The sequence below is a fragment of the Ectothiorhodospira marina genome (genome assembly GCF_900109495.1).
GTDB classification, from domain to species: domain Bacteria; phylum Pseudomonadota; class Gammaproteobacteria; order Ectothiorhodospirales; family Ectothiorhodospiraceae; genus Ectothiorhodospira; species Ectothiorhodospira marina.
Genome location: NZ_FOAA01000004.1, coordinates 1 through 115343, shown reverse-complemented (window position 1 = coordinate 115343; position 115343 = coordinate 1). Strand labels below are relative to the sequence as shown.

The following is a 115343-nucleotide window of genomic DNA, read 5'->3' as shown; positions in this document are numbered from 1 at the left end:
CACCCTGCTTGGCCCTGACCGTTACCTGCAGCATGTGACCCGGCCCGCCAGCGCGGCACCCGCCGTGGGACACCTGGATGTGCACGTGAAGCAGCAGGAAGCCCTGATCGAACGCGCCCTGCGTCAGTCGTAGGCAGCGATCATCCCATCGCGCCAGTGGACGCATTCATTGATACCCTCGGCAGAGCCACCGCCCATGCCCCTCTCGCCGAAACCAATAAGGACAAGATGATATGAGTACAGAGGTCAAGATCCCGCAACTTCCCGAATCCGTGTCCGATGCCACCATCGTCTCCTGGCACAAGCGTCCCGGTGACGCCGTTCAGCGGGACGAGATCCTGGTGGATATCGAGACCGACAAGGTGGTTCTCGAGGTCCCCGCGCCCCAGGACGGTGTCATGGAAGACATTATCGAAGACGAGGGATCGGTGGTCACCGCCGGGCAGGTGATTGGCCATGTGAAGGCTGGCGAAGAGACGGATTCGGGCGGCAAGGGGTCGGGCAAGAAGAAGTCCGGCAAGAAAGACAGCGGCAAGGACAAGCGGGCGGACAAGGACAACAAGCCAGACAGCGACGCCGGGGAGGCAGCGAGCTCGTCACGAAGCCAGACCGGGGATGATCCGGCCCTGAGCCCCGCGGTACGCAAGCTGATCAACGAACATGACCTGGATGCGGGGCAAATCCAGGGCAGCGGCAAGGGTGGACGCATCCTCAAGGAGGACGTGGTCAAGCACCTGGAAGAGATGGATACCGACTCCGCCCCGACACCCGAGCCCAAAGCCGAGTCCAAGAGCGATCAGGACGCACCCGCCGCACAGGCAGGGAAGAAGCCAGCGGCGGCCCCTCCGGCCAGCAGTGCCAGCACCGCCGGCGGACGCACGGAGAAGCGCGTTCCCATGACCCGGCTCCGGGCACGGGTGGCGGAGCGGCTGGTGGAAGCCCAACAGACGGCGGCCATGCTCACCACCTTCAATGAGGTGAACATGAAGCCGGTCATGGAGCTGCGAGCCCAGTACAAGGATCGCTTCGAGAAGCGTCACGGCGTGCGCCTGGGTTTCATGTCCTTCTTCGTCAAGGCGGCCACCGAGGCGCTCAAGCGCTTCCCGGAAGTGAATGCCTCCATCGACGGCAAGGACATCGTTTACCACGGCTATTTCGACATCGGCATCGCCGTCTCGGCCCCTCGAGGCCTGGTGGTGCCCATCCTCAGGGATACGGACAGCCTCACCATGTCGGATGTGGAGCGCAACATCAATGAGTTTGGCAAACGGGCCGAATCAGGCAACCTGAGTATGGAGGATCTTACCGGGGGCACGTTCACCATCTCCAACGGTGGCATATTCGGCTCGCTGCTCTCCACCCCCATCATCAATCCGCCGCAAAGCGCCATCCTGGGCATGCACCGTATTCAGGAGCGACCCATGGCCGAGAACGGCCAGGTGGTGATCCGTCCCATGATGTACCTGGCCCTGTCCTATGACCATCGCCTGGTGGATGGACGGGAGGCCGTGCAGTTCCTGGTCACCATCAAGGACATGCTGGAGGATCCGGCCCGCCTGCTGCTGGAGGTGTGACCCCCCCCCCCCCGCAGCCTGAAATCATATGCCGGCTCTCGGGCCGGCAACACCAGACATCGACAAGAAAGATCGGGAGCCAGACATCATGGCAGAACAGGAATATGACGTAGTGGTCATCGGTGGTGGCCCGGCCGGCTATGTGGCCGCCATCCGCTGTGCCCAGTTGGGCCTGAAGACGGCCTGTATCGACCGCTGGCAGGACCCGGAGGGCAAGGAGCGTCTGGGCGGTACCTGCCTGAACGTGGGGTGCATTCCCTCCAAGGCCTTGCTGGAATCTTCCGAGTTGTACGAGCACAGCCAGAAGCACTTGCAAACCCATGGGGTGCGTTGCGGCCAGGTGGAACTGGATCTGGCCGGGATGATGGCACGCAAGGATCGTCTGGTGAACAACCTCACCCAGGGTATCCAGGGGTTGTTCAAGGCCAACCAGGTGGAGTGGTTCAAGGGCCACGGCCAGCTTCAGGCCGAGCGCCGGGTACACTTCACCAGCCACGATGGCAAGGAGCAGATGCTGCAGGCCAGGCATGTGATCCTGGCCCCGGGCTCTTTTCCCGTGGAGCTGGGCTGCGCGCCCTTTGACCGGGAATACATTGTCAGCTCCACCGGTGCCCTGCGCTTTGCGGAGGTGCCCAAGCGCCTGGGGGTGATCGGTGCCGGTGTGATCGGCCTGGAGTTGGGTAGTGTCTGGCGGCGCCTGGGTTCCGAGGTGGTGATGCTGGAGGCGCAGGACCGCTTCCTGTCCTTCTGTGATGATCAGGTGGCCAATGAGTCGCTGAAGATCATGAGCAAGCAGGGCCTGGACATCCGTCTTTCGGCCCGGGTGACTGCCACAAAGGTGGACAAGGACAAGGGCCAGGTCTCGGTGGTGTATGAGGATGAGAACGGCCAGCATGAGGAACGCTTTGATCGTCTGGTCGTCTGTGTGGGACGAAGGCCAGCCACCGATGGCCTGATCAGCGGCCCGGTGGAATTGGCCATGGATGAGCGTGGCACCATCCATGTGAACGAGCACTGTGAGACGACCCTGCCCGGGGTATATGCCATCGGTGATGCGGTACGCGGGCCGATGCTGGCCCATAAGGGTTCCGAGGAAGGCGTCATGGTGGCGGAGCGCATTGCGGAGATGGGCAGCACGGTGAATTACGACACCATTCCCAATGTGATTTACACCTTGCCGGAGATCGCCTGGGTGGGTCGGACGGAGCAGGATCTGAAAAAGCAGGGTATTCCTTATGCCGCCGGGGTGTTTCCCTTTGTGGCGTCGGGCCGGGCCCGGGCCATGGAGGATACGACGGGGTTTGTGAAGCTGCTGGCCCACGCGGAGACAGATCGTATCCTGGGGGCGCATATCATCAGTTCACGGGCTTCGGAGTTGATCGCCGAGTGTGTGATCGCGATGGAGTTCGGGGCCTGCAGCGAGGATCTGGCACGCACGGTGTTTGCCCATCCCACCCTGTCGGAGGCGATCCACGAGGCGGCCCTGGCGACCCTGGGGCATCCGCTGCATATTCCGCCCAAGGGGAAGCGGGGGTAGTCTCCACGGGTCGTTCGCGAACGACCCGTGAGGGGCCTGGGGCAGCGAGTGCCTCAGGTTCAGGCTTCGGGGCATCAGATACCCCGGCCGCGGGCGCTTCCCGAAGCGCCCCTACTGGGATCGAGCCTTCCCCAACATCGTGTGCCCGGTAGGGGTCGTTCGCGAACGACCCGTGAGGGACCTGGGGCAGCGAGTGCCTCAGGTTCAGGCTTCGGGGCATCAGATACCCCGGCCGCGGGCGCTTCCCGAAGCGCCCCTACTGGGATCGAGCCTTCCCCAACATCGTGCCCGGTAGGGGTCGTTCGCGAACGACCCGTGAGGGACCTGGGGCAGCGAGTGCCTCAGGTTCAGGCTTCGGGGCATCAGACACCCCGGCCGCGGGCGCTTCCCGAAGCGCCCCTACTGGGATCGAGCCTTCCCCAACCAGCTTGCCCGGTAGGGGTCGTTCGCGAACGACCCGGGCGGCGGCTCCCGACGTTACGACTCCTGCAGAGCCGACCGTTTCCATACGGCGCCCAGCAGGAAGGCCAGGCCCAGGGTGCCCAAGACCCAGGCGGGCCAGGGGACAGTGAGCAGTTCCGGCATCTCCGGGGACTGGGAGGTGAGCAGCACGGCGCCCAGGGCCAGGGCGCTGCCCATCACGGCATAGACCGTGCGCCGATTGGATTCGCGGATCTCTCTCTGCAATTGGTATAACTGGGCCTGCTGCAGGGCCTGGCGCTCATCTGCGGTGGCCTGCTGGCGCAGGGTCTCGTGGATCAGCCCGGGCAGGTCCGGGGCCTTTTCCAGGATGAAGGGAAGATTGCGTCTCAGGCCCTTGACCAGGGCCCGTACACCCACCTGCTCGTCCATCCAGCGCTGAATGAAGGGGCGGGCCGTCTGCCACAGGTCCAGTTCAGGGTAGAGGTCGCGACCCATGCCCTCGATGTTGAGCAGGGTCTTCTCCAGCAGGACCAGCTGGGGCTGCACTTCCATATTGAAGCGTCGGGCCGTCTGGAAAAGGCGCACCAGGACGTGGCCGAAGGAGATGTCCTTGAGGGGTTTTTCGAAGATGGGTTCGCAGACAGTGCGGATGGCACCTTCCAGGTCGGCCACCCGCACATCGGACGGAACCCAACCGGACTCTACGTGCAGTTCCGCCACCCGAGCATAGTCGCGGTTGAAGAAGGCATAGAAGTTTTCTGCCAGGTAGCGCTGGTCAGCCGGTGACAGGGTGCCGACGATGCCAAAATCCACTGCCAGGTAGCTGGGGTCGGCGGGGTCGGTGGCGTCGATGAAGACGTTGCCCGGGTGCATGTCGGCGTGGAAGAAGTTATGGCGGAACACTTGGGTGAAGAAGACCTCGACACCACGCTCGGCCAGCAGTTTGAGATCCACGCCCCGGGCCTTGAGGGTGGCCACGTCGGACACGGGTACCCCGTGGATGCGTTCCATCACCATGACATTGCGACGGCAGTAGTCCCAGTGCACCTCGGGGGTGTAGAGCACATCGGAGCCTTCGAAATTGCGACGCAGCTGTGAGGCGTTAGCGGCCTCCCGGAGCAGGTCCAGTTCGTCGATGATGGTCTGTTCGTACTCGCGCACCACTTCCACGGGCCGCAGGCGCCGCCCCTCGGGCCAGTAGCGTTCCGCCAGTTCGGCGATCACGTACATCAGTTCCACATCGCGACGGATGGCCTTCTCGATATTGGGGCGCAGCACCTTGACCACCACCCGTCGTCCGTCATGAAGGACCGCACCATGCACCTGGGCGATGGAAGCCGAGGCCATGGGCGTGGCCTCGAAGGAGGCAAACAACGTCTCGATGGGATAGCCCAGGGCCTTTTCGATGATCGTCCGCGCCTCCTCATTGGGAAACGGGGGCACCCGATCCTGCAACCGCGAGAGTTCATGAGCGATGTCGTCTGGCAGCAGATCGCGCCGGGTGGAGACCATCTGCCCGAACTTGATGAAGATGGGGCCAAGATCCTCCAGGGCACGGCGAATACGCTCGCCTCGCTCATAGGGCACCGTGCGAAACCAGTTCCACGGGGCCAGATAGAGCAAGAAACGCACCGGCCGGAACAGACGGATCGCCAAAACCACCTCATCCAGGCCATGACGGATGAGCACGCGGTTGATGGTCACCAGCCGGAGCAGCTGGGCGGGATGCAGGTGCTGCAGCATTTAGGTTCTCATGATCTGGCCCGGTCCCGGGCTTGTTCGAGGCGCTGGATGCGCGCCTCCAGGCGGTCGGCGTCGCTACGCAAACCATCCACTCCATCCATGAAGGCCTCCACCTGCGCACGGGCTGGCAGGGTCTGGGTCTCTTCCTGAAGGTATTCGGCCACGTCTCCGCGAAAGGATTCGCGAGCACGCTGAAGCCAGGACTCGAACTCCCGAAAGGCTTCACCGGCCCGGTGGGCAAACAGGTCGCCGGTGAATCGTGACAGCAGTTCCTCCCAGTCCAGGTCCACCCGGCGCAGCAGGTCATTGAAATGCCGCGCCAGTTCCACGTCCCCCACCAGGGTGACGGATTCGGGCATGCGGGCGGTGGGTTCGCTGGCCAGCAGGCCGGCCAGGGCCAGGGGGGTGCCGGCAATGTGCGCGTCCGGGTCCCCATCGAACTGTCCGGAGACCTGCAGGGTTTCCTCACCGGGGACGAAATACAGGGTCACGCCGACGCCGCTCACGTGCAGCGCCACCACGCCCCCCTTCAGGGCCGCCAACCGCTGACGACTGCCCGGATCCATGGAGAGATACTGGTTGATGGCCCCTTCCAGCAGGGCGGTGACCGGTGTCGGTGCGATGGTCATGTCAGCTCTCCTGTACACGTGGCTGTTTGGGTAGGTGCATGGTGGGCGCGCGCCCGTCATGCCTACAGCTTGTAACCCTTGTGCAGCGCCACCACGCCCCCCGTGAGGTTGTGGTAGTCACATCGCTCGAAGCCGGCGGTTTCCATCATCTGCTTGAGGGTTTCCTGATCCGGATGCATGCGGATGCTCTCCGCCAGGTAGCGATAGCTTTCGGCATCGTTGGCCACCAGCTTGCCCATCATCGGTAAGGCCTTGAAGCTGTAAAGATCGTAGATCTGGCTGAAACCCTTGGAGGTGGGCTGGGAGAACTCCAGCACCAGCAGCTTGCCACCGGGCTTGAGCACCCGCAGCATGGAAACCAGGGCCTTGTTCTTGTCGGTGACATTGCGCAGGCCGAAGGCGATGGTGATCAGGTCGAAATAGTCATCTGGGTAGGGCAGGCACTCGGCATTGCCCTGCACGTAGTTGAGGTTTTCCACCAGCCCCTCGTCCACGAGACGGGCGCGACCGCATTCCAGCATGGAGGCATTGATATCACACAGCACCACATGGCCTTTGGGGCCGACGATGCGTGAGAATTTCGCCGCCAGGTCACCGGTCCCACCGGCCAGGTCCAGAATCTTCCAACCCGGGCGCGCGGCGGCCACTTCGATGGTGAAACGTTTCCAGGCCCGATGGATCCCCATGGACATGAGATCGTTCATCACGTCATAGCGCTGCGCCACCGAGTGGAACACCTGCCCCACCCGCTTGGCCTTTTCCGTTACCGGCACACGTTCGTAGCCGAAATCAGTGGTCTTGTCGTCGGACATGCCTGCTCCCATTGTCAGCCCTTGCGCTGGTGACCCGCGGCCGCCAGTCGCTCCAGGTACTTTTCCCACAACTGGTCCTGATGGGCGCCCAGGTGGTAGAGGTAATTCCAGTCATAGATGCCGGTGTCGTGCCCATCGGAAAACACCAGCTTGATGCCGTAATGGCCTACCGGCTCGATACCGGTGATGTTCACGTCTTCCTTGTCCACCTGCAGCACCTCCTGTCCCGGCCCGTGGCCGGTGACCTCTGCCGAGGGCGAGTGCACCCGCAGGAACTCGCAACCGAGCCGGTGCGTTTCGCCATCCGTATAGACCAGTTCCAGAACGCGCGACTGCTGGTGCAGCCGGATATCGGTGGGGCGGTGCTTGGCGGTCATCGTATTGATACTCCCTCGCCGAGGGAACGACCCCCCGACCGGTGAGGAACCCTAGAGGATATAACGGCTCAAGTCCTCGTCCTGAACCAGATCATCCAGGCGCTGGTTCACGTAGTCGGCATCGATGCGGATGGGGCTGGAGCAGTCGGGGGCCTCGTAGGAAATCACCTCCACGACCCGTTCCATCACGGTATGCAGTCGCCGAGCACCAATGTTTTCGGTGCGCTCGTTCACCTGGAAGGCGATCTCCGCCAGACGCCGCACCCCATCGTCGGTGAACTCCACGGTCACGCCCTCGGTGGCCATCAAGGCGGCATACTGCTCGGTCAGTGAGGCCTTGGGTTCGGTGAGGATGCGCACGAAGTCTTCGGCGGTCAGGGCTTCCAGTTCCACCCGGATGGGCAGTCGGCCCTGCAGTTCGGGGATCAGGTCGGAAGGTTTGGAAAGATGGAAGGCGCCGGAGGCAATGAACAGGATGTGGTCGGTGTGCACCGAGCCCACCTTGGTGGTCACGGTACAACCTTCCACCAGGGGCAGCAGATCGCGCTGCACACCCTCGCGGGAGACATCGCCGCCACTGTATTCCCCCTTGCGCACCACCTTGTCGATCTCGTCCAGGAAGACGATGCCGTTCTGCTCCACATGGGAGACGGCACGCAGCTTGATGTCCTCATCGTTGAGCAGGCGCGCGGCCTCCTCATCGGTGATGAGCTTGAAGGCTTCCTTGATCTTGAGCTTGCGATTACGGGTGCGCTGCCCACCCAGGTTCTGGAACAGCCCCTGCAGTTGGCTGGCCATGTCTTCCATACCCGGGGGTGACATGATCTCCACGCCGGAGGGAATGGCCTGCACCTGGATCTCGATCTCCTTGTCGTCCAGCTTGCCTTCGCGCAGGCGCTTGCGGAATTTCTGCCGGGTCTCGTTATCCTGGCGGGTAGGTTGGGGTTCTTCCGCCATGAAGCCGGTGCCGCTGCTGCGCGGTGGCGGCAGCAGGGCATCCAGAATGCGCTCCTCGGCGGCCTCCTCGGCGCGGGGGCGCATCTTTTCCATTTCCTGCTCGCGCACCATCTTCACCGCGGCCTCCACCAGATCGCGGATGATGGATTCCACGTCCCGGCCCACATAGCCCACTTCAGTGAACTTGGTCGCCTCCACCTTGATGAACGGGGCATTGGCCAGACGCGCCAGGCGCCGGGCAATCTCCGTCTTGCCCACCCCGGTGGGGCCGATCATGAGGATGTTCTTGGGAGTGACTTCCCGGGCCAGCTCCGGCGGCAGCTGCTGGCGGCGCCAGCGATTGCGCAAGGCGATGGCCACCGAGCGTTTGGCAGGATCCTGACCGATGATGAAGCGGTCCAGCTCCTGAACGATTTCTCTGGGTGTCATCTCAGACATGGGAACATCCCTTCATAAGACATGGGGACTGGGGTTTGACCGCAATACGACCGAGCATCACAGCTCTTCCATGCTCAGGTTGCGGTTGGTATAGATGCATATGTCGGCGGCGATGTTCAAGGCCTTTTCGGTAATCTCTCGAGCCTCCAGTTCCGTGTTTTCCATCAACGCACGGGCCGCGGCCTGGGCGAAGGGGCCGCCGGAGCCGATGGCAATCAGGCCTTCCTCGGGCTCGATCACGTCCCCGTTGCCGGAGATGATCAGCGAGGCCTCCTGGTCGGCCACGGCCAGCAGGGCCTCCAGGCGACGCAGGCTGCGCTCGGTGCGCCAGTCCTTCGCCAGTTCCACGGCGGCGCGCACCAGGTTGCCGCTGTATTTCTCCAGCTTGCCCTCGAAGCGCTCGAACAGGGTGAAGGCGTCGGCGGTGCCGCCAGCGAAACCCGCCAGGACCTTGTCATGATGCAGACGCCGCACCTTGCGGGCGTTGCCCTTCATGACCGTGTTACCCAGGGAGACCTGACCGTCGCCGCCCAGGGCGACCCGGCCATTGCGACGGACGCTGACGATGGTGGTGCCGCGAAACTGTTCCAAGAAAAGACTCCGATGTGCCGCGATTCAAAAGGGGCATTGTAACGGAAAGATCTGCCATGAGGGATGGGCAACGGCCCCGCTGGAAGAGGCCCCCTGCCGCGAATGGCAAAACGCCTCAAGTTTGCCACCCAAACCGGAGATCGGAGTGGCCCTCGGGGAGCTGGCCTGCCAGCGATGCGCTGCGCCAGCAGCGCCCGGACCAGGCCCTGTGCCCGCCGCCTTCGCGGGCAAGGCCCGCTCCCACAGGGAAAGCTCTCCCCACAGAGTCCCCCAAAGGGCCCTCCTACAAAGGACTGCTCCCGTAAACAGCGGCCACCTGACCTCAGGCCAGCCCCCGTGGGAGCTGGCCTGCCAGCGATGCGCTGCGCCAGCAGCGCCCGGACCAAGCCCTGTGCCCGCCGCCTTCGCGGGCAAGGCCCGCTCCCACCAGGAACAGGATCAGCCCTTGGCCTTGCGCCGCGCCCGAGGATGGGCCGCGTCATACACCCGCGCCAGGTGCTGATAGTCCAGATGGGTGTAGATCTGGGTGGTGCCGATGTCGGCATGCCCCAGCAACTCCTGCACGGCACGCAGATCCTGGGAGGATTCCAGCAGATGGCTGGCGAAGGAGTGGCGCAGCAGGTGCGGATGCACCCGTCGCTCCAGGCCCTGGGCAAGCGCATGGCCGGCCATGCGCTTTTGCACTGATCGAGGCGTGAGACGCCCTCCGCGACGACTCACGAACAGGGCCGGCTCGTCCGGGGCCACCCATTCGCTGCGCCGCTGCAACCAGGCGTCCAGGGCCGCCAGGGCCTTGCGACCCACCGGCAAGGTGCGTGTCTTGCGGCCTTTGCCAGTGACCCGCACCATGGCATCCGCCCGATCCAGGTCGGTGCAATTCAGGTCGGTGAGTTCCGCCAGGCGCAGACCGGACGAGTAGAACAGCTCCAGCAGGGCACGGTCCCTTACCAGCAGCAGATCGTCCCCGGGCACCTCCACCAATCGCGCCACCTGCTCGGCATCCAGTACCTCGGGCAGCTTGCGGGGCGTGCGCGGCGCGCGCACGCCCTGGGCGGGATTGGCGCCGACCACGCCTTCGCGGATCAGATAATTGAAGAATCCCCGCACCGAGGAGAGCAGCCGCTGCAGACTGCGTCCGGCCTTGCCCCCCCGATGAAGGCCCGATACCAGCGCACGGATGTCGTGAACAGTGACCTCGGACCAGTCACGACGATCCGAAAACGCCGGCTGCGGCACATGTCCCTGCAGGACCAGAAGATCCCGGCGGTAATTGCTGATGGTATGCGGCGAACAGCCCCGCTCCCGGGCAAGATGCCCCAAGTAGGCATCGATCCAGGGATCCAGAGAGGCACTCATGCCTGCCCCAGGCGCCCCCCGACGGCATGGGAGATGATCTCGCCCAGGTACCCCAGAAACAGGGTGCCCATCCCCGGATGGAACCGCGATGCATCCTGACTGCCCAGGGCCACAAAACCCAGGGGTCGGGTGCCATCCATGAGCGGCACGGCCACGGCCGAGGCCACAGTCGGGGCATCTTCCGCAGTGAACAGGGCATGCAGCTGAGTGTCCGAGAGGCGCCCGCACATCGGCCGGCGATGCTCGAACAAATGGGCCAGGCTCTGCATGGCCGGGCCATCCTCGGCCATGAAATGCATGCCCTGGGCCGGGTCGCCGCAGAGGCGCACCACTACCACATCGGCGCGGAATTCGTTGCGCAACTGTTCCTGGGTGATGGCCAGCACGGCATCCAGACTTTCCGCCTCCATCACCCCCAGGGCCAACTGATACATGCGCTGGCTGAGGCGCTCGTTCTCGCGGGCCGTGTGCACCAGGTCCATGAGCTTGCGCTCCAGGGCGCGATTTTTGTCCCGCATCACGGCCATCTGACGTTCAATGAGGGACACGGCCACGCCGCTGGGATGAGGCAGACGCAACACCTCCAGCAGGGATAGATGACGTTCGAAGAAATCGGGATGCGCGCGCAGATAGGACTCCACCGCCTCCTCGGACAAGGCCTCTTCGGCCAGCGCGCCCTTGCCTTGTGTGCTCATAGCTTGATGGTACCCGTAAAGACCGATGTCGCGGGGCCGGTCATGAAGACCGGAGCGTCTTCGCAGCCCTCCCACTGTATCACAAGCCGCCCGCCAGGCAGATCCACCGCCACCCGCTCGTCCAGCCAGCCGCGCGTACGCCCGGACACCACGGCGGCGCAGGCCCCGGTGCCGCAGGCCTGGGTCTCCCCGGCGCCGCGTTCAAACACCCGCAACCGGATATGGTCCCGCGCCACCACCTCCATGAAGCCTGCGTTCACCCGTCGGGGAAAGCGCGGATGGGATTCCATGGCGGGGCCGAGGGATTCCACCGGTGCCTTCAAGACATCCTCCACCCGCAGCACGGCATGGGGGTTGCCCATGGACACCGCACCGACCTCCAACGTGTGTCCACCCACTTCCAATGCATAGGCCGGCGCCGGTGCCTCTGCCGCAAACGGGATTTCCACCGGCTCCAACCGGGGCCGGCCCATGTTCACCGTGACCTCCCCATTGTCCTCCACCTGAAGGTGGATCAACCCGCCGGCGGTCTCCACCGGGATCAGCGTCTGGTCCGTCAGCCCCTGATCGCGCACGAACACGGCAAAACACCGGGCCCCGTTCCCGCACTGCTCCACCTCGCCGCCATCGGCGTTGAAGATCCGGTAACGAAAGGCCGCCGTGGCGGGATCCGCAGGCGACTCCACCAGCAGCACCTGATCACAGCCCACGCCCAGCCGTCGATCAGCCAGAAACCGCACCCGCTCCGGCGTGAGTTCAACCGCCTGGCGCACCCCGTCGATCACCACGAAGTCGTTGCCCAGGCCGTGCATCTTTGTAAATGAGAGTGTCATCGGCAAAAGCGTAAAGGGTGGGGGTCCGTCTGGGAAGCGTGGGGATGAAACAGAGGATCTGCGCCCGTAGGCAGACCTTAATTTTTGTGCATACAATCATCGTATGAAGATCCACTTCGATTCCGCCAAGGACGCAGGCAACCAAGCCAAGCCGGCTGTCCCCCGATGTGGTGGAGGAATTCAGGGCATCGGGGCCTGGCTGGCAGTCGCGAATGGATGCAGCGCTGAGGGACAGGCTGCGGGATCATTCTCCAGATAACTTCTAACCATCTGATTCCAGGGTAAGCCTCCCCGCCTCAGCGCCCTTTGCGTTGGGCCCCCTTGACCTGATACATGGCCTCATCCGCGCGATTGAGCAAGTCCTGGGGCTTGTCTCCGGGCACGGCTGTGGCGACGCCGACGCTGCAGCCCACCTTCACCAGGCGGCCCTTAACCTGGATGGGCAGGGAGAGTTGCTCCTCGGCACGCCTGGCCAGACGGCGAGGATCGGGATGCCATTGGCCCTTGTCATCCGCGAGCAGCAGGGCGAACTCGTCACCGCCCAGGCGCGCGGCCACCACCTGCAGGACGATATCACCTGAATCATGTCCCAGATGGTCGTTGACCCAGTGCGCGACAAGCCCCGCCGTTCAGGGCGGGGAAGAATAGCGCGGACGGCGTCGCCATCAGAGACCATTGCAAATCACCATGCGCAAACCGGCTTGCGCAAGTCTCGGCGCAGGGGCTCCGGCTTGTTACCATCCAGCCTTGTCGCCGACGAACCCCACCGAGGTGCGCATGTTCTTCCCGAAACTTCGCAGCATCGCCACCGCGAACGTGATCACCCTGCCGGCGACCGCCAGCCTGGCAGAGGCGGTGCACAGCATGCGGCGACACAATATCCGTGATGTGGTGGTCACCCGCGACGCCCACTATCGCCTGATGCTCTCCAGCCAGCTGTTGAGCCTGCGGGTCCAGGGTGTGTCGCTGTCCACCCCACTGGGCGACCTGCAACTGCCCGAGCCAGCCATCCTGGATCCGGACGAGACCGTCCTGGAGGGGCTCAAGGCCATTCGCAACGAGTCCGAGCACATCTGCCTGATCAATAAAGAGGGCATCCTGGAGGGCATTGTCAGCTACAGCGACCTGGCCGGCAGCCTGGACCCGGAGGTGCTGGCCGAGAGCCATAGCCTGGGACAATTGATCCACGGCCTGCAGGCCCTCACCGTGGAGGAGACCCAGCCCGTGCACGAGGTGATGCAGCGCATGGATGGGGGGCACTTTACCGCCACCATCGTGATCCGCCAGGGCATCCCTGTGGGCATTCTCACCCAGCGGGATGTGATCGACCTGATCGATGCCAATGCCGACCTGGATCAGCCCATCGGCGAGTGCATGACCACCCCGTTGCAGACACTCAGCCAAGACACCACCATTGCCGATGCGCTGCGCTTCTGCCGTCAACGCCGCATCAAGCGGGTGGTGGTGGTGGATGCCCACCATCGCTTTACCGGTCTGGTGGGGCAAAAAGAACTGGTCAGCCTGTATTACAACCGCTGGTTCAACCTGCTCAAGGACCATCAGCAGCAGGTGGACCAGCTCAACCAGGAACTGAGCGAGACCAATCAGGCGCTGGCGAGCCTGACCGAAGAGGTGCCGGCCGGCCTGATGGTCATCGATGACGACGGCCTCATCACCCGCATCAACCAGGCCACGATAGAACTCCTGGGTTACTCATCCGACGCGGTGGTGGGCCAGAAAGCCCTCGACTTCTTTCGCTGCACACACCAGGGGAATAGGGGATCCAACTGGCTGTGCTGCGACCATCGCCAGGGCTGGATCCCCGCGGAACGCTGCCAGGTGTTCCAGGCCCTGCGGCAGGGTCGATCGTTCGCGGGCAGCGAGGTGATGATCAACCAGGACGGCACCCCGGTCGTGATTGAACTCAAGGCCAAGCCCATGACCCAGGGGGGTGGGTTTCTCCTGTTGCTGCAGGATCCAAGCAATGCGGTCCTGCAGGCCCGCCAGCTGGAGCAGGAACTGGATCTCTTCTCCCGAGGCCCGGTGATGGTCTGTGTCTGGTTGCCCAAGCCCGGCTGGCCGCTCCATTACATCTCACCCAATGTCGCCGATATCCTGGGCTACCCCCGAGAGGAGTTGACCGACAATCAGTTCGGGTTTTCGCAGCTGGCGCATCCTGAGGACGTGGCCCGCGTCAATCGCGAAATCGATGACTATCTGGCCCGACGAGCCACTGTCATGGAGCATCAGTATCGCCTGAAAAGGAAGGACGGCAAGTACCGGCGTTTCTATGACTATTCCTTTCCCGAGTATGACGCCGATGGCCACCTGACGGCCCTGCGTGGCTACCTCATAGACCAGACGGAAAAGCTGGAGAACCTCCGCGCCCTGGAGGAACAGGAACAACGGTTCCGCACGCTGTTCGAGCTCTACCCCGACGCCACGGTGCTGATCGATGCCACCGACGGGACGACGCTGGAGTTCAATACTGCGGCCCACCGTCAACTGGGCTACAGTGCCGAAGAGTTTGCCCGCCTGCGCATCGCCGACTACGAGGCCCTGGAAACCCCCGAAGAGGTGGCGCAGCATGTGCGCAGGATTCTGGACCAGGGCCATGATGATTTCGAAACCCAGCACCGGCGCAAGGACGGCACCCTCATTGATGTGAATATCACCGTCACGCTCATGGAGATGGGCACGCAATGCTGCCTGCTGGCGGTTTTCCGGGACATTACCGAACGCAAACGGGCAGAAAACCGTCTGCGTGACAGCCAGGAACGTCTGAAGCTGGCCACCGAGGCGGCCCAACTCGGTATCTGGGACTATGACATCCAGAACGACCGTCTGGTATGGGACGAGCAGATGTTCAGGCTCTATGGTATGGAGCCCAATGACTTTGGAGGGCGATTCGCCGATTGGGTCGACATGCTCATGCCTGACTCCTTACCGCCCGCGCAGGCAGCGTTCCAGGCCCTGACCCTTGAAGACAGGCCTTTTGATGTGCAGATCCAGATCCGCCGCGCCTTCGACGGTCAGATTCGCACCCTGCGTGGCCTGGCCCGGGCCATCCGTGATGACCAGGGCAAGGCCATCCGGGTGGTGGGGGTCAACGAGGATATCACCGAGCGCATCCTGGCTGACCGCAAACTGGCCGCGGAGGAGGCCAAGTTCCGCACCCTGTTCGAACTCTCGCCGGTGGGCATCGCCATGAACGACTTCCACACGGGGGAATTCCTGGAATTCAATAATGCCATCAACGAACCCGCCGGCTACACTCACGAGGAATTCCGGCAACTGAGTTACTGGGAGGTCACCCCGTCGGAATACCTGCAGGGTGAACAGCGGGTGCTGGAGTCCATGAACAAGACGGGGGTCTACGGTCCCTTCGAGAAGGAATACATCCGCAAGGATGGCAGTCGTTACCCGGTGCTGCTGCATGGCTTCAAGACCACCACTGCCGAGGGCCGTGAAGTCATCTGGTCCCTGATTCAGGACATCTCGGCCCTCAAGCAGGCGCAACAGGAACTCAAGGACCGGGAAGAGCGGTTACAGCAACTGGCGGCCCAGAGCCGAAACGTCACCTGGGAGGTGGATGCTCAGGGATGCTTCACCTATGTGAGCCCGGTGGCCGAGGCCGTCTGGGGGTATTCGGCCAGCGACCTGGTGGGACGGAAATGCTTTTATGAACTCCATCCCGAGGACGGCCGGGAGGCCTTCAAGGCCAAAGCCCTGCAGGGCTTTGCGCGCCGCAAGACCTTCCAGGGGCTGATCAATCCCGTTGCTGACAAACAGGGACGGGTCCTCTGGATGTCCACCCATGCCTTGCCGTTGATCGATCACCGCGGAGCCTTTCAGGGATACCGGGGCAGCGATCTGGATGTGACCGAAGCCATCACCGCGAAGAAGGCCCTGGAGGCCGAAAAAGAGCGCTTCAGAGGGATCTTCGAGAAGACGGGCAGCGGGGTGGCCGTCTTCCGTCCGGTGGATGATGCCCGGGATTTCGTATTCACCGATTACAATCCCGCCGCCGAGCGGATGGACCATGCCTGTCGCGAGGAGGTTATTGGCCGTCGGCTGTTGGAGTGCTTCCCCGCCGTCGAGAAGATGGGACTCATGGGGGCCTTGCGCCGGGTGGCTTGTACTGGCCAGAGCGAGTATCTCCCCATCTCCCTGTATGACGATGGCAGCCTCCAGGGATGGCGCGAGAACACGCTGTTCAAGCTCTCATCCGGGGAAGTGGTGGCCGTTTACAACGACCTCACCGAGATCAAGCAGGCCCAGGAGACCGCCGAGCGGGCCAACCGGGCCAAGAGTCAATTCCTGGCCAACATGAGCCATGAAATCCGCACCCCGATGAACGCCGTGATCGGCCTGAGTGATCTGCTGCTGAGCACACCGCTCAACACCAAACAGCGGGATTACCTGGGCAAGATCCGCGATTCCTCGCGCATGCTCCTGGGCATCATCAACGACATCCTGGATTATTCCAAGATCGAGGCCGGCAGGCTGGAGCTGGAAACGCATGGCTTTCGCATCGATGATCTCCTGGACCAGATGCGCACCCTGTTTGCCTCAGCAGCCGATGCCAAGGGTATCGAATTGGTGTTTGACCTGGATATCCAGGACACGGCCACCGTGGAGGGCGATGCCCTGCGTCTGGGACAGGTGCTCACCAACCTGCTCAGCAACGCCATCAAGTTTACCGAGCAGGGACAGGTGGTTCTCTCCATTCGTCAGCAGGATCACCCTGTGGATGGCCTGCGCCTGCGGTTTGAGGTGCGTGACACGGGTATCGGTATCGATCCCGATCAGCAGGCCCGGCTGTTTCAGGCCTTCTCGCAGGCCGACACCTCCACCACCCGAAAATATGGTGGCACGGGACTGGGTCTGGTCATCAGTCGCAAGTTGCTGGAAAGGATGGGGGGTGTATTGCAACTGGATTCCACTCCGGGCGCAGGCAGCAACTTCCACTTCGAACTCACGCTGCCCATCTCGCCGGATCAGGCTGTGGAATCGTCACATGAATGCCTGCGAATCGGCGCGCGCGTTCTGGTCGTGGACGACCATGCCATCGCCCGGACGGTGCTCGGCAACCTGCTTGAGAGCCTGGGTTTCCAGACGAAGGAGGCCGACAGCGGCGAGGCGGCGATCAAGGCCGTCCAGGAAGCGGAGCAGGCCGGCGAACCCTTCGAGTTCATCCTCATGGACTGGAAGATGCCCGGCGGGTTGGACGGGGTGCAGGCCCTGGATCGGTTGCACCAGCTGCGCAAGCAGGGGGATTTGCAGCAGACCACCGTTCCCGCACTGATTGTGAGTGCCTACAGCCAGGAGGATCTGGCGCCCCATTCGGATCGCTTCAGTGCCTTTTTGAGCAAGCCCGTCACCCAACGTGCGCTGTTGGACGCCATGAACCGAGCAATGGCCGAGCAGACAACCGGAGAATCCTGGGCACCCATTCAGCACACCCCCTGCTTCCGGGGGCAGACTGTCCTGCTGGTGGAGGATAATGCCCTGAACCAGGAAGTGGCCCGTGAAATCCTCAAAAAAACCCAGGTCCGGGTGGTGCTGGCCAGTGATGGCCGCGAGGCGGTGGATGAGGTGGCACGACAACCCATCGACCTGGTGCTGATGGACCTGCAAATGCCCGTCATGGACGGCTTCGAAGCCACCCGGCATATCCGTGACCGGTTCCCCGATCTGCCCATCATCGCCCTGTCGGCAGCGGTGATGGAGGATGACCGTGAGCGGGCCCGGGACGCCGGCATGAACGGCCATCTGGCCAAGCCCATCGACACTCAGGCACTGCTGCATACGCTGAAGCAGTGGCTCCAGCGTGACGGCACCTGCACCGAACCCCAGGAAGACGAGCCCCCAAGCCCTGGACTGCCTGTTACACTGAAGGCCTTCGACATGGCCGCGGGGCTCAAACGGTTCGACGGTGACACGCGCCTGTATCTGCGCACCCTGCACCGCTTTGCGGATCAACTTGACGGGGAGTGGGTCACCCTGCCCGAGTACCTGGATCAGCCCGAGGATCCCCGCACACGGCGGATGCTCCACACCCTCAGGGGGCTGGCGGCCACCGTCGGGGCCCATGAACTGGCCCACCGGGCCGAGCGCCTGGAGGCCAGCCTGAAAAAGGATCCATCCTTCCCAAAGGACGATGTACAAGCCTTCATGGAGGCCTTGAAGACCGTTCGGGATCAACTGGCCACCCTGCCCGAAAAACAAGCCCCCAACAGCGTTCAGGGCACGGATCCCCAGACCCTGGCCTACGCCATGGAGCACCTTCTGCGATGCCTTTCCACGGGCGAGCTGGTGGACGAAGGGGAGCTGAACCACGTCACGACCTACCTGGAACAGCGGGCCGACCCGCGCGCTGCCCAGGAACTGCGGGAACGGGTGGATCAGTTCGATCATGATGCAGCAGCCACGCTGCTCAGACAGCTGGCCGAGCAGGCCGGTATCACACTTTCTTGAGGTCTGGTGTGTCGGAAACAAGAGCGACGGTGCTGATCGTTGACGATCAGCCGACCAATATTCATGCATTGGCTTCCCTGCTGAAGGCGGATTACCGGATCCTGACGGCCACGCGCGGCGAAAAGGCGCTGGAACTGTCCCAGGGAGAACAGGCACCGGATCTGATCCTGCTGGATATCGTCATGCCGGACATGGACGGCTACGAGACCTGTCGGCGGCTCAAGGACAACGAGACCACCCGGTCCATTCCGGTGATCTTCGTGACCGCGCTGGACCACGACAAGGATGAAGAGCAGGGCCTGAACCTGGGCGCGTCCGACTACATTTCCAAGCCCTTCAATCCGGCCATCGTGCGCGCCCGGGTGCGCAACCAGGTGAACCTCAAGCTCAAGACCAACATGCTGGAAAAGATCTCCCTGCAGGACGGCCTCACCGAGATCCCCAACCGACGTTACTTCGATCAAAAACTTGCAGAAGAATGGGCACGATCCAGTCGCAATGATCAATCACTGGCGTTACTCATGGTGGACATTGACCAGTTCAAGCCCTTTAACGATCATTATGGACATGGGGCTGGTGATGAGTGCCTCAGGCGTGTGGCCCAGGCCCTGAGACGCGTACCAACACGCGCCACGGACCTGGTGGCACGTTACGGGGGCGAGGAGTTCGTGGTGTTACTGCCGGAGACCGATACGCGGGGCGCGCAGCACGTGGCCCAGGCAATGCTTGAGGCAGTCAGATCCCTTGAAGTCACCCACGACTACTCAGATGTGGCACCCCATGTCACCATCAGCATTGGTGGCGCCATCCAATCAAGGCAACACCCCAAACCATCGGCCGAAGACCTGAAAAAGGCTGCTGATACCGCCCTCTATCAGGCCAAGACCAACGGGCGTAACCGATACCAGGGTGAGATATGACGGAATTCAGCAACCTGCCCCACAGTCACAATCCGGATGGCGATCGGCGCCGCGTGGGTATCGAGATGGAGATGGCGGAGGTCTCCCTGGATGTCATCGCCGATGCCATCATGGTGCTTTTCGGAGGCGTGCATCAGCAGACCTCCCCCTTTGAACACCGTGTCACCGGGACACGATTCGGTGATTTCGGCCTGGAACTGGACAGCGACCTGCTCAAGCGCCGGGAGTATCTGGATTACCTGGAGAACATGGGCGTGGAGGTGGATCGTGAGGCCGGGCCTCATGCCCTGGAGACCGCCCTGTCCCAGGTGGCCGGTCTGGTGGTGCCCCATGAGGTGGTGGCACCACCCATCCCCCACGATGCGCTGCCGCAGTTGGACGCCTTGCGCCAACGCCTGCAACAGGCCGGTGCGAAGGGCACCCATGGGTCCCTATTCTATGCCTTCGGCCTGCAGATCAATCTGGAGTTGGCACGCCTGGATGCCGATGAGATCCTGCATCATCTCCAGGCCTTCATGCTGCTATATCACTGGCTGCTCAGCCATTCTCAGACAGATCTATCCCGACGCCTCACACCCTTTGTGGACCCGTTCCCCGAGGACTATGCCCGCCTGATCCTGGAACCCGGCTACCACCCGGACCTCACGGACCTGATCGACGATTATCTCGCCCATAACCCCACCCGTAACCGCCCGCTGGACATGTTGCCGCTGTTTGCTCAACTGTCGCCGGAACAGATCGATGCCGCCCCGGTAGAGCATCATCTGATCCGCCCCCGGCCCACCTTTCATTATCGCCTGCCGGATTGCCGAATCGATGAACCGGACTGGGACCTGAGCGTACCCTGGAACGCCTGGGTGGAGGTGGAACGGCTGGCAGCGGACCCGCAACGCCTGGGCGCCATGGCCCGAGAGTATCTGGCTGCGGAACCTGAAACGCTGACCGACAAGGGGCAGCGCTGGGTGGAAAAGGTCAGCCACTGGCTGCGGAGCTGAATCATGGCACGACCCCGCATTGGCGTGACAGGGCCAGATCGGGGCGGCGTGGCCGCCTGGATCATGACATGGTGGGCCATCTGGCGGGCTGGCGGCAAGGCCATTCATATCACCCCCGGGCGGCCCCGCAGCTGTCGGGAACTGGACGGCCTGGTGATCGGCGGCGGTGCGGATGTGGATCCCAGCCTCTATGGCCAGGACCCGTTGAGCCTGATCCGCGAGATCGATGCCACCGAGATTGGCTGGAGACAACGCATCCTGGGGTTTGTGCTCTATCCACTGCTGTGGCTGCTGCGCCGGGTGCTGTACACCAAACGGCATGGTGGCGACGCTGACCGGGATCGTCTGGAACGGACGCTGATCCTGGAGGCTTTGGATCAGGGCCTGCCCATGCTGGGCATCTGCCGGGGCATGCAGTTGCTGAATGTGGTCTGCGGCGGCACGTTGCACCAGAATCTGGAAGGCTTTTACCAGGAGCACCCCCAGGTGCGCAGTGTGCTGCCGCGCAAGGTGGTCACCCTGACCGAGGGCTCACGCATTGCCGAACTGACCGGCGCGGAACCCCTGTCCGTCAATGCCCTGCACAACCAGGCGGTGGCCGACCTGGGCCAGGATCTGGTGGTGGCGGCACGGGAAGCCAGCGGCGTGATCCAGGCCATCGAGAGTCGAAGCGCTTCGCTCATCCTGGGGGTACAGTGGCACCCGGAGTACCTGCCCCAGAAGTCACGCCAGCGACGCCTGTTCCAGGGGCTGGTGGAATCCAGCAGGGACTTGTCGGTCAGGGTCTGATCCCAGTAGGATGCTGGTACCGGGCGAGGGGAATCGCCCAAAGGACCATCCTGGGGCCGCGGCCCCGCTCACAGGGAGAGTGCCACCATGCAGGCCAAAGACATCTTGCCGCTGAACCCCAACCCGCAGTCATCGCCTGCGAATACCCGCCAGGTGACACTGGCCCGCGTTGTCCAGGCCCAGGCCGGCGAGGCCCTCTGGGTGGACTGCGAGGGCACCACCGTGTGCCCCATGGCCCACGCCCAGTCCACACCGGCCCTGCGCCCGGGAGACCGGGTACTGGTACTGCTGCAACCGGCCACGGGTCCGGTGATCCTGGACCGCCTCCGTCGCCATGGGGAGGCCCCGCCCTCCCAGGCGGTCACCGAACGTGACGGCCACGTGCAGTTGCGGGCCGAACGCGGTCTGTATCTGCGCTGCGGGGAGTCCTCCATGACTCTGGATCCGGCGGGCCGCATGGAAATGCGTGGCCGGGAACTGCACGGCATCATGGCGCGGCTGATGCACTTTCTGGCGGCCCGTATCCACTTTAACTGACCCGGGAGCATCGCCATGGAACGGCCTCTCTGGAAACAACATGAAGACCTGGCCCGGGCCCTGTGGGATCAGCATCGCCGCCGTCAGGCCCTGCCACTGGACGACGCCGCCAGCCTCGAGCGGCTGGAGCAACGTTTGCTTACCCAGTGGCTGCTGCTGGGGCGTGACGCCAACGCCGTGCTGCCTGAGGACGCCTCAGACTCTGCCCGCTTCCTGCGCTGTGCCGCCACCTGGGTGAGCCATCAGCCGCCCCCTCCAGAGGACGTGGTCAGCGCCCTGATCGAGGATGAACGACACCCCTGGCGCTGGCTGCTGATTCACCTGTCCCCCGAGCCACTGGGACCCTGGCTGACCACCCTGGACTCCGTTCCAGCCCTGCGACCGCTCTGCTGGGAAATCGCCCGCTGTCAGGAAGGTGTACCCGCCCAGCTGCCGCACCTCACATCCAGCGACGATCCCAACGCCATGCTGGCCCAACTGCGCTGGATGGCCGATCATCCCGGCGCCCCGAACGTCGACCGGGACATCCTGGCAAGCGATGCCTCTTCGGCGATGCAGTATTGGTGGGTGCGCGGCGCCTGTGCTCGGGGGCGGATATCGGCCCGTGAGGGGCTGGCGCAGTTGCAACAGATCGAGACCAGCGACGCCGTGCTGCGACTCATGGGCGCCCTGGGCCTGCCCGAGGCCCTGGAAACGCTGGTCGATGCGCTCCCCCGACAGCCGGGCGCGGCATGGGGCCTGGCCCTGAATGGAACGCCGGCGGCAGTGGATGCGCTCATCGCGGGCCTGACCCAGGCACGCCACCTGCCTGAAATCCATGCGGCGCTGGAGGCCGTTTCGGGTCTGCGACTGCCAAGGGTTTCGCGCGGCCCGCGGCCATGGCACGCCGATGCCGGCCCTGGCCCTCAGGCGATGGCCCACTCCTGGTGGCGACAGATGCGTCCCCGGCTCCATCCCCGCCAGCGCCTCTGGCAGGGCGCACCGCAAAATCCCATCAGCCTGGCCTGCCAGGTGATGGCCACGGCGGGACGTGAGGCGGATGGGCTGCAGTTGCGTCTTGCCCTGACCCTGGGTAGGCTCCCGGCGCCACCGCGGGAACACTGGCAATACCGGCGACGACAGCAGTTGGCCGAGCGTATTCAGGCATTGCGGAGGGCGTCCCGTCAGGAGGTGGTGCATGCATGAACTGACGAACCGAACCACATGGACCGCCGGTCTCTTCCCCGGTTTTGATCCCCAGGGACACAGGGGGATCACGCTGGTAGTGAAGTGCAGCCACGCGCTGGACGGTACGGGCTGCCTGCGAGCCCTGCTGCCCAGTGAACCCCTGGTATTGACCGACACGCTGGATATCCCCCACCCGGGCATTGGGCTGTGTCGTCCGTCGGAGATCGTGCCTTTCAAGGCACAGGCGGAGTTTCTGCTGCACGGATCTCCCGGTAGGGGGAGAGGCCTGGACATCACCCTGTGGCGGGATGGACACCGGCTCTGGGGAAAACACTTTCGGGAACGCGCCCAGGTGATCACCCTGAGGCCCGGCAAGGATGCAGCAGGCCTTCCCTCGCACCGGGCCCGCCTCCTGAGGGGCTTGAACACGGCCCCCGATCGTATTCATTCCCCTCCCATCCAGGGCGCACTGCCCCTGCACTGCCACCAGGCAGCTCCACCGGATCAGCGCCTGCCGGGTCCCTTCACGGGGGGCGAACGGCTTCAGTTGAAGGCGCGCGGAGCACGGCGGGGTGAGCGGCATCTGAATCTGATACTGCCATCAACCGACCCGGTTCAGGCCTGGGTGATTGGCAATGGCCAACGAAAGCGACTGCATCTGACTTGCGATACTCTGACCCTGGATCTGGTCACCCGACGGGTTCATCGGCTATTCCGGGCATGCCTGCCCAAGGAGAGGACCGACAATGCCGGCTGGATCATCGTCCGCCACCGGGATGAGCAGGACAACACCGTCTCCGGAGACAATGGCCCATGACACTGGTGTTGGACCCGGCCCATATGGGTCTGTGCACCGCAGCCGGCAACGATCCCCTGGCGCTCTGGGCCGCGGCTTCCACACCGTTGGGCATGGAGCAACGCCTCACCCACACGGCGGCATTGGCTTCTCCCGAGGGATGTCACCAGGTGCTGCGCGGGGTGCCCTCGATGAACACCTCGCAGGACAGCGTCACGCGAATGCGAGCCCTCCTCAGGGGCGCCCTGAGGCATCCCCTGCCCGCCCAAGCTCTGGTCTTATGGCCGTATCACCCCACCTCGGGTGAACGGGCTCGGCCGCACCCGGAAGCATTCTGGGGCTGGATGGCCGAGGCAGGCCTGCGCCACCCCGAAGCACGATGGCAACCTGTCTGCGTGGATGGATCCGACATCACGCTGCTGGATCAAGCGCGGGATGCGCTGTCCTGCCACCCGGACCGCACTCTGTTCCTGGGTGGCGTGGACAGTCTTCTGCACCCTGAAAGCCTGCTGAGCCTGGTGGACTGCCAGGTGCCCCTGGCCTGGGACAATGAAGACGGCCTCGTCCCGGGCGAGGCCGCAGTCTTCCTCCCGATGCGAGATAACGGCAGGGGAATCCATGTACTGGGTTGGGACAGCTGCCCCGAACCCACACCGGGATGCGGCGCGCCCGATGAGCATCCCGCCCTGCCCCAGGCCCTGGACAGCGCCCTGGGACAGGCAGGCCTCAAGCCATCGGACCTGGATGGCATCGTATTGCCACCGGGAAGCGGCCCCCAGGGGGATCGGGCGTGGTGGAGTTGTCAGGCACGCCTGTGGCCTCTGCGCGCCGACATTCAGGAGGGTTCGCCACTCCCCCCAGCGCCCGACAATGATCCCTTGCCCCCGGAATCCATGACGCCCCCCACCCTCAATAGCGGCGTCGCCACCGGTCACGCTGGTGCCGTGCAATGGTTGCTACAACTGGCCCTGGCCAGCATCTGGATGCGGCACACCCGGTTCATGGTCCGATCCGGCGCCGGGCCCCGCATTGCCACCACCGCCGTGCTGGATTGTCCCCTTGGCGACGAGCGCGGCGCCGTCATTCTGGGCGATGAAACCGGTCAGGATGCCTGTGGCCAGGGGATGCCCGTACCGCCCAGTCCACAATAGCCACCCGGCACCTTGGCCAGATACTGTTGATGGTCATCCTCGGCAAAATAGAAGGTCGGCGCCGGCACAATCTCGGTGGTGATGGCGCCCCGCCCCCTGGCGTTCAGGGCCTGCTGATACACCTCTCGGGACTCGGCCGCCTCTCGGGCCTGGTCGTCGTCGTGGGTGTAGATGCCGGAGCGGTACTGGGTACCGACATCGTTACCCTGACGCATGCCCTGGGTTGGGTCGTGGGATTGCCAGAAGACCTTCAGCAGATCCTGATAACTGATGATCTGCGGATCAAACACCACCTGCACCACCTCGTTGTGGCCGGTCATCCCACTACACACCTCCTTGTAGGTGGGATTGGGCGTATGGCCGCCAGCATAGCCGACGGCGGTCACATGCACCCCGGATAGCTCCCAGAAGGCCCGCTCGGCGCCCCAGAAGCACCCCATCCCGAACATCGCCATCTTCATGCCTTCAGGATACGGGGGTTTCATGGGGGTGTTGAGCACCCCATGGCGCTCACTCACGGGCATTGGCTCATCTCGACCGGGCAGGGCCTGGTCAGGACGGGGCATGGCGGTCTTGCGCATGAAAGAGAACACGGTGGGTTACCTCCCGGGAGTGCATGGCTGGCTTGCCTGTATTGGAAAGCACCGGGAAGGGAAAGTTTGGTGCTTGTTGTTTTCACTTCACAGGCGAGGCCCGCTTCGCAGTGCATCCGGGTTACTGACGGGGGTTGTCCGATCCCTCTGATGATGGCCCATCCTCGTTGGGTACTGATGCGAGGGTGAGATCGCTGGTATCCACCTTCAAGGGAGGGTGGTCCCGGGGGGTGCCCAGGGTGACACCGGGCTCAGCCAGTGTCAGTTCAGACAGGTCCACCTCCAGGGGAGGAGGTTCCTCACGATCACTCAGATCGGTGCCCACAGGCGCCAGGGTCCAACCCGCCTCCGGGATCTGCGCCTCTGCACCGGATGGGATGGGCGGCTCGCCCGGGTCCTCGGTCGAGGTGGACGACGGATCAGGCTCCGGCGCGCAGGCCATCAGCCGGGCCAGTACACCCGCTTCCCTGAGGGAGGCCTGATATCGCCTGGCCGTGACCTCATCCACCCCTTTCTTGATGACCACGGGCTTACCCGACAGCATGGCCGCGGCCCGCGCCTCGGTGATACGAAACAGGCTGGCCAGGTTGGACCGCGCCGTGGCCAGGTCCACCCCTTCGACCCGTTCCCCGGTGAGTGCCACCAGATAGGCTTGGTCTCCCATGACGCCCCCTTATCACCATTCATCGCAAGAACAGATTCCCGACGAAAGCCGGCGCACACACCATTGCCGCTCACCAGCAGGCAGGCCCTGCATCAGGGCCTGCCTGCGATGGTCACGATGCCTCGGCCACCGTGGATTTTCCACCACCACGGGCCATCTTCAACTGCCACACAAGCAACGTGACTCCCAGGCCCAGGCCGACGATATCGCTGACCAGTTCACCGGAGATGGCCATCAGGGCACCAACGAACAGCAGTGTCCGCACCACGCGGTTGGCCATCCCGAAGAACCACCCCTGAGCGCCTGCTGCCAGCATGAACACACCCAGCAAGGCCGACAGGAAGCTTTGCGTGATCTGCCACCATTCACCCACCATGAGCACGGCCGGGTGATAGAAGAAGATGAACGGCACGATGAAGGCCGCCAGCCCGATCTTGAAGGCAGTCACCGAGGTGCGCATGGGCTCGGAACCGGCAATGGCCGCCCCCGCATAAGCGGCCAGGGCCACTGGCGGCGTGATTGCCGAGATCACCGCGAAGTAGAACACGAAGAAGTGGGCTACCAAGGGCTCGACGCCCATCTGGACCAGGCCCGGGGCCACCACGGAGGCGGCCACGGCGTAGGCGGCCGTGGTGGGCATCCCCATGCCCAGGATCACCGAGATCCCCATGGCAAAGAACAGGGCCAGCAGCTGACTGTTTTCCGCCACCGCCAGGAGCATGGTGGAGAAGCGTAGCCCCACACCCGTCAGACCAATGACACCAACGATGATGCCGGCACAGGCACAAACGGCAATCAACTGGATGGACATGCGTGCCGCCAGCTCCAGGGCCTTGGCAGACCCCACCAGGCCCAGGCGGAAGGGCGTGAGCCAACTGACGACCACGGCACTCATCAAGGCCACGGTACCGGCGCGGATGACCGAATACCCCATGAACAACGTCCCTATCAGGATAAGAATGGGCGCGAACAGGTAGACCTGCTTCAACAGCTTACCCACCTTGGGCAGATCCTTGGAGGGCAACCCCTTCATCCCTGTCCTGGCGGCCTCCAGATCCACCATGAAGTAAACGGAAGCAAAGTACAGCACCGCCGGGATCAGCGCGGCGATGATGAGTTCGGTATAGGGGATACCCGTGATTTCCGCCATGATGAAGGCACCCGCCCCCATGACCGGCGGCATGATCTGCCCACCGGTGGAGGCCGCCGCCTCGATGGCACCCGAACTGCGTGGGCTATAGCCCACACGCTTCATCAAAGGGATGGTCAGGGAGCCGGTGGCCACCACGTTACCGGCCGAGGTTCCGTTGATCATGCCCATCAGGCCACTGGCGAATATCGCCACCTTGGCCGGACCACCTCGGGCCCGCCCGGCGGCGGCAAAGGCAAAGTTCACGAAATAGTCACCCACCTTGGAGGCCTGCAGGAAGGCGGCAAAGGCGATGAACAGGATGATGTAGGTGGAAGACACCGCCGTGGTGGGCCCAAGGATGCCGTTATCGGTGTACAGATAGGTAAAGAAACGATCGGCATTGTACCCGCCATGCTCCAGCACCCCCGGCAACCAGGGACCAGCGAAGCCATAGAGGATGAAGATGGCCGCGATCACCACCAGCGCCATGCCGGCGACACGGCGAGTGAGTTCGAGGATCAACAGGATACCGGCCACCGAAACCCAAAAATCGGGCTGGGTGGGCATCACGCCCGCGCGAAATTGCAGGTCCGCCAGATGGAAGACCAGATAGGCACCCACCGACACACTGCTGGCCATCAATGACCAGTCGTACCAGCCGATGCGATCCGAACGGGGCTTGAAGACCCAGGCGAACAGGATGCCCAGCACGGTGGCGGCCAGCAGAGTCCAGCTGAAACTCTGGAATAGCCACTCGGGCATGGACCATGCGTCGTAGTCCCAGGCATGGCGCATGATGTAGGCGGCAATGATGGCACCCACGGAGTAGAGTGCTGCCCCCACGGTAATCACCATGGGCAGTAACTCAAGCAACCATCGTCGCCCGGGTGATTGATCGGCGGGCGGTACGCAGGCGGCGACAATGGCGAAACCGATCACCAAGGCCCCCGCCACGTGCAGAATACGGAAGGTCCATGTCTCCACAGGGAAGACATTGAGGACCAGCAGGTGGAAGCTGGTGTAGGTCAAACCCAGCGCAAACAGCAGCCAGTATTGCCAACGGGTGAGATTGCGCTGAGAGGAGGTGCCTTCCTCGGCGGCGGCCGCGGCGGCAGCGATATCTTTATCTTCAGCGGGGCCCGATTTTTCGGAGCTCGTCATGGGAGAGATCTTCTGAGCGTTCAGTGTCAATCAAGGCAACGCACCGTCCAGGGATGACGTGAGGCCGGAGCGTCAGTGTGGTTGAGGTCAAAAGCGTCGGGCCGCAATAGCGCGGCCCGACTCCTTGACAACCATCCTGGCAGCTTCTCAGCCCTCGTATTCGGGCGGAATCAGATCCTCGGGCACCTCAATACCCTTTTCCTGATAGTAACGCACGGCTCCCGGATGGAACCACATGAAATTGTTGTGCTCCATGTTTTCGGGCAGGGTTTCCCTGGCGGAACGATGCACGTTCATCATGCGGTCATTGTTGTCCAGCACCGTCTTCATGATCTCGTAAACCAGGCTCTCCGGCATGTCTTTATTGGCAATGGCGAAATTCCACAGTGCCACCGTGGCCTGATCCTCTTCCACCGTGCGATAGGTGCCACCCGGGATGACAATGCGGCTCACGGGGTGATTTTCCACCATCTGGGCGATCTCTTCCTCGTTGAGGGAGAAGATGTTCACCGGCTGCTGAGCCTCGATCTGACTGAAGGCAGAGATGGGCACGCCCGCGGCGAAGGCAAAGGCATCCAGGATACCATCCTGCACCTGACCCACCTGGTCAGCGGCACCACCGAAGCGCACACGCACATCCAGACCCAGGTCTTCAAAGAAGCGCGGCCAGAACATGCTGGCGGTGCCCCCACGGGGACCCACGCCCACACGCTTGCCGTCCAGATCGGACACGCTATCGATACCCGATCGCTGCAGCGCAACAACCTGCATGGGGGTCTGATACATGGGGAACATGGCACGCACGTTGCGCGTTTCCAGGCCTCTGGCCACCTGCAGCTTGCCATTCCAGCCTTCGAAGGCGGGCCCCATGGTGGTCATGCCGAATTCAAGCTGTCCCTGATGGACCAGCACCATGTTCTGGGCGGGGCCACCGGTGACCTCAGCGGACATATTGACACCCGTGGCTTCGTCCACAAGGCCCGCCCAGCCGGCGCCATAGATGAAGTAGGTTCCACCCTGAGAGGCGGTACCCACCTTGGCGGAGCTTGGCCAGTTGGCATGTTCATCCGCGGATACGGCGCCGCCCAGCGCCACCGCGCAACTCAGAGCGGCCACACCCGCCCAACGAATACAACTTTTCAGCATGGCAAAACTCCTCCTGGGAGTCTGGGGGCCGTTTTGGCCTCCCGTTCTTCTGGATGGTTTGAATCATGGGCCACCCGGACAGACTGCCATGTCTCCGCCGGCCGAGCCCGTTCCGGAAGATAGCATAGACCGGGTGCGGATTATTGCGGATTGATGGATTCGATTGAAATCGGCGGGCAAATTTTTCAGGTGAACTGCGTGGTGCACTACGGAACCGTGCCAAGGAGGCGGGTCAGTCCTCTGGATAGGCCAGTGCGTGAAGCTGCTCCACTGCCTGCTCCAGATGCGCCAGAAAACGCTCCGCCTCACCATCTTCAAGCTTGGCACTCAGCCGCGACATCAAGTGCTCCTGGCGGTCGTGAAGTTGTCGGGCCAGGCTCATCAGGCCAGCCCGTTCGTCGGTGCGCCGTGCTGCTTGCAGGTCCGGGTCGTCCTCGCCACGCTCCAGGGAAAGTTGCACCATTCGCCGCATGCGCTCGGCGCCGGCCTCCTCAGAGGCCTGAGCCAGTTCTTCGGCAAATACCTGGATGTCATGGATCTCCCCCATGAGGTCCTGCATCTCCTTGAGTTCCTTGATGAGATCCTTGCCACCCTCAAGCTCCCTGGCCACGGGTTCCAGCAGATAGCGCAGGCGTTTGCCGGCGATCCGCGCCTGGTGGACTTCCTCCTGGGTAGCATCGCTGCTCACCTTGTCCAGGTGAACCTGGAACTCCTCGGCAGCCTCGGTCAGGCGCAGGGCCGTGACCCGACCGAACGGTGGAGCGTCATCGTCCTTGTCCAGATCCAACCGTTCGTTCATGCGCTTGTGAAAACGCTTGAAGGCAGACGGTATTGCCGACCGGATGTCCGCATATTCATCATCGAGCCGAGACTGCAGACGCGCCTTCATCCACAGAAAACCCGAGCGCTGATGGGACTTGATGCGAGCCTGCTGGCTCATGAGCCAGGCCAGTTGCACCTCGGTATCCCGCGCCAGTCCGGTGCTGGATGCCAGATCCTTGGCGCGCTGACGCAGTTTCTTCGACAGCCACTGCTTTGCGTAGCCCTTATGGGCCTTGAGTAGACTGCGCAGGCGCCGCAGGGCCACCCGAAAGTCATGCAGGGCTTCGGTATCCGCGGGATCATCCAGTCGGTCGCAGGCCGCTTGGGCCTGGTCCAGATAGGTCCTGGCCAGGTGACGGACGGCGCGAGAGGCGGGTTGGGCTGCCAGGGCTTGTTTCATGGGGCTCCGGATCAATGGATATCAGGGGCGACATTAAGACCGAGCGAGATGACAGTATGATGAAAGTATGACAGCTGCGGAACATGCCAGGAAAAGGGCGGCCCTGAACAACAATGGCATTTGGGGCCGCTCACATCTGAATCCCCGCTGATCAATCGTCCTGACGACGGAACATGGAGTCCACCCCGTAGCGGCCGGAGCCTGCGATCAGGAAGGGCACCATCACAGCGGCATACAGCAGGGCCAACTCCTTGCTGGGACCACCGGTGGCAAACAGAGGGTCACCCCCATGGGCCATGAAGGCCGCCACCAGCATGGAACCCAGGATGGCCACTGCCGACGCCCGCGTCAGCAGCCCGGCGGCCAGCAGCAGGCCACCCATCCCCTCGGCCAGGCCGGCCATCCAGGCAAACAATTCGGGCGAGTGGAACCCGAGCCCTTCCACCATACCCACGAACCCCGGCGAAGGGGGCAGCTTACCCAATCCATGCCCAAAGGCCATCATCAGCCCGGCCGACACCCGCAGCACGGTCATGCCCGCATCGGTGGCCATGGAGGTGGGTGTCTGACCGCCGAAGAGCAGCTCGTTGAGATTCAATTGCATTCAGCTTCTCCTTTCAGCTTTTATTGATCGAGGGTGATGCGTACCCCGCCGAAACCGAGCGCATCCAGGCCGATAAGCGCATTCATATGACCGACGAGCGGGGCTACTTTGTGTTATCCAGATCTTACACTGAGAATCAGTAGCCAGTGTCCAATCCCCGTATTAGTGCACTGACAGAAGGGTTTTGTTCAATTCAATCGCCAGCGTGATGAGACCGATCGGTCTCGCGGCCCTTCAACCCACACGACCATATTCCTGGGAGCCGCTCAGCCAGCGGTCGATCAGCGGGTCCACGTGGTCAGGGTGTTCGGCGGTCAGCCGGCCGGCCGCGGTCTTCACGTCCTCCAGCAGGTCCTGATCGCGCACCATATCGGCGATGCGAAATTGCATCATCCCGGTCTGGCGGGTGCCCAGCACCTCGCCGGGGCCGCGCAGGTCCAGGTCGATGCGGGCGATCTCGAAACCGTCGGTGCTGTTGCGCAAGGCCTCCAGACGACGGTGGGCGGTCTGGGACAGTGGCGGGTGATACATGAGCACACAGGCACTGGCCGCCTCGCCCCGCCCCACACGCCCCCGCAACTGATGTAACTGGGCCAGTCCCAGGCGCTCGGCATTCTCGATGATCATCAGTGACGCATTGGGCACATCCACCCCCACCTCGATCACCGTGGTGGCCACCAGCAACTGCACCTCGCCAGCCTGGAACCGGGCCATCACCGCCTCCTTGTCCCGGGGCTTCATGCGCCCGTGCACCAGCCCCACACGGATACCCTCCAGGGCCTCTTCCAGCTGGGCATGGGTATCCTCCGCTGCCTGGGCCTGCAGCACATCGGATTCCTCCACCAGTGTGCACACCCAGTAGGCCTGGCGCCCCTCACCAATGGCGTGATGAATCCGCTGCACCACCTCTTCGCGCCGGTCATCACTGAGCGCCACGGTCTTGATGGGTTTGCGCCCCGGTGGCAGCTCATCAATGACTGAATAGTCCAGGTCCGCGTAGGCGGTCATGGCCAGGGTGCGGGGGATGGGGGTGGCGGTCATGATCAGCTGATGGGGCAGACGCCCGTCCCGGGCGCCCTTCTCCCGCAGTGCCATGCGCTGGTGCACACCAAAACGATGCTGCTCATCCACCACCACCAGGGCCAGATCCTGGAAGGTCACATCTCCCTGGAACAGGGCATGGGTGCCCACGGCCACCCGGGCCTGGCCGGTGGCCAGCGCCTCACTGGCCTCGCGGCGGGCCTTGGCCCCCTGCTTGCCCGAGAACCAGGCGACGTCAACACCCAGGGGTTCGAGCAGGGCCTTGAAGTTGCGATGGTGCTGCTCGGCCAGGATCTCCGTGGGCGCCATCACCGCCGCCTGATAGCCCGCCTCCACTGCATGCAGACAAGCGGCCACGGCCACCAAGGTCTTGCCCGCCCCCACGTCCCCCTGCACCAGACGCAGCATGGGATGGGGCCGGGCCATATCGTTCACCAGCTCATGGATCACACGCTGCTGGGCCCCGGTCAGCGGAAACGGCAGGCTTTCCAGCAATCGCTGCGGGAGTTGACCGGCTACCCGCACCGGGGGGGCGGGCTGATCCGTGGTCCGTGCCCTGACGCGACCCAGGCTCAGGTGATGGGCCACCAGTTCCTCGAACGCCAGTCGACGCTGGGCCGGGTGGCGGCCCTCCAGCAGGCTGGACACGGGGGCATCAGGCGGCGGGCGGTGCACGGTGCGCAGGGCCGTGACCAGATCCGGCAGCCCTGCCGAATCCAGGATATGCGCGGGCAACCACTCGGGGATCCGGTCCAGTCGGGCCAGGGCCTCGTCGGTGAGCCGACGCAGGCTCATCTGGTGCAGCCCCTCGGTGGTGGGATAGATGGGCGTGAGGGATTCTTCCACCACGGCCTCGCCCTCACGCAGGATGCGGTACTCAGGATGCACCAGTTCCATGCCCGCCTTGCCCATGCGGGCCTCACCGAAACAGCGCAGGCGGGTGCCCCGGGCCATGGCCTGCTGCTGGGCACCGGAGAAATGGAAGAACCTCAGGGTGATGCCGCCGGTGCCATCGCTCAGATGCACCAGCAGCATGCGTTTGGACCGTGCCACCACCTCGGTATGATCCACCTCCCCTTCCACCACGCCCTCGTCTCCGGGTCGCAGGCCACCCATGGGTACGAGGCGGGTGCGGTCCTGGTAGCGGGCCGGCAGATGAAACAGCAGGTCGGTGACGGTGGCGATGCCCAGGCGATCCAGCCGGGCAGCCATCTTCGGGCCCACCCCCTTGAGGGCGGTGATGGGTTCAGTCATGGGTGCGTCCGTTGCGTGGGGAGTCAGGCTTACTCCAGCACCATGATGGCATCCATCTCCACCTGTGCGCCCTTGGGCAGGCTGGCCACGCCGATGGCGGCGCGGGCCGGATAGGGCTCGGCAAAGTACTGGCTCATGATCTCGTTGACGGTGGCGAAATGCCCCAGGTCGGTGAGAAAGATGTTGAGCTTGGCAATATCGTTGAGATCCCCTCCGGCGGCCTCGGCCACGGCGGACAGGTTATCGAAGACGCGGCGCACCTGATCCTCCATGGGCCCATCCACCAGCTCCATGGTCTCCGGGATGAGCGGGATCTGGCCGGACAGGTAGACGGTGTGACCCACCTTCACCGCCTGGGAATAGGGGCCGATGGCCTGGGGGGCCTTGGGGGTGGCAATGATCTCGCGTGCCATGGGGACTCCTCTTGGGGAAGGGTGAAGTCTCTATTGTGTCATGTCCCACCACGGGAAGGGTGTTGCAACCTTCCACCAGGCAGCCAGCCTTTCTCCCTTCTCCCCTCCGGGGAGAAGGGCCGGGGATGAGGGGGCGGCGGGCACAACCTATGCAGGCAATACCGTCTCCCGCGCCAGCAGATCCTCCAGGGTCTCGCGCCGGGTGATCACATGGGCACGATCACCCTCCACCATCACCTCGGCGGCCCGGGTTCGGGTATTGTAGTTGGAACTCATCACGTAACCGTAGGCACCAGCGGAACGCACCGCCAGCAGATCCCCCTCCTCCAGCACCAGCGAGCGCCCCTTGCCCAGGAAGTCGCCGGTCTCGCAGACCGGGCCCACCACATCATATTCACGGCTTTCACCGCCGCGCGGCCGCACCGGCAGGATATCCATCCAGGCATCGTACAAGGCCGGGCGAATGAGATCGTTCATGGCCGCATCGACGATGGCAAAATCCTTGTGGCGAGTGGGCTTGAGATACTCCACACGGGTGACCAGCACCCCGGCATTGCCGGCAATCGCCCGGCCGGGCTCCAGCAGGATCTCGTAGCCGGTGCCCTTGAGTTCGGCCAGCATCGCCTGGGCATAGTCGCGTGGCGAGGGCGGGGTCTCATCCTGATAACGGATGCCCAGGCCGCCGCCCAGGTCCAGGTGTTCCAGGTGGATACCCTCCCCTTCCAGGGCTCGGGTCAGCAGGATCACCCGGCGCAGGGCATCCACGAATGGATCCAGTGAGGTGAGCTGCGAGCCGATATGGCAATCCAGTCCCGTCACCCTGAGGTGGGGCAGAGCGGCCGCCTGGCGGTAAAGATCCAGGGCATCTTCCACGTCCACCCCGAACTTGTTCTCCTTCAGGCCGGTGGAGATATACGGATGGGTGCCGGCATCCACGTCAGGATTCACGCGGATGGAGACCGGGGCGATCATGCCCAGCCCGCCGGCCTCCCGGTTCAGGCGCTCCAGTTCCGCCACCGATTCCACGTTGAAACAGCGGATGCCCACCTCCAGGGCCCGGCGCATCTCTCCCACCTGCTTGCCCACGCCCGAGAACACCACACGCTTCGGGTCGCCCCCGGCCCGCAGCACCCGCTCCAGCTCACCGCCGGAGACGATATCGAAACCCGCCCCAAGACGGGCCAGCACGTTCAGCACCGCCAGGCTGGAATTGGCCTTCACCGCGTAGCACACCAGGTGGGGGTGATCCCCCAGGGCATCGTCAAAGGCCTTCCAGTGGCGCTCCAGGGTGGCCCGGGAATACACGTACAGGGGCGTACCATGGGCCTCGGCCAGGGCTTGCAGACTCACGTCCTCGGCACAGAGAACGCCGTCCTGGTAATTGAAATGATCCATCCGTCGATATCCGGTTCGGGGTCGGGCCGATGGCCCGGGGTGGGTTGTGTGGCAGTGAACTGAAGGGCCTAGGGGTCGGCCCGTCGATCCTCGTCATCGGGCAGGTACAGGTCGCCGCGCTGACCGCAGCTGGAGAGCATGCTGGCCGTCCCCAGTATCACGACCACGGCGATGAGCAGCAGATTGGACCAGCAGAAACGCATGGTAAGAACCTCAAGAGTCAGAGGACGCCTCGGCGCCCCGGTATGCCACATCCACCACCTCGTAGCGGACCACCCCACCCGGTGTTTCCACCTCCACCTCATCGTCCAGGTGCTTGCCCAGGAGGGCCCGGGCCACGGGGGAATCCAGGCTGATCCAGCCACGCTCCGGGTCAAACTCATCGGCACCGACAATGCGGTAGACCACTTCGCGACCCGAGGCATCGGCCAGGGTCACCCAGGCACCGAAGAAGACACGGGCCTGGTCCGTCGGGGGATCACGCACCACCTGCAGGGAAGGCAGTCGCTTCTGCAGGTAACGGATGCGCCGATCGATCTCCCGCAATTCCTTCTTGCGGTAGATGTATTCCGCATTCTCCGAACGATCGCCTTCTGCTGCCGCGGCAGACAGGTGGCGGGTCACGTCGGCTCGTCGCGTCCATAAACCCTGTAGCTCCGCCTCCAGGGTCGCATGACCCTCGGGGGTGATGTAAGGAGATGAACGGGGTTGCGGCGGGCGCCAGCGTGCCATGGGCGAAAGACCTTATCAATCAATGACTGAAGCATACCAATCTATGGCGCCGATGAGATGCTCAGCTATCTGACATTTCCTTGACCGTGTGGGTCACCACCCGGTCAAGGGTGGTCCGGCATTGGACAATATCCCCCAGCACAATGATCGCTGGCGCCTCCAGGCGCTCCCGGGTGATGGTCTCGAGCAAGGTGGCCCGCGTGGCGATCACCACCCGCTCCTGGGGCGTGGTGGCCGAGGTCACCACGGCTGCCGGGGTGTCCGCAGCCATGCCGCCATCGGTCAGACCCTGGAGGATATGGGGCAGGTTCTTGATGGCCATGTACAGCACCACGGGCTGCCCCAGACGGGCCACCAGGGTCCAGTCGATCCCCTCCGGCGTGGGCTTGCGCCCGGCGCCATGGCCGGTGGCCAGGAACACCGCCTGATTCACGCCCCGGCAGGTGGCCGGAATGCCCACGGCACTCAGTCCCGCCAGACCCGAGGTGAGGCCCGGGATCACGCGATTGGGGATCCCCTCCTCCAGCAGCGCGGCCACTTCCTCCCCGCCGCGACCGAACATGAAGGGATCGCCCCCCTTGAGACGCACCACGCGAAAGCCGCGCCGGGCCTGATCCACCAGGGTGGCCGTGATGTCGTCCTGATGAGTGGAGGGTTTGCCGCCGCGCTTGCCAGCGAAGATGCGTACCGCGTCGGGGCGCACCATGGCCAGGGTTCTGGGGTCGATCAAGGCATCGTGCACCAGCACATCCGCTTGCAGCAACGCCGAGAGCGCATGCAGGGTCAGCAGCCCCGGATCACCTGGCCCGGCGCCCACGATCCAGACCTCGCCCGGGCGCATGCGCGGCAGCCCCGGGATCAGGGCATCCAGTGTATCCAGCGCCGTGCCCATGGTGGGTTGGCTTGTCCGGGACAGTGAATTCATCGATCAGTATACTCCGTGCTATGTCTGAGCAGACCCCTACGCCCCCCAAACAGGGTACGGCCCTTCAACGCGGTTGGACCACGGGGGCCTGCGCCACCGCGGCCACCAAGGCAGCCTTCACGGCCCTGGTCAGTGGTCAGTTCCCGGACCCTGTCCAGGTGACCCTGCCCAAGAACCGCACCCCGATGTTTTCCCTGGCGGTGCAGGAACGGGGGGATGGCACCGCCATGGCGGGCATCGTCAAGGACGCCGGGGATGATCCGGATGTCACCCACGGCGCCCTGATCCGGGCCACGGTGCGCCAGGGCGCACCGGGAAGCGGCATCACATTCACCGCTGGCGAAGGGGTGGGCATGGTGACCCGCGCGGGCCTGCCCATCCCGGCGGGCGAACCCGCCATCAATCCCTCGCCCCGGGCCATGATGCAACAGGCCGTGAGCGAGGTAGCCGCACAGTTTAACGTGCCCGGCGACCTTGAAGTGGAAATATCCATCCCCCAGGGGGCGGAAATCGCCAAGGATACCCTGAATCCCCGCCTCGGCATCATCGGCGGACTGTCCATCCTGGGCACCACGGGCGTGGTGATCCCCTTCTCCTGCTCGGCCTGGATCCACTCCATCCAGCGGGGCATCGACGTGGCCCGGGCCGCGGGCCTGCCTCATGTGGCCGGTTCCACCGGCCGCACCTCCGAGAAGGCCGTGCAGGCCCATCATGGCCTGCCCGAAGAGGCGCTCATCGACATGGGGGATTTCATCGGCGGCATGCTCAAATACCTGCGCACCCACCCTGTGCCGCGCATCACGGTGGCCGGCGGCATGGCCAAGATCACGAAGCTGTCCCAGGGTTTCATGGATGTACACTCCCGACGCGGCCAGGCGGACCTGGGGCAATTGGCGGATCTGGCGGCCACGGTGGGGGCCGATGAACCCTGTCAGGACAGGATTCGCCAGTCCAACACCGTGGCTGAAGCGTTCGACCATGCCCGGGCGGCGGGCGTTCCCATCGGCGACGCCGTGGCCCGGGCGGCACTGCACTTTGCCCTGCACCTGATCGACCCCCAACAGAGCCAGTTGGAGATCCTGGTGTTTGACCGCTCCGGTCATCTGGTGGGCGAGGCCACCTCGGCCCCGTAGGCCCTCACCCCAACCCCTCTCCCGCCAGCGGGAGAGGGGCTCAATCATATTACCCTCTCCCCAAGGGAGAACACGCCGGAATGTCAGGGTCGGCTCCCTTCTCCCCTCTGGGGAGAAGGGCTGGGGATGAGGGGACGGCGGGCATCCAACCTATTCAGCCCTCCCGGACCGATAGCGGCGCCGATACCCCGGGTCATAAAGGGCACTCTCCCGAAAGTCCCGACTCCCCAGGGCCCGCCCCACCAGGATCAACCCGGTGCGCTCCACCGGCGAGGCCCGCATCATCTCCACCAGATCCCCCAGGGTGCCGCGCACCACCACCTGATCCGGCCAGGTGGCGCGGGCCACCACCGCTGCCGGGCAGTCCGCCCCGTAAAAGGGCTCAAGGCGCTCCACCACCTCCTCCAGACGATGAATCGCCAGATGGATCGCCAGCGTGGCCTGGGTGCGGGCAAAATTCTCCAGGGTCTCATCCGGCGGCATCTTCGAGGCCCGCCCCGACACCCGGGTGATCACCAGGCTCTGGCTGACCTCCGGCACGGTCAACTCCCGACCCAGCACGGCAGCCGCCGCACCAAAGGCCGGCACGCCGGGGGTCAGCGTATACGGGATACCCAAGCGCTCAAGACGCCGCATCTGCTCGGCCACGGCGCTATACACCGACAGATCACCGGAATGCAGCCGCGCCACATCCTCCCCCGCCTCGAAGGCGCGCACATACTCCGCCTCGATGGCATCCAGATCCAGCGGCGCGGTATCCACCAGCCGTGCCCCCGGCGGACAATGATCCAGCACCTCACGAGGGACAATGGAGCCCGCATACAGGCACACCGGACACTCGCCCAGCAGACGCGCCGCGCGCAAGGTGATCAGGTCGGCGGCACCGGGCCCGGCGCCGATGAAATGAACGGTCATGGGTTAATCCTGTGAAGATCCGAATGACAGTGAAAATGATCGGTGAGGCACCACACCATACAAGATCAGTGGCCTACCGAAACCGCTACGGCCGAATCCGGGCACCCCGAACGAAGCCACAAGGCCAAATCCACTCAGCGGGGCCGGGTTCCTGGAGGCGGGTGTTCACCGCAGGGATGCGGTGGTCAAGCCTACAGGGACGTATTCACGGCGTCCCGCCGCAAGGAATACGGCCCCGGTGAGGGGAACCACCACCAAAGCATACCCAGGGCACCCCAAACGAAGCCACACAGCCCAATCCCCTCAGCGGGGGCGGGTTCCTGGAGGCGGGTGTTCACCGCAGGGATGCGGTGGTCAAGCCTACAGGGACGTATTCACGGCGTCCCGCCGTAAGGAATACGGCCCCGGTGAGGGGAACCACCACCAAGGCAGATCCCAGGCACACCATTCGCGGGCGAGGCCCGCTCCCACAAAGATACCCAAATCAAGGTGACGAGGCATACTCTTCGCGGCCGGGGGCGGCCCCCACAACCGGCTTGTCCACCACCCATTGCACCACCGACATGGCCGGCCGGAAGGCATGTAGCCCACCCACCGTATCCAGACGCTCCACGGAGAGCCGGGTGAGACTGCCCCCCAGTCGCTGCCAGGCAGCCTGGATCACCTGCTCGGTCTCCAGCACCACCACATTGGCCACCAGCCGCCCGCCAGGGCGCAGTGCCTCCCAGCAGTAGTCAATGACCTCGGGATCCCGAGCACCGCCGCCCAGAAAGACCGCATCCGGTGTCGGCAAACCCTCCAGCACCCCAGGCGCCCGTCCTACCTTCACCTCCAGACGAGGCACCCCCAGCGATGCCGCATTGCGCGCAGCCCGAGCCGCACGATCCTCATGGCTCTCCAGCGCGATGGCCTGGGTGGAAGGGTGGGCCAGCAGCCATTCAATGGACACCGACCCCGAGCCGCAGCCCACATCCCAGAGCCGCTCACCCACCCGGGGTCGCAGGCTCGATAACGTCACGGCCCGCACCTCGCGCTTGGTGATCTGACCATCGTGCTCAAACCAGTCATCGGGCAAACCCGGTGACCGCGGCAACACCCGGGCCTCCGGCCCCGCCACCACCTGAATGGCCAAAAGGTTCAGCGGGTTGACGTCATCCAGATCGAAACCACAGGCCGCCGACGATCGCTGGCGTTCACGAGGACCGCCCAGGGCCTCCAGGACGGTCACGATGCTCTCCCCGAAACCCCAATCCACCAGTGCCCGGGCCACCTCAAAGGGCGTCGTCGCATCGGCACTGAACACGAACACCTGGCCACCCGGCTGCAATGCCGGACGCAGACTCTCCAGAGGCCGCCCCGTCAGGGAGATCACCGCACAGTCCTGCTGCGACCAACCCAGCCGGGACGCCGCCAGCGCCACACTGGAAGGATGCGGCAGACACAGCCATTCGCCGGGCTCCAGATGCGGACGCAAGGTACTGCCCACGCCAAAGAAAAAGGGATCTCCCGAGGCCAGTACCGCCACCGGACGCCCCCGATGGACCATGAGTTCAGGCAGCGTATCCGACAGGGGCGATACCCAGGGCAGCGCCCTGCCCTGAATCAACGAAGAAGCCAACTCCAGATGGCGCCGGCCACCCACCACAAGTTCGGCGGAACGCACCAGGGCCTGGGCAGCAGGGGTCAAACCGTCAATGCCCTCCTCTCCCAGGCCGATCAAATGCAGCCAGGGGCGGGACGGGGCGGGTTGTGAGAGAGGGGAATCCGTCATGGGCGATGCAGTGGGGGAAGGGATCCTTGCAAGTGTGCCACAAATTGGGATTCCCGCCGGCCCCTCCCACCCTCACCCCAACCCCTCTCCCGCCAGCGGGAGAGGGGCTCAAAACGTCCTTTATCCATAGGTTGAGGAGACATGCCTGACACTCCCTTCTCCCCCCCCCCCGCGGGGAGAAGGGGCGCGGACCCCGCTGATCATGGAACACCAAGGCCGTGTCCAGTAAGGTGATGACCACCATCGGCCGTCCCCTGAAACCTCCTCCGCCCATGCCCAAAGACACCCAACACCCCCTCAAACTCCTGATCCTCGGTGGTACCGGCGAGGCCATGGAACTGGCCAAAGGCCTGGAAGATGACGCCCGGTTCGACCCCGTGTACTCAGTAGCAGGCCGAACCCGCAAGCCGCGCCTGCCCAACCTGCGCTGCCGCACCGGCGGCTTTGGAGGCATTCAAGGCCTGGTGGACTGGATCCGCGCCGAAGGCACCCACATCATCATCGATGCCACCCACCCCTTCGCCGCGCAAATCTCCGCCAACGCAGCTGCCGCAGCGGATCAAGCCGGCTGCAAACTCCTGGCCCTGCGCCGCCCGGCATGGACTCCCGAGCCCGAGGATCACTGGCGCAGCGTGCCCCACATGGCCGCAGCCGCCCAGGCCCTGGGCGATACCCCAAGACGTGTGCTGCTCACCATCGGCCAACTGGAACTGGCCGCCTTCTGCCAGGCCCCCCAGCACCACTACATCACCCGCAGCGTCGAACTCCCCGAAACCCGCCCGCCCCAATGCCTGTGCCTGACCCAGCGTGGGCCATTCCAACTTGAAGATGAACTGGCCCTGCTAAGAGAACACCGCATCGACACCCTGGTCACCAAGAACTCTGGTGGCGACGCCACAAGGGCCAAACTGGAGGCGGCCCGTCAATGTGGCGTCCAGGTGGTCATGGTGGAACGCCCGCCCGTGGCCCAGGTTGCCCACAAAGTGCCCCACGCCCAAGCCGCCCTGGCATGGCTGCATCAGTTCACGAGCAACGGAGCGTTTGCTTAGGGGTAAACCGACGGACCGTCTGCGTCAAACACTCCGCGCGGGCCGTTCGCGAACGGCCCGTACAGGGTCATGTGGCCACGGCCACAGTATTGAAATACGTCCCCCGAACGAAGCCCCAACAGCCCAATCCCCTCAGCGGGGGCGGGTTCCTGGAGGCGGGTGTTCACCGCAGGGATGCGGTGGTCAAGCCTACAGGGAGGTATTCACGGCGTCCCGCCGCAAGGAACACGGCCCCGATGAGGGGAACCAGCACCGAAGTAAAGCCCAGGCACCCCGAACGAAGCCCCAACAGCCCAATCCCCTCAGCGGGGGCGGGTTCCCGGAGGCGGGTGTTCGCCGCAGGGATGCGGCGGTCAAGCCTACAGGGAGGTATTCACGGCGTCCCGCCGCAGGGAACACGGCCCCGATGAGGGGAACCACCACCAATGCAAAACCCAGGCAGAGGACCCAAGTCACCCCCCACCCACACGCCGCGGCGTATACACCCAGGGATCACGCCCGGCCCGCTCGATCACACGCGTCTCCGCATTGCCGACGATCACCAGCGTGCGCATATCTGCCTGCTCCGGGCGGGCATCGCCCAAGGTCGTGAACTCCACATGCTCCTCCGGTCGACTCACCGCACGGGCAAACATCACCGGTACCGACCCGGGCAAATGCACCCGCAACCGATCCAGGGCCTCACCCAACTGCCAGGGCCGGGCCTTCGAAATCGGATTGTAAAAGGCCATGGCAAACCCCACCTGGGCCGCCGCCTCCAGGCGATTCAGGATCACCCCCCACGGCTTCAAATTATCCGATAGCGAGATCACACAGAAATCATTCCCGAAGGGCGCCCCCAGACGCGCCGCCGCCGCCAGCACCGCCGAAACCCCTGGATACACCTGGACCTCCAGATCCCGCCACCGGGGCTCCCCATGATCCATCGCCTCGAACACCGCCGCCGCCATGCCGAACACCCCACCATCGCCGGAAGACACCACCGCCACCCGACGACCCTGCTCCGCCAGCTCCAGGGCCAGGCGGGCACGCATGATCTCCTCACGATTGTCCGAGCCATGGATACGCTGCCCCGTGTTCGCCGCCACCCGCTCCACATAAGGCACATAACCCACCAGATCCGTCGCCTGTTCCAGCGCCCGGGCGGCCCGAGGGCAGCGCAGATCCTCCGCGCCCGGCCCCAGACCGATGATATCCACACGACCGCTCATCGCACCCCCTGCCTGCCGGGAACCAGCACAATGGTGAAATAGGGCGCCGGCTCATCCTCGGCGCGCTCCGCCAGTCGCTGCACCTGCTCCCCCTCCATGGAACCCCGCTCCACCAGCAAGGCCCGCTCCAGCATCCCCGCCCGAACCAGAGCCGATCGAACCCGCGGCAGATTACGGCCCACCTTCATGAACACGGCGGCATCCGTATGGGCCAGACGCTCCACCAGAGTGTCTTCCGGGAGGGTGCCGGGTAACACCGTCAACACATCATCCCCATGAGTGATCGGCGTGTTGGCCTGCGTCCAGCAGGCACTCATACCCGTAATGCCCGGGACCACCTGCACCGGGAAACGCCCCACCAAACGGTCGTGCAGGTACATGTAAGAACCATAGAAAAACGGGTCCCCCTCGCAGATCACCGCCACATCCCGACCGGCCTCCAGATGCGCCGCCAATTGCGCCGCACAGGCCTCGTAAAACACCCCCATCTCCTGATGATAACGGGGGTCGGTCACCGATACTTCCAGGGTGAAAGGGTATTCCAGACGCAAACGGGTCTGCTCGTCCCTCAGATGCGGGGCGGCAATGGTCCAGGCATTGCCGGTGCGCCCGGCCTTGGAGAAGGCAGCCACCACAGGGGTGCCCTGAAGCAGGCGCACGGCCTTGAGGGTGATGAGTTCCGGGTCGCCGGGGCCCAGGCCGATGCCGTAAAGCGTGCCGCCAGACATCATTCCTGCTCACTGGCCAGGGCGTTGATGGCAGCCACGGCCATGGCGCTGCCCCCCAGACGACCGCGCACGATCACCGATTCGAGTCCCGGATAGGCCGCCAGGGCGTCCTTGGACTCCGCAGCGCCCACAAAACCCACTGCCATCCCGATCACCAGAGCCGGACGCGGCGCGCCTGCGTCCATCAGCTCCAGCAGATGAAACAGCGCGGTCGGCGCATTGCCAATGGCCACCACAGCCCCATCCAGGCGCTCCCCCCACAGATCCAGGGCAGCGGCGGAGCGCGTATTGCCGATCTGCCGCGCTCGCTCAGGCACCGTGGGATCATTCAGGGTACACACGATCGAATTGTCCGCCGGCAAACGCGCGCGGGTGATGCCGTGCGCCACCATCTGGCTATCGCACAAGATGGGCTTGCCCGCCAGCAACGCCTGGCGTCCGGCACGAGCGGCGTGGGTGGAGAACACCACCTCGTCTGCCACATCCACCATCCCACAGGCGTGGATCACGCGCACCACCACCCGCGCCTCCTCCGTGCTGAAACGCTCAAGGCGTGCCTCGGAACGGATGGTGGCAAAGGACTGAACGTAGATGGCCTGGCCATCCTTGATGTAGTCGTAGGTATGGGGCATGGATTCGAACGCGGATGGCGCCACAGTGGGCGGAAGCGGGTTGCCAAGCTTAGCGAGTCCAACCTTCAGGGGCAATCATCCCGCTCGAATCCCGCCGGTTATCCTGCCACTTGCACCCCGGGTCGCCTTGATGGAACGCAACTGCTACGGTGAGGCTAGACTCAAAAGCAATCCCCGCGGTGACTCCCCGGCCGAGACACAGACAGGTGCACGGATCATTGAAACCCCATCGGGCACTCATTCCAGCCTTGTTCGAGCACAGCGCCAACGGCATGCTGCTGATCGCCGATGACCTGATCGTGGATTGCAATCAGGCGGCTGTGCAGATGCTGGGCTATCACGAACGCACGGATCTATTGAATCTGAGTCCGGCCCTGTTTTCCCCACCCACCCAGCCGGACGGACGGGACTCCCTGGAAAAGGCCCGCGAAATGAACGCCACCGCCGTGGCCCGGGGATCCCACCGCTTCGAATGGGTACATCGGGCCCGTGGAGGTGAGAACACCTGGGTGGAAGTGCTGCTGACACGCATCCGGCACGAAGGAAAGGATCTGCTCCACGCGGTATGGAACCGCATCGATGATCGCAAGCGGGCCGAGGCGCATCTGCGCCGCCAGTTGCGGTTCGAGGAGATGGTGTCAGACATCTCCGCCCGATTCGTCAGTGCCGCGCAAGACGGAGTGGACGCTGCCATAGATGATGCCCTGGCCCGCATGGGCCGATTTTTCCGGGCCAGCCGTTCGTACGTGTTTCAGTTCAAGGAAGAAGGCACGCTCCTGAGTAACACGCACGAATGGTGCGCCGAAGGCGTGCCACCCCAGATTCAGCACCTGACCCACTTCCCGGCCTCGGAATCGCCCTGGTTCATTGCCCAACTGCGCCATGCCCGCTGTCTGCATCTGCCAGACGTCTCCGCTATCCCTGACGAGGCCGCCGGCGAACGTGAAATGCTTCAATCCCAGGACATCCGCTCCCTGCTCGCCCTGCCCCTGTTTAACGAGGAGACCCTGACCGGGTTCTGCGGGCTGGATATTGTGGATCGATCCTACACCTGGACCGACAACGAGATTGGCCTGCTCAAGACCATCGTGCAGATCTTCGCCGGGGCTTTTGCCCGCCGGGAGGCAGAACGCACCCTGCGTGAAGCCAAGGAGACCGCCGAGGCGGCCACACTGGCCAAGAGCCGTTTCCTGGCCAATATGAGCCACGAGATTCGTACCCCCATGAATGCCATCACCGGCATGGGACATCTGCTGGCCCAGACCGATCTTACCAATCAGCAAAGGGATTATCTGAGCAAGCTGCAGGCATCAGCCGATAGCCTGCTGAGACTGCTCAACGACATCCTTGACCTGTCCAAGGTGGAGGCAAACCATGTGGAGTTGGAACGCACCCGGTTCGATCTCTCCACGGTGCTGGAAAATGTGATCACGGGCTTTACGTCCCGAGCCGAAAGCCAGGGTCTGGATCTGGCCGTTGTGTTCCCACCGGACGTCCCCCGTCTGCTGATCGGCGACCCCCTGCGCCTGGGTCAGATCCTCTCCAATCTGGTGGCCAATGCCATCAAGTTCACACCTCGGGGATATGTGCGCCTCTGCGTGGATCTGCTGGATGAAGACAACGATATGGCCCATTTGCGCTTTGCAGTCCGTGACTCCGGGATCGGGATCCCGGCGGATCAGCAAGCGCGACTGTTCAAGCCTTTCTCCCAGGCCGATGCCTCGACCACCCGTCGCTTTGGCGGCACCGGCCTGGGGTTGTCCATCTCACAGCACCTGACCCGGCTCATGGGGGGACAGATTCAATTGCGCAGCGAGATGAACAAGGGCAGCGAATTCTGGTTTGAATTACAACTGCCCAAGGCCGCTTCCCGTGGGGTTCAACCCGTTCAGGCAACCTGCCCCCTGGGGTGCCTGGCGGGACGGGTGTTGCTGGTGGAGGACAACCCCCTTAATCAGGAGGTGGCACAGGGGCTTTTGACCCGCATGGGCCTGACCGTGAGCCTGGCGGACAATGGTGAACAGGCACTGCATCAATTATCGGAATCCATTTTCGATCTGGTGCTGATGGACGTGCAAATGCCGGTACTGGATGGATACGAGACCACCCGGTGGGTGCGTGGTCAAAAGGCCCTGGATAGCCTGCCCATCATCGCCATGACGGCTCACGCCATGGGCGAGGACCGGCAACGATGCCTGTCCAGCGGCATGAACGATTTCATTGCCAAACCCATCAATCCGGCAACGCTGCACCGGGTGCTGGCGCGCTGGCTACCCAAGGCCGCAGGTACACTCGCCGCCGAGGGCAGCCCCGAAACCGGGGATACCCTGGAGAAATCAGCCGCTGATCTGCTGCGAATGCTGGCCATGGAACTCCAGGCCTGCAGCCCCGACGCATCGGACCGGGTGGCGCAACTGCGGGAGATGACATCACTCAAGGGGTCACCCGTACTGGATCGGGTCGCCGACCTTGTGGAGGACTTTGAATTCGAGCAGGCCTCACAGGCCCTTGAGCCCCTGCTTACCGAGATACAAGGGGGCATGAATGGATGAAAGACCCAGGGTGCTGGTGGTGGATGACAACCGCATGAACCTGCAACTGCTGCACAACATCCTCAGCCAGCGTTATCAGGTCAGCGTGGCCATCAATGGCGAGCAGGCCCTGAAGCGCGCGGAAACCCTCCGACCCGGACTGATCCTGCTGGATATCAAGATGGAGGGCATGGATGGCTATGAAGTCTGCCGTCGCCTGGGCGAGCAGGAAACCACCCAGCATATCCCGGTGATCTTCGTCACCGCCAAGGATCAGCAGGAAGACGAACGCAAGGGCCTGGAACTGGGCGCGGTGGACTACATCACCAAGCCGTTTCATCCGGCCATTGTCGAGGTGCGTGTCCGCAACCATCTGGAACTCAAGCGTCAGCGGGACACGCTGGCGCGCCTGTCTCGCATTGACGGCCTCACCGGCATCGCCAACCGACGACAATTCGATGATGTGCTGATGGAAGAATGGAATCACGCCAGCCGCACCGGCGGCTGCATCGGACTGATCCTGCTGGATATCGATCATTTCAAGCCTTTCAATGACCACTATGGCCACGTGGCGGGCGATGATGCCCTCAAGGTGGTGGCTCGGGTATTGAGCGATACCCTGCCACGCACCACGGACCTGGTGGCCCGCTACGGCGGAGAGGAATTCGTCTGTGTTCTGCCCGGCACTGATCTTGCGGGTGTGCTGACCGTGGCCCGAAAGATTCAGGAGGCCGTTGTCGAGCGTGGTATCCCACATGCGGCCTCAAGCACGCATGCCAATCTTACGGTGAGCCTGGGCGTGGCCTCGGCGCAGCCGAAACCGGAAGAGAGGGATCCGGAAAAACTCATCAGCCTTGCCGATGAGGCCCTTTACAAGGCCAAGGCCTCGGGGCGCAATCAGGTGAGCGTCTAGGGGAATACGCAAAACGCCCGATCGCCATGCAGGCATCGGTTCGAGCACATCGCGGGAAAATGTCGGGTTCAGCCGACGTACCGGACGGGCGTCCGGAGAATCTGAAACAGGAGGGGGTTGCAATACCCGAGCATTTTAGTCAAACTCGGTATCAAGTCCTCAAAGAACAGTAGAGGAGCCTGATTCGCCGCCGATCCACTGGCCTCTGCAAAAGTCACAGTTGATCGTTGATGGGCGAATCAGTCACTCCTCTACCCGCACCGCCACTTCACTGAGGCAGCGGTTCAGACCTTAGTAGAAAGGTCTCCACAGGAACACCAGGAAGTGAGCAGCGGCAGCCAGCACCATGAACACGGTGAAGGTGGTCTTGAACTGCTCGTGGAATTCCTTGGCCTGTTCTTCGGTCAGACCGGAGATGCTGTTGTCATACATGATGGTAATCCTCTAAATAAGTCGATGGGTGAGTGAGCGTTCCAGGCGCTTACTCAACAGCCTCTTCGATAATGCTTTCCGAAGACGCATCAAAGGTCAGCGGATTGTAGTTATCGTTGCTGTAGATGAAAGCGTGAACGGCCAGGGCCACGACCAGGACAGCCATCAGGATGGGCATCAGCCAAGTGCCGGGGTTCACCACCAGCCACAGCTTCCAGTCGTCTCTGGGGTTGCTCGGCTTGCTCGGTCTGTATTCGCTCATTTCACTAGTCCTCTTGGTTTGATCCGGACCTCGTGTAAGGCCCGGGTAATTGCACTCGCCACAACTACAGAAAACTTTTTCTCGTCAACCCTGGCCCTGCTGTGTGACCGGGGGCTGCCGTTGGGGTGTAAGTCTACGAGGACAGGGGGGGATGTCAAGGCGGCGCTACACGAGCAAGCTCAACTCTCCTGCAAGATTTCCAAAAGCTTGAGCCAGGTCAACAGTACGGACCACCGATGCCCGTTTTCAGTCGGTGAATAATGCCCGCAAACGCCGAATGTCGGACTCACTCCATCCCTCCGGTTCGGTCAGCGTCCTCCAGGCGTCGATGTATTCGCTCGCCGAGAAGGCATGCCCGTATCCGGCAGGCGTTGAGCCGCCCGCCACCGCCATATCCGCCGCCAACTGCAACGCCGTGACGATGGGGTACCAGCGCAGATCCGGCGACACATCCGGTCCGCGGGGCTCACGCATCCATTCCGGTTCCTGGTAGAAGATCTCCGGGCTGAAGAAGGTGATGGGATCGCTGGCATGCTGCATATAGGCGATACGGAACGCGCCCCACGCCCCGTCATGCCGGTCCAGCCCCTGGCGCTGATTCATGAACCGCACCACTTCGCCGTCGCGGAAGGTGGGCAGCCAGGCTGGTGTACCGGGATCTCGCTCACGGGTGGTCTTGCCCCAGGTCTCACTGCGAAACGGCGGGCCACTCCACAGGGCACCATGGAAAGGATCCTGAATCACATCGTAGATATCGAAGGCGCGGTCCGAGTTGAGCGCTCCCAGGCTCAGGCCGTGGAGATACAACCGGGGTCGCTCGTCGGCCGGCAGGCCCGACCAGTGTCCATACACCTTCTCGAACAGGGCTCGAGCCATCTCGACCCCATACTCGCCCTCCACCATCAGTGACAGTGCGCTGGGCAAATAGGAGTACTGCGCCGTGACCGTGGCGATATCCCCCCGGTGCAGATACTCGACTGGACTCAGCGCGGCAGGGTCCACCCATCCTGTGCCCGTGGGCGTCAGCAGCAGCAGGACGGAGCGCTCGAAGGCGTTGACCCGCTTGAGTTCCTTCAAGGCCAGGCTGGCCCGCTCCTCGGCTGTCTCGGCGGCATTCAGCCCCACGTAGAGGCGAATGGGTTCCCGTGTGGGCTCACCCAGGAAGTCACTCAATTCTTCCTCGGTGGGTCCGGACGAAACGAAATTGCGACCCTGACGCCCCAGATCGCGCCAGTCCACGTGGGATTCCCTGCTTCCGGCCTTGAGGGGATCCGTTGGCCGGGTCTGTTCCTCCTCGACAAGGGCGTCCACCTGCTGATACGAATTGTCGGCAGTGCGCAGGGCCAGGGAGAAGATCACGCCGTCGATCACCGACCAGAACAGGGCGGCGGCGACCAGGACACCCAGGACATTGGAGACATGCTGAGGGATATAGCGCCCCAGCCAATGCGATAGAAAGCGAAAGGTGTGCTTGAACAACCTGGCCAGCGTCAACAGGATCACGAACACCACCAGGGTCATCAGGCCCACGCTCACCGGCTGCACACCTCCGGCCTCTTCCATGTCCATGAGGGCCCGCAGGGCGTTTTGCCACTCCCCTGCCTGCCAGAGAAAAGTCACCGCCACCACTGCACAGATCACGGTAGCCAGGATCTTGATCACCCTGTCCACTCGCGGCCCGGCCACCGGCAGTCCCACGTAGGACCACAGCCAGCGACCGATGAAACCCACGGCGTAACCGGCGGTGAAGGACAATCCTGAGATCAGCCCCTGAACCAGAAAAGGACGGGGTACCAGACTGGGGGTGAGCGAGAAGGCAAAGAACAGCGTCCCCACCAACAGACCGACAACAGAAAACTGGCGCCACCACAGGGCCAGTCGATTGGTATACGCAGCCATATAAAGCCAAACCCAAAAAAAATCGTGCGTCGAGGAGTCTACAGGATCGTGGGAAGCTGCCGGGTCAGTGCCTGATGATCGCGAGTGGCCTCCTGACCGGTGAGGGCAAAACCCAACAACCTGCCCTGATCGCCATGGAACAGGGCCTTGACCCCTTCCCCGACCTCGTCCACCGACCACTGTCCCCTGGCGTTTGGAGAGACCGGCGAGACCATCACCGGGTGGCTCGGGGTCTTCACCCGCACCGGCATCGCCGGATAGGACACCGCAGTGGGCTCACCCGCCAGGGTACGACCCAGGGCGGGCGCCGCCCGCAGGATGGGCATCACGTAGGGCAGTACCTGCCCCTCCACCTCGGCACAATCGCCCAGGGCATGGATCCCGTCCACTGACGTCGTCAGGTAACGATCCACCACGATACCCCGGTTCACTTCCAGGCCCGCCGCTGCGGCCAGAGCCGTGCGCGGGCGCAACCCGATGGCGGAGAGAACAACACCAGCCCGCACCTGGTCGCCATTCTTCAGGTGTAGACAATAGCCATCACCCTCGCGATCGATCCGGGTGACCACCGTTTCCAGGTGAAAATGAATGCCAGAAGATTCCAGTCCCCGTTGTAACGCACGACCCGCGGCTTCCGGTACCAATCGGCCCAGGGGATAGGCATCCGGACCGATCACCTCCACAGAACGCCCGCTGCCGGCCATATCATCGGCAAACTCACAGCCGATCAACCCCGGACCGATCAACGCAACCCGGTCAACGCCTTCGAGCGCCTCCCGGAAACGGGCGTAATCTGCCAGGGAATTCACGGTCATGACGTCGCTGGCCCCATCGCCTTCATAGGTGAACTCGATCGGAGTGGCCCCAATGGCCAATACCAGACGATCAAAAGCCAGGGATTCCCCCGATGCAAGGCACACCTGGCGGGCCCCGGTGTCCAGGGACGCGACCGTGGCCCGGGTGCGGATCCGCGCATCCAGTTCCCGCCCCATGGCCTCCGCCGACTGCTGCACCAAGGCGTCGGCGGTCTTGTCCTGGCTCAGGGCATTGGAGAGCATCGGCTTGGTGTAGTAAGCACCATCATCCAGCGTGACAAGGGTCAGCGGCGTGGATGCATCATGCTTGCGAAGTTCCCGTGCCACGGTGTAACCGGCCAGACCGGTACCCAGGATGAGAATGCCTGCCATGGTGATCCCTTGCGTGGGTGGGTGGAGACCCATGATAGCCCCTTCCCCCTGTCTCGAGCACGTGGGTCGAGGACTTGCCGCTCGTTCCGGGCGGAGTGCATGCCACACCGACGAATCCTGCTAGACTTCCGACCTGGATTTCATCCCCGAGTGATCAACCCCATCCTGGCAGGAAGGCATCATGCCCAAGAAAGACATCGATCTGTTTTCCCGACTGTATGCTGGCGCCCTGGATCTGAAAAATCGCATCGTCATGGCCCCCATGACCCGCTCACGGGCGGAAGATGACGGTATGCCAACGGAATTGATGGCGGAGTACTACGCCCAGCGCGCCGGAGCGGGCCTGATCATCAGTGAGGGCACCTGGCCTTGCCCCATGGGCAAGGGCTATATCCGCACGCCCGGTATCTACACCGAAGAACAGGTGGACGCCTGGGGCAAGGTCACCGAGGCAGTCCACGCAGCCGGCGGCTCCATCGTGATGCAGTTGATGCATGCCGGACGCATCTCCGATCCCTCGTTCCTGCCCGATAGCGCCACACCGGTATCCGCCTCGGCGGTGCGCCCCGAGGGCCAGTCCTACACCGCAGAAGGTCTCAAGCCGCACGTCACGCCCCGGGCGCTGGAAGTGGACGAGATCGAGGAAATCGTCGAGGACTATCGCATTGCCACCGCCATGGCCTTTCAGGCGGGATTTGATGGGGTGGAGTTGCATGCAGCCTCCGGTTATTTACCGGAACAATTCCTGTGTTCGAGCACCAATCAGCGCACCGACGATTATGGTGGCAGCGTCGAGAACCGGGCTCGCTTCATCCTGGAGTTGCTGGACGCCATGACCTCCGTGCGCAGCGGCGATTACATCGGCATCAAGATCGCACCGGAGATGGGTTTCAATGATCTTCATGATGACAACCCCCAGGAGACCTATGGCTATCTGGTGGATCAACTGGGAGATTTCCGGCTGGCCTACCTGCATGTGGCCCTGTTCGGCACCGAGGTGGACTACCACAGCCTGCTCAAACCGCGGTTCCGCGGCGATGCCTACCTGGTCGGCGGCGGCCTCACCCGGGAGAGTGGCGAGGCCTTGATCCAGTCGGGGTGTGCGGATGCCGCCGTCTATGGCACACCCTTCATTGCCAACCCCGATCTGCCCGAGCGGTTCCGGCGCAACGCACCGCTGGCTGAAGCGGACAAGGACACATTCTATGCGCCCGGCCCCAAGGGTTACGTGGACTATCCGAAGAGGGATGAGTAAACCAGGACAATGGGCGTGACGCCCCCGCCCGGGGGCGTTAACATCCGCTGATGTCCTCCGCTCACCGCGACCTTCCCTCACCGCCCGACTATCAGGGCGGCAGTCTCGCCAACCTGATGAGTTCCCTCATCATCGGGCTGGGTGGAACGCCCTCATCCTTACCCCCGCTCCGCCTCCTCCCCCCCCATGAGGTGTCAGCCCACCGGCACGTGGTCCTGGTGGTGGTGGATGGCCTGGGCGATGAGTTCCTCAAGAGCCAGCCGGCGCCCTTTCTGAATGCGCATCGCCGGGGGGCCATTCATTCCGTGTTTCCCACCACCACCGCCACCGGCGTGACCACGGTGCTGACCGGCGACGCGCCAGCCCAGCACGGTTTGAGCGGCTGGTATGTGCATTTCCGGGAACTGGGTGCCGTACTGGCAGTGCTGCCGGGCATTCCCCGTCATGGGGGCGTCGGCTATGACCGGGTGACCCTCGACCTCAAGGGAATCCTCAACCACCAGGCCATCTTCGATCGCATCCCCGGGACCAGCGCCATGGCAGCACCGGAAAAGATCGCCCGAACGCCCTACAACAGGCTCCATCTGGGCAAGGCCGGCCTGCTGCCCTTCAAGCGCCTTGAAGACATGGTGGAGCGGGTGAACAAGGCGATCCGCGGCCGCACCGGGGCCCGTTATGTCTATGCCTACTGGTCGGAACTGGACTCCCTGGGCCACGAGTACGGCCCGGACTCATCCCGGACACGGGATCACCTGGCGCGGGTGGACCAGGCCCTGTCCACACTGGCCGAACGCCTGGTGGGCACCGATACCCTGCTGGTGGTCACCGCTGACCATGGCATGGTGGACGTCTGCCAGCGCCTGGACCTGAGCGTCCACCCCCAGATCAGCCGTTGTCTGGCCCTGCCCCTGTGCGGCGAGCCTCGGGTGGCGTGGGCCTATGTGCGCCAGGGTTATCACGACATCTTCCAGCAACGCGTCGAGGCGGAGTTGGGCCATGCCTGCACCCTGCTGCCCAGCCGCCAGTTGCTGGAACAAGGCTGGTTCGGCCCGGGGGAACCCCACCCGGAACTGGAGGCCCGCATTGGCGACTATGCGCTGCTGATGCATCCTGGCTGGATCATCCACGACCGCATCCCGGGGCAGGACCCTCATGACATGGTGGGCGTGCACGGCGGGCTTGATCCCCGGGAAATCCATATTCCCCTGGCCCGAACGGTGTGTTGACCCGAACAGCGTGTTGAAACGAGCGTGTTATCATAAGGCGCTCACCCATATGGAACAGGACACCGCCATGAAAAACGCCCACACCCTGTTCGACAGCGCCGCCAGCCAGACAGTGGAACTGGCCAACACCCTCACCGACAAGGACCCCCAGGCCGACCTGTGGGAGATTGCCGACGGCATGCTGGCCGGCGCGGTGCATTACTGGCTGTATACCCGCCAGCCCTGCGGTGACCCCCGCTGCGAGGAATGCGCGGCCATCAGTACCGCCGAGGAGCGCCTGGCCCAGTTGCTCAAGGATCTGGAACAGTACGCCCGGGAAAGCGACTACTTCCACTCCCCCACCGATCTCAATGTGGGTCGCGCCTGAACCGTCAGCCAGGCAGACAGACCACCAGCGCCGCCCCACCCAGCGCCGAATCCTCCACCAATAGGTCACCCCCATAGGCCGTGACAATCTCGCTGACCACCGCGAGACCGATGCCCTGCCCGGGCACCCCTTCATCCAGCCGCCCCCCCCGCGCCAGGATGGCCTGCACCCGATCGGCGGGGATGCCCGGGCCATCATCCTCCACACGGATCTCGAGCATTCGCCCCCGGTGGCCGGCCACGGCCCTCACCTGGTGGCGAGAGAACTTCCAGGCATTGTCCAGGAGGTTGCCCAACACCTCCATGAGATCCCCCTCATTACCCCGAAAGTGACTGCCGGGCTGCACCTGCATGGAATACTCCACCTCCTTGTCCCGATAGACCTTGTTCAAGGTGTCCGCCAGACGCCGCATGACCGGGGCCACATCCAGCGGCGCCGCCAGGGCGCTGCGCCCTGAAGTGGCAGCCCGCTGCAGTTGATAGGCAACAATGCGATCCATCCGCTCCAGTTGTTCCAGCGCCTGCCGGCTGTCGGTATCGGACCGCTGCTCCAGGCTGCCACGCAATACCGCCAGCGGCGTCTTGAGGCTGTGGGCCAGGTCAGCCAGACCATCCCGGTAACGGGCCAACTGGGCACGTTCCTGCTGAATAAGCGTGTTGAGGTTATCGGTGAGGGGCTTGAGTTCCACCGGATAGCGGCCGGTGATCTGGCCCTGATCGCCCTGCTCCATGGCCCGTAGCTCGCGGGCCACCCGGCGCAACGGGATCAACCCCAGATACAGGGCCAGAGACTGGGCCGCCAGCAGCAGCACTGCCAGGATCGCCATCCACCCCCACAGACTGCGGCGGTATTCACTCAACTGGGCCTCAAGACCGGTGCGGTCCTCCACCAGCGTGAAGGTGAGCGGCACCAGGCCCCCCGCGGTCTCCCAGTCCACGGTCATGCGGGCCGTGAACGGGCGCGAATCCCGGCTCTCCACCGGTAACCCCAGGGCCGAGGGCGAGCGCCACAGGATATGCCCCCGGGCATCGGTGATGCGGGCATGAAGACCGGATTCCGGCAGGGTAAGGCGCGCCTCCGGGAGGCGCTCGGGGACACTGATATCGCCATTGGCGTTCACCTCCACCGCCCCCATGAGCAGGAAGAGCTGTGCCTGCAGGCGCTCCTCCACCGCATGGGTGGCGCTGTCACGGAAGGCGCGCTCCAGGGCCAGGGCGGTAAGCCCGGCAAAAACCGCCACAACGAGGGCAGCAATCAGGCCCACGCGCAGTGTGAGGGAATTCATGCGCGGTCGACAGGCGAAAGGGTCAGGCGATAACCCCGACCCCGCAGGGTCTCGATGGGGGTATGGCGGCCATCCGGATCCAGCTTGCGTCGCAGGCGACCAATGAGCACCTCCAGCACATTGCTGTCCCGGTCCTCATCATGGGGATAGAGATAATCGGTGAGGGCCTGCTTGGACAGCACCTGCCCGGAGTGTCGAGCCAGATGCTCCAGTAGACGGTATTCAAAGGTGGTGAGGATCACGGCATCGCCCTCCATGGAGACCTGCTGGGCATGGGTATCCAGCACCAGCGGCCCCAGGGTGAGACAGCCGTCGGTGCTTCCCACAGCCCGGCGGGCCAGGGCCTTGAGACGGGCCACCAGTTCCTCCATGTGGAAGGGCTTCACCAGGTAATCATCGGCGCCCGCCTCGAGCCCCTGTACCTTTTCCTGCCACTGACCGCGGGCGGTAAGGATGAGAATGGGCAGCCGTCTCCCCTGAGCCCGGGCGCGGCGGATGACCTCCAGACCTGGCAACTCCGGCAGTCCCAGGTCCACCACGGCCACATCGGCCGGATATTCCATTAACTGGTAGAGACCGTCCCGGCCGTCGCTGCTGGTGTCCACCATCCAGCCCTCACCCTCAAGACGCTGGCGAAGCTGTGCCAGCAAGGAGGGTTCATCCTCGATGACCACCACACGCATGGCCTACTGCCATTCTCCCGTCGCCACATCCACCAGGATGTGCCGCACCCGCTGCTCCTCGATCAGCACCCGGATGCGATGCACCCGCCGCCCCTCATGCTCCTGGGTCTCGGCGGACAGCACCCGCCCCCCCGTCTGCTCCTGGACCTGGGCCACCGCCTCGTCCAAGCTGATGGTATCGTTCTGCGCCACCATCAGGGTATCGCTGTCGTTGCAGCCCGCACCGGCAGAGGCCGTGCTAGCCTGCACCCCCCCCCAGGCCACCAGGCACACACAGAGCATGCCGAAAACCGGAGTGACCTTGCCAGGCAGCGAATGGGGGATGCGGTGGATCATGACCCTGAGTTTACCAGTACCCGGACGAAAGGGGCATCAACCGGTCTCGGCCGGGTCAGTGATGATGTGGGTAGTGCAGTAACGATGGCATGGCGAAGTTCTCCCATGACGAAAGGTCTGTGGCACCATATTCCTCAAGCTTGATCGGCCACCGGTCCACGGGTTTCCATGGCCCTTTATAAGCCCGCCGTGCTGAACACCGGCTGAACCCGGTGACCCTCAACACCCCAATCAGGACCCTTCCCATGGATTCCACTGCCTGGATCATCATCACCCTCATCGTGCTGTTCGTATTGGGACAGTTCGCCTTCCTGTACCGCTCCAAGGGCATGCAGGGACGTATTGCACCCGACATGAGCGACCTGCTCAGCGAAGCCCAAAAGGCGCAACCCCGGCTGATATTCTATTTCCACAGCCCCCGCTGTGGCATGTGCAGGCAGGTCGCGCCGATTCTGAAGCCCTTGATGGAAGAGCACTTCAATATCATCGAGGTCGATGTGAGCAAGCGCCCCGATGTGGCCCGACGCTTCAAGGTGATGGGCACCCCCACCCTGATGCGGGTTCAGGAGGGCCGGATCGAAAAGGTGCTGATGGGGGCCAAGGACGAGAAAACCATTCGAGACTTTGTGGAGGCCCAGTGAGCCAACCCATGCAACCCGAAACCCCGCAAACCCGCACCCCGCAGGAAATCCGCAAACTGCTGGAACCCGAGAAGGGTCCCATCACCTGGCCGGAGCTACAGCCGCATTTTGCCCGCGGCGTGGTGCTGCATGTCGCCAAGGAACTGCCCCTGCTGGATGCCGCCGTTCACCTGGTACAGGATGACAAGCATCGTGTGGAGGACCTGCTCACCCGGGGGCTGCTGGCGCGCGCTGAGGTGGACCACGCCAAGGACTGGGAAGCACGCAAACCTCGCTTCGAAGCAGTGGTGGTCGCTCCCTGGGTGTTGGTGCGGGAGATGTGACGCGCACCGTGGGGGCCGCAGCCGAGGTCCCCCATGCGACAGCCTACGTGATCCGTTATCATCCTCGGTTAACACGTCATCAGGGGGAAACACCCATGTTGCAGATCAGCCCGAACCTGGTGTGCTGGTTCATCAGTCATGCCAGGGAGTTTCACGCCCAGGAAGACGTGATGCTGCCCGAGGAACCGGATCATCAGACCGATGCCTGGATCGATGAGGCCCTGGAAGAACACGCCGACAACGCTGTGTATCTGGACCTCAAGAACGCGGTGGAGGAATTGGAGCCCGAGCTTCAGGCCAATATGGTGGCCCTCATGTGGCTGGGTCGTGGCGACTATAGTGACGATGAGTGGGATCTGGCCCTGGAAGAGGCCAAGTCCAACTGGACCCCACGCACTGCTGACTACCTGCTGGCCACGCCCATGGGTGCCGACTACCTGGCCGAGGGCCTGGCCATGCTGGGCCACACCTGCGAAGACGACTGATCCGGAAGCCCGATGGACGTTCTCTATTCCCTGCGACTTCAGGCCCGTTACAGCCGCTGGGCCCACGCCCAACTGCTGGGACACTGCGACACCCTGCAGGATGATGTGCGCAAGACCGAGTGGTTTGGCACCCAGGGATCGATACACGGTATCTTCAATCAGATGCTGCTTCAGGATCGTATCTGGCTGGGGCGCATGCTGGGCAAACCCTACGTTTACCGTTCCTCGGATCAGGTGCTGTACACCGAGTACGGCCTGTTGCGTGCCGAGCGCATGCGTACGGACAGCGAGATCATGAATTTCGTCCAGAGCCTGGCCTACCCCAACCTGGACAAGCAGATCACCTTCACCCTGGATCACACATCCCGGGAGTGCACGCTGGTGCTGGGGGAATGTCTACTCAACCTGCTGCATCGCCAATCCACCCAGCGGGGACAGATTGTGGCCCTACTGGAACAGTCGGACGTGGACCTGGTGCTCCTGGACATGATGGCCATGCCCGGCATCGCCGATTGATCCCCTCCCCCCGAGACCCGATCCCATGAAACAGCCCACCGCCCTGAAATCCATCACCTACCATGGTCTGGCAGCCGGCCCCCGCCTCATCGTCCTGGGTGCCGTGCACGGCAACGAGACCTGTGGCACCCAGGCCATCCATCGGATCATGCAGGAACTGGATGCCGGGGAGCGGGAACTGGCCCGGGGCACCCTCACCTGTGTGCCCATCACCAACCCCCTGGCCTGGCAACTGGAACAGCGCAACGGCGAACGCAATCTGAACCGCAATTTTCGTCTTACCGACACTCCCGAGGACTTCGAGGACCGCATTGCCAATCGCCTGGGGCCCTTGCTCCAGACCCATGATGTGCTGCTGGACCTGCACTCATTCCATACCGGTGGCGAGCCCTTCGTGATGCTGGGCCCGCGCAACAACGACTCCGAGCTGGAACGATTCCGGCAGGCTGAGGCAGAACAGGCCCTGGCCTGCTGCCTGGGAGCACGCCGCATGGTGGAAGGCTGGCTGGATACCTACGCCCAGGGTGTGGCCAGGCGCCTGCGCAATCCCAACGCCAGCCTGAGGGCCCAGATGCTCAGCACCGACCCCAGCTATGGCATCGGCACCACCGAGTTCATGCGAGCCCACGGGGGTTATGCCGTCACCCTGGAATGCGGACAGCACGATGACCCCAACGCACCGGAGGTGGCCTACCAGGCCATCATCAACACCCTGGCTCACCTGCAGCTGCTGGACCTGCCCGCCCCCACGCCCCGTCAGGATGTGGAAGTACTGCGGCTGGTGGAAGTCATTGACCGGGATCACCCGGAAGACCGCTTCACAAGGGCCTGGGGAAGTTTTGATCCCATCCGTGCCGGCGAGGCAATCGGTCACCGGCACACAGGTGAGGCGATCCTTGCTCCCAGTGATGGTTTCATCGTCTTCCCCAACCCCAATGCCCTGCCGGGCAATGAGTGGTTCTACCGGGCACAGATCAGTGACCGGTTCTGATTGAGGGGGTCATTCCGTTCCCCTCGCCGAACGCCCGTTTTTTCTGTTTTTCTGCCGCAGCCGGTCCAGTACCTTAAGCTGCGCCACAGCGCGCAGGAATTCCGCCTGGGCAGCATCCCGGTCGGTGAACAGTACGCTCTCGCGCATGATCTCCTCGGCGTCGCGCTTGGCCTCCAGCGCGGCCTGCTCGTCGATCTCATCGCTACGCAGGGCCGTGTCGGCCAGCACAATCACCCGGTGCGGCTGAATCTCCAGCATCCCACCGGAGATGTACAGCAGGTCTTCCTCGGCGTGCCCTGAGGGCAGATACCGCACCACGCCGGGAACGATGTGCGTGAGCAGTGCCGAGTGCCCCGGGAAAATCCCCAGTTCCCCATTGGTGCCCGTCAGGGAGACCTTGTGTACAGGGCCGCTAAACAATGCAGACTCGGCACTGACGATCTCCAGATCCATGGTGGCCGTCAATGGAAGCGAATGCTCTCTAACAGTCACACGTGCCTCCTGCCCTTGCCCTTGTTGCCCACATCGGCACCGCGCATCGGCTGCACCGGCACCTGGATGCCTGCGTCCACCATGGCCTTGAGAATCAAATCCGTCACCTTGTCCCAGTCATGAAGCTTATCGGTATTGATCACCAGATCAAACTGATGAAAATCGTTGATGCGCCGCTGCACCATATTCCAGAGGAATTGTTCCCGCTGATGGTTGATGGTCTCCACCTTTTCCCGGGCCTCAGCTTCGGGCAGGTCCTCGGCCAGGGCCACGCGCACGGCGCAATGTCGGGGAGAGCCGGCAATGCGCACCCGGAAGGCTCCGCGATCCCGCAGGAAGATATGTGCGCCCCGACCGACGATGACGCCGCCCTTGGGGCTGATGGCCAGCAGGACATCCACCAGGGCCCGCCGGTAGTTGGTGAGAAAATAGGCATCTCCGGAGAGCACGGAATACACCCAGGTGCTCTTCCAGGCGGACACCTTCTCGTCCAGTTCCCGCAGTAGATTGCGGTCCTGCTCGGCATGCTTGGCCACACGGTCCAGTAATTCCTCATCAAGGAAATCCACCCGTAACCGCTCGGCCAAAAGACGCGCCACCTGCTCGCCCCCCGCACCATAATCCCGAGAGACAGCCACCAGGGGCGGTGCGTTTGCATCGCGATCCCGACGGGGATTGATGTCCCGCGACTGGGTACGAATGTAACGCTGTATCAGTTCGTTGACGTCGCGCATGTACCACCTTCGGCCTTGTCCAGGGTTTCATGGTACAACGTTCGCATGCTGACAACGAATACCCCCCAGCCCCAGCCGGCTGCAAAAGGATCCGATACCCCTATGCAAGATGAGGTTCCCTACTTCCGTCCCGTTCATCAAATCTGCCAGCGACAGGTGGTGACCTGCCAGCCGGGCGAAAACCTCGTTGATGTGGTAAAAACAATGAGGGATAAGAATATATCCAGCGTGGTGGTCTGCGATGAGGGGGGCGCCCCCATCGGCATCGTCACCGACCGGGATCTGCGTAACAAGGTGGTTCCCTCGGACAGGGCACCCGGGTCGTTTCTGGTTCAGGACGTGATGAACAGCCCGCTGACCACCATTGGCGAACAGGATGTGCTATACGAGGCGCTCTACCGCATGTCCAGCCAGGGTATCCACCGGCTGGTGGTGGTGGACTCGGAGGGGGCCCTCAACGGCATCATCACCGACACGGATATTCTGCGCATGCAAAGCCATTCCCCACATCAACTGGTCAGGGACATCGAACGGGCGCGCAGTATCGAAGACCTCAGCGTCCTGCACACCCGCATCCAGGATCTGGTGGTACATCTGAGCGGTACCACCACGCCGGTGCGCGACATGGTCAAGCTGATCGCCAATCTCAATGACCAGATCCTGTTGCGTCTGGTGAACCTGGTGAGGAAGGAGCAATTCCCCCAGCTTTCCGGAGGTTTCGCCTTCGTGGTCATGGGCAGCGAGGGGCGTTGCGAACAGACCCTGTCCACCGATCAGGACAATGCCATCCTCTATTCCGATGATCTGGACGAGGAGCAGGTCCGTGAGATCGAGGCCTTCTCCCAGACCCTCATTGATCAGCTCATCAGCATCGGCGTGCCCCCGTGCCCCGGTGGCATCATGGCCAAGAACCCGGCCTGGCGGCACAGCCATTCCGAATGGCTCAAGGAACTGGACCGCTGGCTGCTCACGCCAAGTCCGCAGAACATCCCCAATGCCAGCATGTTTACCGATATCCGCACCCTGCACGGGGATTCATCCCTGGAGAAACAACTCAAGCAGCATATCTACAAGCGACTGGCCGAGAGCAAATTGTTCCTCATGCGCATGGCCGAGAACATGCTGCGCTTTCAGCCCCCACTGGGTTGGCGCGGCAAGATCAAAACCGGCGCCCAGGGCGCCGGGCGGGGGCAGGTGGATCTCAAAAAAGGGGGAATCTTCGCCCTTACCGACGGCATCAAGGCCCTCGCCCTGGAGGCCGGTGCGCTGGATGGTGGTACCCACCAACGGCTCCAGATGCTGGTACGCAAAGGGGTGCTGGCCAAGGATCAGGCCGGCGACCTTGAGGAGAGCTTCGACTTTCTGGTGCTCATGCGCCTGCGCGGTCAGGTGCGGGACATCGAGAAGGGGCGCACGCCTGGCAATACCGTGATGCTCGACGAACTCAGTCAGATGGAACAAGGCAAATTGCGCATCGCCTTCGAGGATGTGACCAAGTTTCAGCGTTTCATCAGCAGCCACTTCAACCTGGGACTGCTGCGCTAACCCCTTCAGGAACCTGTCACAAGGGATCGACCATGCCGTGCGCCAGCCATCCGCCGCCACCGGGACCACCGGTGGCCACCTACTCGATTGTCGCGCGGGATCCAGAGTCGGGGCGGATGGGCGTGGCGGTACAGTCACACCATTTTGCAGTGGGCAGCGTGGCCCCCTTTGCCCGAGCCGGCGTGGGAGCGGGGACCATCCAATCATTCGCACGCCTGATCTATGGCAGCGAGGGCCTGCGCCTGATGCGAGACGGTTCCAGCGCGGGGGATGCCCTGCGCCGCCTGCTGGCCCGGGATCACCACATGGATTACCGGCAGGCCGCCATGGTGGATACCGCGGGCAACGCCGCCGCCCACACGGGCCAGTTGTGCATTGACCAGGCGGGTCACCGTCTTGGCGATGGATATGTCTGCCTGGGCAATATGCTGCTCAGGGAAGACACCTGGGAGGCCATGGGAAACACCTTCGAGGCGGCATGCGGAGAATTGCACCACCGGATGCTGGCCGCCCTGGAGGCCGCACAGAATCATGGCGGCGATCTACGTGGCCGGCGTTCAGCAGCGATGATCGTGGTCAATGCCAAGGCCAGCGGCGATCCGGCTCAGGATACCTTGCTTGACCTGCGAGTGGAGGACCATGGCAGCCCCGTCAAGGAGTTGCGACGGCTGATCACTCTCTGGGAGGCCTACGATCACAATACCCAGGGGGGACATCATCTTCGGCATGGCGAATACGATCAGGCCATCGAGTCCTTCAAGCGTGCCGAGGACCTGGCCCCAGAAGAGGGGGAACTGGTGTTCTGGCGCGGGGTGGCCATGGTCAATGCAGGTTATCTGGAGGAGGCCCGACCCCTGTTCCGGTCCCTGTTCAAGGCCTCGGATCACTGGGCGTTGCTACTGATACGGGTGGCACGTAACCGCTTTCTGCCTCACGAACCGGAGATGTTGCGAACACTGATCCCCGCAGAGTTCCGGGAAGAGCCGGAGGTGGCCGAAGCGCTTGAGCCCAACGACTAGGCCATTCCCACCATGAGCTTTGGCCTGGGGCTCGAAGGCCCTCGCGGCCGAGGGCACGAACACCCCTATCCCAATGGGAAAAGGGCGCGTGCCTCCCGGTCTGACCAGACTACGACCGCTTTACTTCTTCTTTTCAGAGATTTCCTTCAGCTCCTTCAGGCTCTCACGGAAACGTTCATCCAGCTTCTCCATGGAAGACTCCTGAGCGGCGCGCATGCTCTCACTGATCTCTCGCATGCTGGCGCTCATGCGCTCGTACATGGCGCCGATCAGTTCCACCTGATGACCGGGCAGATCGCCAGCCTCGGCCTTGGATAGCTTCTCGGTGTTCTTGCTGACCTCCTCCATGGCCTCCTTGACCAGTTCCGACTGACGCTTCATCAGCGCCTCGGTGCTCTCGAACAGGGTTCGATTGGCGGCCACCATGGCCTCCACATTCTTGCGCTGGGCCTCCATCAGCGCCTTGGTGTCCATCTGCGGCATCTGATACTGCTTCAGCATCTGGTTCATCTGTTCCATGTAACGGTTCGGATCGAACAGTTTCATCATATCCGACATATCGAAGGGGTTTTTCTGTTCTGCCATGTGTCCTGACTCCTTATCGGGGATGGATGAGGCGCTGCAAGCGCCTTGGTGAACTTATCCCTTGAGGGTAGTCGAAAACCGCCGCTCATACACCCTCTCCCTGCTGCAGGCTTGGGGGTAAGGTTGTGGATAAAACCTGCAATCGCGGTGGATAAAACAGGGTTACCAAGTTATCCACATTTCACTCACACGCTATCCTTGAATTACCCCAACGGTACCGCACAGGATTAAATAGTTATAACTAATTGATAATAAAGAAATTTAAAAGGTTTATCCCACATCAACCGCTCCCCTTATTATTATTATTGGAAGTTATTTAAAGAATTTGTAATAAAGCGCCCAAAAAAAATCTGGCTGACTCACCCCCCGTTCTGCACGATTCCGTCCCCCTGTACCCTGATGGTGTCGGCCTCGATGCGTACCTCACGCCCCTGGATGGTCAACTCCCCCTGGGACGTGAGACGGATACCGGCATTGGCATGACCGATATGAATATCCCCTGACCGACTTTGCAGTGTGATCCGTCCGCTCGCTGACATGCCCAGACGCCCCCTCACCACATGGCACTCCAGATCCCCCTGTCGAACCTGCACCCGCATGCCATGACCCGCCTGCAGATCCATGGCACCCTGGCTTTGTTGCCGCAGATCTCCCTGCTCCGTCTGCAGATGAAGATCCCCTCCCGCCTGAACCCGCAGGTCCTCTCCGGATGTCAGATGCACGGACCCTTCACGCGTGTCCAGGGAAGCCGAGCCCTGCACCATCACCTGCTGATCCCCGCCCACCTCCACAATCTGATCACCACCGCTGTGAAGGGATAAGGACTGCCCCGCTTGCCAGAGCATGCGACCATCATCCGCGTGCAGGGCCAGGTGAGGATCCTCCGGTGTGGCATCCATGAGCAGACGCAACCCGTGGTCCCGGGTGCTCAGGCTCATGCGAGGGGCCCGAGGCTGATCATCCATGAGCAATTCGCTGCCCCCATGGGTTCGCAACAGGTTCTGGTAACGGTTGTGGGCAGTGACGGGGCTGGGGTGCTCCGCATTGGGCAGGGCGCCCAGGATGACGGGGCGGTGTGGATCGTTGTTCTCGAAAGCCACCAGCACCTCGGTACCCGCATGCAGGGGAAAGTGGAAGCCGAAGTTGTCGCCCGCATGGGGTGTCAACAGGCGCACCGGATGGCTGGCCTGTCCGGGAGCATGGGCGCGAGTATCGAAATCAAAGCGGATTCGGTAACGTCCCTGGGCATCCAGATGCACCGGTTCGCCCTCGGGCCCGTCAATGCGGGCAACAAAACGGGCGCCACTGCGGTGGGGTAACACCGGTGGGCGATAGGCCTGTGTAGACGGGATGAGTTCCAACTGGACACGAAACGCAGGCACCGCGGCATGGCTGCCACCCGGCAGGCTTGAGGCCTGCTCACCGCTGAGTTCCATGGCAGTGATGGTATATGCCTGATTGAATGGTGAGTAAGGATGACCGGTGAGGTGAATGCGCTGCCCTGGACTCAGGCCTCGGTACCCCGTCCAGGCCGAGAAGCTGAATCGTTGGGTGTCCAGGGCCTCGGCGCGCAGGCGGGCCAGATGCTCTCCCTGGCCAGGGGTACGAAAACCGGCGCCCCAGTGATCCTCAACACCCGCCGAGGGCGGTGCGCAAGTGTGTTGGGCCTTGAGCGAAACCTCAGGGTGGTCGGGGCAGTGGTCTCTCAGTTGCACCTGTCCGGGCACCAAGCGGGCACGGGGCTCCAGCCGGTAGATGATATCCACAGGGACGTGCTGGCCACTGAGAGGATGAAACGGCAATCGCTCTACGGGCGCCTCAGGCAAGTCACGGACATCATCGTGGATCACCAGGATTGCCCCCTGCCTGGATTGCTCAAAGCGGTAGAACAGGCCGTGAAAGGCCATCAGGCGTGTAATGAAAGCCAGGTCGTCCTCTTCCACCTGGACGATCAGGTCTTCCACTGGATCATCGCCCCGACAGGCCAGTCGCCATTGGGCCGGTGTCCAGCCGTGCCCTCGCAGCACCTCTTCGACCACGGCCAACACTCCCATGCCGGGAAAGACACGGTTTTGACGGGTTCGGGACAGGGGCGCCAGGGGGGATTCCAGGCGGATGCGCTGGATCACTCCCTGGCCGGTTGCCCCCGAGGCCTGATCCAGCCCTGTGATCAGGCCATGAATGCGAGGCGCGGATCTCCCTCGATCCAGGCTCAGACAGGCGGCCTGCCCCAGGATCTCGGCGGCCACCCAAGGGTGTTCGCTCAGGCAGCGGATATCCAGGCAATAGGCACGGCACAGGGCAAGATCCCGGCTACTGAAATCCAGCACCGTGAGGGGTCCATTGTGCCGCCCCTGGAGGTCAAGATGCAGACGCGGCGGATGTGTCATGGTTTTCATGGGCATGGATTCCCTGAGCTGGGGTCACGAAGGTGCTATCCGGCCAGCTGTGAGTGATCGGCGAAACGGGCAGCTTGCGTGTCCACAGGGTATCCATGCCCAGAATGGGTCCATGTCGGCCCAATCGAGGCAAGGGTCGGGACATGTGTTCCAGAGTGAGCACGAAACGATGATCACCACCCAATCCCCTGTGGATATCGGTGGCCAGGGCCTGACCGGGATGTTGGCCGGGTGACAGGGAACGAGCCTGGTCCATGGGCAGTGGCCCGATGATGATGTTGACGGGCCCGCTGCGGTCCGGTACCCGTTCGCCCAGATGGGTGTCCAGTCCCAACTGATTTCCCGGTAAGCTTCCCAGGCGTGTGGGAGGCGAGAGAGAGACCCATTGAGGCTGGAACTGCGCGATCCGCACGCGGGTGGGCATATCGGGGCACCATCGTCCCAGCCACCGACTGACCCGCGCCACCAGGGCATCCACGCTGGGTTCGGCGGTGATCCCCCCCATGAGGGGGGCGACCGTCCCTTGTGGAAAACCCTGGCCACTCAGGGCCGCCAGGTAGGTCCGTAGGGGATGATGGTCGCGCCCATCAGTCAGGGTCGGACGGGCTCGCTGCCATGCCCGGTAATGCAGGTGGGCCTGCCGGTTTCCGGGTATGTCCAGGAATCCCCTCAGCATCCGGGCCTCCAGGCCATCCCCTTGAGCAGCCTCGCGCAGGGCTACGGGTAAATGGCCCTCCACCCCGTACAGGCCTGGGAAGGTTGCGCGCAGGTGTACCCGGTCCTGGGTGTCCGGGAGGCGCTTCACCCCGGCGGAGGGAAAGGACATTCCAGGGTCCAGTGAGAGGGTGAGTGTGTCTTCTTGGTGAAGATGACAGCGCATGCGCTCCCATGGGCCATCCCTCCGGAGGTTTCCGGTCGGGCACCGGAGGGGAATCCTGCCGGATAGCCGTGGGGCGTTCATGGCGTATCTCCCACGGCTGCCATGGTATTGGCAACAACGTTCGGTACCCGAACGCTTCCCGGTGTGGGTCGCCCAGCCGGGCGATGCTCCAGATGCAGGCGAATGAAGCTGTTGAGCCCTGCATAATGGTTGAGGAAGCGCTCAAGTACCGAGGCGAACAACACACGATCTGCCTCGCTGGGAAAATGATCCGCGTCCACCTGCAAGCGGGCATCCTGGCCGTGGAGTACGGCTCCTCTCACCATGCGGTTGCAGGGTGTGACCCTGAGTTCGCCCAGACCCTGGAGTCTGCGCTGGTTTGACGGGTCGCCACTTCGATCGATGACTTGCAACACCCGCTGCAGGGCGGTGGTCGACATCAGCCCCTGCCGACGCAGGCATGCCAGTGACACCAGATCCCATCGCCATCCCGTCCGATCTGTGGGTGGGTAATGAGGTGTGGGGCGGATGAGGTGGCTGATCTTGACGGTGTCCGGAATATCCTTGACGCCATGGGCTGGGGTGCCGGGACTCAGGTGACGATGAGGAAGATCTCCGTTATGGACCAACAGACGGCATGACAGGGTTTCCCGGGATAGCGCCTGGGCCGGATCCAGTTCCAGCCAGGTCTGCCAGGTGCGATCGGGGCCGGGCCTTGGTAGTGCCTGATAAAGGGGATGCACGCGATCCATGTCATGGGCCAGCGCCGAGCGATACTCTCGTCGTTGGGCGTTGGTGCTGTCGATCCCGATGATCTGTTGCACCCGATGGGTGTGGATGGATTGTCGCGCTTGGGCATCGGCCAACACCGGATAGCGTGAACGCCCAGGCTCCCTGGGGATGGGTTCGGCGGTGTGTTCGAACAGGTTGATTGCCGGGATGCAGTGCAGACGCAGGCTGTGGCCGGTCAGAGGGATGGATGCAGGCAGATGCACATCCAATTGCAGGTGCAGGGTAAACCTGTGAACGCCCCGGGGAAGGGTTTCCCGGACGCCGGGATATAAACGGATGAAGCGGAAGGCCTCCGGAAAATGCAGGTAGTCCTGGAGCAGGTGAAGACCCGCGTGGGACGCATCGACCCATGGCACCATGGGGGACTGCCAGGGTCGGAGACCGTCATCCACGCCCCTTGAGCCCCTGACGGGGCGCTCCCCCTGCCCTTCCACCGAAAGGATCAGTTCACGGGTATGGTGACGGATGGCATGGACCAGGTCCGCGCCGCCACGCGGGTCGGCTGCATAAAGATCCAGATGGTCAGGCAGGATCGTGGGAGCACCCCGCGGGTCATGCACTTCAAGATGCAGAGACAGGCGTGTACCAGCGGGGGTGTCCTGAGCCTCGACATCCACCAACTCCAGTGAGTGAAGGGATAGTTCAGTAACGGTGCGAAAGCGGCACCGGGTGGACTCATGGCCTACCGGGTCAGTCTCCACCAGCGCCCCGGCTGGCACTGTCTGTGCCGTGCCGCCCCGCAGTCGATGCTGGAAAGCAAGCACGGTGCAGGACGGATAGGCACTCATGGCACCGGGCCATAGCTGTTCCAGCAGGGCCCCGGCAATCTCCGGAAGATCGTCATCCAGACGGCGGCTGATATCGGCATGGACGTGGGCGACACCCTGCAGGAGGGTTTCCATGACAGGTTCGGGGTTTTCCGGTGTGTCCAGCCCCAGCTGCCGGGCCGGCTCGGGGAAACCCTTCGCGAAGTGTCGGGCGGCATGATCCAGATGCAGGCGTTCGCGCAGCCATGCCTCGTCCTGAGCTTGGGGGAAGGTCTCGGGTCGGTGAAGATATTGAAGGATATCCATGGGGCCTCTCTTCCTTGATGAACGGCTGGCACCCCAACCCCTCTCCCACCAGGAGAGAGGGGTTGTGGAGCAAGGTTTCACTAACGCCCTTCGACCCAGGAATCCTGGAACTCGATGTTGCCGTCCACGTAGGTCCAGGTGATGCGCCCGTAGCGCAGGGAGACCTCCTCAAGGTGGGGATAGCGTTCCTTGTCCAGGTCCTTCACGTTGTGCATCGTGGGTTTCACCGAGGTGACCTTCACGTCCTCCAGGCGATGACGGAAGTATTCCCGTTCACTGCCGCTGTCATCGATGCGGAACCAGCTGATCACCACTTCCGAGAGGGTCTGGCCGTTGCTGCAGGCCTTGTAGAGATAGGGCGAGACCTTGTCGAAGGTCTTCACGAAGCGCAGGGGTTCGTGCTTGCGGGTACCGGTGAGGCTGCCGGTGTCGGAATCCGTGGGGATGCGGATCTGGTGCTCCAGCTGCAGCACCTCCACGGAGTTGCGCCGGCCGGTGATCTGCACCGGCCCCTCCACGGGGGCGCCTTGGTCATCACGGATACTCAGGTAGGCGGGTACGGCCATGTCATGCTCTCCTTGCAATGAATGGTTGGGACTTCAACAGCTTGCCCCGTGTCGGGGCAGGTTCAGGGGCGGGCTGTTTACCCGGCGTCCTTGGGCATCTGTGCCACCAGGGATAGCCGCACATCCACGCCCTCGATCTGAAAATGGGGCATCACGAAAAGATTCACGGCATACAGGCCCGGATTCTCCGGGATCTCCTCCACGCTCACCCGTCCGTCACGCAGGGGGTGACTGGCCACCAGGGACGGGTCCGGATCCTTCATGCGGGTGACCAGTGTCTGCAGCCACTGGTTGAGTTCATCTTCCAGCACCTGTCGCGACTTGCTGGCGCCGATGTTTTCCCGCTGCAGGATCTTCAGGTAATGGGCGATGCGGGACACCAGCATCACATAGGGCAGACGAGCATTGACCAGGCTATTGGCGGTGGCCTCCGGGGATGGATACTCCCCAGGCCGCTGGGTGGAGTTGGCCGAGAAGAAGCAGGCGAAATCCCGGTTCTTGTAGTAACTCAGAGGGATGAACCCCATGCGGGCATATTCCAGTTCCCGGCTCTCGGAGATCAGGAACTCCGTGGGCATGCGGGTCTGCAGGCCCTGACCCAGGTCGTACTGGTGCAGGGGCAATCCGGGCACCTTGCCGCCGGATTCGGGCCCGCGGATGTTCACTGCCCAGCCATGATCACGGAAGCTCTCGGCCATGTTGGCAGCAAAGGCAAAGGCGGCGTTGCCCCAGAGATACTTGTCCGGCTCCGGTCCCAGGGTATTCTCCTGGTAGCAGAAGCTGCGTACCGGGTGATCCTGGCCATAGGGCAATCGCAGCAGGAACCGGGGCAGGGTCAGGCCCACGTAGCGGGCATCTTCGCTGTCGCGGAAGGCATTCCAGCGGATGAAGGCGGCCTGGTCCATGTGGGCCCCCAAGTCCTGAATACGGGGCAGTTCGCTGATCTGCTGCTTGCCGAAGAATCGGGGGCCCACCGAACCAATGAAGGGGCAATGACAGGCGGCACTGACCCGGGCGATCTCCCCCAGCAGGCCGATGTCCTGGGCGGTGTTGTCGAAACAATAGTCAGAGATCAGGGCACTGACCGGCTCTCCGCCAGGGGTGTCATATTCCTGGACATAGATCTGACGATAGAGACCGCTCTGGGTGGTATCGGCGGCATCCTCGAAATCCTCCTGAAGCTCCGTCTTGCTCACATCCAGCAGTTCCAGCTTCACATGGGCCCGAGGGTCGGCCCGTTCGGTGAGAAACTGCAGGCTGCGCCAGGCGGCCTCCAGCCGCTGAAACGCCGGGTGGTGCAGGATGTCATCCAGCTGTTCGCCAATCAGGGTATCGATGCGGGCAATGAAATCATCCACCAGGATCTTGTCGATGCGCGGAACGCTCTCGCCCGCGGCGGGCGGGTCGAGAAAATCCAGCAGAACCCCCAGGGCGGCGGTGAGGCGGTCCCCCTGAGGGATCTGAGCCAGTTCTGCGGCGTCAATGAAACGATCCAGATCCAGCCCCTGTTCCAGGGGTGTGACGGCGGCCAGGTGGCACAGGCGCACGTAGGGCGCGATCTTGCTCGGGGTGTCCACGGTCTGTGTGGCGGTCATCTGCATCTCCTTGCAGTCTTCCCGGATGATGGGCTTGCGTGTGTGGTCAGGCTGATCAGTGCTCGGCTGCATCGGGTGATGAAGCCTCGGCGGGCGGCATCAGGCGCTTGAGCTGGCCCTGAAGGGCCTTGAGTTCTTCATCATCCCGAATGATCCGGTCCAGTTCGCGGCGCAGTTCGGTATTGTCCAGTAGGCTGGATTTCATTTCCTTGAGCAGGTTGCGCATGGCCATCAGCCGGGCCAGCGAAGGAATCCTTGCGGCCACCGCCTCCGGGGAAAAGTCCTTGAGATGCTCGAAGGTGAGATCCACTGGAATCTCCCGGTCCTGGGATGAAGTCCTGTCCGGTACGCTGAAACGCAGCGAGGGCGCCATGTCCTTGAGTACCGCCTGCAGGTTGCCGCTGTGAACCCCGATGCGGGGACGATCCGCCACGCGGCCCTGGGCGCGGCCATGGCTGAAATCGCCCATCACCAGCATCTTGAAGGGCAGGTCCACCTTCCTGCGGGCGCCGCCCTGATTGACCTCCAGGGCGATATTCACTCGTGCACGGGGCACTTCATTCTGAAAACTGCGGGTCATGGCAAGGTTCCTCATCCTTGTGGCTGTCGGTTGTCATGGGGGCCCGCCGCGGTCCGTGACCGCCCCTCGGGCAGGGGAAAAGACGCCATGGCCGCCTGGGGATCCAGGCGGGCCAGTTCCTGTTCACATTCGCGGATCAATGCCTCCTGGGGCACCCCCCGGGCACTGAGCATGAGGGCCACCTGGTGCAGGCGGGTGATCAGTATCGTGCCCATGGCCGGATCCCAGTCCACGATCCTGACCACCTCCAGGTGCGCCCGGGCGGCTTGCAGGATGGGCAAAGCCACATCCGGTCGCCGGGCCCGAAGACACAGCTCGGCCCGAGCGATCGCGGCTGTCAGGCGCTGTCGTTCGGTGTTCATGGGCCAGCGCTCCAGGACTTGCCAGGCCTCGGGCAACGGCAGGGCGCTGAGGGTGTCTGGATCCGGTTCCCCGGCGACGTGATCGGCCGACGGGGTGGGGTCGGCCGATTGACTGGCCGGGAGGGATTCGCTGGTGGGCCCACCTTGCAGCCATGCAAGGGTGGCGGCATCCGCAAAGGGTCTGCCATCGTCGAAGCTCAGTGCTTCCAGGCCGGGCAGGCGCTGGATCAGGACACGGGCATGGGCCTGGATGTCCAGGGCCAGATCGGCGGCCTGATGCTGTTCTGCTGCATTGGCCAGACGGTGTTGCAGATCCAGGGCCAGATGGAATCCCGGTTCGAAAAACAAGGCTGCGCCGCTTGCCAACACGCAGGCCCAGTCGCCTCGGGCCTGTGCCTCATCCAGGGTAGCCCAGCCACCTGCCCGGGGCGGTGGGATACGGGTCATGCCCCGATCGTGGGGGGGCAGGGTCAGACCCGCCCAGCGAGCGGCGCGGGCAAAGGCCCAGGCCTCGATGAGACGCCCCTGTTTCTGCAGGGCATCGTGCAGGTTGCGGGCACTGGATACCAGGGTTTCCGTGGATAGATCCAGCACCCGCGCAGGATTGCGAGGCTCGGGCGGCGGCGACGGGTCCAGGCCACCCTCCTCCGGGTTCACCGATGAGGTGCCCCTCGCGCCGGGGTCTGCAACTGAGTCCTTTCGGCGTGCCTGAAGCCATTGGCGCAGGATGTGCCATCGGGGTGGCATGCCCGGATCGTCCCAGGGCCCCATCGCCAGTCGGGTCTCGATGTGTTCGAGGTCGTCCTCTATCTGCTTCACCTGGTCCGGGGTCAGGGTGGCATCCAGCTGATTCAGGAGAAGTCGGACGCGTTCACTGTTAAGCCAGTCCAGGGCGGCGCGACGCTGAGCCGGCTTGCAGGGGTGAATGGGGCCATCGCCGGACGCCAGCAACTGTCGGTAAAGGCTCGTGCCGGTCATCAGCCCAGGAATTTGATCACGGGTGACCAGTGCCAGCCAGAGATACCCTGCCACCCGCAGATCCTTGGCCTGAGTGCCCAGGAACCTGCCGGCATCCTGGATCACCTGGTCAAAATCCGTTCCCTGAAGGCGGCCCATGGCCTGTTTAATGGCCAGCAGGGTGGGATGATGACGTGGATCCTCGATGCCTGAATCCTTGCCAAGCGGCGCGGTCGCCCATCGAATAAGGGATGCCGATTCGACAACGGGTGCCAACAGGTCAGGAGATGCAGTCTTCATCCGCGGCCTCCCCCAAATGGCGATGCGGGCAACTGAAAGCCGGTGAAGAGTTGCTGACGCAGGAAATTCTGCTGACGGTCAGGGCGGATGCGAAAACGGATCTCCCGAGGCTCGCCCTGGCCTTGATCAGGTAGTTTCCAGCGGGTGGTGTACACATGCCCCTCCTGGTCATCGGCCACTACCTGGGCCACATACAGTAGCCGGAACAGGCCCCAGACGCCCTGCTCCCGGTATTCCCCGATGGCAGCACCCTGATGATCCCTGGCACGAACACGGGCACCCGGCGTGCTGGCATCGCCGGGCCAGGTGAAGCGCCGCCACTCCTGGGGTTCGTTGCGGTAGCGGTACACCTGCCCATTGGTCTGGAGCACCACTTCGCTCAGGCCGGGGCTGGGCAAGGGATAGAGATGGAAGCTCAATTCGGCGGTTCCCTGCCCCTGTGCAAACAGGGCTCGGGTGATCTCATCCGCCCGTTCCATGCTTTGGATGAAACCGCGTGAAAAGGCAGGCCCCACGCCGATCCAGGTTCTGGAACGCCATGAGCCCCGGGTATGCTCGATGAAAGGACTCAAATCCTCATGGACAACCCCCCATAGCACGCCCTGTTCGGGATGAAAGAAATCCACCACGTCCATCAGGGTAGCGTCCTGACCCTGGGTATCGAAGGGGAAACGCCCGCTCAGACGTTCCTGCCAAGGGACCCTCACTTGCACCTGCCACTGGCGTTCCAGATCCGTGACTGCCGTCTGCATCAAAGCACGCCAACCCTCCTGCACAATCGATCTGAGCAGGTTGTCAAGTAGCGTTCGGTCTGCGGCAGGCAGATCTGCCAGCAATGCAGTGGTGGATACCCAGGCTGCCTGAAGGGGGGTGCGACCACCCTGCCCCCGCAAGAGCCCGGCTGCGGCCACGCGGGCCTCTCGGGCAGGATCCACACTGGCCGCCAGGGACTCCAGATCCGAGGCGACGGCCCGCAGGCTCTCCAGATGACCGTTCAAAAGGGCACTGACAGGGTGATCTTCATCCGGAGAAAACAGCGCCATCAGGGATGCCGGGTGGCGTTCACCGCCGACCAGGATCACAGACGAATCCATGGATATCTCAGCCCCCTGGGGAAGTCCTTCCAGCGTCTTGCCCAAGGCGCCCAGAGGCGCGGATGGCTCATCCAGATGAAGATGATCGTGGACCCAACGGGCCAGGCGCGTCAGTGTGCCGCTCTCGGCGCTGAGTTGCCTGATGCCATCTGCTGCCACCGGCAGGCTGCGAAACTGCCGGACGCGCAGGCCGGCCAGGAAGTCGCGCCAGGCTTGATGATAATCGTCCAGATAGCGTTGGCGCAGATCATGGGTCAGGGCCTTGGTGGTTTCCGTGTCCACGGGGTGCCGCACTGAGTCAGCTGTGACTTCCTGGGTCACCCAGTCGCCACGCAAGGCCTGTTCCACCAACTCATCGATGGTTGGGAGTGCAAACCGTTGCCAGGCCTCGGCGGTATAGAGCTCCGGCAGGGGATGATCGGCGGTGATCAGTCGTGCTCCCTCGGGGCCAAGGATGTCGTCAAGGGGGAAGGTGCCCAATTGCCGCGCGGCCCGGGATTGCAGTCGGGCATATATGGCTCGAGGCGAGGTCTCTGTCTGAAGTTGGCCACGCACCTGGGCTACCAAGTCTGCGTGGACGGTTGAAATGGGTGTCAGGTCATGGCTGAGCCAGCGCTGCCAGAGTGCTTCGAGGGTCCGCGCGTCCGGTTGATCCGGATGGCCACGAGCCGGCGGGTGATCCCTGACGAGGGTGGCCAGTCCCTGGGAGAGGATGTGCGCATCCCGATGGGCCGGCTGATGGATCATCAGGTACAGCCTGAGATCTTCATAGTGGGCAGGGCGTTCGAGTTCCCGTTGCATTGGATCCAGTGAGGCCCACTGCTGGGCACGTTCCCGGATCCGTGCCTCCAGCGCAGTGACGGCATCAGGCAGGATCACCGCGTTCATCACCTGGGCGAGGCCCTTATCCAGGGCCATGGCCTGGTTTCCGGGCCACCAGGGAAGGGGGTGAAAGGGCAACGGCGCATGCCCATGGGGCGATTCCAGGTGTTGGCTGTGAGCATGCAGGGCCACAAGGCTGGCAAGAATGGCGGGATCCCGATCCCGAGCCGCGTCGTTCAGGTCCTGAATCAGGCTGACACTGGCGTGCATGAGATCCGCCTGAGTGCGCTTGGCCGGGTGCGGTAGGGCCAGGGAAGCCATCAGCAAGAGCGCACTGAGGATGAGCATGAGGTTCTGCAGTACCACCCCGCGAAGGGCCCGGCGGTGTGTTGCACGGGGCGGCACCGGGTCATCCAGAATGCGCTCCAGGGTGAGCCCCGTCCTGTCCTTGTCTCCCGGGCTTTCAGTCCGCGAGGTACCACTCAGATGCACGGCCACGATGGGCGGGATTTCCTGGCCGGGATCGGGACGGCACAGGCGTGTCAGTACATCCCGCAGACACCCGGCAGCCCGCTCCATGCGATGGGAAAAGGCGAGGATTTCGCCCGCTCGACTCGCATCCCGACCCAGATCCAGTGCCTTCAGTCGATTCCGGTCCAGATCCTCAAGAAGGCGTTCCAAGGCCTCATCCAGCTGTGGCAACGTGTCCTGCCGAGGATCCAGCGCAAAACCCCAGATCCCGTCATCTTCGTCTGCCAGGATGGGCGCCAGCCACGTAAACCCGGGCATCTGGTCCATGTGCGTGAGGACCACATGCACCGGTGGCAACTGACCCAGGGTGCCGCAAAGTTCCTGGAGTTGGCGGCGCAGGGTGCCTACCCGTGCGTCTCGCTGTGGGGGTTCCAACGCCAGCAGTGCTGGCAGGCTCAGGGTCATGATCACGCCCCGGAGGGGACGGCGGGATCGTTGCCGCCGCAAATGGTCCAGCAGACGTCGCCAAAGGGCCTGATCATCGGCTGCCTCCATGATGTGTCCTCGCGTTTCCACCCACACAGCTCTCTGTAGCAGGCGGATATTCACCGCCGCCTGAGGGGATATCTGCTGCGAGGCGGGCAGATCCTGCCCGGGTATCGACCCCTCACCCATACTGCGGGCATGGGCGTTCAGGAGTCGGGTCTTGCCACTGCCGAGCGGTCCCATGAGTAGATACCATGGTGCGGTTTGTCGGGCGCGAAGACTGAGTCGGCCGCGGAGTGTGGAGTCCAGGTGTTTTCCGATCGACTTGAGCGCCGCGTCCAGATCCCGGGATTCTTCATCACCGTGATCCGGGGTGTTTTTGGCGTCGCTGACCGCCCCACTGTCACGGTGAACACGGGTACGCCACCACACCAGTAAACCCAGGCCCAAGATGATGACCATGACCCATGGCAACCATATGGGCACCCGGTTCAGCCCCATGCGAATGTCCGGCCAGAACAGGATCACCAACCCAAGGGCCATGACAAGTCCTGTCGCCGGTCCGGCAAGGCGCATCAAGGGATTTCGCAAGCGGGCGAACAGATGAATCATGGTTGCACCCATTCATCAGGCTGAACCAATGGGATCCGTGAGAGGTTCTCTGTGTGGCTTTCCAGCCTGACGCCCAGGTCTTGGGCCAGGGTGTGCAATTGCCAGCCATGGAAGAACATGACCACCGGAATCAGGGCCAGCAGGGTCAGGCTGATGCCGCGAACCGAAGGCTGAACAGGCCATGCGCGTTTCCTTGACCGCGCATCGACCGATGATGCAGCGGCCGAGGGTTGCGCCTCCGATTCCCGCAGTTGTCGCACCTGCTCGCGTAGATCGCTCTTCAGGGACTCAAGACGTTCCGGCCCACGCACACGATAGACGCCCTCCAGGCCAAGATGCAGACAACACAGATAGAGTTCCAGCAAATCAAGATGATCGCCGGGGTGTTGGCGAAGTGCTGCCAGATGCTCGAAGAATCCCTCGCCGCCGCGGTACTCACCGAACAGGAAGACCTGCAGAGGTTCGCTGGTCCAATGCTCCGCCAGGGTGTCAGTGCGTGACATGATGCGCTCATCCACCAGCACGGCCAGGGCATAACGGGCGTCTTGCACACCCTTGCCCGGAAGCCCTCGCGCCTGGGCTCTCAGGGTGAATTGCTGCAGATCCTCAAGGATCCTATGGCGCCAGGGGGGGCCATCCGGTGGGTTCTCATCGGCCCCGTCCAGGTGTGCAAGGGTTTCCAGCAGTGGGCCCGCGCAATCGAGGTAGAGATTGCTCATGGCGCCTCCCGGTCTCCCACCATGAGTTCCAGGTGCAAGTGGCGCAGCCCAGCGGGCAGGAAGATGCCCAGGCTGTCGCTTTCCAGGAGTGCCTGCCAGGATTCTCCATGCGGTTCCAGACGAAAGCACTCTCGACCCCGCGGTACGGGCAGGTCCGCCGGGGGGGTGGGCAGATGGCAAAGAGAGACCCCCGGCAGGGCGGTGCGGATCAGCAGGTCCAGTTGATCGGCGCTGGCGACCTTGGCCTGGCGGGGAAAATCACTGATCCAGTCGGTATCGTCCGTCTCGGCACGGGCAATGATGTACAACAGTTGCGACGCGGTGAAGCTGCTCGACAGACCCCGTGCCTGGAAGCGCCCCTCGGAAAGCTGCTCCAGGGCAGGGGGCCGCGTGTGCAGGGCATGGTAATGATTGATCACTTCCCCCAGGCACGCATCAAGCAACCGAAAACCTGGACCTGGATCCTCGTGTTGATAGGTGGGGATGCGCCAATTCAGTGTGTCGTCGGGCACAATTGGCTGGAGTTCCGCGCAGGTCTCGGCGAGGGCCAGGTGAAGCCGTTCGGGATGGATGGATTCCATGGCCCGCAGGTGATCCAGATGGATTAAAAGTCGCTGCAGACAGGCGCTGAGGGCATGAATGAGATAGCGATCAGCAGGCCTGCATACCGCCCTCTCCTCGGCCAACTCCCGCAACTGGAACCGAATGCGCTCTGCCAGCTGCCCAATGAAACGCTGTAGCGCGGGAGAGGCCTCAAGGCTGAGCAGGGGGGGGATGAAATCGTCGTCGATCTGGAAGCCACCCCCCGTGCGCGGTTTGAGTCGGGCCACAGGGAGGCGGACCAAATCGGGGTCGGCGGGGGTCTCGGTGCCCAGCACCAGGTTCAGCTGTCCGAGGGCCACTTCCTGCCGACGCTGGGTGTCGTGCTCGTCGCCCAATTCCTTATAGTCCACCCGCCAGGCACCACGGCGATGCCCGGCGGACTCATACCCCGTCATGCCCAGGGCCTGGCGTGCACGTGTGAGCAGGAGGTGAACGATGACCGGCTCCTTGGCGCGATCGGGGAGTTCGCAGGCCAGGGGGTCATCATCAAAGGGATCCACCGTGACCAGACGGCCATCCGGAAGAATGGCCTCCAGTTCCAGGACGCGGCACGTGCCCATGCCGGGGGCATCAGGATCCAGACGCAGTCGATGTACCCCCCAGCCCCGTGGGTGGGTGATGCGGAAACGCTCGATCAAGGCCTGTTCGTGATAACGATCCCAGGCTTGAAAATGCTGCTGACCGAGGAGGATGCCCTCGCTCCAGATGACCTTGCGGATGGCTGCCATGTCCCTGCCCTTCCCTGGCGGGTGTGAGGAGTTATTCCTGAATGTTCAACTGATTGCCGCGCAGGCTCACGGTCAGACGCTGATCCATGCGTTTGCCGACGTAGCCGTTGGGCAGGGGTTTGATATCCCGCCAGGCGGGGTCCGAGGGTTCCCGGAAGATGGCCACGGCGCCCAGGTAGACCGCGTCCGGGTGGCGCTGCAACTCCAGATCCGCCTGCTGGGCCGGGTTCAGGATCAATTCCTTTCGGGTCAGGGCTGTGTGACCCAGGGTCTGGAGGTCGTGAAGCCACAGGTCTCTGAAATCAGCATCCTCGAAGGCCTTGAGGTCGCTGAGTTGATAGACCCTGACCACCACGGGCAGGGGCTGCCCTTCGTCACTGAGATTGAGATTGGCGGTGGAATGCAGATCAACCCGCAGTTGCGGGCTGCTACAGCCGCCGAGCAGGATGAGGAGGCACAGCCAGGGCCACAGGGGCGGACGGTAACGGGGGGATTGCGGGAATCGGGGTTGACGGCATGGGGCGTCATGGCACCCGCTGACAGGCTGATTCATGTGGCCACTCCTTGGCTGGGCTGAAGACCCTTGTGTTCAAGCGATCCCTGGCACCCCCGCAGAGAGGTGCTGACCCAGATTAATCCACATTTCAAAACCAAAGTCAACGCCTCAGGCCAGCAGCGCGTGAACATTTCCGGGACTTGCCATGGCACAGTCCCATGCGGCCGGGATTTCCCCAGGATCATTGATCCTGCCGTTGGCGAGGTCGTGACCCGGATATCTTGCCCATGGATGATAAATCCTGACTCATTTATTTGGTTAAAAAGGTCATAGAAACAGCCAGTTGCATGGATTGATCAAAATTTAATCAATCCATGCAAGGGGGGCGATCACATGGGCTCTCGCGAGAGTTTCCGACATTTTACCCACACAGTTATCCACAGGTTCTGTGGGTCATGGGCAGCGCTGAATCAGCGCCGTCGGGGCGGCGCGGTGAGGGGGTCCTCGGGCCAGGCGTGCTTGGGGTAGCGTCCCTTCAGATCCTTTTTCACCTCGGGATAGGTGCGTTCCCAGAATCCGGCCAGATCCTGAGTGATCTGCACCGGGCGCTGCGCCGGTGACAACACATGCACCATGACGGGCACCTGCCCCTGGGCCAGGCATGGGGTTTCGGTGAGGCCAAACAATAACTGCAGACGCGCAGCCAGCACCGGCACCTCCCCTTGGCTGTAATCCAGTCGCACGCGGGCCCCGCCCGGGAGGGGCCAGTGAGTGGGAGCCAGGTGCTCCAGGTCCCGGGGCAAGGGCCATTCCAGACGGGACATCAGGATGGCATGCAGATCCAGGCGGGTCAGATGCGACAGGCGGGTCATCCCGGTCACCCAGGGACCCAGCCAGTGATCCAACGCCTGGAGCAATGTCTCCCGGGAGAGATCCGGCCAGGGATCGCCCAGGTTGCGATGCAGGAAGCTGACACGCTCGCACAGGGATTCGGCCTGAGGCGTCCAGGGCAGGCTGTTCAGGCCGGCCTGGCGAATCCCCTGGAGCAGCGCGGCGCGGATGGCCTCCGGATCGGGATGATCCACGGCCGCCACGCTCATGGGCAGGCTGCCCAGCATTCGGGCCCTTTGTGCCGAGACCGCGCCGGCCCTGGCATCCCAGGTGATCTGCTCGCTGAGCGTGAAACGCTCTGCCATATGCTGCTCCAGATCTTCCCGGGCGAGACGGGCCGCCAGAAAGACACGGGCCTCCCGTTCCCCGGCATCCAGGCTGGGGACCACGATCCACTCCTGTCCCCCCAGGGATTCCCGGCCCGGCAGGGCAGCGCCCCTGCCACCGCTCAGGCGGTATCGGCTTTGAGCGCCGTCGCGGCGAAGTCCGATACGATCCGGATAGGCCATGGCCAACAGCAGACCCACGGGCTCCAGGGGCTCCGGGCCGGACAAGGGGAGGATCTTCGCGCTGGCCAGGCGGGCGGCCAAGCGTCGTGATTGCTCCCGCACCCGGTGGCGCACCCCCTTGTTGACACGATGTCCGGGAATCTCGTGGCCCTCCAGGGCTTCAAGACGCAGATGGATATCCACCTGCGCCGGGCCATCCAGTCCCATGAGCAGGTCTGGTTCTTCCAGCAGGGCGGCCAACTGGCAGGCCACGGTCGTCAAACCCAGGCGTTGGCCGGAGAGCAGCAGATGAGCCAGACGGGGGTGCACGCCCAGGGTCGCCATGCGGCGGCCCTGTTCGGTGGGTCGATATGCCTCATCCAGGGCACCCAGGGCCTGCAGCAGCGAGCGGGCCTGGGACAATGCCCCGATAGGGGGCGCATCCAGCCAGGCCAGTTCCTGGGGATCGGCGCCCCAGCACGCCAGTTCCAGAGCCAGGGGCGCCAGATCCGCCTCCAGGATCTCCGGGACACGCTGGGTCGGCATGGCCTGTTCTTCGCTTTGGGTCCAGAGCCGCAGGCTGACCCCGGGTTCCAGGCGCCCTGCCCGTCCGGTACGCTGGGTGGCAGAGGCGCGGCTGATGCGCTGGGTCTCCAGACGGGTCATGCCGGAGGCCGGATTGAAGCGGGGTTTCCGGGCCAGGCCGCTGTCCACCACCACACGCACGCCCTCGATGGTCAGGCTGGTCTCGGCCACATCGGTGGTCAGAACCACCTTGCGCTCCCCAGGCAACGCGGGGGCCACGGCCTGCTGCTGAGCCTCCACCGGGAGGCGGCCGTACAGGGGCAGGATCCTCACCCCGGCGGGCAGATCCCTGCCCTCCAGTCCCTGGGCCACGCGCTGGATCTCCCGCTGACCGGGCAGGAAGGCCAGCACACTGCCCTGCTCTTCCTGTAACACCCGGTGCAGGGTGTTCACCATCAGGGGCTCCATGTCCGGGCGGGATGAGCGGCTGGGCGGAAGGTGCCGGATATCCACAGGATAGCTGCGCCCTTCGCTGGTGATGACGGGGGCATCTCCCATGATGCGTGCCACGGGTTCGGCGTCCAGGGTGGCCGACATCACCAGCAGACGCAGATCCTTACGCAGCAGCTCCCGGGCCTGCAGGCACAGGGCCAGCCCCAGATCGGAGATCAGGCTGCGCTCGTGGAATTCATCGAAGATCACCCCATCCACGCCCTCCAGGCCGGGATCCTGCTGCAGGCGCCTTGTGAGAATCCCCTCTGTGATCACCTGGACCTGGGTATCGGGCCCCATCTTGCGTTCCAGGCGGGTCTGGTAACCCACGGTCCGCCCCACCGGCTCACCCAGTTGCGATGCCATGAAGACGGCGGCACCCCGAGCGGCAAGTCGGCGCGGCTGGAGCATGAGGATGCGCCCTCGACACCAGGGCGCAGTCAGCAGGGCCAGGGGCACACGGGTAGTCTTACCGGCCCCCGGCGGAGCCTGAAGCACGGCGACGCCGGCCGCGTCCAGGGCCTGGAGCAGCGACGGCAGGGCCGAGTCAACGGGTTGAGCCGCTCCGGGCAGGGTCAGAGGCGCCCCTATTTCCCGATACAAAAAGTGAAGAGTATATTTTTTTCAATTAGTTACCTGACTTTCGGGGTTCACTCGGGGGACAAGTGAAGAAAGTTGTGTTTTCTTGAGGCAGATCATACTTTAGCAGCGGATTCAACACTTCCCTGCCATCGTAACACTAGGCTCCCGAGAAGCTCTGCTCTCCTGAATTCAAGCTCGGTCCCGCAGGTTTACTGTTACAGTAACCGGCTATACCTTGGGCTGCGCCTTGCAGCGATACATGATGGCCAGGCTGGATTCATCGAATTACACTACTCTCCAAACCTCTTAATAAGAGCTAGATCATGGCAGCCGACTACGCCAGAGTAAATCCAACAACCCTGACCTGGGCCCGTGAGAGGGCACAGTGCCATAGTTAAGATCTCTAATATCTGTGATGCTTTGGTGTGCCCTACATCACCACATTCCAGCTTTTAAACCGCCTCGACGCCAAATTTGTTCTGGGCCAATAAGCCTACCAGTAGTGATAACCCGGTGCCTGAGACTCCGGCCCATCCAGCACAGCATCAGAAACTGGCACCAATGGATCACGACAGTCAGCTTTCAATCTGGCCCAATCAATCCAGGCTTGCAGCTCTTGCGTCATCTCACCTTTTGCCTCAGCAGAATTTTCAACAGCTTCGGTGTAACGCCGCAACCTTTCAGCATCGGCCCAATGGACTTTAGTTGCTCCGCTAAACACAGAATTCGAATGTTCGCTTGTAAACAAAAGCGAACGTTCGCGCACCTCGGTTCGATAAATCTGCCTATCTTTTCGTAGTGTCCGCAGTGACGGGGTAGAACCTCAAGAGGTCGATTGGTTCAGAAGCTAATCCCTTTGGCTTTTTGTTCCAATGTCTCCCTCATGTAGAGATGCAATGAGCGGGCACGCGATGCTGTCCGGCCGTGCGTGGCATTGACTGACCATGTCGCTCAGAGCCTTCTCAATTTTGACCAGCCTTTCGATCTTTTCACGCACATCCTTCAGCTTGTGCTCGGCGAGCGCACTGGCTTCCTGACAGTGAGTGCCATCTTCCAACCTTAAAAGGTCGCCGACCTCGTCGAGACTGAAACCCAGCTGCTGCGCCGTTTTAACAAATGTCAGCCGATCAATATCGGCGGAACCGTAGCGTCGAATACCACCTAGAGGTCGTTTGGGTTCCGACAACAGACCTCGCCGCTGGTAATAGCGGATCGTCTCGACATTTACATTGGCCGCCTTGGCCAAGCCGCCAATAGTCAGTGAACTGGCTTTAACCGACATACTGCTTGACTCCGTACTTGACTACGGAAGTAACCTTATCGCATCGAGTCCATGGGCAACAGGTGTCAGCGTCATGTCGAAATTCAAATCTAAATCCGGAGGTGCTTCTCTCGCTGTCGGGGGCATGGCTGGACTTCTCGCCTCGGCGTGCTGTCTCGGGCCATTGGTACTTATCACTCTGGGCGTTTCCGGTGCCTGGATCGGCAACCTGACAGCTTTGGAGCCCTATCGACCGCTGTTCATTGGCGCGGCCACCGTCGCCATGTTCTTTGCCTGGCGACGAATCTATCGCCCTGTAGAGGAATGCTCACCCGGTGAAACGTGTGCGATCCCTCAAGTCCGAAAGACCTATAAGGTGATCTTTTGGGTAGTTACGGCTCTGGTACTGGTCGCATTAGTGTTCCCTTACATTTTGCCTCTATTCTACTAAACGGAGATTTTTCTCATGCGTAAACAGTTTGTACTTGCCATGTTCCTCACTTTGCTCAGCATGTCCTCCTGGGCTGCGTCTCAAACAGTAACTCTCTCGGTGCCTGACATGACCTGTGCCGCGTGTCCGATCACCGTCAAGTTGGCCTTAAGTAAGGTGGAAGGGGTGTCGCAAGTTTCCGTGAGCTACCCTGATCGAGAAGCCGTCGTCACCTTTAACGATGCGCTCACTTCCATAGAGGCGCTCACCGAGGCCACGAGCGACGCTGGTTACCCCTCCACTCCCACGGCCTCAGAGGCGACTCCGGAGGGGCAATAAAGAATCCGAAGAACCTGCTCAGGGTCGGCATAGTAGGGACTATTCTGGTTGCACTATGCTGCTTCACACCGATTCTGGTCATTTTGATGGCCACCGTGGGACTGGCCGCCCTGACGGGCTATCTCGACTATGTGCTTCTTCCGGCACTGGCGGTATTCATCGGCCTGACGGTTTATGCGTTCTGGCGGAAAAAGCACTATGACGCCAGCTACGAGAGCAACTTCAAAGCTCCAAGGAGTTTCCCGAGTGAAAAATGACAACAAACTGCATATTGCGGTAATCGGCAGTGGTGGTGCCGCCATGGCGGCTGCCCTGAAGGCAACAGAGCGCGGTGCCCGCGTCACCCTGATTGAACGTGGGACTGTCGGCGGCACCTGCGTAAATGTTGGCTGCGTGCCCTCGAAGATTATGATTCGTGCAGCACATATCGCGCACCTGCGAAAAGAAAGCCCGTTTGACGCGGGCATCAGTGCTGAGGCTCCTCAGGTAGACCGAGCAAAACTGCTTCAGCAACAGCAGGCACGAGTGGAGGAGCTGCGTGACACCAAGTACGAAAAGATACTTCGAGAACACAAGGACATCACAGTCCTGAACGGTGAGGCCCGGTTTGTCGATACCAATAGCCTGGTAGTCACGCTGGCTGAGGGTGGTGAAAAACCGGTTCATTTTGATCGCGCCTTTATTGGAACCGGAGCCAGACCGGCAGAGCCGCCAATAACGGGGCTGGCAGACACTCCTTACCTGACATCAACCAGTGCCTTGGCGCTGGATACCGTTCCCAAACGGCTGATCGTGATTGGTGCCGGTTTCGTTTCCTTGGAATTGGCTCAGGCATTCGACAGACTCGGCAGCAAGGTTACCGTTTTAGCCCGGAGCCGTGTGTTGTCCAGCGAAGATCCTACGATCGGAGAGGCCATAGAGGCGGCTTTTAAACGGGAAGGGATTGAGGTGCTTCGCCAGACCACGCCCAGCAACGTGGACTATAGCGACAACGAGTTTATCGTCGAGACGCCTGCCGGCACCTTGCGAGCCGACCAACTACTGGTGGCGACCGGTCGAACGCCCAATACCGAGGCCCTGAACCTGGCGAGCATTGGCGTGGAAACTTCACGCGGCGCAATTCAGGTGGATGAGCATCTGCAAACCACGGTCACCGGAATATACGCTGCTGGTGACTGCACCAATCAACCGCAGTTTGTCTATGTCGCAGCTGCCGCAGGCAGCCGAGCCGCCGTCAACATGGCGGGAGGCGAGGCCAAACTCGACCTCAGTGCCATGCCCGGGGTCATGTTCACCGATCCTCAAGTCGCCACCGTTGGCCTCACTGAAGCCGAAGCAGTTGCTCGGGGTTATAGCGTGGACACCAGGCTGCTCGACTTGGAAAACGTGCCGCGTGCGCTAGTAAACTTTGACACCCATGGATTTATTAAAATGGTAGCAGAGCGCAGCACAGGCCGTTTGCTCGGGGTGCAGGTTGTCGCAGCGGAAGGCGGTGAAATTATCCAAACGGCAGTGATGGCGTTACGAGCAGGTTTGACCGTTCAGGAAATCGGCGATGACTTGTTCCCTTATCTGACCATGGTTGAAGGACTCAAACTCTGTGCGCAAACGTTCACCAAGGATGTAAAGCAGTTGTCCTGCTGTGCCGGTTAACCGCTCCGGCTCTGGTCAACGCGAGCACTGTCCAAAATTTGAACGTTCGCTTTGCGACCTGGCTGGCCAGCAGAAAACAATATTCTGAACCATACTTAAAGGCCTTTACCCTCCAAAGAGGGCCACGTCATGACATTTCCTATCAGCAAAGCTCCCTGGAACAAGGGAAAGCTCGTTGGCCAGAAGCTGCCGCTCAAACTCGAACAAATATGGGCTATCCGGATTCGGTTGGAGATTGCAGAGAACATCCGCGAGCTGGCGATGTTCAACATGGCAATTGACTGCAAACTCCGATCCTGCGATTTGGTAAAGCTATTGGTTCGAGATATTTCCAGAAACGGTGAGGTTCTGGACCGGGCGCAAGTCATCCAGCAGAAGACTAGTCAGCCTGTTCAGTTTGAGATAACCAAAAAGACGCGCGAATCGGTCGAGGCATGGATCGAGTTGCGCGGACTTTCGGGTATGGATTATTTGTGGCCGAGCCGGATGCGAAAGTTCGACCATATCACTACTCACCAATACGCTCGTGTTGTCAAAAAGTGGATTACCAGCATCGGACTTGACCCTTCAGTCTACGCAACCCATTCAATGAGACGCAGCAAAGCGACATTGATCTACAAGAAGACCAAAAATCTTCGAGCCGTTCAGTTGCTGTTGGGACACACGAATATGTCGAGCACCGTGCGGTACCTTGGTGTGGAGGTTGAGGATGCTCTGGAGATAGCCGAGAGTATTGAGATCTAAATGCGTAACTTGGCTCCTTGGTCGCTGGATGTTGCAGACCCTGGCAGATCCGGTTGATGAACACCTTCGGGTTTCGATCAGGCTCCTTCAGTCGTAAACAAAAGCGAACATTCTAGTCACGCCTTCCCTCCGCCTCCGAAAGCACCACTGCCAAATCCTCGGGCACCGGCATGGGTGCAAATGCGCTGATGTTTGCACCAGTGTTTCCCAACGGAACCCAAATTCGGGAAAAGACCAGGGCGGCAATGGTTCGAATAGACTGCCCCAGCACTTCACGAACGTCTCTTGTTCGCCAACCCAGTCTGAGCATCCGTAAGTGGGTTGCAGCGTGCGCCAGAGCATACCTCTGGCTGAGGATATGGGCACGTTCCAGATGGGTGAAGGCTGTCTGGAAATCGCCTGCGCCTTCCGCCCTGCGTGTCGCCTCAAGCTCCGTAAGATCGGACGCCTTCAATTCACTGTGCATCGATGTTTACTCCCCCTGAATTGCCAACGACGGGCCAATAATCGACCATTTGACTCCGAATGGTTCAGCCTTTCAGTGCCAGTATGCGTTTGGCACCCATCAATACGATGGCACCGACAATTCCGCCAATAATCAGATCTGGGTAGTTGGACCCGGTCCAGGCAACGAGCAGCCCCGCAAGTATTACCCCCAGGTTGATGGCCACGTCGTTGGCTGAAAATATCCAGCTGGCTTTCATGTGAGCACCGCCTTCACGGTGTTTTGCGATCAGGAGCAGGCAACTGATATTCGCAATGAGAGCAACAGAGGCGACGGCCATCATCATTAACGACTGAGGATCACTGCCGAACAGAAAACGTCTGCTAACTTCAACCAATACCCCAGCGGCAAGGATAAGCTGGAGGATGCCTGCCACATGGGCCGCTCTGACCTGCATTTTGATGCCGTGCCCAACGGCGTAAAGTGCGAGACCGTAGACGGCGGCATCGGCAAGCATGTCTAGCGAGTCTGCAATCAGGCCAGCGGACTGGGCGATCAGGCCCATCGTCATCTCGACCAGAAACATCAGGCCGTTGATTGCCAGCAGTATCCATAAAGTGCCGGATTCTTCGCTTTCGTTGGCCTTAGAAGATTCAGCCGCTCTGACGGATTCAGCGCTGGCGTCTTCTGTCCGCTGCAAGGAAGCACCCAGGCCCAGGTTTTCCAGTTTGCTGGTAATAGGACCGGTTTCTCCATGGTGGATAATTTCCAATGTACGACCCGATAAATCGAATGACAGCGACTGAATGTTTTCAACGCCAGTCAGTGCCATTCGAATCATTCGCTCTTCCGAGGGACAATCCATTTTTGGTATTTTGTAGGTGCTTAGCTGGCTACCTGTTTCGGCGGTGGCGCGTCCCTGAAACTTGTCATCTACGACAGAGTCTTCACTACCACACTGCCCATTGCAGGGTTTGCTCATTTTCTCGGCTCCGGTTTTCGTACAAATGATGCAATTTAAAACCCTGTAGCCACTACAGGGTCAATAACTAATCTACACTAGTAGTCGTCAAAATCGGCGTTTGTCTGGATAAAGATCTACAATGATAAGTGCGATGGTGTGGACGTCTAATTTTATTTCGAGGGTAAACTTTATGATTTCATTTAAAGGACTTACAGCAACCGCTGCGTTGTTGGTTTTTCCTGCATTCGTGCTAGCGCATGGTGATCAAGGCTCATGGCAAGGGCATGGTCCTGGCATGATGATGGATCAGGAGCAAATGCAACAGATGCACCAGAACTGGTCTCACATGAACCAGCTGATGCAACGCATTCCTGATGAAGCTTCACCGCAAGAACGGCAACGATTGATGCGAGAACACAGGGAGGCGATGCAAGAGCAAATGGGTTTTATGCATCACGGTATGATGGGCCCCGGCATGATGCGTGGACAAAACGGCATGATGGGAGGTCAGCACATGATGAACGGCGGCGGTAAATCAAAGAATGGTGGTAGTCTGTCTAACGAGCAACAAATTCAGATGATGCAGGAGCGCATGGATCAAATGCAGCTGATGATGGAGCAAATGCTGCAATACCAGCAAAATCTAAAGGTAGAGTGATCGAGAAGCCTTCAAATACTTTTACTTAACAGACGCGTAGTAACTGGCGAGTTTGATAGGCTGAAGTTTGTGAAAACGGCGCAGTAGCTGGGTTTCGGTCTCAACGAAATCCCTGGCCTTTTACGGCTGGAAGATGGCGCTCTGGGCACCACTTCGAATGTTCGCTTTGCGACCTCTGCTAAACCCTTCAGCGGGCAGAAGTCAGTCTTGTGAGCCATACTTATAGGCCCTCACCCTCTAAAGAGGGCTAAATCATGACATTTCCTATCAGCCATGCTCTCTGCGACCTGCTCCCATTGGCGGAAACAATGGTAAACATCGCAACCGGTGCGGCAGTGTCTCCAGATACGAGCTGGTCAATTCAATATCCCATAGCTTCGAGCAGTTGCACTCCTTACAGGAATCACCATCAGTAAGCTCCTGAAAGTGGCTACAATGGTTACACCGCTTCACATCCTTCACGCCCTTTTTGACGAACAAAGAGTTGACCAGGGCGAGCAGGTGCGCGATTCGTTTTTCGTTGTCTTCGGTATATTTTTTCCTCCTCTCGATTTCAGCCAGCCGTTGCCATTCAGGCTCAGCTCGGACCGGTTTTCGCAGTTCGAGAGCGGCGTTCTCCCCTTCCAGTTCTACAAGTCGTGCCTTCTCCGCCTGTTCGGCTCTATAGCCGTCCAGAGCTGAAAATGAATCGAATTTTACGGTGAAAGAATCCCCTCCTCGATGCTCCAGCGTCAGCAGCCCTTCGCGAGCCAGCCTTTTGAGGTAGTTCAGAACCAAAAGATAAGGACTCGGGATCATCCGGTTCTCGGCATCGGTGAAAAACCAGACACCCTTTTTTCCGTACCATTGGCCCCTGTTGCACCCCTGGATTTTTTGCTTATGCTTCAGTTTGATAAGCTCCGCGATCCACTCCACCAGACCAAACTCTCGCACAACGGCTCGCTTCACATCGTTGGCCCGCAAACTGTTCCGAGAATTACCCTGGATAAACCGTTCATAGATAAACGCCTGCCAGACGGTGCGGTGGACCCTGAAAATCCAGTCTCCATTTTGTTCGTGGGCCAGTGCTGCTGGCAGCTCATCACGCCGAAGGCGCTGAGCGATAGCTTGTAATGTACCGCTATCCAGCCGCGGTTCCTGACGTTGCTGATCGGATGTCTGGGTCTGGAGCTGTTCAAGTTGGCGACTATATTGTTCGCGAAGCCGGGATTTACGGCTTTCTATCTCGACCTTCCTCTTTTCTGCGGCCTGTTCAGCTAATCGGCGCTGCTGACGCTCTATCTTTGCCTGTTCAACGCCGGCCCGATGCTCGGTAATGAACCGCTTCACCTTCTCATGTAGTGTCTGGTGAGCGGCCTTAATTTCCTCGCGGTACAGCTGGCAGGAAATCCATTCGCGGCTGGCTTCGGATAGCACCTCTTCGGCGAACAGCTGTTCGTTTGTCACCAGGTCTTGCGGCAGCATGCTCAGGTCCAGTTCAACCAGATTCTTTTTCGCGAATCGCTCCCGTTTGTCTCCGGTGACGGCATGGGTGACATAGACCTCGATGAGTATTTCGATTCCATCGCTGGTCACACCAATCACATCGGGTCTCAAGCCATCCACTGTCTGCTCCAGCCGGACGTCGACAAACTCCAGTCTTCGACCGGGGACGACAATTTCTTCTGACAGAACGTCTCCGGTCGGCATTTTTTTCCCAATACTGTGCCGGAACTCCGGAATCACAATGTATCTGCGATCATCAATTATCTGCTTGGCCATCAGGTGAACGGCGCTCTCGTATCCGCCAAGGCATTCCCGTGACTGATGGTGCGAAAAGTAAGGCCGCTTCCGTTCACCCTGGTTAGCAATCAGAGCGCTGCCGCAGCCCGGGCACACGCATTCGCACGCCAACCCCCTTTCGGTACCCTGAGGCGGGTAGAGCCGCCCCTGTCTAAGCCCGAAGGGGACTCTCAGCCCATCGTTGCTCGTATCCACTGCCATTTCTGATCTCCTTTCCTTCACGTGGCGACAACTCTCTCTGTTAAGTTGAGTTGTCTTCGGTCAAGTCGGATAATCATCAAAAACAAGCAGTTATTCGTTCCATTCCGGAAATTCCGGAAATACAGGGGTCAACAGGCTATGAATTCTTTGGCGGAAAGCGTTAATGAGAGACAGGCATCCTTCCTGGGCCGGTGCTTTGAGATCCTTGAGGACGAGCTATGCGGAAAAAGCAGAGAGAAAAACGAGTTTTACATGAACTGTATTTCTCATCTCTCCCGTCACAATTATCTGACCACGACACAGATTCGGGAATGCGACACGAGCTCAGATGAGGAGCGAAAGAGAGACGACAAAACTTATCGCAAGTGGCTTCAGGACTTCATGGCAGCACTCAATTCAAACCGAAGCCGCCTTCAAACCGAACTGTCCCAATATAGACTTACGAAGTTTCCTCACATTGAGTACGTAAAGGGGGTCAAGGGCAAGGAGGCACACTTTTACGTCACATCAGATGATGCGACCACCGGTGATAATGGTGTAGCCGGCGGTGATGAATCGACTGGCGATATTGGCTCCGACTACTCAACAATCCGATATAAAACAGAGAAAATCAGCCGCCCCCCCTGGTATCTGAGCATCGCGAACCCTCTCTTCAGGACGCAGAAGGCACGCGGGCTATCTGCCTTGTCTGCACTGGTCGTGGTGTTTCTGCTGCTCCCACTGGCTATCGGGTACATCTACCTTTTTCACCCGAATGACCCCTGGCTGGTTGCCCTGTTCGCTGTCCTGCTGGCAGCAGATCTGATGCTCATAGCACCAACACTGAAGATCCTGCGCCTGATTACTCGGAAGATCACTATTGTTGATTCGATCAGGCTTCCATTAAGGGGTAAGCGGATTAAATGGTTGATCTTACCTTTGCATGAGAGTGAGACAGACCGGCATCTCATCGGATTATCTGGTTGATGCTTCACCTACTGTTGGTGCATGTTTCCTTCGCTAATTCCAGCAAGAACCCCACACGCCTCAACTTCCAGGTCATCGTTGCAACTCGCTCTCAGTGAAACGAGTTGTTTCTCAAGCGCTTGCAGAGCGGTTATCTGCGACCGCACATGAGAGATGTGATCATCGAGCAAGGTGTTGACGGCGGTACAAGGCTGATGAGGGTCGTCCTGATAGCTCTGTAGTTCGTGAATCTCAGCCAGTGACAGGCCCAGGATTCTGCAGCGACGGATGAAGGCCAGCCCCTTACCATGCTTCTCGGTATAGACACGGTAACCGTTGTCCTGCCGATCAGGCGGCGGCAACAAGCCCTGCTGTTCATAGAAGCGGATCGTCTGTGTTTCGACCCCTACCAACTGCGCCAACTGACCAATGCGCATCAGCCTCCTCCCCAACGGATTCTTTACTCTATTGACATTATAGTAGCTTTATAGTTTTAAATGGTACCACAACATTGTTCAAGTGGAGTCGTATTATGAGCAAATCCTGTGGTGGCGCCTGTGGCGGTGATGCAACGTCCGCAGCGGATACCGATATACAGGCCTCCTCCGAGGCGCCAGGGAGATGGGTCAGTGTTTATGCCGTGCCGAAGATGGACTGTCCATCAGAAGAACGAATGATTCGCCTAGCCCTGAACGGCTTTGAGGAGATTCGGGCGCTGTCCTTCGACTTGTCGAACCGCCGGCTGAAGGTCGTGCATGACGGCGAGGTCGAGCCCGTCACCTCGAAACTGAAGACCTTGGGGCTAGGCGCCTCGCTTCAGGAAACCGTCGCTGCAAATCCGGAGACCATCAAGGCCGCCGAGTTTTCGGCAGCTTCTGCTAAGCAAGAATCCGGGACCCTGCGCTGGTTGCTCGGCATCAATGCACTTCTGTTCGTGGTGGAAATTACTGCCGGTCTGATGGCTCAGTCAACTGGACTCATTGCAGAGTCCCTGGACAATTTTGCTGATGCGGCAGTGTACGGACTCGCTCTTTATGCGGTTGGGCATAGCGTGAAAAGGCAGGTCCGTGTTGCGCACGTTGCTGGTGTGGTCCAACTGGTTTTGGCTGTTGGCGTACTCGTAGAGGTCGTGAGGCGCTTTGTATTCGGTAGTGAGCCTGAATCGCTGGTGATGATGGCTATCGCATTCGTCGCATTGATTGCCAATACCAGTTGTCTGCTGCTCATATCCAAACATCGGGAAGGCGGGGCGCACATGAAGGCAAGCTGGATATTCTCGGCCAACGACGTGGTGATCAACCTGGGGGTCATCACCGCCGGCGCCCTGGTCGCGTGGACCGGTTCCAATTATCCGGATCTGATTATCGGCACCATCGCGGGGGGCATTGTACTTAACGGTGCCAGACGCATTTTGGCGCTGAAGTGAATGGAGTCCCCACAGTGAGCCTCTGGCAGTACCTGTTGCTGGCAGGGGTGGCCGGCGTGCTCCTCAATCTCACGCCCTGTGTATTGCCGGCGCTGCCTATCAAGCTACGCAGCATCAGTCGAGTGGTCGGTGATCGGCCCGGGCGACGTTTACTGGCTGGCGCTGCGCTGCTGGCCGGAACACTGACGTTTTTCGGTGCACTGGCGGTGGCCACTGCTTGGTTAAATTGGACCTGGGGCGCCCTGTTTCACTCTGCTTCATTCCGGTTGATGCTCGCTGCCGTGCTCGCCGGCCTCGGTGTTTGGAGCCTGGCCGGGCGCGGGTTTCAGCCACCGCAGTGGGTCTACCGTATCCGGGGGGCGGGTTACGCCGAGCCTTACTTTGCGGGCCTGTTGGCGGCGGTGCTGTCCACTCCCTGCACCGGACCATTTCTGGGTGGCGTACTCGCCTTCGCCCTCACCCAGTCGCCAGCCGCCATCGTGGCGATTTTCCTGGCGGTCGGTGTGGGCCTGGCGCTACCCTACCTGATCCTGCTGGTCCGCCCTGGCCTGGTTGCCCGGATACCCCGCGGCGGAGCCTGGCTGCTTCGCATCCATCAATTCCTGGGCTTGGTCCTGCTGGCCGGAGCGGTATTCTTCGCAGCCACTGTGCTCCCGCGCAGTCTGGGGCCGCTGCTATGGACGGCCTGGGCCGCTGTGCTTACTTTCTGGCTGCTGCGCGCGCTATGGGCCGGCCCCGATCTCCGGGCACGCTTGGTACTGGCGCTTATACTGGCTGGCACGGTGACCACTGCACTCACGAACTGGCCGCAGCCAGATCGCGTCGGAACCGATACCTTGAATTGGCAGCCGCTGACTATGCAGGCACTGGCCGATGCTCGCGCTGCACAGCGGCCGGCGCTGATTGAATTCACCGCCGACTGGTGCATCAACTGCAAAGTGCTCGAACAGACCGTTTACCGCAACCGGCGCGTAGTCGAGGCTGTCCGCGCGGTCAACGCTCTCTCTCTGCGCGCCGATCTGACACGGCCCGATGAGCGCCTACAACGTTATCTACGCGAGTTCGGCGGCGCCGGCCTGCCGTTTGCGGTGGTGCTCGACGGTCGCGGACAGCCGGTGAAGCGGCTGCCCGACTTGTTTATGGCGGACACGCTCGCGTCGGCTCTGCAAAAAACTGGAGGTGACTGACATTATGCGCAAGAATACATCCCGGATTCTCGGCTGGCTGGTGCCTGGCCTGGGCGCTTTGGCGGTGGTGGGCACACTGTTGGCATGGCAGTGGCCAGCCGTCGATCCCAAAACTGAAGATGCAGTAGCCGGTCCCGAGACAACCGGTACGGCAGAAACCACCGCCGATTTGATCGAGATCGATGCTGTGCAAGAAGCAGAGGACAGTATTCGAGTGACGCTTTTGATCGACGGCGATTGGCACGTGAACGCCAATCCCGCATCCCTGGGTTTCTTAATCCCCACGGAGCTTTCCGTGAGCGCGAGAGGGCCCTTGCCGTTGAAAGTCGACTACCCGCTTGGTCGTAACATCGACAGCGGGCTCGGCGACGAGCCCTGGACCGTCTATGACGATGGCACTATCATCAAAGCTACCCTCCTCGAGGAAGTGCCTGGTGGCCAACTGACCGCTGAAGTTCGGGTCCAGGCCTGCCACGACAGCGGCCGTTGCCTGGCTCCGGACACCATCCAGGCACGTGTCGTTACGCCGTGATGAGAATATGGCATGGTCGGCCCACGTGGTGTCAACCTGGGCGTCATCACTGCCGGTGCCCTGGTCGCGTGGACCGGTTCCAATTATCCGGATCTGATTATCGGCACCATCGCGGGGGGCATTGTACTTAACGGTGCCAGACGCATTTTGGCGTTGAAAGGTTAAATAATGCTCATTATTGGCAAAAAGCTCTCGCCGTATGCCCTATTGTCCATATCGGGCCTGCTGGCAGCGTCTGATCAGGCTGTAAAGTGGCTGGTGCAGCAATCAATGGCCTATGGCGAGTATGTTTCGGTGACCCCGTTCTTTAACTGGGTGCACCTATGGAACACCGGTGCCGCATTTAGTCTTTTTGCGAATGGTGGAGGCTGGCAGCGCTACTTTTTTATCGGAATCGCGGTAGTGGTCTCGATTTTTCTGATCAAGCTGATCCTTGAAAATCGTCATAAAGGAGAAGCCATCGCTTACAGTCTTATCCTCGGTGGCGCCATGGGCAACCTGATTGACCGGGTCTTTCGCGGCTATGTTGTAGATTCCTTTGATTTCTATTGGCGAGACTGGCATTGGCCGGCCTTCAACCTGGCTGATATTGCAATTGTCCTCGGTGCCTTACTTTTCGTTTCCAGCAGCTTGTTGGGTAAAAAAGCAAACACCAATGCCGAGTCGGATGGATCTGACTGACACCTACGCCTATACAACACCATGACCGAACTTCCCGACAACATCCTTCACCTGCCGCAATACCAAGTACTGGGCTGCAAATCAACCGACGACGAAATGCACTTCCAGGTGGACGTGCCCGATCCCATCGCCTGCGAGGAATGCGGCGTGCAGGGTGAGTTCGTACGGTTCGGCAAGCGTGACGTTCCCTATCGTGATCTGCCCATCCACGGCAAGCGGGTCACTCTCTGGGTGGTCCGCCGCCGATACACCTGCCGGGCCTGCAAGACAACATTCAGGCCCCAGCTACCGGAGATGGTGGACGGATTCCGTATGACACTGCGGCTGCATGAGTACGTGGAGAAGGAATCCTTCAACCACCCCTACACCTTTGTGGCGGCACAGACCGGCCTGGACGAGAAGACGGTGCGCGACATCTTCAACGCCCGCGCCGAGTTCCTGGGGCGCTGGCACCGCTTCGAGACGCCCCGCATCCTGGGCATTGACGAGCTATACCTGAACAAGCGCTACCGCTGCATTCTGACCAACATTGAGGAGCGAACCCTGCTCGACCTGCTGGCCACCCGCCGCCAGGACGTGGTGACCAACTACCTGATGAAGCTGAAAGACCGGCAGAAGGTCGAGATCGTCAGCATGGACATGTGGAACCCCTACCGGGCAGCGGTCAAGGCTGTGCTGCCCCAGGCCCGTATCGTAGTCGATAAGTTCCATGTGGTGCGCATGGCCAACGATGCCCTAGAGAGAGTGCGCAAGGGCCTCAGAAAGGAGCTGAAACCGTCCCAGAGCCGGACTCTCAAGGGAGACCGGAAAATCCTGCTGAAGCGCGCTCACGAAGTCTCAGACCGGGAGCGCCTCATCATGGAGACCTGGACAGGCGCGTTCCCGCAACTGCTGGCCGCCTACGAGCACAAGGAGCGCTTCTACGGCATCTGGGACGCCACCACACGGCTCCAGGCAGAAGCCGCCCTGGACGAGTGGATAGCCACCATCCCGAAGGGCCAAAAGGAAGTCTGGAGCGATCTGGTCAGGGCAGTGGGAAACTGGCGCGAAGAGACCATGACCTACTTCGAGACGGACATGCCCGTCACCAACGCTTACACGGAGTCCATCAACCGACTGGCCAAGGACAAGAACCGTGAAGGGCGCGGTTACTCCTTCGAGGTGATGCGGGCACGAATGCTCTACACCACGAAGCACAAGAAGAAGGCACCGACTGCGAAGGTCTCTCCTTTCTACAAGAAAACCATCGGTTACGGACTGCCGGACTTCGCAGAGGAACTCAACTACGGAGTCGATCTATCAACCATCTGAGGGTGGTATCAGATTGATGGGGTGAAGGTGCCCCATCAACCATTAAATCCGTATACCCCCATTAAGTAGTGTCTGTATAGCCGAAATTACCAGCGTCGGGGCGAACAACCCATCAAGCACCGAACGACACCTCTCGGTTGTTACAGTTTCTGCCAATTGCCCTGTGTGCAATGATAAGTATGGCCTTGAGAGCTCAGTCTTTCTGGAACAAAGGGGATTAACAAGCAGTCGGATAATCGGGATTTGCTACAACAATCCAATGATGCACCGCTACACATTCGACAAGGACCTAATGACCGGAGAGCGTCTACAAAACGTCTAAGTGAGGGAATCGTAGATGGTCGCCTCCTGCTTGCCATCCGCTCCCCGGTAAAATCAGACCCTGGTCTCCTATTTGTGGAAAGAACTTGGCAGTTTTTCCTGGCCCAGCCCGAGAGACCATCAAGAGCTTCAACAAAATAGGCACTTTGTCGTGTGAAACTGAGAGGAAAAGTTTTCTGAAAAAATGACGGTCATATCATCGAGATCGGCACAGCGATCCGAGACCTTTTAATCAGTCTTTTCACTTGCAAAAACTCGTATTCGCTATCATCATGTGACCTGTTAAAAGGTCTCTGGAGTAATCACATGACCCATCAAATCTACTCAGAAGTTACTGCAAGCATCTCAGAACTCAAAAAGAACCCTATGGCAGCGGTAGATTCTGGTGAAGGCTTCCCCATTGCCGTTTTAAACCGGAACAAGCCTGCGTTTTACTGCGTTCCGGCTGAAATCTACGAAGCCATGCTTGATAGACTGGATGATCAAGAATTGGTTGCTATTGTGAAAGAACGCCGTTCAGAACCAAGCATCCGGGTTGACCTGAATGAGCTTTAAATATGGCCTTGCGTTCAAGCCCTCAGCCCTGAAGGAATGGAAAAAGCTTGCACCGGCCATTCGGGACCAGTTCAAGAAAAAGCTCACCAAACGACTCGATGATCCTCACGTACCAGCGGATGCCCTCTCCGGACTCTCAGGCTGTTACAAAATAAAGCTGAAGAGCGTCGGGTATCGTTTGGTCTATCAGGTCGAGGATGGCGAGATTCTCGTGACAGTTATTGCGGTAGGGCGACGTGAGCGCGGCGATGTTTACAGCAAAGCCAGCGGCCGTATTTAGATTTTGGGTGTCTCGTGCCTGAGCTTACCTGGCTCTGTATTCGTCAGCAGGGCCGCGAAACGATTTACTGTAATTACAGTAACCGCTTTTGCCCGGATGCGGCAGAGAACTGATACCCCATAGCCTTGTAGCCCTTCTCCCGCTTCCGGAACATCCGCCCGAGCATGGGTAACCCTGTATCCAGGTAGTCGTAAATGGTCACCTCCTGCTTGCCATCCGCTTCCCGGTGAAGTCTGCCCGCGTACTGAGACAAAGTTCCTTTCCATGCGATGGGCAGGGCAAGAAAATTTCAGCCAGTCTCTGATCGATGTCAGCGAGTTCATTCGTCACGCAGTGCAACTACCTCATTGGTTGGTCTCGAAAAGGACTTTTGTGAGACTCCACGAGTTTATACATCGCTTCCAGGCTCTTAACAGTCTTTTCTGAGACCCTCTGGAGCAAGAGTCCGCCGCTCAAGCTGATTGGCCCAACTCACAGGCTCAAAACAGTCTGATAAAAGACTCTAGCAAAGCACATGCTCAGGATTCGATCCGACCGGAGATTCACTGGTAACGGAAAAATCTCGGAGTGGCCCCCACTGCGGAACAATGAAACAACTAGCCTGTTTTCGGGCAAATCTTGGGAGTTCCAAAACGGTCTGCTATTTGTGGAGAATTCCCGGGAATTCTCCACATAGATAGTAGTGTGGAGAAGTTGGGGCAGTTTTTCTGGCAGTAGCCCAGCCCGTGAGATCATCAACAGCTTCAAAAAAACCCCCGCAAACCTTCTTAGCAATCGCGAAAAAACCACACCTGGTTCTTCACTATTTGTGAAAAATTGATCGCGCTCGCAGGCAGGCTCTTAACCGCTGCACGTGGCAAGCGAAAATAGGAAGCAAATTTTCACAAATAGTGAAAAACCCCAAGAAGTTTTTAATCAGAACATCTGGGCAGGATTGGCCCTTGTTCCTATTTGTGAAAAATCCCGACTCTTTTTTCACATAGATAGTTATGTGAAAAGAGCCTGGCTGTTTTTTTCTGGCCGTGGCCACCGCTCGAACGCCATTGGAACCGGTGCAACAAACCTACCGCTTTCTAAGCTGCACAACCTTGATCAATTTTCAGCCAAATCTCCGCACCTTTCGCATGACACAAGGAGCGATTCGTTCGCCGTACTGTCCTATTGATAGTCCCAGGGGCCAAAACCAGTGCAACAAACCTACCGAACCGGTGCAGCAAACCTACCGATCCGTCCTCCTAACACCGTTCCTCGCCATAAAATCTTCGAGCGATTTTCCTGGCTCCGCAGGCCCGGTAGAGCCTTCAACCTTCGCCAAACCTTCCGATATGAATCGGCGAATGAGCTGCTCGGGGGCAATACCCAGATCTGAGGCATACTGCTCAAGCCGATCGGGCAAAGTGTCCCTGTCTCGATAACGAACGTAGAACTCTCTCAAAGCTCATGTCTCCTGGTTACGGGAAATGGCAATCGATCCGCCAACAGTAATTATCACCACGATTTCACCGCTGTAAAACTGCACTGATAGCACACTAGCACAACTTTGTTACGTCAGAACAAACTATTGATTTTTATATAAAAATCATTTTACCAGGACTTGCATTTTCACCTTTTCATGCGATGATTTTGTTAGAACCTGAATGGGCGTCATGACTCAAGACTGACTTGCGGCTATGCCCACGATTGACCCACTAAAACCGAAGCGGTGTGGATGGAATGAGTATTTGGCATGAAGAATTGGAGATCGCACTCTGGCCTTTGGAGGATCAGCCTCTGGGCAGTGCAGGACTGACATTCGCCATCAGCAATTTGCTGTCACGCGCGGAGGTGTATCATCAATGTCGTGTGGGTTATGTGAAAGACCGGCGAACCCAAATGGAAACAATGCCGCACTGTTGGATCGAATTACCGGATGGCTGGTGTATCGACCTCACTCTCCGGCACTGGCTGGATGATGACGATGACATCCCTCATGGCGTTTTCCGGTTTTCGGATTATCCACGAGTCTGCTGCCACGGATCGCCACTGCAGATACCTGATCTCGATGATGAAGCGCTTGAGGCCATGACTGATGGCAGACGTACATCGATCAGAATTCCACCAATGATCGATCGTGCAGCGTAAGCCGGTTTCGCTGGTTCCTTTAAGGTACACATCAACAGAACCAGGTAACCAGCTCCGCAGATAACCAAAAGAACCATCTAAAACAGACCGGCCTCACGGAACCATCTATAGCAGACTGAGAAAGAAAATGTTTATCCGAGCCTACCTGAGAGCATCAACCCAGGAGCAGAACGCCGATCGGGCCAAAGAGTCATTGATTCAATTTGCCGAACAGCACGGCCACCGGATCGCAGCTTTCTATACCGAGAACGTTTCCGGCGCCACATTGCACCGGCCGGAGCTGATGAGACTGATTGCCGAGTCCGGTGAAGGCGATATTGTTCTGGTGGAACAGATTGACCGACTTGCCCGCCTGAAACAGAGAGATTGGGATAGCCTGAAACAAAGGTTGAGCGCCAAGCGGCTGTCGATTGTTTCACCCGAACTTCCCACAAGTTGGCTGGCCCTGGATCGGAAGGATGAAACCGGTTTCACAGACTCAATCCTGCAAGCGGTGAACTCTATGATGCTCGATATGCTGGCCGCCGTGGCCCGTAAAGATTACGAAGATCGCCGCCGGCGTCAGTCCCAAGGGATAGGTAAAGCAAAGGCGGAAGGTAAATATCGTGGGCGGCAACCTGATATCAAACGCCGTCAGCATGTGGCCAGCCTGCTGCGCACTGGCCATAGCTACAGTGAGATTCAGGAAATACTGGGATGCTCCAGGCACCTGATTGCCTCTGTCGCAAAAGAGCAAAGGCAGTCCGAGGCTGCCTGATGGGAGCTGTGTTCCAACCACACAACAGAAGGAGATCTCTCTGTGATCGATCTATCTGCAACACTGATTGGCTTTGCCAGCTTTGTTCTGGTGGTACTAACTATCTGCGGAGTTGCTTACTTCAAAGCAGATCGCCTGGAAGATTGGGTTAAAACCAAATTCGTGAAACGGCCAAACCGAACCCCGTAGAAGCTCCGGAACACCAAGCCCAATGATCAAATGGCATCACGCGTCACATCCTTAATAAGTTCACTGGGCACGAATTGCATGCAGTGCACATGCAGTGCAATTGTAATTGTAATTGCAAATATTGGATAAATTGCACTCTTAATTGCACGTAAAGCATTGGTTGGGCTATTCCCTGTTGTCTGCCTCCCAGTAATAACGAGAGCCTGCACCGTGACCTGACTGGTTGACCCGGCCAGTTTCTGCGGCCAACTCCCTCATCAGCGTGGTTACTTGATTACGGGAATACTTGGTGATTTTGCGCACTTCAGCATTTCTCAAGCCTTCTTCACCGCGCTTCGCACGTTCCATCAGAATACTGAGCACCCGGGTTTTCGCGGCATCCCAGCCAATACGGCGGCGGGCTTCGCTGTGGCCGTCGTCAGCCAGGCGGTTGTAGAGCTCTGGCTGGATGCACCAGTAGGCGCCCCGGCCGGTACCACCATGTTCGATGTAGCCAGCCGACTCCATTGTGGATAACTTTTCGCGCATCTCTGCTTCGCCACGCTGGCACAGGTTAGCGGCAGTATTGGTGTCTATTTCCGGATGCTGGAGCAGATACTGCAGCAGCATCAGCTCATCCACGCCCAAAGTACGCCCACGTTCACTTTCCTCCGCCACAAACAGACGGAAGGTGGCGTTCAACTCCCGTTTGGGAAAGCTGACTTGAACTGACTCGCCAATTTCCCGGATCTGGGGTGGCTCTTTGCCTTCCATTAGCAAGGCGGAGAACATGCGGTTAATACCGAGGTTGCTGCGGTTTACCAGGCGCAGCCGGGTAAGGGCTTCAACCAGCAAAGGGTTTCTGGCAGCCGGTTGGTGGTGGAGAATATTGTTAGGAGTGATTCCGGCAATAAACCCGCCGTTATTACTGATTTCCAACCGGTCGGCATAGAGCTTAACCATCACGGGCCCCGCTATGCGCAAATCGGCATGGCAAAAGGCATTCATCAGCGCCTCACGCACGGCAATTTCTGGCCAGGTGCGGTATTCGTAGTGGAACATGCCCTGCTTGTAGATCGGGCCTTGTACCAAGGCGGTTCTATTAATGCTTTGTCGTTTCAGTACAAAAGTTAAGTAGATTGCCCGAGGTCACGACAACATGCCGACTGGTTCTACCCCGTTGCACTCCCTAGCCCCCTTTTATATTTTCATCTCTCATCGCTTCAACGGCGTCTCTCGGCAACCACTCGATTGTCAGGGTGCCGCTCTTTATATGAATAGCGCCTTGTCCAGCATTTGGCCGCTCGTGCTGTGCTCGATAGGTCAGCAAGGTGTCCAGTAGTTCCATCATGTGCAGCTTGAAGTCTGAGCCTTTGATTGCCTCGTAGTCCTCGTCGTTATCCAGCTGCCAGGTTGCCAGATCCAACCGGTTCTCCTCGGGGTCTCCGAAGAACAGTATCCGCCCGCTAATGTTGGTGCCGCCCAGGTGCTGTTGTGCCAGCTGGTCGAGGCGGGTTTGGTCAAAGGTGCTGTCGTAGGTCATCAGGCTGCTCCCGTGGCGTTCCAGTGGCTGGAGATGTGGTCGATGAATCGTTGCTTGCTACTCATACCGTCCTGCTTCCGGTTCCACCAGGGGCAAGCAGGGTGGTGAAAGCCTGAAGAGCTCTGGCTAAGGTGCTTGCCAACGGTTCGTTTGGCTTTGGTAGAAACGAAAACGATGTGGTCGGGTTTCAAGGCCTCAATCACCTGATTGATCGTTTGAGCCGCTACTTCAACATCCTGTTTCTTCTGCTTTATCGTATCCCCGGTTTTTGCTGGCCGTTGGAACGCATTCATAAAGGCTACCTGCCGAAAAACACTGTCGTTGGCCGGCAAGCCTGCCTTGAGCAAAGCCGATTCGATGTTTCGGTAGATGGCGTGACCCTTGGCTTTCCAGCCTTTCAGTGGCTTATTCAGAATTCGCCTGGTGCGCATCCACTTCTGTTCTTCTGTCGTTAGAGCGTCCTCATGCCCCTCGTACCAGCTTGCTGGATCCCTATGCACGGTACTCTCTGGAGGCAGGTAGTGGCTCTCAGCAATCAAAAGAATCCTGGGCCCATTGTGCCCGTAGTCGGAGCCAACAAAGGGCTTGAGCAGTGGGTAGCGCTGGTAGATCTCGATCTTGTCCAGCTGGCCGTCGAAGTCCTCGGTGTAGTAATACATTACTTCGTCCAGTGGTTAGACAGGGCTTCCGCCTGCTCCATAATCAGCTCAATTGCCGCCGGTGCTTTATCCGGCGGGTACTTGTACCGCTGCAACGTCCGCCGCACCAGAATCCTCAGCTTCGCTCGCACGCTCTCCCGCACCTGCCAGTCCACGGTGGTGGATTTGCGCAGTTTGTCGGTGATCTCCACAGCGATCTTCTTCAGAATCTCATCGCCCAACTCTCGCACCGCGCTTTCGTTGCTGGCGAGGGCGTCGTAGAAAGCCACTTCGTCCGGGTTCAGGCCGAGGGCGGCGTCGCGTTCCATTTCTTCCTGGAACTGTTTGGCCATGGCGATCAGTTCTTCGATCACCTGGGCGGTTTCGATGCCCCGGTTGTTGTACTTGCGCAGCGTCTCCTGCAGGCGGTCGGCGTACTTCTTCTCCTGAACTACATTGTTGCGGGTTTTGGCCTTGATGTCGTCCTTGAGCAACTTCTCCAGCAGTTCCACGGCGAAGTTCTTGTAGGGCATCTGCCGAACGTCTTCCAGAAACTCGTCAGAGAGCAGCCCGATGTTGGGCTTGTCCAGGCCGCACAGGGCGAACACATCGGTAACCCCTTCGGCCACCAGCGCGTTGTCCAGGATCTGCTTCAGGGCGGTGTTCTTCTCTTCCTCGGTCAGTTTCTTGTCCACGCTGGTGAACTTGGTGATGGCCGTCTTTACTTGCGACAGGAACGCCACCTCCTTCTGCAGTGCCTGGGCTTCGTCCAGGGTGGCGCACAGGGAGAAGGCCTTGTTCATGGCCAGCACGGTATCCAGGAAGCGCTTCTTGCCGTCTTCCAGGCTGAGCACGTAGTTGGCGGTGGGCACCAGATACTTGTGGGGCTCAGTCTCGAATCCGCTGTAGCTGAATCCCTTACCTTTGGGGCCGGGCGCAAACATGCCGTGGATGATGTCCAGCTTCTCCAGCAGGATGGCGTAGGCTTCCTCTGCGCTGTGTGTGGGGGTGCCTTTACCCTTGGCATCGGTGTAGGTTTTCAGGGCCTGCTTGAGCTCGTTGGCAATGCCGATGTAATCCACTACCAGCCCGCCGGGCTTGTCCTTGAACACGCGGTTTACCCGGGCAATGGCCTGCATCAGGTTGTGGCCCTTCATGGGCTTGTCCACGTACATGGTGTGGCAGCAAGGGGCATCGAAGCCGGTCAGCCACATATCCCGCACGATCACCAGCTTGAGCGGGTCGTTAATGTCCTTGAAGCGCTTCTCGAACCGTTTCTTGGTCTGCTTGTTGTGGATGTGCGGTTGCAGCAAGGCGCGGTCAGAGGCGGAGCCGGTCATCACAATCTTGATGGCGCCTTTCTCCGGGTCGTCGTCGTGCCATTCCGGGCGCAACGCGACAATCTCGTTATACAGGTGAACCGCAATCTCCCGGCTCATGGCCACAATCATGGCCTTGCCGTCGATGGTGCTGGAGCGGGTTTCAAAGTGGTTTACCAGGTCTTCCGCCACCTGCTTCAGGCGCGGGCCGGCGCCGACCAGCTTCTCCAGCCGGCTCCACTCGCCCTTCGTTTTCTCGCGGCTGCCAACGTCTTCTTCGTCTTCAACCACCTCCTCCACCTGATCGGACAGCTCTTCGATCTGCTCGCGGTTGATGTCCAGCTTGGCCAGGCGGGATTCGTAGAAGATGGGCACAGTCGCGCCGTCGTCCACCGCATCCTGGATGTCGTAGATGGACACGTAGTCGCCGAACACGGCCCGGGTGTCTTTGTCTTCGCTCTCGATGGGGGTGCCGGTAAAGCCGATGAACGAGGCATTGGGCAGGGCATCGCGCATGTGGCGGGCGTAGCCGAACTTGTAGGTGCCGTCTTTCTTGAGGGTGGCTTTCAGGCCGTACTGGCTGCGGTGGGCTTCATCCGAGATCACCACGATGTTGTGGCGGTCGTTCAGGATCGGGTGGCCGGATTCATCGTTCAGCAGGGCGAACTTCTGCACCGTGGTGAAGATGATGCCGCCCGATTCCCGTTCCGACAGCAGGCGGCGCAGGGTGTCCCGGTCGTCGGCCTGCACGGGTTCTTGCTTCAACAATTCCCGGGCGGCGCTGAATGTGGCAAACAGCTGGCCGTCCAGATCGTTGCGGTCGGTGACCACGATCAGGGTGGGATTGTTCATCTCGGGCTGCTGCAGCAGCTTGCCGGCATAACAGCACATGGAAATACTCTTGCCGGAGCCCTGTGTATGCCACACCACGCCAGCTTTCTTGCTGCCGGGCAGAACCTCGTCGCCGTAAGTGGCGCGCTTCTCGCCAATGCCATGCTGGCTTGTATCCTGTGCGGCGATCACCGTGGCCTTCACCGCTTCACGCACTGCATGGAACTGGTGGTAGCCGGCAATCTTTTTGATCAGTTTGTCGGAATCCGTCTCGAAGATCACAAAGTAGCGGATGTAATCCAGAAACAGCTCCCGGTCGAAGAAGCCCCGCACCATGGTTTCCAGCTGCCATTCCAGCAGGGGCTTGTCGTCCTCGTGCTTGAGGGTGCGCCAGGGCATGTAGCGTTCCTGGCTGGCGGTGAGGGAGCCTACCCGGGCAAGGTAGCCATCGCTGATGATGGCCGCTTCATTGTAGGCAAACAGATCGGCGCATTCGTCTTTGTAGGTCTGAATCTGGTTGTAGGCATCCCAGATGTTCACATTCTCTGCGCCCGGACTTTTAAGCTCCAGCACCGCCAGGGGCAGGCCGTTGATAAAGCAGATGACATCCGGCCGGCGCAGTTGCTTGGAGCCTTCGATGGTGAACTGGTTGATGGCCCGAAAACGGTTGGCGGCAAGGTCACCAAAATCCACCAGAAAGGCCTGATCGTGAACCACCTTGTCATCGCGCTTGTACTCAACCGGCACACCGTCCAGCAGCAGGCGGTGGAAGGCCCGGTTGCTGACCACCACATCCAGGCTTTCCGGTTTGCGGACAACCGCCACAGCTTGCTCAACGGCGCTCTGGGGCAGGTGAGGGTTGATGCGGTGAATAGCCGCCTCAAGATCCGCCAGCAACAAGACCTGCCGGTAGTCGGCCCGTTCCGGGGCTTCGCCATCCGGTGCCAGTTCTGGCCCGTGGGCGATTTCCCAGCCACCTTCGGCGAACCATTCCAGGCATTGTTGTTCCAGCTGATCTTCCGTCATATCTCAGTCCTTATTCCCCTTCAGCCTGACATCGGTGGGCTCCTTCAGCAGCAGGAAATGCTCAATCAGTCGAATCATCAGAGTTTTCTGATCCGGCAGGCTTTCCGCCACCAGCAGGGCCAAGGCCACCAGGGTGTTGTCATTAATCAGTTGTTCTACCGGCCGCGCCAACAAAGCGGCGTTGCGGCGCAGATACCATAGAAACAGAAACGAGCCACAGCGCTTGTTGCCATCGGCCAGCGGGTGGTTCTTGATAACGAAGTACAGTAGGTGAGCGGCACGGGTGGCCACGTTCGGATAAAAGAGTTCGTCCCCAAAGCCCTGCTCGATCGTCACCAACGCAGAAGCCAGGCCGTTACCCCGTAACTGGCCGAACAGCTCGGTGGCCTCGCCCTTGGCCATGAGCGTTTGCTTGAGTTCGCCAATGGCTTTCAATGCCTCGTCCAGCTCCAGCGGCTGCATATCCGGCTGCTTGATGCCGATCTCGGCCAGCTGTTGCTCGTCGTAGCCTTGCAGCAGGCTCCAGGAGCGGGCGTAATCGCTGATTACCCGGGCGACGGCTTCGCCTTCGTTGGATACCAGGCCCTGATTGGTGAGAGTGCGGCTCAGCAGGTCAACGGCCTGCTCAAACTCGATGCCGCGTTCTGCCAGGCGGCGTTGATTGAGGGTGTAGCCCTCAACCAGGTGGTCTTTGAGAACCTTCGTTGCCCACTGGCGAAACTGGGTGGCTCGTTTGGAGCTGACCCGGTAGCCCACTGAAATAATGGCATCGAGATTGTAGTGCTTTATGCGCCGACGCACCTGGCGCTTGCCTTCTTGGCGAACTACTAAGAATTCCTTAGTAGTTGCCGGCTCCTCCAATTCATCGTCTTTGAAAATGTTTTGCAGGTGCATCAGAACGTTCTCAGGGCTGGTATCGAAGAGTTGGCCCATCTGGGCCTGGCTCAGCCAAACCGTTTCCTGCTCAAGCGCCACTTCAAGCTGCGCCTGGCCATCACTTGAGGTGAAGATTTTTACTTGTTGTTCTGTCATGACAGTTCCTTGTCGTTGTTTACAAGCCGCTCAGTATAGTCAATATAGTCAATGGCTTATGCATCATGCTCTATGCCCGGCTCTTTACTGAAGTTTGTTGTTTTCAGCTCCTGCCGCACTTTGTCCAGCGGCCCGCTCAGCGCTTTTTCCAGCCGGGTCATGTGCTCCACCAACCATTCGATCATCTCGGGCCAGTTGGCCTTGTTGTAGCCATCGACAGGCTTTTCATACTGGATACGGCACGCAATCTTGTCTGGTAGGGGCAGCCATACCAGTTCGTTACCAAAAGCAGTTTCAATCTGGGGTTTCATGGTCTGCAGTCGGTCAAATACAAAGCGGTTCGCCTCGGCACGGCTGCTTTGCATACTTAATCCAACACGCACTTCATTTTTGCCAAAGATTAACTGGTAACCCATGCCACTGATCCCGGAGCCAGCATTTAACCAGTGATCTTTGGCTGGACTGATGTTGTTAAACAGCGAGCAGTTACTACGGCCAAAGGCCTCCAGGGTTTGTTCCCAGAAAGACAGACGCAGCGTATGCCGGCTCTTTTGTTCATTGCTGGCGCTCTTTTCCTCGGCCTCCTTGGCCATCATGCCAATCATAAAGTCCGAGGCTTCGGGCGTGGGGATGATCTGCTCCACATTCAGGAACAGCTCGGCACCGGCCTGGTAGGGCGTGACCTTGAAGCACTGGCAGTTGACGCCGAACTGGCTCAGCCAGAGTACGGTGTTGGTGACTTCCTTGCGGTAATGGGCGGCCACCATAATCAGGCGCTGGCTTTTCAGGGTGTTGAGTTGTACGGATTGCAGATCGTCGGCCTGCAGGAACTCCAGCAACACGCTCTCGGCATCGGCGGGTGCGGTGCCTTCGTTCTGGGCTTTCTGGTTCAGGTAGCGCTGGAAGATCTCCACCACCTGCTGCTTTTTCAGGTTGGCGCAGTAGCTGGCGTACTTGAGCGCCTGCCACACCACATCCCGGCCGCTGTCATCGAGCTTGTTTTCGATGATGACGAGATTGCCGTCCTTGTCGATGGCCAGCAGATCGAGCCTTTCTCGAGTATCGTCGAAGCCGTCGAACTCTTTCTGGATAATCAGCAGCTCGTCGCCGTCGCCCTGGGTCAGGGCCTGGGGGTAGTTCTCTAGCCATTCCTGCAGGTGTTTGCGCTCAGTGAAACCCAGATCGCTGAAGCGTTTTACTTCCAGGGGATTGATGCGGTTGGCGGTGGAGTCGATCTTAAACATTGGCTGGTTCCGCCTCTTCCGCTAGCTGACCCTCTGCGTCGGATAGGGAGAGTTCGCCGGATAGGAGTTTGGGGAGCAAGCTATCCCGCAAATTTGCGAGTGATGCCTTATTTAACTGGTAGTTGCATATGCCCTCAAATATGGGAGTCACGATTTTTTCGAAGCACTGGAGTAATGCAACATCGGGAATTATAAGGGGCATCTGTTTGATGGTCTTCGAGTTGACGGCAGTCGCTATGGAAGATGTACTGCCTAAAGTCGAATAGTCAAACTGACTGAGACATAGGTAAGTCCAATAGCTGCCTGGGCTGTTGGTGCTAATCCTGAAATGGGCGATCGCTTCATTAGTGGCCATGTCTGTTTTCGCGATAACAACCCTACCCAGGGTGAGCTTGAAGCTCAGAAGAACTGTGCCTTCAGGGCAAATTTTAATTTTGAATTTGTCAACGGCCTCTTGGGTCAAGTACTCATCGCTATCAGTTGCAAAGACATTTCCTTCGCCCATCTTTCTTATCGATAGCCACTTAACGTGATCTGGGCTCCCGGAGAACCATTCTGGCTCCTTCCTTGGCGGTGTTTTTCCAATAGTAATTTGAAACTGAGACTCCGCTGATTTGACGTCCCACCCCTCTGGAATCTCCCCCAACTCACTATCCTGCATAGCCGACGGAAACAGCTCGGCGGTGGCGCGGAGCTCGGCGTATTGCTCGGGGTGTTCGGCCTGGAGGCGGGTTAGCTCTGCTTCGCCTTTGGCCGCTCCCGGCATCCTGCCTCCCGCGGCATTAGCGCATCCCTGCGCGTCACCAGCAATGACCCGCATGGCGGCGAGCTGGGCGTCTTCCTCGCTGCCGCCTGCTTCCAATGCCGCGATCTTGGCTTTGACCGGCTCGAAATCGACAAACCAGCTTTTGAAGATGGCCTGGGCCATCTGTTCGAGGGTTTGGTTGATTTGGTGGTTGATCCGGATTTTGGAATTAAAACTATCCAATACTCGGACCATGTAGTCTTGGAAAGGTCGGGGCGGAACATAGGCTGGTAATTGGTAAACGTCTTCTCGACTCGTCGATGGAATCGCGGAACCAGAGTCGAGATTGTTAATGTCTTGATGGAGTAAGTGGTAATAGGCCCATTTTATGTTGAAGTCTGCCTTTGGATTAACGTAGTAGGCTGTATCAATGACATAGAAAGGCCTCTCGGAGAAGTGTACACCTCGATACGCGCCTTTACGCCCAATAACGATACCGGGAATGGGGCACAGTGCTTTATCGGTGGAACCGACAGCACCGTTTGTACCGAATACCGGGTACTCGCCAGAACCATCTTTGTAATCCCGGAGTGCTTTTCCGTACTTTAGCTCAATCAGCTCGCCCCAAGTAGTTCGGCACCAATCAGCATTCATATCCCAGCCCCCCTAGATTCTGCTTGATCTCCGCTTCGAGCCGGTCACTCTCGGCAAATGGCTTCCGCGATGGCACATTCAGCCCTCGTGCATAATCCTTTCTCATACTCTCACCTTCCAATAGCCCCGCGTACCACCAATCCGTTCAATTGCTCCGGCTTCTTTCAATTTGTCGAGGTGTTTCTGAACCGCCGATGCGTTGATGTCCAGCTTGTCGGCCAGCGCCTGACGGGAAATGGACGGGGTTTCCTGAATCAGCGCCAGCACTTCCCGCTGTCGTTCGGTCAACTCGGGGATTAGACCACCTATTTGACCACCCTTTTGACCACCTATTGAGCCACCCGTTTCTTCGGCCTCTGAAGCTGCAAGGCTGGTATCCCTAGAAAACTCAATATCCACAAAATCCCCGCTTTCACTGAACGCAGGCTTGGGGTTGCCCGCCTGCTGGCAAAGCTCACGGATACGGCTCATGCCGCTGCCCCATTGTTCGATGTAACCCAGCTCCTTGAAGACCCGGGCCAGCACTTTGTTGCGGATTTCCGAGCGGCCTTTCAGGGCTTCGTTCAGAGTGAGGCCGTTGGGCAGGCCGCCGGGGGAGACGATGTTCAGTACGTCGTCGTAGATGCCAACTTTGATATCGCGTCCGGCATTGCTGTAATCACGATGCACCACAGCGTTCACCAACGCTTCGCGAATGGCCGGAATGGGGATTTCGTAGGTTTCGGTGCGTTGTAGCCCGAGAATTTCCGCCTTCAGGTGCAGATGGTTTTTAATGAAGGCTTCGGTCTGAGCCAACTGGCTGAACAGGTCGCCCCGGTATTCCTTTTTGTCGAGGAACACGGCCATGCTGGTGCCTTTGAACCGGCTGCATTTGATTTCAACCTGTTCGTACAGGCCAAGCAAAATCATAAGGCCGTGGGTAGGGCGATCAGCGCCTTGTTCTTCCCGGATCAGCTTGAGGCTTTTCATGCGGGCGGTGTCGAGTGGTTTGCCCACTTTCTCGAAAGCCTGGGTGAGAGGCGTGAGGTCCAGCTCGCCCAGTTCCACCTGCCAGGCGGCTTGTTCATCGTAGCTTTGCAGCAGGCGTTGGCGTTCCAGCTCGTGGATCATTTCCTGGCTGGCCGGGCGATTCGTTGCTCCCAGGCGTACATACACGCCTTCGTCCCGGCCGTGGCTTTTCAGGTGATAGGGCAGTTGGCTGCCCCGGTGTACCTGCACCACGATCAGGGTTTTGTCTTCCAGGGTTTCCAGGTAGATGTTCGGTAACAACGTTGGGTGGCATTGGCTGTAGAGCATGGAGGCAATCTGGTCCATCAAATCAAACTCGTCGCCTTTCACGCCGACAACGTGGCGCTGGTCATTCACTCCGATGATCAGCTTTCCGCCACTGGTATTGGCGAAGGCCACCAGGGTTTTGGCCAGTTGCTCCCCTTTGGGGAGTTGCTGTTTGAACTCCAGCGTTTTGCCTTCGCCCTGTTGGATTTCGTCCCAGAGCGGGTGTTCAGAGCTCATAGCCCAGGCCCCCGAGGTTTCGTTTGATCTCCGCCTCCAGCCGGTCGCTTTCGGCGAACTGCTCTTTCAGTTGGCCGGTTAACCGGGCCATTTTCTCGGCAAACGGCTCGCCGTCGTCTTCCTGTTCCTGAGCACCCACGTAGCGCCCTGGTGTCAGTACAAAGTCATGCTTTTTGATTTCATTCAAGCTGGCGGATTTGCAGAAGCCGGGGATGTCTTCATAAACACGCTGCTCGCTCTCGTCCATCCCTGAACTCCGCGACACTTGGGCTCCTGCCCGGCGCCAAGCGTGGAAGGTGTCGGCGATCTTGGCAATGTCGTCATTGGTAAAGTCCCGCAGTACGCGATCCCGCATGAAGCCCAGGTTACGGGCGTCGATGAACAGGAACTGCTTTTTTCTATTGCTGAAGGCTCTGCCTGTCGCCGTATTTCTTGCACCCTTGTTTTTGGTGAGGAACCAGATGCACGCGGGTATTTGTGTGTTGGTGAACAGCTGGCCGGGCAGGGCGACCATGCATTCCACCAGGTCTTCTTCCACCAGCCGTTTGCGGATTTCGCCTTCGTTATTGGTGTTGGAACTCATGGATCCGTTGGCCAGCAGCAGGGCCATGCTGCCCGTGGGCGCCATGTGGTGAATCATGTGCTGCACCCAGGCGAAGTTGGCGTTGCCCCTGGGTGGCGTGCCGTATTTCCAGCGGCTGTCTTCGGCGAGGGATTCACTCCACCAGTCCTTCATGTTGAAGGGCGGGTTGGCCATCACGAAGTCGGCGCGCAAATCCGGGTGCTGGTCGTTCAGAAAGGTGTCGGCGTTTTTCTTGCCAAAGTTGAAGTCGATGCCGCGAATGGCCATGTTCATGGCGGCCAGCCGCCAGGTGGTGGGGTTGGATTCCTGGCCGTACACGGAGATGTGCTTCTTTTGTTCTGACGCGTCGTAGTGCTGTTCTTTGGCGTGTTCTTCAATGAACTTGTCGCTGGAGACAAAGAAACCGCCGGAGCCCATGGCCGGGTCATACACGCGGCCGGAGTAGGGCTGCAGCATTTCCACGATCAGGGTAACGATGCTCTTGGGGGTGTAATACTGGCCACCCTGTTTGCCTTCGGCCAGGGCGAACTGGCCGAGGAAGTATTCGTACACATGGCCGAGGATGTCTTTGCTGTGCAAGCTCAGCTTTTCGCCTTCGAACACGGGTTTGGTGAAAGAGGTGTCCGAGAAGGTGTTGATCAGGCCCAGCAGCGTTTCGTTTTCCAGCTGGTACTGGCTGATGCGGTTGAGGATGCCCTTGAGCTTGGTGTTGCTTTTCTCGATTTCTTCCAGGGCGTTGTCAATCAGCCAGGAGACAGAACGCAGCTTTACGTCGTTGCCGGCGTCGTCTTGCCACAGCACGGTGCCCACGGGCAGCACGGCTTTCTCTTTCAGGGTGTTCCAGCGGGCCGGCTTGGGTACCCAGAACACGTTGGCTTCCCGGTAGTAATCCAGTACCTCCAATTCTTCCAGCAGGGCTTGCTGGTAGTCCTCGTCGCCGTCGTAGTCTTCCGGTGGCAGGTAGTAGATGTCGTCGTTCTCATCCTTGAACCGTTCCAGCAACTCTTCCTGGCGCTCCTCGAAGGCGTCGGATACGTACTTCAGGAAGATCAGGCCCAGCACTACATGCTTGTAGTTGGCGGCATCCAGGTTGGCGCGGAGTTTGTCGGCGGCTTTCCAGAGTTTGTCGTCCAGGGCTTTGAGGAATTTCTGTTCCGTGTTGTTCATGAGTTCCCTCGGGTGTTTCGTTAGTGCAGTGCTTCACAGGTTACACACCGACGCGACAGGTTATGTCGTAGTAACGGATTCTGCAGAAAAATAGGATAGTTAGGGAGCTTAGAGGAAGTGGCGGGTGGCTGCAATTTCAAACTGCAGCCACCGCGCGGACCTGGCGATTACTCGGGCTCGGTCATGGTGTTCAGGTGGGTTTCCAGTTCTGCTAGTAGCTTGCGATTCTGGTCGAAAAGCCGACGGATTTTGGTGTTGTTGGCGTTAATTTTCCGAGCCAGCTCAAAGCCAGCTTCTGTCTCCAGTATGACTGTTTTCTCCCAGGGTTGAGCGCGATTGAATGCGGTTTTGTAGTAGCGGTGCTGACCATCCTTACAGATGTGTTCGCTGAAAACGCGCTTACTCTCGCTGCCAGGCTTTCTGTGGAAGCTGTTGTAGTACCAGCTGATCTCGAGTTTTCGCCCCCGGTGACGGACTCTGCATCCATGGTGGCCAGGATATCCGGGTGTTTTGTCGGTGCGGTGGGCAAGATTGTGGTTCCAGAAATTATTGGCTATCAACTGTGTGAGGTAACCGAGACGAGCCTGCTCAATTTCAAGTGCTTCTTCCCCTGACTGGACCATTGCCCGGCTCTGCTGCAGAGCCAGCTTCATGCCTTGGTCGTGTTTCAGCGTTTTGTCGCGACCGACCTGATTCCACATCTTAATAGTGTTCTCTCGAGACATTTTCCCGCTCATAGGTCTTCTCCTGTTGTGACTGTGCATCCAAGGGTAAGTCCGGATGTCTCGAGAGCTGGCATCGCTATTTGTCCTTTTTGGGTGCATTCATTACAGCAAAAGCCCATCGCCGACTTGCAGGCCAGGCCTGGGACAAATAATCCCCCTTTCCACATGACTATCTGATTTGGGATTTCTCCCTGCTTTTTTCACAACGAGTGCCGCTATGGGCTTCTTTGAGCAGTTTTCACGAATTATTTGGGAAAACTGCGTTTTGGGAGAAGCAACCTTCTGGCCCAAATGAGAAAAAGTGCGGACCTTCAGCGGAAGACTTACTGGTTTTGCGCGCTGGCGTAGGCAAATTGCAACAGCCTTTTGTGAGGCGCTTGGGAGGCTACCTGAGTTATATGCTGGCGCTGAATTCTATCGAGCCTCAAAAAGGTCTGTTGCGAGCCCTTTCAGAGTTTCGCTCTGGCTCGACGACTTTCACATGTGAAAGCTTTGGGCTGACAGGTGTTGACGGTAGTTGTCAGAGGTTGACCAGAAAATTATCAAGATATTGATTTTAAAGGAATTTAAATTTTTATACGGAACGGGCTCTTTCCGCCCTTTTTGGGCAATTCGTACGCGTCCGGTAGGACCCATATAGACCCCCTCACTCCCCGCTGGCATTCTCCCCGCAGGCCTGGGTGCGCGGTTCCCAGTGATAGGGCAGCAGTTCGTGGAGGCGATTGGAGGGATGATCCTGGATGCGCTCAAGCACATCGATCAGATAGTGACGGGGGTTCACTCCGTTCTGCTTGCAGGTCTCCAGGAGGGTGAGCAGGATGG

Annotated in this window: 108 protein-coding genes and 1 pseudogene (1 of these 109 running past the window's edge); 43 read left to right on the top strand and 66 right to left on the bottom strand. The window is 60.9% G+C overall.

The features are described from left to right. The 3 genes from BMY52_RS05375 to lpdA form a co-directional block, all read left to right on the top strand. A protein-coding gene (locus tag BMY52_RS05375) for a 2-oxoglutarate dehydrogenase E1 component (protein WP_090251868.1) crosses the window boundary here: on the top strand, positions 1-133 show its final stretch. Its footprint begins 2696 nt before the window's first position; the window shows 133 of its 2829 coding nt (coding positions 2697-2829); the start codon falls outside the window, past its left edge; the stop codon is at positions 131-133. A gap of 100 nt (positions 134-233) precedes the next feature. Further along, positions 234-1574 carry a 2-oxoglutarate dehydrogenase complex dihydrolipoyllysine-residue succinyltransferase gene (odhB, locus tag BMY52_RS05370; protein ID WP_090251866.1) on the top strand — a complete coding sequence of 447 codons (1341 nt, stop codon included), beginning with the start codon at positions 234-236 and terminating at the stop codon, positions 1572-1574. Positions 1575-1662: 88 nt separating this feature from the next. Further along, complete coding sequence (gene lpdA / locus BMY52_RS05365; protein WP_090252061.1) at positions 1663-3111, top strand: dihydrolipoyl dehydrogenase; 1449 nt, start codon at positions 1663-1665, stop codon at positions 3109-3111. 477 nt (positions 3112-3588) lie between these two features. On the opposite strand, the gene ubiB is transcribed toward lpdA, so the two are convergent. The 9 genes from ubiB to dapF form a co-directional block, all read right to left on the bottom strand. After that, positions 3589-5277, bottom strand: a complete 1689-nt coding sequence (gene ubiB, locus BMY52_RS05360) for a ubiquinone biosynthesis regulatory protein kinase UbiB (protein ID WP_090251863.1) — start codon at positions 5275-5277, stop codon at positions 3589-3591. Between the two features lie 8 nt (positions 5278-5285). After that, a complete protein-coding gene (locus tag BMY52_RS05355) occupies positions 5286-5906 on the bottom strand; it encodes a ubiquinone biosynthesis accessory factor UbiJ (RefSeq protein WP_090251861.1) in 621 nt (206 codons plus the stop codon). A 62-nt stretch (positions 5907-5968) separates the two neighbouring features. Beyond that, a complete protein-coding gene (gene ubiE / locus BMY52_RS05350; RefSeq protein WP_090251859.1) occupies positions 5969-6718 on the bottom strand; it encodes a bifunctional demethylmenaquinone methyltransferase/2-methoxy-6-polyprenyl-1,4-benzoquinol methylase UbiE in 750 nt (249 codons plus the stop codon). A gap of 14 nt (positions 6719-6732) precedes the next feature. Next, positions 6733-7095, bottom strand: coding sequence for a gamma-butyrobetaine hydroxylase family protein (locus BMY52_RS05345; protein ID WP_090251857.1), 363 nt, complete (start codon positions 7093-7095; stop codon positions 6733-6735). Positions 7096-7146: 51 nt separating this feature from the next. After that, complete coding sequence (hslU, locus tag BMY52_RS05340; protein WP_090251855.1) at positions 7147-8490, bottom strand: ATP-dependent protease ATPase subunit HslU; 1344 nt, start codon at positions 8488-8490, stop codon at positions 7147-7149. Positions 8491-8547: 57 nt separating this feature from the next. Then, complete coding sequence (gene hslV, locus BMY52_RS05335; protein ID WP_090251852.1) at positions 8548-9081, bottom strand: ATP-dependent protease subunit HslV; 534 nt, start codon at positions 9079-9081, stop codon at positions 8548-8550. Between the two features lie 438 nt (positions 9082-9519). Next, the gene (gene xerC, locus BMY52_RS05330) at positions 9520-10437 is read right to left on the bottom strand and encodes a tyrosine recombinase XerC (protein WP_090251850.1); all 918 of its coding nucleotides are present in this window, start codon (positions 10435-10437) and stop codon (positions 9520-9522) included. Then, positions 10434-11132, bottom strand: coding sequence for a DUF484 family protein (locus BMY52_RS05325; RefSeq protein WP_090251847.1), 699 nt, complete (start codon positions 11130-11132; stop codon positions 10434-10436). Before BMY52_RS05325 ends, xerC begins: the two co-directional genes overlap by 4 nt. After that, on the bottom strand, positions 11129-11965 hold the full coding sequence (gene dapF, locus BMY52_RS05320) for a diaminopimelate epimerase (protein WP_090251845.1): 837 nt from the start codon (positions 11963-11965) through the stop codon (positions 11129-11131). The genes BMY52_RS05325 and dapF overlap by 4 nt, the downstream gene beginning before the upstream one ends. Positions 11966-12084: 119 nt before the next feature. Between dapF and BMY52_RS05315 the strand changes: the two genes are divergently transcribed. After that, the gene (locus BMY52_RS05315; protein ID WP_090251842.1) at positions 12085-12231 is read left to right on the top strand and encodes a BrnA antitoxin family protein; all 147 of its coding nucleotides are present in this window, start codon (positions 12085-12087) and stop codon (positions 12229-12231) included. Between the two features lie 30 nt (positions 12232-12261). Here BMY52_RS05315 and BMY52_RS05310 read toward each other — a convergent pair whose 3' ends face one another. Next, positions 12262-12558 carry a diguanylate cyclase domain-containing protein gene (locus BMY52_RS05310; protein ID WP_090251841.1) on the bottom strand — a complete coding sequence of 99 codons (297 nt, stop codon included), beginning with the start codon at positions 12556-12558 and terminating at the stop codon, positions 12262-12264. Between the two features lie 184 nt (positions 12559-12742). Here BMY52_RS05310 and BMY52_RS05305 point away from each other — a divergent pair, with 184 nt between their 5' ends. The 8 genes from BMY52_RS05305 (at position 12743) to BMY52_RS05270 (ending at position 24800) form a co-directional block, all read left to right on the top strand. Continuing rightward, positions 12743-18445 carry a PAS domain S-box protein gene (locus BMY52_RS05305; RefSeq protein ID WP_143050428.1) on the top strand — a complete coding sequence of 1901 codons (5703 nt, stop codon included), beginning with the start codon at positions 12743-12745 and terminating at the stop codon, positions 18443-18445. An 8-nt stretch (positions 18446-18453) separates the two neighbouring features. Beyond that, positions 18454-19365 (top strand): diguanylate cyclase domain-containing protein, encoded by a 912-nt coding sequence (locus BMY52_RS05300; protein WP_090251836.1) that lies wholly within the window; start codon positions 18454-18456, stop codon positions 19363-19365. Beyond that, complete coding sequence (locus BMY52_RS05295; RefSeq protein WP_090251833.1) at positions 19362-20360, top strand: amidoligase family protein; 999 nt, start codon at positions 19362-19364, stop codon at positions 20358-20360. Before BMY52_RS05300 ends, BMY52_RS05295 begins: the two co-directional genes overlap by 4 nt. Before the next feature lie 3 nt (positions 20361-20363). Beyond that, complete coding sequence (locus BMY52_RS05290) at positions 20364-21149, top strand: gamma-glutamyl-gamma-aminobutyrate hydrolase family protein (protein ID WP_090251832.1); 786 nt, start codon at positions 20364-20366, stop codon at positions 21147-21149. An 87-nt stretch (positions 21150-21236) separates the two neighbouring features. Then, the gene (locus BMY52_RS05285) at positions 21237-21686 is read left to right on the top strand and encodes a hypothetical protein (RefSeq protein WP_090251829.1); all 450 of its coding nucleotides are present in this window, start codon (positions 21237-21239) and stop codon (positions 21684-21686) included. A gap of 15 nt (positions 21687-21701) precedes the next feature. Beyond that, entirely contained in the window at positions 21702-22871 is a 1170-nt protein-coding gene (locus tag BMY52_RS05280; RefSeq protein ID WP_090251826.1) for a hypothetical protein, read from the top strand. Then, the gene (locus BMY52_RS05275) at positions 22864-23670 is read left to right on the top strand and encodes a DUF2169 domain-containing protein (RefSeq protein WP_090251824.1); all 807 of its coding nucleotides are present in this window, start codon (positions 22864-22866) and stop codon (positions 23668-23670) included. The genes BMY52_RS05280 and BMY52_RS05275 overlap by 8 nt, the downstream gene beginning before the upstream one ends. After that, positions 23667-24800, top strand: coding sequence for a hypothetical protein (locus BMY52_RS05270; protein WP_090251821.1), 1134 nt, complete (start codon positions 23667-23669; stop codon positions 24798-24800). The genes BMY52_RS05275 and BMY52_RS05270 overlap by 4 nt, the downstream gene beginning before the upstream one ends. Here BMY52_RS05270 and msrA read toward each other — a convergent pair. From msrA to cobA, 12 genes are all read right to left on the bottom strand, one after another. After that, positions 24752-25393, bottom strand: a complete 642-nt coding sequence (gene msrA, locus BMY52_RS05265; protein ID WP_218140396.1) for a peptide-methionine (S)-S-oxide reductase MsrA — start codon at positions 25391-25393, stop codon at positions 24752-24754. The two genes, BMY52_RS05270 and msrA, sit on opposite strands and share 49 nt — an antisense overlap. A 121-nt stretch (positions 25394-25514) precedes the next feature. Then, on the bottom strand, positions 25515-26057 hold the full coding sequence (locus BMY52_RS05260; protein ID WP_090251816.1) for a hypothetical protein: 543 nt from the start codon (positions 26055-26057) through the stop codon (positions 25515-25517). A gap of 112 nt (positions 26058-26169) precedes the next feature. Then, positions 26170-28350 carry a TRAP transporter permease gene (locus tag BMY52_RS05255; RefSeq protein ID WP_090251813.1) on the bottom strand — a complete coding sequence of 727 codons (2181 nt, stop codon included), beginning with the start codon at positions 28348-28350 and terminating at the stop codon, positions 26170-26172. A gap of 147 nt (positions 28351-28497) precedes the next feature. After that, a complete protein-coding gene (locus BMY52_RS05250; RefSeq protein WP_090251810.1) occupies positions 28498-29496 on the bottom strand; it encodes a TAXI family TRAP transporter solute-binding subunit in 999 nt (332 codons plus the stop codon). A gap of 232 nt (positions 29497-29728) precedes the next feature. Next, positions 29729-30718 carry a CHAD domain-containing protein gene (locus BMY52_RS05245; RefSeq protein WP_090251808.1) on the bottom strand — a complete coding sequence of 330 codons (990 nt, stop codon included), beginning with the start codon at positions 30716-30718 and terminating at the stop codon, positions 29729-29731. Between the two features lie 151 nt (positions 30719-30869). Continuing rightward, positions 30870-31322 (bottom strand): DoxX family protein, encoded by a 453-nt coding sequence (locus BMY52_RS05240; RefSeq protein ID WP_090251805.1) that lies wholly within the window; start codon positions 31320-31322, stop codon positions 30870-30872. A 234-nt stretch (positions 31323-31556) separates the two neighbouring features. After that, entirely contained in the window at positions 31557-33617 is a 2061-nt protein-coding gene (gene recG, locus BMY52_RS05235; protein ID WP_090251802.1) for an ATP-dependent DNA helicase RecG, read from the bottom strand. A gap of 29 nt (positions 33618-33646) precedes the next feature. Next, positions 33647-34030 (bottom strand): RidA family protein, encoded by a 384-nt coding sequence (locus BMY52_RS05230; protein WP_090251799.1) that lies wholly within the window; start codon positions 34028-34030, stop codon positions 33647-33649. Between the two features lie 147 nt (positions 34031-34177). Further along, the gene (lysA, locus tag BMY52_RS05225; protein ID WP_090251797.1) at positions 34178-35425 is read right to left on the bottom strand and encodes a diaminopimelate decarboxylase; all 1248 of its coding nucleotides are present in this window, start codon (positions 35423-35425) and stop codon (positions 34178-34180) included. 68 nt (positions 35426-35493) lie between these two features. Next, positions 35494-35628, bottom strand: a complete 135-nt coding sequence (gene lptM / locus BMY52_RS05220) for an LPS translocon maturation chaperone LptM (protein ID WP_090251794.1) — start codon at positions 35626-35628, stop codon at positions 35494-35496. Between the two features lie 10 nt (positions 35629-35638). Beyond that, positions 35639-36157, bottom strand: coding sequence for a transcription elongation factor GreB (greB, locus tag BMY52_RS05215; protein WP_090251791.1), 519 nt, complete (start codon positions 36155-36157; stop codon positions 35639-35641). Positions 36158-36218: 61 nt separating this feature from the next. Further along, positions 36219-37082 (bottom strand): uroporphyrinogen-III C-methyltransferase, encoded by an 864-nt coding sequence (cobA, locus tag BMY52_RS05210; RefSeq protein WP_218140395.1) that lies wholly within the window; start codon positions 37080-37082, stop codon positions 36219-36221. Between the two features lie 20 nt (positions 37083-37102). On the opposite strand from cobA, the gene BMY52_RS05205 reads away from it, so the two are divergent. After that, on the top strand, positions 37103-38215 hold the full coding sequence (locus tag BMY52_RS05205) for a cobalt-precorrin-5B (C(1))-methyltransferase (protein ID WP_090251786.1): 1113 nt from the start codon (positions 37103-37105) through the stop codon (positions 38213-38215). Positions 38216-38365: 150 nt separating this feature from the next. Here the strand turns inward: BMY52_RS05205 and cobM are convergent, their stop codons facing one another. Then, complete coding sequence (gene cobM, locus BMY52_RS05200; RefSeq protein ID WP_090251784.1) at positions 38366-39130, bottom strand: precorrin-4 C(11)-methyltransferase; 765 nt, start codon at positions 39128-39130, stop codon at positions 38366-38368. A gap of 484 nt (positions 39131-39614) precedes the next feature. Next, positions 39615-40901, bottom strand: coding sequence for a precorrin-6y C5,15-methyltransferase (decarboxylating) subunit CbiE (cbiE, locus tag BMY52_RS05195; RefSeq protein WP_090251780.1), 1287 nt, complete (start codon positions 40899-40901; stop codon positions 39615-39617). A gap of 272 nt (positions 40902-41173) precedes the next feature. On the opposite strand from cbiE, the gene BMY52_RS05190 reads away from it, so the two are divergent. After that, entirely contained in the window at positions 41174-41950 is a 777-nt protein-coding gene (locus BMY52_RS05190; protein WP_090252057.1) for a cobalt-precorrin-6A reductase, read from the top strand. 452 nt (positions 41951-42402) lie between these two features. Here BMY52_RS05190 and cobJ read toward each other — a convergent pair whose 3' ends face one another. Genes cobJ through BMY52_RS05175 form a run of 3 tightly spaced genes read right to left on the bottom strand, consistent with a single transcriptional unit; the run spans position 42403 to position 44521 of the window. Next, entirely contained in the window at positions 42403-43161 is a 759-nt protein-coding gene (gene cobJ, locus BMY52_RS05185; protein ID WP_090251778.1) for a precorrin-3B C(17)-methyltransferase, read from the bottom strand. Continuing rightward, positions 43158-43889 (bottom strand): precorrin-2 C(20)-methyltransferase, encoded by a 732-nt coding sequence (locus tag BMY52_RS05180; protein WP_090251775.1) that lies wholly within the window; start codon positions 43887-43889, stop codon positions 43158-43160. The genes cobJ and BMY52_RS05180 overlap by 4 nt, the downstream gene beginning before the upstream one ends. After that, a complete protein-coding gene (locus BMY52_RS05175; protein WP_090251772.1) occupies positions 43889-44521 on the bottom strand; it encodes a precorrin-8X methylmutase in 633 nt (210 codons plus the stop codon). Before BMY52_RS05175 ends, BMY52_RS05180 begins: the two co-directional genes overlap by 1 nt. A gap of 218 nt (positions 44522-44739) precedes the next feature. On the opposite strand from BMY52_RS05175, the gene BMY52_RS05170 reads away from it, so the two are divergent. Then, positions 44740-47073: an ATP-binding protein gene (locus tag BMY52_RS05170; protein WP_143050427.1), complete on the top strand. Its 2334-nt coding sequence runs from the start codon at positions 44740-44742 to the stop codon at positions 47071-47073. Continuing rightward, positions 47066-47965: a diguanylate cyclase gene (locus tag BMY52_RS05165; protein ID WP_090251767.1), complete on the top strand. Its 900-nt coding sequence runs from the start codon at positions 47066-47068 to the stop codon at positions 47963-47965. The genes BMY52_RS05170 and BMY52_RS05165 overlap by 8 nt, the downstream gene beginning before the upstream one ends. Positions 47966-48256: 291 nt before the next feature. Here the strand turns inward: BMY52_RS05165 and pufB are convergent, their stop codons facing one another. From pufB to BMY52_RS05145, 4 genes are all read right to left on the bottom strand, one after another. Then, entirely contained in the window at positions 48257-48397 is a 141-nt protein-coding gene (gene pufB / locus BMY52_RS05160) for a light-harvesting antenna LH1, beta subunit (protein WP_025280200.1), read from the bottom strand. Between the two features lie 49 nt (positions 48398-48446). After that, positions 48447-48659 carry a light-harvesting antenna LH1, alpha subunit gene (gene pufA, locus BMY52_RS05155; protein WP_090251764.1) on the bottom strand — a complete coding sequence of 71 codons (213 nt, stop codon included), beginning with the start codon at positions 48657-48659 and terminating at the stop codon, positions 48447-48449. Positions 48660-48905: 246 nt separating this feature from the next. Continuing rightward, on the bottom strand, positions 48906-50558 hold the full coding sequence (locus BMY52_RS05150) for an alpha/beta hydrolase (protein WP_090251762.1): 1653 nt from the start codon (positions 50556-50558) through the stop codon (positions 48906-48908). A gap of 38 nt (positions 50559-50596) precedes the next feature. Then, the gene (locus BMY52_RS05145; RefSeq protein ID WP_090252055.1) at positions 50597-51745 is read right to left on the bottom strand and encodes an FAD-dependent oxidoreductase; all 1149 of its coding nucleotides are present in this window, start codon (positions 51743-51745) and stop codon (positions 50597-50599) included. A gap of 181 nt (positions 51746-51926) precedes the next feature. Between BMY52_RS05145 and BMY52_RS05140 the strand changes: the two genes are divergently transcribed. The 3 genes from BMY52_RS05140 (at position 51927) to BMY52_RS05130 (ending at position 54593) form a co-directional block, all read left to right on the top strand. Further along, positions 51927-53000 carry an alkene reductase gene (locus BMY52_RS05140; RefSeq protein WP_090251760.1) on the top strand — a complete coding sequence of 358 codons (1074 nt, stop codon included), beginning with the start codon at positions 51927-51929 and terminating at the stop codon, positions 52998-53000. A gap of 209 nt (positions 53001-53209) precedes the next feature. Further along, positions 53210-54226, top strand: a complete 1017-nt coding sequence (locus BMY52_RS05135; protein WP_245740604.1) for an alkaline phosphatase family protein — start codon at positions 53210-53212, stop codon at positions 54224-54226. Between the two features lie 67 nt (positions 54227-54293). Beyond that, positions 54294-54593, top strand: coding sequence for a hypothetical protein (locus BMY52_RS05130; protein WP_090252052.1), 300 nt, complete (start codon positions 54294-54296; stop codon positions 54591-54593). A 4-nt stretch (positions 54594-54597) separates the two neighbouring features. On the opposite strand, the gene BMY52_RS05125 is transcribed toward BMY52_RS05130, so the two are convergent. From BMY52_RS05125 to BMY52_RS15130, 3 genes are read right to left on the bottom strand one after another with little or no spacing between them, the layout of a single operon-like run. Then, a complete protein-coding gene (locus BMY52_RS05125) occupies positions 54598-55878 on the bottom strand; it encodes an ATP-binding protein (protein WP_090251754.1) in 1281 nt (426 codons plus the stop codon). After that, complete coding sequence (locus BMY52_RS05120) at positions 55875-56561, bottom strand: response regulator transcription factor (protein ID WP_090251752.1); 687 nt, start codon at positions 56559-56561, stop codon at positions 55875-55877. Before BMY52_RS05120 ends, BMY52_RS05125 begins: the two co-directional genes overlap by 4 nt. Before the next feature lie 3 nt (positions 56562-56564). Beyond that, positions 56565-56897 (bottom strand): PepSY domain-containing protein, encoded by a 333-nt coding sequence (locus BMY52_RS15130; protein WP_090251748.1) that lies wholly within the window; start codon positions 56895-56897, stop codon positions 56565-56567. Between the two features lie 245 nt (positions 56898-57142). On the opposite strand from BMY52_RS15130, the gene BMY52_RS05110 reads away from it, so the two are divergent. The 5 genes from BMY52_RS05110 (at position 57143) to BMY52_RS05090 (ending at position 59853) form a co-directional block, all read left to right on the top strand. Continuing rightward, the gene (locus BMY52_RS05110) at positions 57143-57538 is read left to right on the top strand and encodes a thioredoxin family protein (RefSeq protein ID WP_090251746.1); all 396 of its coding nucleotides are present in this window, start codon (positions 57143-57145) and stop codon (positions 57536-57538) included. A gap of 8 nt (positions 57539-57546) precedes the next feature. Further along, the gene (locus BMY52_RS05105; RefSeq protein ID WP_090251743.1) at positions 57547-57861 is read left to right on the top strand and encodes a DUF2288 domain-containing protein; all 315 of its coding nucleotides are present in this window, start codon (positions 57547-57549) and stop codon (positions 57859-57861) included. Positions 57862-57956: 95 nt separating this feature from the next. Continuing rightward, positions 57957-58346, top strand: coding sequence for a DUF3775 domain-containing protein (locus BMY52_RS05100; protein WP_090251741.1), 390 nt, complete (start codon positions 57957-57959; stop codon positions 58344-58346). Positions 58347-58358: 12 nt separating this feature from the next. After that, positions 58359-58862 (top strand): DinB family protein, encoded by a 504-nt coding sequence (locus tag BMY52_RS05095; RefSeq protein ID WP_090251738.1) that lies wholly within the window; start codon positions 58359-58361, stop codon positions 58860-58862. A 25-nt stretch (positions 58863-58887) separates the two neighbouring features. Continuing rightward, on the top strand, positions 58888-59853 hold the full coding sequence (locus BMY52_RS05090; RefSeq protein WP_090251736.1) for a M14 family metallopeptidase: 966 nt from the start codon (positions 58888-58890) through the stop codon (positions 59851-59853). Positions 59854-59862: 9 nt separating this feature from the next. Here BMY52_RS05090 and BMY52_RS05085 read toward each other — a convergent pair whose 3' ends face one another. Together BMY52_RS05085 and BMY52_RS05080 are read right to left on the bottom strand one after the other, a co-directional pair. Beyond that, positions 59863-60345, bottom strand: coding sequence for a F0F1 ATP synthase subunit epsilon (locus BMY52_RS05085; protein WP_245740603.1), 483 nt, complete (start codon positions 60343-60345; stop codon positions 59863-59865). Further along, complete coding sequence (locus tag BMY52_RS05080) at positions 60342-61079, bottom strand: cytidylate kinase-like family protein (protein WP_090251733.1); 738 nt, start codon at positions 61077-61079, stop codon at positions 60342-60344. Before BMY52_RS05080 ends, BMY52_RS05085 begins: the two co-directional genes overlap by 4 nt. A gap of 45 nt (positions 61080-61124) precedes the next feature. Between BMY52_RS05080 and BMY52_RS05075 the strand changes: the two genes are divergently transcribed. Further along, positions 61125-62624 (top strand): putative nucleotidyltransferase substrate binding domain-containing protein, encoded by a 1500-nt coding sequence (locus BMY52_RS05075; protein ID WP_342707677.1) that lies wholly within the window; start codon positions 61125-61127, stop codon positions 62622-62624. Between the two features lie 32 nt (positions 62625-62656). After that, the gene (locus BMY52_RS05070) at positions 62657-63643 is read left to right on the top strand and encodes a DUF1028 domain-containing protein (protein WP_090251728.1); all 987 of its coding nucleotides are present in this window, start codon (positions 62657-62659) and stop codon (positions 63641-63643) included. Between the two features lie 120 nt (positions 63644-63763). Here BMY52_RS05070 and BMY52_RS05065 read toward each other — a convergent pair whose 3' ends face one another. The 15 genes from BMY52_RS05065 to merR all read right to left on the bottom strand — a co-directional run bounded on the left by BMY52_RS05065 (position 63764) and on the right by merR (position 84023). Continuing rightward, a complete protein-coding gene (locus tag BMY52_RS05065) occupies positions 63764-64228 on the bottom strand; it encodes a phasin family protein (RefSeq protein WP_090251726.1) in 465 nt (154 codons plus the stop codon). A 359-nt stretch (positions 64229-64587) separates the two neighbouring features. Next, positions 64588-66627 (bottom strand): type VI secretion system Vgr family protein, encoded by a 2040-nt coding sequence (locus BMY52_RS05060; RefSeq protein ID WP_177169857.1) that lies wholly within the window; start codon positions 66625-66627, stop codon positions 64588-64590. Further along, a complete protein-coding gene (locus tag BMY52_RS05055) occupies positions 66590-67507 on the bottom strand; it encodes a type VI secretion system baseplate subunit TssG (protein ID WP_281244066.1) in 918 nt (305 codons plus the stop codon). The genes BMY52_RS05060 and BMY52_RS05055 overlap by 38 nt, the downstream gene beginning before the upstream one ends. A gap of 77 nt (positions 67508-67584) precedes the next feature. Next, entirely contained in the window at positions 67585-69372 is a 1788-nt protein-coding gene (gene tssF, locus BMY52_RS05050) for a type VI secretion system baseplate subunit TssF (protein ID WP_090251719.1), read from the bottom strand. An 80-nt stretch (positions 69373-69452) separates the two neighbouring features. Further along, positions 69453-69938, bottom strand: coding sequence for an Hcp family type VI secretion system effector (locus tag BMY52_RS05045; RefSeq protein WP_090251716.1), 486 nt, complete (start codon positions 69936-69938; stop codon positions 69453-69455). Between the two features lie 77 nt (positions 69939-70015). Beyond that, positions 70016-71605 (bottom strand): type VI secretion system contractile sheath large subunit, encoded by a 1590-nt coding sequence (gene tssC / locus BMY52_RS05040; protein WP_245740602.1) that lies wholly within the window; start codon positions 71603-71605, stop codon positions 70016-70018. After that, positions 71589-72113 (bottom strand): type VI secretion system contractile sheath small subunit, encoded by a 525-nt coding sequence (gene tssB / locus BMY52_RS05035; protein WP_090251713.1) that lies wholly within the window; start codon positions 72111-72113, stop codon positions 71589-71591. The genes tssC and tssB overlap by 17 nt, the downstream gene beginning before the upstream one ends. An 11-nt stretch (positions 72114-72124) precedes the next feature. After that, the gene (locus tag BMY52_RS05030; protein WP_090251711.1) at positions 72125-73732 is read right to left on the bottom strand and encodes a TssA family type VI secretion system protein; all 1608 of its coding nucleotides are present in this window, start codon (positions 73730-73732) and stop codon (positions 72125-72127) included. Next, complete coding sequence (locus BMY52_RS05025) at positions 73729-77148, bottom strand: ImcF-related family protein (RefSeq protein ID WP_177169855.1); 3420 nt, start codon at positions 77146-77148, stop codon at positions 73729-73731. Before BMY52_RS05025 ends, BMY52_RS05030 begins: the two co-directional genes overlap by 4 nt. A gap of 65 nt (positions 77149-77213) precedes the next feature. Further along, complete coding sequence (gene icmH / locus BMY52_RS05020; RefSeq protein WP_090251706.1) at positions 77214-77936, bottom strand: type IVB secretion system protein IcmH/DotU; 723 nt, start codon at positions 77934-77936, stop codon at positions 77214-77216. Continuing rightward, positions 77933-79267, bottom strand: coding sequence for a type VI secretion system baseplate subunit TssK (gene tssK / locus BMY52_RS05015; protein WP_090251703.1), 1335 nt, complete (start codon positions 79265-79267; stop codon positions 77933-77935). Before tssK ends, icmH begins: the two co-directional genes overlap by 4 nt. 31 nt (positions 79268-79298) lie before the next feature. Continuing rightward, the gene (tssJ, locus tag BMY52_RS05010; protein ID WP_090251700.1) at positions 79299-79820 is read right to left on the bottom strand and encodes a type VI secretion system lipoprotein TssJ; all 522 of its coding nucleotides are present in this window, start codon (positions 79818-79820) and stop codon (positions 79299-79301) included. Between the two features lie 413 nt (positions 79821-80233). Next, positions 80234-82762 (bottom strand): ATP-dependent helicase HrpB, encoded by a 2529-nt coding sequence (hrpB, locus tag BMY52_RS05005; protein WP_245740601.1) that lies wholly within the window; start codon positions 82760-82762, stop codon positions 80234-80236. A 472-nt stretch (positions 82763-83234) separates the two neighbouring features. Continuing rightward, positions 83235-83507: a hypothetical protein gene (locus BMY52_RS15125; RefSeq protein WP_143050426.1), complete on the bottom strand. Its 273-nt coding sequence runs from the start codon at positions 83505-83507 to the stop codon at positions 83235-83237. Positions 83508-83588: 81 nt separating this feature from the next. Next, positions 83589-84023 carry a mercury resistance transcriptional regulator MerR gene (gene merR / locus BMY52_RS05000; protein ID WP_011783479.1) on the bottom strand — a complete coding sequence of 145 codons (435 nt, stop codon included), beginning with the start codon at positions 84021-84023 and terminating at the stop codon, positions 83589-83591. A gap of 73 nt (positions 84024-84096) precedes the next feature. Here merR and merT point away from each other — a divergent pair, with 73 nt between their 5' ends. The 5 genes from merT (at position 84097) to BMY52_RS04975 (ending at position 87168) form a co-directional block, all read left to right on the top strand. Further along, the gene (gene merT, locus BMY52_RS04995) at positions 84097-84453 is read left to right on the top strand and encodes a mercuric ion transporter MerT (protein WP_090251698.1); all 357 of its coding nucleotides are present in this window, start codon (positions 84097-84099) and stop codon (positions 84451-84453) included. A gap of 15 nt (positions 84454-84468) precedes the next feature. Next, entirely contained in the window at positions 84469-84771 is a 303-nt protein-coding gene (gene merP, locus BMY52_RS04990; RefSeq protein ID WP_011783481.1) for a mercury resistance system periplasmic binding protein MerP, read from the top strand. Further along, entirely contained in the window at positions 84768-85028 is a 261-nt protein-coding gene (gene merF, locus BMY52_RS04985; protein ID WP_014421551.1) for a mercury resistance system transport protein MerF, read from the top strand. Before merP ends, merF begins: the two co-directional genes overlap by 4 nt. After that, positions 85018-86424 (top strand): mercury(II) reductase, encoded by a 1407-nt coding sequence (merA, locus tag BMY52_RS04980; RefSeq protein ID WP_090251695.1) that lies wholly within the window; start codon positions 85018-85020, stop codon positions 86422-86424. The genes merF and merA overlap by 11 nt, the downstream gene beginning before the upstream one ends. Before the next feature lie 129 nt (positions 86425-86553). Continuing rightward, on the top strand, positions 86554-87168 hold the full coding sequence (locus tag BMY52_RS04975) for a tyrosine-type recombinase/integrase (RefSeq protein ID WP_090251693.1): 615 nt from the start codon (positions 86554-86556) through the stop codon (positions 87166-87168). Positions 87169-87280: 112 nt separating this feature from the next. Here the strand turns inward: BMY52_RS04975 and BMY52_RS04970 are convergent, their stop codons facing one another. Together BMY52_RS04970 and BMY52_RS04965 are read right to left on the bottom strand one after the other, a co-directional pair. Then, entirely contained in the window at positions 87281-87634 is a 354-nt protein-coding gene (locus tag BMY52_RS04970; protein ID WP_062785117.1) for a DUF3703 domain-containing protein, read from the bottom strand. A gap of 64 nt (positions 87635-87698) precedes the next feature. Beyond that, positions 87699-88595 carry a cation efflux transmembrane domain-containing protein gene (locus tag BMY52_RS04965; RefSeq protein ID WP_090251691.1) on the bottom strand — a complete coding sequence of 299 codons (897 nt, stop codon included), beginning with the start codon at positions 88593-88595 and terminating at the stop codon, positions 87699-87701. Between the two features lie 172 nt (positions 88596-88767). Between BMY52_RS04965 and BMY52_RS04960 the strand changes: the two genes are divergently transcribed. Further along, complete coding sequence (locus BMY52_RS04960) at positions 88768-89235, top strand: hypothetical protein (protein ID WP_041343552.1); 468 nt, start codon at positions 88768-88770, stop codon at positions 89233-89235. A 267-nt stretch (positions 89236-89502) separates the two neighbouring features. Here the strand turns inward: BMY52_RS04960 and BMY52_RS04955 are convergent, their stop codons facing one another. Beyond that, entirely contained in the window at positions 89503-90996 is a 1494-nt protein-coding gene (locus BMY52_RS04955; protein WP_245740599.1) for a hypothetical protein, read from the bottom strand. 360 nt (positions 90997-91356) lie between these two features. Between BMY52_RS04955 and BMY52_RS04950 the strand changes: the two genes are divergently transcribed. Then, positions 91357-92184 (top strand): hypothetical protein, encoded by an 828-nt coding sequence (locus BMY52_RS04950; protein WP_090251686.1) that lies wholly within the window; start codon positions 91357-91359, stop codon positions 92182-92184. A gap of 8 nt (positions 92185-92192) precedes the next feature. On the opposite strand, the gene cadR is transcribed toward BMY52_RS04950, so the two are convergent. Further along, positions 92193-92600: a Cd(II)/Pb(II)-responsive transcriptional regulator gene (gene cadR, locus BMY52_RS04945; protein ID WP_090251683.1), complete on the bottom strand. Its 408-nt coding sequence runs from the start codon at positions 92598-92600 to the stop codon at positions 92193-92195. A 95-nt stretch (positions 92601-92695) separates the two neighbouring features. On the opposite strand from cadR, the gene BMY52_RS04940 reads away from it, so the two are divergent. From BMY52_RS04940 to BMY52_RS04885, 10 genes and pseudogenes are all read left to right on the top strand, one after another. Next, entirely contained in the window at positions 92696-93589 is an 894-nt protein-coding gene (locus tag BMY52_RS04940; RefSeq protein ID WP_090251681.1) for a cation efflux transmembrane domain-containing protein, read from the top strand. 14 nt (positions 93590-93603) lie between these two features. Then, positions 93604-94776, top strand: coding sequence for a protein-disulfide reductase DsbD family protein (locus BMY52_RS04935; RefSeq protein WP_090251678.1), 1173 nt, complete (start codon positions 93604-93606; stop codon positions 94774-94776). Between the two features lie 4 nt (positions 94777-94780). After that, complete coding sequence (locus tag BMY52_RS04930; RefSeq protein ID WP_090251676.1) at positions 94781-95308, top strand: protein-disulfide reductase DsbD domain-containing protein; 528 nt, start codon at positions 94781-94783, stop codon at positions 95306-95308. Positions 95309-95338: 30 nt separating this feature from the next. Continuing rightward, a pseudogene (locus BMY52_RS15360) lies at positions 95339-95473 on the top strand (cation transporter); the annotation flags it as partial. A gap of 3 nt (positions 95474-95476) precedes the next feature. Further along, the gene (gene lspA, locus BMY52_RS04925) at positions 95477-95989 is read left to right on the top strand and encodes a signal peptidase II (RefSeq protein WP_003821921.1); all 513 of its coding nucleotides are present in this window, start codon (positions 95477-95479) and stop codon (positions 95987-95989) included. A 21-nt stretch (positions 95990-96010) separates the two neighbouring features. After that, on the top strand, positions 96011-97300 hold the full coding sequence (locus BMY52_RS04920) for an ISL3-like element ISPpu12 family transposase (RefSeq protein WP_004574636.1): 1290 nt from the start codon (positions 96011-96013) through the stop codon (positions 97298-97300). Positions 97301-97927: 627 nt separating this feature from the next. Further along, a complete protein-coding gene (locus BMY52_RS04910) occupies positions 97928-98176 on the top strand; it encodes a type II toxin-antitoxin system Phd/YefM family antitoxin (RefSeq protein ID WP_022987730.1) in 249 nt (82 codons plus the stop codon). Then, on the top strand, positions 98166-98456 hold the full coding sequence (locus tag BMY52_RS04905; RefSeq protein WP_090251673.1) for a type II toxin-antitoxin system RelE family toxin: 291 nt from the start codon (positions 98166-98168) through the stop codon (positions 98454-98456). Before BMY52_RS04910 ends, BMY52_RS04905 begins: the two co-directional genes overlap by 11 nt. A 1713-nt stretch (positions 98457-100169) precedes the next feature. After that, positions 100170-100577, top strand: coding sequence for a hypothetical protein (locus tag BMY52_RS04890; protein ID WP_090251668.1), 408 nt, complete (start codon positions 100170-100172; stop codon positions 100575-100577). A 127-nt stretch (positions 100578-100704) separates the two neighbouring features. Further along, complete coding sequence (locus BMY52_RS04885; protein WP_090251665.1) at positions 100705-101334, top strand: recombinase family protein; 630 nt, start codon at positions 100705-100707, stop codon at positions 101332-101334. Between the two features lie 354 nt (positions 101335-101688). On the opposite strand, the gene BMY52_RS04880 is transcribed toward BMY52_RS04885, so the two are convergent. From BMY52_RS04880 to BMY52_RS15995, 11 genes are all read right to left on the bottom strand, one after another. Beyond that, positions 101689-102564, bottom strand: coding sequence for an ATP-binding protein (locus BMY52_RS04880; protein WP_218140394.1), 876 nt, complete (start codon positions 102562-102564; stop codon positions 101689-101691). 127 nt (positions 102565-102691) lie between these two features. Continuing rightward, the gene (locus tag BMY52_RS04875; protein WP_090251663.1) at positions 102692-103045 is read right to left on the bottom strand and encodes a hypothetical protein; all 354 of its coding nucleotides are present in this window, start codon (positions 103043-103045) and stop codon (positions 102692-102694) included. Beyond that, the gene (locus BMY52_RS04870) at positions 103045-103704 is read right to left on the bottom strand and encodes a hypothetical protein (protein ID WP_090251660.1); all 660 of its coding nucleotides are present in this window, start codon (positions 103702-103704) and stop codon (positions 103045-103047) included. The genes BMY52_RS04875 and BMY52_RS04870 overlap by 1 nt, the downstream gene beginning before the upstream one ends. Beyond that, positions 103704-106859 (bottom strand): type I restriction endonuclease subunit R, encoded by a 3156-nt coding sequence (locus BMY52_RS04865; RefSeq protein WP_090251658.1) that lies wholly within the window; start codon positions 106857-106859, stop codon positions 103704-103706. Before BMY52_RS04865 ends, BMY52_RS04870 begins: the two co-directional genes overlap by 1 nt. Positions 106860-106862: 3 nt before the next feature. Further along, a complete protein-coding gene (locus tag BMY52_RS04860; RefSeq protein WP_090251655.1) occupies positions 106863-107891 on the bottom strand; it encodes a virulence RhuM family protein/type II toxin-antitoxin system death-on-curing family toxin in 1029 nt (342 codons plus the stop codon). A gap of 56 nt (positions 107892-107947) precedes the next feature. Then, complete coding sequence (locus tag BMY52_RS04855; protein ID WP_090251653.1) at positions 107948-109135, bottom strand: DUF4268 domain-containing protein; 1188 nt, start codon at positions 109133-109135, stop codon at positions 107948-107950. Next, positions 109128-110534, bottom strand: a complete 1407-nt coding sequence (locus BMY52_RS04850; RefSeq protein ID WP_090251650.1) for a restriction endonuclease subunit S — start codon at positions 110532-110534, stop codon at positions 109128-109130. Before BMY52_RS04850 ends, BMY52_RS04855 begins: the two co-directional genes overlap by 8 nt. A gap of 102 nt (positions 110535-110636) precedes the next feature. Continuing rightward, positions 110637-112046 (bottom strand): AlbA family DNA-binding domain-containing protein, encoded by a 1410-nt coding sequence (locus tag BMY52_RS04845; protein WP_090251647.1) that lies wholly within the window; start codon positions 112044-112046, stop codon positions 110637-110639. Continuing rightward, positions 112036-113796 carry a class I SAM-dependent DNA methyltransferase gene (locus BMY52_RS04840; RefSeq protein WP_090251645.1) on the bottom strand — a complete coding sequence of 587 codons (1761 nt, stop codon included), beginning with the start codon at positions 113794-113796 and terminating at the stop codon, positions 112036-112038. The genes BMY52_RS04845 and BMY52_RS04840 overlap by 11 nt, the downstream gene beginning before the upstream one ends. 167 nt (positions 113797-113963) lie before the next feature. Continuing rightward, a complete protein-coding gene (gene mobI / locus BMY52_RS04835; protein WP_090251642.1) occupies positions 113964-114533 on the bottom strand; it encodes a conjugative transfer protein MobI(A/C) in 570 nt (189 codons plus the stop codon). Positions 114534-115167: 634 nt separating this feature from the next. Further along, positions 115168-115326 (bottom strand): transposase domain-containing protein, encoded by a 159-nt coding sequence (locus BMY52_RS15995; RefSeq protein WP_425429220.1) that lies wholly within the window; start codon positions 115324-115326, stop codon positions 115168-115170. Positions 115327-115343: the final 17 nt, after the last annotated feature.

Excerpts from the sequence above, each read along its gene's own strand:
- tssK (WP_090251703.1), bottom strand. The coding sequence starts at position 79,267 with ATGGCAGCCATCCGCAAGGTCATCTGGAGCGAGGGCATCCTCCTCGGT.
- BMY52_RS05145 (WP_090252055.1), bottom strand. The coding sequence starts at position 51,745 with ATGGCAGGCATTCTCATCCTGGGTACCGGTCTGGCCGGTTACACCGTG.
- BMY52_RS05105 (WP_090251743.1), top strand. The coding sequence starts at position 57,547 with ATGCAACCCGAAACCCCGCAAACCCGCACCCCGCAGGAAATCCGCAAA.
- BMY52_RS05060 (WP_177169857.1), bottom strand. The coding sequence starts at position 66,627 with ATGAAAACCATGACACATCCGCCGCGTCTGCATCTTGACCTCCAGGGG.
- recG (WP_090251802.1), bottom strand. The coding sequence starts at position 33,617 with ATGACTGAACCCATCACCGCCCTCAAGGGGGTGGGCCCGAAGATGGCT.
- BMY52_RS04855 (WP_090251653.1), bottom strand. The coding sequence starts at position 109,135 with ATGTTTAAGATCGACTCCACCGCCAACCGCATCAATCCCCTGGAAGTA.
- BMY52_RS05080 (WP_090251733.1), bottom strand. The coding sequence starts at position 61,079 with ATGCGCGACGTCAACGAACTGATACAGCGTTACATTCGTACCCAGTCG.
- BMY52_RS05305 (WP_143050428.1), top strand. The coding sequence starts at position 12,743 with ATGTTCTTCCCGAAACTTCGCAGCATCGCCACCGCGAACGTGATCACC.
- BMY52_RS05140 (WP_090251760.1), top strand. The coding sequence starts at position 51,927 with ATGCCCAAGAAAGACATCGATCTGTTTTCCCGACTGTATGCTGGCGCC.
- BMY52_RS05290 (WP_090251832.1), top strand. The coding sequence starts at position 20,364 with ATGGCACGACCCCGCATTGGCGTGACAGGGCCAGATCGGGGCGGCGTG.
- tssB (WP_090251713.1), bottom strand. The coding sequence starts at position 72,113 with ATGACCCGCAGTTTTCAGAATGAAGTGCCCCGTGCACGAGTGAATATC.
- BMY52_RS05065 (WP_090251726.1), bottom strand. The coding sequence starts at position 64,228 with ATGGCAGAACAGAAAAACCCCTTCGATATGTCGGATATGATGAAACTG.
- BMY52_RS05275 (WP_090251824.1), top strand. The coding sequence starts at position 22,864 with ATGCATGAACTGACGAACCGAACCACATGGACCGCCGGTCTCTTCCCC.
- BMY52_RS04865 (WP_090251658.1), bottom strand. The coding sequence starts at position 106,859 with ATGACGGAAGATCAGCTGGAACAACAATGCCTGGAATGGTTCGCCGAA.
- BMY52_RS04930 (WP_090251676.1), top strand. The coding sequence starts at position 94,781 with ATGCGCAAGAATACATCCCGGATTCTCGGCTGGCTGGTGCCTGGCCTG.
- BMY52_RS04880 (WP_218140394.1), bottom strand. The coding sequence starts at position 102,564 with ATGTTCCACTACGAATACCGCACCTGGCCAGAAATTGCCGTGCGTGAG.
- ubiB (WP_090251863.1), bottom strand. The coding sequence starts at position 5,277 with ATGCTGCAGCACCTGCATCCCGCCCAGCTGCTCCGGCTGGTGACCATC.
- lptM (WP_090251794.1), bottom strand. The coding sequence starts at position 35,628 with ATGCGTTTCTGCTGGTCCAATCTGCTGCTCATCGCCGTGGTCGTGATA.
- BMY52_RS05055 (WP_281244066.1), bottom strand. The coding sequence starts at position 67,507 with ATGCGCTGTCATCTTCACCAAGAAGACACACTCACCCTCTCACTGGAC.
- cobA (WP_218140395.1), bottom strand. The coding sequence starts at position 37,082 with ATGAATTCACTGTCCCGGACAAGCCAACCCACCATGGGCACGGCGCTG.
- BMY52_RS05175 (WP_090251772.1), bottom strand. The coding sequence starts at position 44,521 with ATGCCCCATACCTACGACTACATCAAGGATGGCCAGGCCATCTACGTT.
- BMY52_RS04955 (WP_245740599.1), bottom strand. The coding sequence starts at position 90,996 with ATGGCCAAGCAGATAATTGATGATCGCAGATACATTGTGATTCCGGAG.
- greB (WP_090251791.1), bottom strand. The coding sequence starts at position 36,157 with ATGGCACGCTGGCGCCCGCCGCAACCCCGTTCATCTCCTTACATCACC.
- cobM (WP_090251784.1), bottom strand. The coding sequence starts at position 39,130 with ATGACCGTTCATTTCATCGGCGCCGGGCCCGGTGCCGCCGACCTGATC.
- BMY52_RS04905 (WP_090251673.1), top strand. The coding sequence starts at position 98,166 with ATGAGCTTTAAATATGGCCTTGCGTTCAAGCCCTCAGCCCTGAAGGAA.
- BMY52_RS04870 (WP_090251660.1), bottom strand. The coding sequence starts at position 103,704 with ATGTATTACTACACCGAGGACTTCGACGGCCAGCTGGACAAGATCGAG.
- BMY52_RS04840 (WP_090251645.1), bottom strand. The coding sequence starts at position 113,796 with ATGAACAACACGGAACAGAAATTCCTCAAAGCCCTGGACGACAAACTC.
- BMY52_RS05095 (WP_090251738.1), top strand. The coding sequence starts at position 58,359 with ATGGACGTTCTCTATTCCCTGCGACTTCAGGCCCGTTACAGCCGCTGG.
- BMY52_RS04965 (WP_090251691.1), bottom strand. The coding sequence starts at position 88,595 with ATGAGCAAACCCTGCAATGGGCAGTGTGGTAGTGAAGACTCTGTCGTA.
- BMY52_RS04970 (WP_062785117.1), bottom strand. The coding sequence starts at position 87,634 with ATGCACAGTGAATTGAAGGCGTCCGATCTTACGGAGCTTGAGGCGACA.
- BMY52_RS04850 (WP_090251650.1), bottom strand. The coding sequence starts at position 110,534 with ATGAATGCTGATTGGTGCCGAACTACTTGGGGCGAGCTGATTGAGCTA.
- pufB (WP_025280200.1), bottom strand. The coding sequence starts at position 48,397 with ATGTATGACAACAGCATCTCCGGTCTGACCGAAGAACAGGCCAAGGAA.
- BMY52_RS05190 (WP_090252057.1), top strand. The coding sequence starts at position 41,174 with ATGCCCAAAGACACCCAACACCCCCTCAAACTCCTGATCCTCGGTGGT.
- BMY52_RS04890 (WP_090251668.1), top strand. The coding sequence starts at position 100,170 with ATGAGTATTTGGCATGAAGAATTGGAGATCGCACTCTGGCCTTTGGAG.
- BMY52_RS04975 (WP_090251693.1), top strand. The coding sequence starts at position 86,554 with ATGACATTTCCTATCAGCAAAGCTCCCTGGAACAAGGGAAAGCTCGTT.
- BMY52_RS05150 (WP_090251762.1), bottom strand. The coding sequence starts at position 50,558 with ATGGCTGCGTATACCAATCGACTGGCCCTGTGGTGGCGCCAGTTTTCT.
- tssC (WP_245740602.1), bottom strand. The coding sequence starts at position 71,605 with ATGCAGCCGAGCACTGATCAGCCTGACCACACACGCAAGCCCATCATC.
- BMY52_RS05260 (WP_090251816.1), bottom strand. The coding sequence starts at position 26,057 with ATGGGAGACCAAGCCTATCTGGTGGCACTCACCGGGGAACGGGTCGAA.
- BMY52_RS05245 (WP_090251808.1), bottom strand. The coding sequence starts at position 30,718 with ATGAAACAAGCCCTGGCAGCCCAACCCGCCTCTCGCGCCGTCCGTCAC.
- lpdA (WP_090252061.1), top strand. The coding sequence starts at position 1,663 with ATGGCAGAACAGGAATATGACGTAGTGGTCATCGGTGGTGGCCCGGCC.
- BMY52_RS05110 (WP_090251746.1), top strand. The coding sequence starts at position 57,143 with ATGGATTCCACTGCCTGGATCATCATCACCCTCATCGTGCTGTTCGTA.
- merT (WP_090251698.1), top strand. The coding sequence starts at position 84,097 with ATGTCGAAATTCAAATCTAAATCCGGAGGTGCTTCTCTCGCTGTCGGG.
- BMY52_RS04910 (WP_022987730.1), top strand. The coding sequence starts at position 97,928 with ATGACCCATCAAATCTACTCAGAAGTTACTGCAAGCATCTCAGAACTC.
- lysA (WP_090251797.1), bottom strand. The coding sequence starts at position 35,425 with ATGGATCATTTCAATTACCAGGACGGCGTTCTCTGTGCCGAGGACGTG.
- cbiE (WP_090251780.1), bottom strand. The coding sequence starts at position 40,901 with ATGACGGATTCCCCTCTCTCACAACCCGCCCCGTCCCGCCCCTGGCTG.
- BMY52_RS04885 (WP_090251665.1), top strand. The coding sequence starts at position 100,705 with ATGTTTATCCGAGCCTACCTGAGAGCATCAACCCAGGAGCAGAACGCC.
- xerC (WP_090251850.1), bottom strand. The coding sequence starts at position 10,437 with ATGAGTGCCTCTCTGGATCCCTGGATCGATGCCTACTTGGGGCATCTT.
- BMY52_RS05285 (WP_090251829.1), top strand. The coding sequence starts at position 21,237 with ATGCAGGCCAAAGACATCTTGCCGCTGAACCCCAACCCGCAGTCATCG.
- BMY52_RS05130 (WP_090252052.1), top strand. The coding sequence starts at position 54,294 with ATGAAAAACGCCCACACCCTGTTCGACAGCGCCGCCAGCCAGACAGTG.
- merP (WP_011783481.1), top strand. The coding sequence starts at position 84,469 with ATGCGTAAACAGTTTGTACTTGCCATGTTCCTCACTTTGCTCAGCATG.
- ubiE (WP_090251859.1), bottom strand. The coding sequence starts at position 6,718 with ATGTCCGACGACAAGACCACTGATTTCGGCTACGAACGTGTGCCGGTA.
- BMY52_RS04860 (WP_090251655.1), bottom strand. The coding sequence starts at position 107,891 with ATGACAGAACAACAAGTAAAAATCTTCACCTCAAGTGATGGCCAGGCG.
- BMY52_RS04950 (WP_090251686.1), top strand. The coding sequence starts at position 91,357 with ATGAATTCTTTGGCGGAAAGCGTTAATGAGAGACAGGCATCCTTCCTG.
- BMY52_RS05255 (WP_090251813.1), bottom strand. The coding sequence starts at position 28,350 with ATGACGAGCTCCGAAAAATCGGGCCCCGCTGAAGATAAAGATATCGCT.
- mobI (WP_090251642.1), bottom strand. The coding sequence starts at position 114,533 with ATGAGCGGGAAAATGTCTCGAGAGAACACTATTAAGATGTGGAATCAG.
- BMY52_RS04845 (WP_090251647.1), bottom strand. The coding sequence starts at position 112,046 with ATGAGCTCTGAACACCCGCTCTGGGACGAAATCCAACAGGGCGAAGGC.
- BMY52_RS05345 (WP_090251857.1), bottom strand. The coding sequence starts at position 7,095 with ATGACCGCCAAGCACCGCCCCACCGATATCCGGCTGCACCAGCAGTCG.
- dapF (WP_090251845.1), bottom strand. The coding sequence starts at position 11,965 with ATGACACTCTCATTTACAAAGATGCACGGCCTGGGCAACGACTTCGTG.
- BMY52_RS05165 (WP_090251767.1), top strand. The coding sequence starts at position 47,066 with ATGGATGAAAGACCCAGGGTGCTGGTGGTGGATGACAACCGCATGAAC.
- BMY52_RS05075 (WP_342707677.1), top strand. The coding sequence starts at position 61,125 with ATGCTGACAACGAATACCCCCCAGCCCCAGCCGGCTGCAAAAGGATCC.
- BMY52_RS04940 (WP_090251681.1), top strand. The coding sequence starts at position 92,696 with ATGAGCAAATCCTGTGGTGGCGCCTGTGGCGGTGATGCAACGTCCGCA.
- tssF (WP_090251719.1), bottom strand. The coding sequence starts at position 69,372 with ATGGATATCCTTCAATATCTTCACCGACCCGAGACCTTCCCCCAAGCT.
- tssJ (WP_090251700.1), bottom strand. The coding sequence starts at position 79,820 with ATGAATCAGCCTGTCAGCGGGTGCCATGACGCCCCATGCCGTCAACCC.
- BMY52_RS05025 (WP_177169855.1), bottom strand. The coding sequence starts at position 77,148 with ATGGCCCTTGGGTTGGTGATCCTGTTCTGGCCGGACATTCGCATGGGG.
- icmH (WP_090251706.1), bottom strand. The coding sequence starts at position 77,936 with ATGAGCAATCTCTACCTCGATTGCGCGGGCCCACTGCTGGAAACCCTT.
- BMY52_RS05125 (WP_090251754.1), bottom strand. The coding sequence starts at position 55,878 with ATGAATTCCCTCACACTGCGCGTGGGCCTGATTGCTGCCCTCGTTGTG.
- BMY52_RS05270 (WP_090251821.1), top strand. The coding sequence starts at position 23,667 with ATGACACTGGTGTTGGACCCGGCCCATATGGGTCTGTGCACCGCAGCC.
- BMY52_RS05205 (WP_090251786.1), top strand. The coding sequence starts at position 37,103 with ATGTCTGAGCAGACCCCTACGCCCCCCAAACAGGGTACGGCCCTTCAA.
- BMY52_RS05045 (WP_090251716.1), bottom strand. The coding sequence starts at position 69,938 with ATGGCCGTACCCGCCTACCTGAGTATCCGTGATGACCAAGGCGCCCCC.
- BMY52_RS05120 (WP_090251752.1), bottom strand. The coding sequence starts at position 56,561 with ATGCGTGTGGTGGTCATCGAGGATGAACCCTCCTTGCTGGCACAGCTT.
- BMY52_RS05250 (WP_090251810.1), bottom strand. The coding sequence starts at position 29,496 with ATGCTGAAAAGTTGTATTCGTTGGGCGGGTGTGGCCGCTCTGAGTTGC.
- BMY52_RS05180 (WP_090251775.1), bottom strand. The coding sequence starts at position 43,889 with ATGTCTGGCGGCACGCTTTACGGCATCGGCCTGGGCCCCGGCGACCCG.
- BMY52_RS05280 (WP_090251826.1), top strand. The coding sequence starts at position 21,702 with ATGGAACGGCCTCTCTGGAAACAACATGAAGACCTGGCCCGGGCCCTG.
- BMY52_RS05090 (WP_090251736.1), top strand. The coding sequence starts at position 58,888 with ATGAAACAGCCCACCGCCCTGAAATCCATCACCTACCATGGTCTGGCA.
- BMY52_RS04875 (WP_090251663.1), bottom strand. The coding sequence starts at position 103,045 with ATGACCTACGACAGCACCTTTGACCAAACCCGCCTCGACCAGCTGGCA.
- BMY52_RS05100 (WP_090251741.1), top strand. The coding sequence starts at position 57,957 with ATGTTGCAGATCAGCCCGAACCTGGTGTGCTGGTTCATCAGTCATGCC.
- BMY52_RS04960 (WP_041343552.1), top strand. The coding sequence starts at position 88,768 with ATGATTTCATTTAAAGGACTTACAGCAACCGCTGCGTTGTTGGTTTTT.
- BMY52_RS05230 (WP_090251799.1), bottom strand. The coding sequence starts at position 34,030 with ATGGCACGCGAGATCATTGCCACCCCCAAGGCCCCCCAGGCCATCGGC.
- odhB (WP_090251866.1), top strand. The coding sequence starts at position 234 with ATGAGTACAGAGGTCAAGATCCCGCAACTTCCCGAATCCGTGTCCGAT.
- BMY52_RS05355 (WP_090251861.1), bottom strand. The coding sequence starts at position 5,906 with ATGACCATCGCACCGACACCGGTCACCGCCCTGCTGGAAGGGGCCATC.
- BMY52_RS05325 (WP_090251847.1), bottom strand. The coding sequence starts at position 11,132 with ATGAGCACACAAGGCAAGGGCGCGCTGGCCGAAGAGGCCTTGTCCGAG.
- hslU (WP_090251855.1), bottom strand. The coding sequence starts at position 8,490 with ATGTCTGAGATGACACCCAGAGAAATCGTTCAGGAGCTGGACCGCTTC.
- BMY52_RS04920 (WP_004574636.1), top strand. The coding sequence starts at position 96,011 with ATGACCGAACTTCCCGACAACATCCTTCACCTGCCGCAATACCAAGTA.
- BMY52_RS05030 (WP_090251711.1), bottom strand. The coding sequence starts at position 73,732 with ATGAAGACTGCATCTCCTGACCTGTTGGCACCCGTTGTCGAATCGGCA.
- cobJ (WP_090251778.1), bottom strand. The coding sequence starts at position 43,161 with ATGAGCGGTCGTGTGGATATCATCGGTCTGGGGCCGGGCGCGGAGGAT.
- BMY52_RS15130 (WP_090251748.1), bottom strand. The coding sequence starts at position 56,897 with ATGATCCACCGCATCCCCCATTCGCTGCCTGGCAAGGTCACTCCGGTT.
- pufA (WP_090251764.1), bottom strand. The coding sequence starts at position 48,659 with ATGAGCGAATACAGACCGAGCAAGCCGAGCAACCCCAGAGACGACTGG.
- lspA (WP_003821921.1), top strand. The coding sequence starts at position 95,477 with ATGCTCATTATTGGCAAAAAGCTCTCGCCGTATGCCCTATTGTCCATA.
- BMY52_RS05295 (WP_090251833.1), top strand. The coding sequence starts at position 19,362 with ATGACGGAATTCAGCAACCTGCCCCACAGTCACAATCCGGATGGCGAT.
- merR (WP_011783479.1), bottom strand. The coding sequence starts at position 84,023 with ATGTCGGTTAAAGCCAGTTCACTGACTATTGGCGGCTTGGCCAAGGCG.
- cadR (WP_090251683.1), bottom strand. The coding sequence starts at position 92,600 with ATGCGCATTGGTCAGTTGGCGCAGTTGGTAGGGGTCGAAACACAGACG.
- BMY52_RS05240 (WP_090251805.1), bottom strand. The coding sequence starts at position 31,322 with ATGCAATTGAATCTCAACGAGCTGCTCTTCGGCGGTCAGACACCCACC.
- BMY52_RS05070 (WP_090251728.1), top strand. The coding sequence starts at position 62,657 with ATGCCGTGCGCCAGCCATCCGCCGCCACCGGGACCACCGGTGGCCACC.